Source organism: Paenibacillus swuensis (genome assembly GCF_001644605.1).
GTDB classification, from domain to species: Bacteria; Bacillota; Bacilli; order Paenibacillales; family DY6; genus Paenibacillus_N; species Paenibacillus_N swuensis.
The window spans coordinates 2111715-2227057 of the sequence record NZ_CP011388.1; the positions used below are offsets into that span (position 1 = coordinate 2111715).

The following is a 115343-nucleotide window of genomic DNA, read 5'->3' on the forward strand; positions in this document are numbered from 1 at the left end:
GTGAAATCAAGCCCGTCGGCGCCGTAGGTGCTTGCGTATCGCCTCCGCCGCTGCCGCCCATGTTTACGTCGCAGGATTTGGCGGTGCCTGAGATTGGGTCGCCAAATGTGCTGTTGCTACAGTTGACCGAATTGGTAAACGTTCCGTAATTGTAGCTTCCGTTCGCGCCGTAACGCACTTCCTTCGTGCCGGTAAACGTGCAGGTACCGTTCTCGCCGGTGCAATACACCCAATTAGCGCCCGTTCCGGCATTCGTCGTGACGCTTAAGATGTTGCTTGCCGCGGATACGTTGCCCGCCGCATCCTTCGCTTTCACCGTAAAGGTGTACGCTGTGTTAGCCGTAAGACCTGTCACTTGGAACGTCGTGGCGGAAGTTGTGGAACCGGCAAGCGTGGAACCTCTGTACACATCGTATCCGGTAACGCCAACGTTATCCGTTGAAGCCGTCCATGAGAGATTCACGCTGGTATCCGTCTTGGCAGGAGCCGTTAAGCCGGACGGAGCCGTTGGAGCCTGTGAATCGCCTCCGCCTCCGGTCCCGGCCAAATTAACTTCGCAAGACTTGTAGGCGCCAGGAGCCGGATCACCAAATTGGTTCGTGGAACACATGACAGAATTCGTATATGTTCCATAGAAGTAGCTTCCGTTCGCACCGAAACGAACTTGCTTCGTCCCCGAGAAGCTGCACGTATTATTTTCGCCCGCGCAGAGAACCCAGTTGGCCAGAGGTTCTGTCGTTACCGAAACGGCATTGCTTGCGGCCGAAACGTTATTTGAGGCATCCTTCGCTTTAACCGTAAACGTATATGCCGTATTAGGCGCAAGTCCGCTAGCTGTAAAGTTTGTGGCGCTCGGGCCTGTTGTCGAACCGGCAAGGGTAGTTCCATAGTAAACATTGTACCCCGTAACGCCTACATTGTCGGACGAAGCCGACCAAGACAAACTTACACTCGTATCCGTCTTCCCTGTCAATGCCAGGTTGGTCGGCGTCGTCGGAGCCTGCGTATCTCCGGCTGCCGTTGTGACGTTCAGTGTATTGCTGGCAACCGACACGTTGCTTGCCGCATCTTTCGCTTTGACTGTGAAGCTGTATGCCGTGCTCGGCGTAAGCCCCGTTGCTGTAAACGTAGTCGCGCCGGCACCGGATGTCGAACCTGCCAACGTACCATTCTTGTAAATGTCATAGCCGACAACGCCGACGTTATCGGTTGACCCGGACCAAGCGAGATCTACCGTAACATTGGACTTGGACGGGGATGTCAAAGCGGGTGCCGTCGGCGCCTGCGTATCAGGCGGTCCGGCATAAACATTGACGGTCTGCTCTTTCAAGCTTGCGCGTCCTTCGTTATCCCACACCACAAGTGTCACACGGTATGTGCCTGCTTTCTGGTACGTATATGTCGGGCTGACCGAATTCAACGGAGGACCTTCGCCCAGATCCCACAGATGTTCCGCTATCGATCCGTTATCCGTGGATGAATTGGTGAACGTTATCGGTTGCCCTAGCTGCACACTAAGCGGCGCGCTGAAGTTAGCTACCGGTTTTGGATTGCTGAACCCGCGGCTCGTCAGTTGCGTGTTCGTGCCATTGCCGCTTACGGTATTGTTGCTCCACTCCAGATGAGACGCGGAGGCCGGGTATTGATCAATGGAAGCTCCGCCGTTGCCGGTAATAATGTTATTAATGAAGCTGAGACGGTCTACGCCGGCTGCATTCGTAATCTCGATTCCTTTCCGGCCGTTATTGATAATCTGGTTGCTGTCAAAAGTCAGGTTCTGTGAATTCCCGTGAATACGAACCGCGTTTCCGTCATATCCGGGATAAGCGGCGGCGGGATGTCCGGCCGCTCCGTTTCTAAATATATTTTTGTAAAAATACTGGAATTGTTCGATCTCGCCGGTCCCTTCCCCTTGCAGCTGCATGCCCCACATCACCATGTTCTGAATGGTGTTATAGCCCCAGTATTGATATCCGGTGCCTGGCGATTGCTGCATACCGACTTGCTGGCCGCCATCCACCAGATTATCGGTTGTCACGCCATGGTCGACCATGACTTCAAGTCCCATGCCTTGAACGGTACCGTCGGTGGTGTGCACCGTATTTCGTCTCACCGCTACATACGAGGAACGAACCGCGCTGATCCAGTGATCGGTGGTGTTGTCCTCAATTACGGAATTGTTACAGTTCGTATGGAGTTCAATCGCCAGTCCGTGTTCATGCAAACCTGATCCCATAACCGTATTGCCCTTAACTACAACGCCGCTGCAATTATCGTTGGCGAAGATGCCCCCGCGACCGGTATTGGTGATCGTGTTCCGGAGAATTTGGGTATTGTTGGAGTTCCATCCCGCCCGAATCGCTCCTCCCCAAGTGGAATTGACACCGATGTTGGTGAATGTGTTATCCGCGATAATGGAGTTGTTTGTTGCGGATAATATGACGCCGAACGGTGCGAATCCGTCCGATTTGATCAAATCCTTGATCACATTATGATGAATATTATGGTTACCGCCGGGCTCTCCCCAAATGCCTGAAACCACGTGCGTATTATTGTTTCCGTCGAGCGTCAGTTGAGCCACCTCAACTCCCGTCGTATTGCTCAGCGTAATCATGTTGTTATCGGTCGTTCCGCTGTACTTAATGATGGTCGTGTCTTTATTCTGACCGATCAGCTTGATACCCGATTTGGCCGCGATCGTTCCCGTAATATAGTAAGTTCCTGAAGGAAAATACACCGTATCCCCGCTGGCGGCAGCCGCAATCGCGTTTGTGATCCCTTGCTTGTCATCCGAGGTATCCCCTCCGTTTGCTCCGTAAGCGGTTACATTTAGAGTGGCGGCAGATACGGGCGATATTGGCAAAATGGGGAACAACATCGACATGGCCATCAATACACTGGCAATTCGCTTTCTCGGATTCATCCTTTTCCCATTCATTAATCTTCATCTCCTCGCTTTGTTTTAGTTCATCGCCTGCGAGTTCCTCCTGATGCCATTGATCTCAATGCCATGAGTCCGGTCTCTGCTTGATAAATGCCCTCGCCTCCTTTCACAGCTATATTCCCATGCAGAACCCACTGGGTCTACTATGCATTTCGTGAAATCATCTGCTCTGAACTATGAATTATGCGAAATTGTCTAGTAAGCTTGCGGCATGTTCCTGTAAACGAAAAAAGCCCTTACCCAGTAAGGACTTCTTCCGATGCAGTCGGAGAGACTATAAATTTACCGACTAATTTCTTGTTATTAAAGCATAGTCCGAAGGAAGCATGCCCATCACTCTTTTGAAAGCGCGGCGGAAGGTGTGATCATTGTTATAGCCCACAGCATAGGCAATGTCCTTAATTGCTACACCGCCCTGACTTGATTCAATGCGTTTGCAGGCCTCACGGATCCTGTATTTTTCCAGATAATCAGCAAAGGTAGTTCCCACCTGTTCCCTGAATAACGTGTAAAGTGAGGATGAGACCACTTTGAATTCCGCAGCGAGATGATCGAGATTCATGCCTTCCTTGTTATATTGTCTGTGCAGGGATTCAAGTACCCGTTCAATCAACTCATGACGATCATTCTGCCGAAGCTCGTCCAGCCGGTTGAAGCCGCTGCGCATCGCTGTCTTCGTGTCCGCAACCAAGCTTTGTATGCTTACGGCGTTACGGATCGGTTCTAACAGGTCCACACTCTGCTCTTCGGGAAGCAAAGAATTCAAGCCTCTCAACACTGTTACTTTAAGCGAGAAGAGTAATTGCTCCAACATACTTGCGGACAAGGATCTTCTCTTCTGATTCTCATCATATACCGTATGCAGCAGTGCGGTAGCCGTATCGGCATCACCTGATTTCATGGCGCTGATTAACCGAATTTCCAGATCAATCGGATAGTAGAACATCTGATCTTCTTTAGGGATTTCGTGATAACACAGCACGGATTGCTCCGGTTTATAACGGAAATAATCGGCGGCTTGGCGCGCTTCATCGAACGAGCTCCCTGCATCGATTACCTTTCGTCTAAGACTTCCCACGGCAACTTGAATATAGATGCCGTAAGGGGAAAGTTGCTGCAACACGGCGTCGGTTGTTTCCTGAATGCGCATCTGCAAATCCGTTTCTTCCCTGTCATAGAATGTAATCAGTCCAATTTTATTGTCACCCATATCATAGAACCATACCCGGTCGTCCCCCCCTGCTTTACTCCATTCCTTTTTTACTAGAACCCTGGCTACATCCGGGCTTTCCAACGAGACATCATTCCCTGTATTCTCATTCGGTTCTTCTGGATAGAACGATATTAAAGCTGCGGCGAAGTCGGAGCAATCCACATTCATATGCAGCCTCAATTGTTCTTGCGCCAGTTCCGATTCATTCCGAAACTCTCCGTATAATAACCGGCGGATGAATGCCGTCTGCAGGTAAGGCCGCTGCTCCTCCAACTCTCTTTTCATTTCCCGCAGCGGTCTCGAAGTTTTCCGGGCAAGTATGTAAATAACGAACAGACCTACAAGAAGCACCAGAATAATGAACACGGATATGATCTCGCGAATATAGTTTACTTTGGCATACACCGATGAAGCCGGAACAGCGCTTATGTAATTCCAACCGTTATATCTGGACACCGCTCTTGATACAATCAGCTCGCTTCCCTCAGAGGTTTGCACCCTCTTACCGCCGGTCAAAAGCTGCTCGAAATCCTCCGTGGGCAACGTACGGGAATTTCCCGACAGAACCGTTACAGGTGTGCCTTCCCGATCCAATATGACGACAAATCCATCGTCACCGATACTTACTTTATTGAGCAAACCTTGCACCTGTTTGAGCTCAATCAGCAACAAGATCTTGGATTGATGTTGTTTAGCGGCGCCCAGAGGAAAAGACTGCACATAAGCCAACAATTCACGGGCGTTATTCTTGTTTCCGACGGTGCCGAGCGGCACATATTGCCCGTTCTCCATGTCATTCCACAGCCGCTTCTGCCATTGATCATATGTAACACCGGTGTAAGCAATATGTTCCTTATAGAAAAATTCCGCATTAATATATGACGTATCTGATGTAACAATCAGCTGATTTCCTTTGTAAAATACATAAAAATCAGAGGCGAAAGGATTCGTTATTTGAAATTGAGATAAATCATACAAGAAATCCCACACCGGATAGACCGGGGTTTTCTTACCGGATACAGCTGCCTTGTGTAAGGACAAGTTCTTAGCATTAATCGCTAACTGCTGCCCTTGTAACAGAATTTCGCTTAACCGCGCATCTACAATGTCCCGGCTTTGTTCGAGCATCGCTACATTGTTCTGACGGGCATCTTCACTCAAAGTTGAAATCGTGCGTTCATACATGATGTAACCGATTACAATTGGGATGAGAAAAACAAACAGATAGGAAAGCATAAATCTTGTAAACACCCGCTGGTCCGTATTCAACGATAGCCTTCTCACTTTTAAACACCCCTCTTGTGCCTGGTTGCACTCTCTATTTTATCACCAAAACAGGGACAGCGAAAATAAAATAACCTTTATCGCGGCCTCTTAGGGTGGAAGACCGCGTATAAAGGCAATTTATTAAAATTTATCTACGGGGGAGTACTCTATTGCTTGTATTGTCTTTCATAGGCTGTCTGATAAATTTCAAGGAATCGGGTAAGTCCTAACTTGTCCAGATTGGATCGGTAAGATTCCCAATTATTATCCAGGTACCCTTCCTCCGTGATGGAGCGTACGCGGAACTCCTCGATATATTTCTCCAGCTCCACTCTCACCGTCGACAACTCTTGGTTTTCTTCAGCTAACAGTTTGGTTGGCGGCATGACTTTAATGGATTGAGATGCTTTAGGCTCGTATTTATCCTTAGTATGAACATAAAGCAATTTCTCCGAAGCTTTAGGCGCCATAATATCTTCTTCTTGCGGAACGTTCTCCGCCAGACGGTAGTCTGCAGGGTAATATTCAATTCCCACACTGATCCATGTATCATTTTGGGCCTCTGTATTATAAGCCTTTAATGGTGTGAAGATCGCGTCCCTGCCGTCAAGACCCTTTTCGCCGGCTTCCGCCTTCCTCCAACCCTCGCCTTCGCTTCCCTTATGTCTGCGCAATTGCACATCGAAATTCTTGCCATAGAAAAGGTCCGCCCATTTCGCGGCAATCTCCGCATGTTTGGAACTAGCCGAAATCAGGAATTCACCGGGCTGTGCCAGATCATATTCGAATTTCGGAGTGGAGGCTGTTCCCGACGGGCCGGCTACAGGCGCGAGCATGTCAAATTGGCGGTACGTCTTCTCATTCGTGTTCGGATCAACATCAATTACGCTTGCACCTGAGGTGAATGATCCGACAATGGTCGGTTCGGAAGCCAACATTTGTTTCATCTGATCCTGCTTCTGTGTGAACGACGCTTCATAAATCAAGCCCTCATTGTAGAGTTTGTGAATATAAGCCAGCCCTTCTTTATACTCGGGTTCGTTCGCGGTTGACGTTACTTGCTCACCCTTTAAGGCCAATTTCGTCTTATTGTACATCCCCGGATCCATGATAAAAGCACTCATCAGCCATGGGTCCACATTCGCATTCCATCCGCCCTCATAAGCTCCCACCAGCGGAATCTCATCTTGCTTTCCGTTGCCGTTCGGATCCTTCTCTTTAAACGCTTTCAACACCTGGTAGAGCTCTTCCGTGGTTGTCGGTTCCTTTAAGTTCAATGTCTTCAACCAATCCATGTTCAACCAATAGCGTTGCTGATAGGTGCAATGGTAGCACTCATTGACGGATGGGAGAGCATAGATATTGCCGTCTGTAGCTGTAATTTGACCTTTGATTCTCGGATAATCTTGCATGACCTGAGTGAAATTAGGCATATGTTTCTCGATGAGTTCATTTAACGGAAGGAAAACTTTCTGCGATACGCCGTAGGTCGCTTCCATATCATCCGGCACATCCAAGCCTAAGAAAATGTCAGGGAATTCACCCGATGCAAGAAGCAAATTTAAACTTTCCTTCTTCTTATCCGTAGGGACATATTGGAATTCAAGATGCACATTCGTCTGTTCTTCCATCCATTTCGTAAAGTTGTTCGTGGCAAAATCGATGATGGCCGGATCCTGCGGCACAACCACTTTCAACGTGACTTTCTCATCTGTCAGCCAATACGGTTTGTCACTCTTCGCAGTAACTGTAGTGTTGTTCTGTGTTTTTTCCGCGTTTGTATTGTTGGATGCGTTCTCACTCGTTCCGCATGCGGTCATTGCTAACATGGCTGCCAGCATGATTGTAACGGTATTGGACCGTGATTTCTTTAACTTCATCTTTAAACCCTCCCATAATTCTCATTGATCATAACACCGTTTAACCTTTTACTGAACCAATCATCATCCCTTTGACAAAATAACGCTGAACGAACGGATAGATGGCGAACATCGGCGCGCTGGCTACAACGATTGTAGAGTATTTAAGCACCTCGACTAAGCCCTGCTTCCTCATCACAGCATCGAAATCCTTAAGCATCATCGGATCTACCGTATTGGTAATCAGAATATTGCGTAATACAATCTGCAGAGGAAATAAATGTTGATCCCGAAGGTAGATTAGCGCATTAAAGTAGGAATTCCAATGATACACAGCATAATACAGACCCACGACTGCCAGAATGGGACCTGAAAGCGGCAGCACAATTTTGAATAAAAACTGAAAATCATTGCACCCGTCCATCTCGGCAGCTTCATAAAGCTCTGCAGGGAGGGTATTCTGCAAATAAGTACGCATGATAATCATGTTAAATACACTTAAGGCGACTGGCAAGATCAATGCCCAGCGCGAATCGTATAAACCTAAATCTTTAATGACAAGAAAAGTGGGAATCAGCCCGCCGTTGAAAATCATGGTAAAGACAAACAATCCCATGAACCAATTTCTTCCGATTAAATTTTTCCTCGCCAAGGGATAGGCGGCCATCACGGTAAAGATCAGATTTACTGCCGTTCCCGCGATCATATAGAATAGAGAATTTCGGAATCCATTCGTTAACTGGGGGTTATTGAACACAGCTTTGTAACCATCCAAGGTGAATTGTACCGGCCAGAACCATACTTTACCCGCAATGATGGCTGAGGGGGCACTAAAGGAAGCGCTGACAATATACACCAGCGGATATAAGATAATTAGGAAAAAGAACGTAAGAAACACAACATTAAAACTGTGAAACACGCGGTCACCCGGGGAACGGCCAATCTTCATGCTCTCCCCCTCCTATCTTTATACATGTTTGTTCCTGTTGCTTTCGTTGAACGTTACCACAAGCTGGAATCGCTGGTTCGGCGGGCGATGGCGTTAGCCGCAAGCAATATAACGAGATTAATAATGGAATTAAAGAGTCCGATCGCGGTGCCGAAGCTGAAGTTCGAAGCCTGTAGCCCGACTTTGTACACCCAGGTCGCAATAACTTCTGAACTTGACGCATTGAGTGAATTTTGCATCAGGTAGATTTTCTCGAATCCGATATTCATTACGTTGCCCAGACTTAAGATGAACAGAATAACGATGGTTGGCCGTATACCCGGCAGATCCACATTCCAAATTTTTTGTACCGTGGAAGCTCCGTCAATCGTGGCGGCTTCATGCAAGGAAGGGTCAATGCCGGACAAGGCTGCAAGATAAATAATCGCCGAGTATCCCGTGACCTGCCAAACCTCCGACCATACATAAATCGACTTGAAGTAGGAGGCCTCTCCCATAAAGTTGATGCTTTCCCCTCCAAACCATGTAATGATCTGGTTGATGATACCGATTCTGGGATCCAACACCTGCATAACCAGCCCCACCATGACTACCGTGGAGATAAAATAGGGCATATACGTCACCGTCTGGACGGCCTTCTTGAACCATCTCGACCGCAATTCGTTCAGACCCACGGCCAGCAGAATGGGAAACAGAAAGCCGGCAATTAAAGTGTAAGCATTAATGATTAAGGTGTTGCGAATGATGGTACCGAAGGACGGCGAATTGAAAAATTGTTCAAAATACTTGAGTCCGACCCAAGGGGATCCCCATATGCCTTTCATAACGTAGAAATCTTTAAACGCCAATTGTAATCCAAGCATCGGTATGTAATGAAAAATAAATAACCAAACTACAGGAACAGACAAGATCAGAAGCAATCTCCATTGTTCCTTGGCTTTCTTTAGAGCAGAGTTACGTACCGGCTGCCGGTCCATCGACTTTACTAAGCTGGGATTGTTCATGTGTCGTTCACCCCCTTTCGATTCCGTTTGCTTACTGCTTCCACTTTACGATACCGCTTACATTTCCGAACAGGTACAATTTATGAACGTGACGGACGAATCCGCTTTCATGGCGAGGGGACCTTTTTCGATCCTGCGTACATTTCTCGAGAAACCGCGTGGTTATGCGGTTCTATGGCATGAGAGACAACAATAAATAACCTTGGAACGCAGCCGCTCAGGAAGAGTGACAGCGTTCCAAGGTTGATTCATGATGCCAAATTACAATCCCGTTACCGTAATATCATCAAAGTCTGAACCCGAGTATTCTACACCAACGGCAATGTTGCCGCCCGTTAACAGAGGGTCCGCCGGCGCTTCCGTCAGAGTTGACTCGGTTCCTTCATAAACAGATTTAACGTTAATTAATCCGTTAGACTTCGTTACAACATAGGTAATGTTCCACCATTCCCCGTAAGTCAGCGGCGCGGCGCCGAGCTCCGTTTCCACACCTTCAATCCTCTGCTTCAGCTTCATTCCGTTCAGATTGATCTCAACTACATAATAGTTCTGTTCATCCTTGTAGTTAAAGAACAATTTCGACTTGTTCGATTCATTCTGCCCTCCGTGCCGCACCAGTACACTATACCTGAATTGTTCAGGCAGCTGTGCAGAGGTGTATACGGATTGAGCCACACCGTTATTTCCCTTGAGATGGTCACCCGCAACTGTAATACCGTCGAGTGTCCACCCTGGGGCTGTACCCGAGTCGAAATTCTCCGCATAATTTACGAAGGTGGAAGGTGCGGATTTCAGACGCCTGACCTCAATATCATCGAAATCGGAAGCAGCCCAAGTAACACCAACCCCTATCTTTCCTCCTCCCGCTGCGACGACAGGGATCTGATCGAAGTAAATCCGAGAATCGCCGTTGGATTCGCCTGTCACCTTGATTTTCCCGTCTTCTTTGCGAATCGTATAATACACAGTTTGCCATTCATGATAGGTAAGAGGCTGCTCAGGCGCCAGCTCCTGGGTAATCCCCTCACGCACACTCCGCAAGTGCAGCTTGGCATAAGAAATATCCAGTACATCGTAATTCTGTTCGTCCCGATAGTTAAACACCATTCTGGAGAATTGAGGTTCACCTACGCCGCCATGAACGACCTTCATGCGGTACTCGTATTCGCTAGGCAATACCCCTCCATTATAGACTCCGATCGTTGCGAGCGGCCAATCTCCTTTAAGAAACCCGTTTTCGTTCATCAGTATTCCGTTCAATGTCCAGCCTTGCGCGGTCTGATCATTGAAGTTCTCAGTGTATTCCTCCATGTACTCCAGATGAATCGGTCCTATGATGCTGTTGTCGAATCTTGCCGCATTGTAACTGCTGCCGACCCCTGCTATACCGAATGTGATTCTGTCGTCATAGATGTCACCAATCACCGTTTCAAGGGTGCCTCCGGTTCCGGACGAAACTTGAATATCCCCTTCATCCCGGCGAATCTCGTAACGTACGGTTGCATATTTCGGATGCTCGTGCGCAACCTCTCTTAATATCGTTTCCTTGTTATGAAGTTTGCGGATGAGCCGCAGGTGTGAAGCGGTTAATTCAAGCGCGTAATGATTCGCTGCATCCAGATAATTAAAATAAAGATACGCCCGTTGCGAATCATCTAACCCGGCTTGCTCCACATCCACGGACCATGCGAATGCGCCGTCCAGCACTCCGGAAGTGAATAGAGCCTTATTGTCCTCTTCCCATTCCATGCTAAGTCTTCCATCAACAACCCTCGTATGCTCCCCCAGCTGCCAACCGTCTGGCGCATTGGAATCGAAGCTCTCCGTTTCGTTCGTTAAGGTTGGACCGTACAACTCCACTTCATATACAGTTGCCGTCCCTTCCCCTTGTTAAGTCGGGGCTGTAATGTACAACCGCACATAGCGGGACTTAAACGGATTTACCTTGCGGTCAGTTACTCCTTGCGTGTTATTCGTGACCGTATCCAGATCGCTCCAATGAACACCATCTGCACTCTGCTGCAATTGGAAGCTCTTCGTGTTCAATGAAGTATCCTCTCCTCCGGAAGAGGCATGCTTAACGACCCATCTGTCCAACGTATAGCTTGCGCCCAGATCAATGGACAGCCACTTGTCACCTGCGGAATTGTCACTCCATTTGCTATTGTTGATCAGTTGACCGTCCACGGCTCTGGCAGCTTCATTAAACGGATTCGCCGCACTGGATTCCGCTTTCTTGTTCCATGCCAGATTCCGCCCGTCTACTTTCTGTAACAGGGGAGGGGTCATAATTAATGTAGAAGCCGTAACTGTTGCGGATGGTTCGCTTTCACCGCCGGTTCCTGTTGAAGTAACATAATAACGATACGAATTTCCTTTAGTTACGGAACGATCCGTATAGGAAGCTGACTGTAAACCGGATGCCAGCAATTCTGGTTGCTCCGCATTCGCTTCGGTCCGGTATATGCTGTACGTACCCGACCCCTGAGACCACAGTATTTCTATCGCATCAGGCGATGGACTTGCAAATATAGCCGAAGGACCCGCCGCTGCCGGCATTGCCGTAACCGTTACCGTGCTCTGTTGCTTGCTGGTGTTCTCAACTTTGTACTCATAGGCAGTGCCGTTTATTACCTGTCGATCCACATAGGAGATGTTTGTAAGGTTCTCCGCAATTTTCGTCCATTCGCCGGCTGAACCTTCCCTTCTGTATACAGTGAAGGTATCCAGCGATCTTGCCGAGCCTTCCAGATATAACCGGCTGCGAATGTCCATATCGGTTGCCGTAACTTGACGGTCTCCGTCCAGATCATAGGTGAGTCGTGTCTGCACCGGCACTTCCGACATTCCATAGGTGGAGTGTCGCGCCAAGTCCGCCACATCCAGCAGCGTTTCTCTTCCGTTACCAAACCATTTCAACGTCACTTCACCGTTACCCGCTGCTGCTTTAAGCGGCTTGGAGTCATATGAAACCGATTCTCCGTACGGAGGAGCAATGCGCCAAAATCCGTAACATATGCTTCCCACATAAACGTACCGATTTTCCGGATGAACACGAATTCCCCATGCTTCCCTGCCCCCGTCTTTCCCAGTCTGAACCACGGATGCTCCGGGTTGTATCGTAAGATTCTCCCAAGTCTGGCCCGCATCGACCGATCGGATCGTGGATACGGTTGCGTTATAGGTGTTCGCCGGTCCCGCCGCATAAACAATTTCGGGTTGCTTCGGATCGATCGCAATCGACCATAGGTGATGGTTTCCATACTGATCGGCAGGCGTCGTCGATGTCAGATCTTGAACCACTTTGGTTACTTGATTGAACTGAAACAACTTATTCTTGGTCACCGCGTACACGAGCTTGTTCTTCCAGTCGTAGGCCACGTCGTTTACCGTACCGTCTACGCTGAATTCTTCTGTCCAGGTTTCCCCCTGATCCGCGGAGGAGACAATTTTATTCCCTTTCCCGCCGTACAATTCCTTCTTACCTTCCGGATCGAAATTATGGATGAATACGCCGTCCGCTCCCTCCATTTTGACCCAAGAATAACCCTGATCGGTACTTCTGTATTCATAGCAAAATAAGATGTTATCATCGTCTGGCGCCCCGTAGGACGTCTCCATTCCGTTGACAACCTTGTCTTTAAACCGGGTAAAGGATTTACCTCCGTCGCGGGTAATGTGAATCGTCTTGGCCATGCCGATATCCCAGTGCTTGGATGCGCCGAACATGACCTTGGGATTCACCATATAGGTGCCGTAGGTCCAGCCGCCCCACTCGAAATCCTGGACATTCGTATACTGCCAAGTAATGCCGCCGTCCGTGGTAAATGCTCCCGCATAATCCTGGGACCCGATGAACAGCAAATCCGGATCCTTCACATTAAAGTTAAAGTTTCCTCCAGGCATGACACCCGGGTTACCGTTATTGGCCCAGCTAAAGTGCAATCCTCCGTCAACACTCTTGGTAATGTAATCCCCGCCGATCGACAGAATCACATTCTCATCTGAAGGATGCCAAGCATATAAGGCAGGGCGGCCGTTGAAAGGCATGAAACTGTTCGTATTGTCCAGCACCGCCTTCGTCCAGGTTACACCCCCGTCATGGGATACGTATTTATCGAATCCATAGGCCCCGTCTGAGACCGTCGTCATCATATAATCCGGGTTTGCCGGACTGACTTTAATGCCGTATTGTCCCCCTCTATCCCCTTCAAATAGTACCGGATACCGCGTCGTCTCTACCTTCTGGAACGTATCGCCGCTATCTTCGGAGAGGTAGATATCCTGACCCGTAATATAATATACACGGTCAGGCGAAGTCGGGATGACATCCAGTCCGCTTAACGGATGCTCCGAAATCCGTGTAAAGGTGGCTCCTTCATCTTTACTGCGGAACAGTCCGTTACCGTTGGCAATATAAATATATCCCTTGGTAGGATGCACCTTCAGAATACCATTGCCAAATTGGTTCGTATTGGGAAGCTCCGTCCAGGTTTCACCTCCGTCCGACGTACGATAGAGGGCCGGGTGTTCTGTCACATTCCCCCACTGTTGTTGTTCATCCGCCACTCTGAGCCAATAAGCGGTCTTCGTATAACCGGCAGTTTCATCAAAGCTGCTGATATCATAAGCCAACTGATCACGTACATCACGGAATCCGCTGATTTCTGCTTTGTAAACATTCTTCCACGTTTGAGCCTGGTCTGTGGAGAGAAACAGACCGTGGTCCGGATGAGGTCCGGAATTGCCCCCGACTAACAGCACCCGGTTCGAATTCCTCGGATCAATGGCCAGCGCATTCCCGCCCCTTGAATTCAACTTGATATTCGCAGGTGCCCAGTTCTCTCCACCGTCCAGCGAACGTAATACTCCCCCCACATCCGTGGCCATCAGAGCAAACTCCCCGCTCTGGGAATCGATTGCCAAAGCTTGCGGCCACTGACTTACTTCGCCGCCCTGAAAGCCGTTGTTCAAAATTTTCTCGCTGACCCAGGGAACATGCTCCCAATGAAGCGCGGAAGCGGGCAACGCGGCGGATACCGAGAGGACAGCCGTTAAGAGCATACTGATGATCTTATTCTTCAAGAGTGTAGACCTCCTTCTAATTGCTGAAGTAATCTAAAGAGGACAACTGCGCATTCTGCGCGTGTCAGCACTTTAGCTGGAGCAAATCGGCCGAAAGCATCTCCGGTTACTATGCCTGCTGCATGCAGCGTTTCGACGCTGGATTTCGTGTAGGTTGCAATGTCTTTATGATCTTTGAAAGCAGGGTATTCGTTGGTTGAAAGCGGGATGTGCATCGCTAGAATGGCTCGATGCAACATAACCGCCATCTCCTCTCGTGTCACCGGGGCGTTTGGCGCGAATCGAGTCGCGGTAACTCCTTCAACTGCGCCTGCTTCATGGGCCGCTGCTACAGCAGAGGTATACCAAGCATTCGTCGGTACATCCTCATATACTGAAGCCATCGGTTGTTGTTTACTTAGATTTAGAGTCTTAACCAGGAGGGAAACCCATTCCGCTCTGGTGACTTCTTGATGGGGCTCAAACTTGCCGTTGCCTTTGCCATGGACAATCCCTTTACCCGCAAGTGCGGACACAGGCAGCTTGGCGTAACCTTGTAGTACATCCTTGAAGGATGTCAGTCGCTGCATCAGTGCATATTGGCCAGATTGTTGTGGATACAGCGTAAATGTTCCGTGTCCTTTGTCAACATGACTCAACACCCATTCGGGAATTTCTGTAATTTCATGGATAAGGAACACGCCCATGAGACCGGGATCCTGATGATCTTGTAACACATAAGGCAATTGGATTTCAAATTGACCGTATCCTCCCTTCATAAAGAGCGGCTGACCAGCTGACTTTAAATTGACTTGAAATGCTGCTGCCTTTGCGGGAAGCTTCTCATTAACCCCTTCAGAAAACTGCAGCTCGATATTCTCATCAGGAGAGACAGCAGCAAACAATTCGGTTCTAAATCGGAACAATGCAACCGGGGTCTGCACACGAATCCATGAGATCCCTTGCTCTTTAGCTTTCAACAACGAAGACGACCGAACCACGATGAACACATTCTCATCGTCTGATTTCATGCCTTCCGCTACAAGGTTGAGTTGCTTCTCTTCCTGCAAGGAAACACCCGCTAGTTCAAACTGGGTTTTCAGCGCTTGAAAGGTTGCATTCACTTGCTCTGTGAGCTGAAGCAATTTCTCATCGCTTAGGTTGACAGTCACTTTGCCTCCCGTTGAGTTGACGGCATCCAGGTGCAGCTTTACATCTTCTTTCAAAATCTTTCTTGCCAAAAGATTCAGTTTCTTTGCCTTATCGGCCTTTGTTAAAGACCTGTCCTGCGCGATCGAGCGAATTTCCTTTTGTGTACCTTCCACCAGATGTACATTGGTTCCCACCACAAGAGGGGGCTGATTGGCGTTGCTGGTGCCGGTGCCGGTACCGTTGCCGTTTCCGTTCCCATTGCCATTGCCGTTACCATTGCCATTACCGTTACCGGTACCGTTGCCATTGCCATTGCCATTGCCGGTACCGTTGCCATTGCCGTTGCCATTGCCGTTACCGTTTCCATTGCCGGTACCGTTGCCGTTGCCGTTGCCATTGCCGGTACCGTTGCCATTGCCGGTACCGTTGCCATTGCCGTTGCCGGTACCGCTCCCATTGCCATTGCCATTGCCGTTGCCATTGCCGTTGCCGTTGCCGGTACCGCTCGCTTCATGTGGCGACTTCAGCATAACCGCCTGCGCTGAACCGGCCTGCAGCACTCCGTTCACCAGATGCACCTGCTCATGAATCCCCAAACTAACCTCTGTTCTCACTTTGGGGGCAAGAACTTCAAATTTCATCTCAGCTGCATAAGTATGTCCTGCTGAATCTATCATTTCCTCTCCCATTCTGCTTAGGATGAATGTAAGCTCGCCTTCTGCTACGCGCCACGTTATGTAGCCGCTAACCTTGCCGTTACCGTCTTTCCATAACCCACGATTCATTGAAACGCTTTCATAAGTCTCATCATCCAAAAATGAAGGCTTAACCAACGCTCCCTCCGTCATCGGCCTCAGAACATCCGCATCATAGTTTACATCAACTCGAAGCGAATACAGGCTCTCGATGGCAGACGTATGAAATTGAACAAGCACCTCGCTGTTTTCGGCAGTGTCCACAATCACTTTATTTCCTTCTGGATTGATAGCGTTGGCGGAGCCCGAAGCGGGATATGCGTACGTAAGAAGAACGATGACACTCAGTAACATCCACAGAACTCGTTTCATTTGAAATTTCCTCATGAGATTCTCCTTTATATTCAGTATAGTTATCGGCCGGCGGCCAACAGAAAAGGGAGCCCGCCGCATGTACTCACGTTGACTCCCTCTCAAGCTTACTTTTTACCGATTACCCTTTACCGATTACTGTTTACCGCTTGCTGCTCTCCATTCATCGTACTGCTTCTGCACCTCCGCCACATACTTATCTATGCCGGCTTTCTTCAATTTCTCTTTCAATTTCGGATAATACTTCTCTGGATCCACGGCTCCCCACCATAACGCATTGTCAAACTCCTTGATGACGTTCTCAATATTAGCGAATTCCGTCTTCACTTTCTCATTATTGAATTGGAATCCGATGCCTTTGGCAGGTGTGGCACTGTTATTGAACGCTTCGAATTTCTTCCATTTCTCCGGATCTTCATTCGGCAATAAATAATTAATATATTGATTGGCGAGAATCCAGTTGTTGCTCACGAAAGGCCACTTGCGATCTTCCACGGGTTGAATAACTTCTTCGCTAACTTTCGTGTAATGCACACCTTCAATACCGAAGTTAAACAGGTTGTTCAGATACTTATCCGTGTTGAGCAACTCCAGAAACATCATGGCTCTCTCCGGATTTTTTGAGGATTTGGATACCGCCATCATCGCGCCGGTAATATCATTAGCGCTGAATGTAGGCGGTGTAAGTTCAATTTGCGCCACTTCGCCGGCTATTCCATTCGCTTTAAGCGCAGCTTCTACTTCCTTGTCCTTGCCTGGTTTCAATTGTTCTGCCCAGATGAATACTTGACCTTTATTCGCATCGTCCTGGGCCGAGCCTTTATACGTTGCAATATCTTTACGAATATACCCTTTCTGATACCAATCTCTTAATACCTTAGGCTGTTCAGGAACTCCCTCTTTCCCCGGAGGCCCGAAGTGGGCAGCATATACCTTATTATCGTCCTTGTGATCCGACAGCGTGGAATATACAAGCGCATGTGGAGCAATAGTCGTTGTCCACTGGAGGATATCGGCCGGCAGTCGGCTGGCACCCAGCGGCGTAATCGTAGGTTCCTTCTCCTTAATGGTCTTCAATAGAGGTTCAATGTCGTAAGGGCTCTTGATGGCGGACATATCGAAACCGTACTTATCGGCAAGATCCTTACGGTACAGATACCCGTAGCTGGCAGCTTTGTCTTTATTAACAGGTACTGCATACAAGTTCCCGTTTACTTTGGCACCGTCCAGAAACTCTTGTGTAAATAACGCCTTGGTTTTTGGAGCGTACTTCTCCATCAGATCATCAATAGGCAGATAAGCTCCCTTAACCGCGTTAGCCCCGTAATTTTTCCAGAAGGCAGTAAAGATAATGTCAAAAGGTTCTTGGGAAGCCATCATTGCGTTTGATCTGCTGTCAAAGCTCCCCCAATCCAGCACCTTGAATTTAATGGTCGCATTAATTTTGTCTTTCAGATACTCGTTAGCAGCTTTCTCAATCTCTTCTGTATCTTTAGGCTGCTCCGGCCCGATGGTATACCAGGTAAGCTCGACCGGTTCCAGCACGGGGGTATCGTTCGTTGTGTTCTCCGTACCCGTTTCCGTCGCCGGAACTTGCTCGGTCTTCTCATTCGCGGGCTTCGTTTCATTGACTTCCTTAACACCGTTACCGTTGTTGTTAGCACACCCTGCGGTCGACACCAGAATCATGATCATGATGAGCAAGCTTAGCCATGTCTTTTGTAATCGCATATCGTTCCCCCAATAAATTTATTTATGCTAACCGAGGATCCGGATTTAGCCTTTGATAGAACCAATCGTAAGTCCTTTAATGAAGTATTTCTGGAAGAACGGATACGTCAGGATAATAGGACCGATCGTGATGATGGCTAACGCCATTCTGGCTCCCTCTTGCGGGATGCCCGCCGCGCTTTGACTAATGTTCAGATTCAAGTTCTGTTGAAGGTATTGCAGATTGGAAAGCACTCTCCAGATCAAATATTGCAGATTGTACAACTTAGGATCGTCAATGAACATCAAGGAAAGATAGTAATCATTCCAATACCCTACGGAGCTGAAGATCGCGATGGTTGCAAGCCCGGGCAAGGACAAAGGAATAATAATCTGGAAGAACGTTCTCCACTCGCCGGACCCGTCAATTTTGGCGGATTCAATCAGTTCGGGAGGAATGGTAGTCTGAAAAAACGTGCGTAAGATGATGACAAAGAACGAATTCATCACAGACGGAAGAATCAAGGCCCAGATGCTATTCTTCAGATCGAGGTATTGGGTACAGACGATATACCATGAAACCATGCCCCCGCCGAACAACATCGTGAAGAACAGGATAAACGCGAACCAGCCTCGAAGTTTGAGGTCCTTGCGGGAGAGCGGATAGGCATATAACGCGGCAACCATGACAGAAAGCAATGTTCCCGTCACGGTTACGAATATGGTTACCATATACGCGTTAACGATGCCCGAACCCATCTGTTCGATGACCCGGTAGGCTTCAAAGCTGAATTGATTCGGAATTAACCGGTAACCATGACTTGCAATGGATTTCTCATCGGTTATGGATATCATGGCAATCAGAAGTAACGGCACCAGGCAGGCAAGAGTCAACACGATAAATACAAGGTGAAACAGGATATTGGTACTGCGGGAAATGCTGTTATGCATACGAAATCCTCCTAGAACAACGCGTTATCCTTATTGATTTTTCTGACAAAGTGGTTCACCGATAGGATCAGCACGAATCCAACCACCGACTGAAAGAAGCTTGCCGCAGAAGCCATACCAATATCACCCAGAGTCATTAAGGAATTATAGACATAGGTATCGAGTACTGCTGTCGTATTCCGAATTAAACCTTGATTCAAGGTTACATTGAAGAACAATCCGAAATCAGCGCTAAAGATGCGGCCTAAAGAGAGAATCGTCAGAATAATCATTAAAGGCGCAAGCATAGGGATCGTAATATAGCGGATTTGCCTCCACTTGCTGGCTCCGTCTATGGAAGCGGCTTCATAATAGGATGGGTCGATTCCGCTCAATGCGGCCAAGTACACAACCACACCGTTCCCTGTATATTTCCATAGATTAAAGAAGGTCAGAATGTAAGGCCAATACTTGCTTTCCTGATACCAGAATACCGGGTCATAACCCAATGGCTCCAGAATCACTTTGTTGATAAATCCATGTTCAGGCGACAGGAACGCGTATACGACATAGCTGACGACTACCCAGGAAAGAATGAACGGCAGGAACATCGCGGTTTGATAGAATTTGGCCCATTTCTTATTCCATAATTCAAACAGGCAGATCGCTAAGGTTACGGTTACAGTCAACCCCAATACGATAAATAACAGATTGTACAGAACCGTATTGCGAATAATGGTATAAGCGTCTTGTGTCTTGAATAAATACTCAAAGTTGGCAAACCCTACCCACGGACTTCCAAAAATCCCGTCGGTATAATTCACATTCTTAAATGCGATGATAATGCCGAACATGGGCAGATAATTAAACGCCAGCAATAACAGCAATCCCGGCACAAACATGAGATAGAGGCTGTAATGAGCGCGCAGGTCCTTTCGCAACTCGCCGCGTTTACTGCGTTTCACAACCGTATGGTTCGCCGGGCTGCTGGATAATTCTGTGGATGTGTTCAAGCAGGAATTTCCTCCAATCTGTTTCTACTGACCTCACACTTGATTCTATCGATAAAGGCCAGTCATTACAGGGACAATATTATATCTTCGCACCCCACATTCTAAACCTTGTGCCTGCCGGTCTCTTTCAACTGTTTAATGCCAAGCTTGTATTGCTGGAACGTCATGCCTTCCAATCTTTTGAAAATCTGATAGAAATACTTACTGTTGACATACCCCGCTTCATGCAGAATATCCAGGATCTTACCTTGATCGCGCAGCACCATTCTCTTGACATTGTCAATCCGGATCTTATGTACATAATCATTGAAATGAACGCCGGTTTCCTTCCTGAACAGCCTGCCCAAATAAGCGGGATTCATATAGAAAATACCTGCCATCATCTTTAAAGTTAAATCCTCATGATAGTGTTTCTCTATGTAGTCTTTAATTCTCACCACCACATCCGCGGAACGGTCCTCAAGCTGATGCAGAATGACAGAGCTTACCTCACGGCAGCACGATATCAACATCCGTTCCCAACCAGACGATGCGGTCCAATCGACAGTTCTTAGCCAATCTTGTTGATGGTTCGTGTTCCCTTGATGCTTCCTGACCAAGCGTTGGAGACCGTAGCGTATACTGTACATCATGCCTTGGCGCAAGGATTCTTGAGCCTGTTTCACCTGCAGCTCGGTCGACAACTTCATAATCTCCCGTTCGATCTCTATGATGTTCCCTTCCTCAATCGCCTTAAGCAAGAGTTCATAATCCCAGACGAGACCGATTTCCATACGCGCCAGATCTTCCTGTTGCCCGTAGAAGAGCAGCATGAACGACTCCTCCTTCCAAGCAGGTCTCCGGTCCAGCGCCTGTTGGGCCTGCTTCTTGGAATGAACGAGTTGATCCGGCGTGTCGACAGGCAGCCCGAATCCTACCGCAAGCTTCGCTCCGTAGTACTGAAACATGGTGGTACAAGCTTGCCTCATGCATTCGGAGACCGCTTCGCTGTGCAGTCGGGAGGAGGAGAGAATCATGCCGAGCGCGTTGTCCGGATCTTCATATACAATGCCAAGATTATACCTTTGCAGGTATTCCTGCAGAATATTGCACAAACCGTATTGGATCACCCTTGCGTCATGCAGACTCCGATTGACAATGTGTTGATAATTCGTAAATTCGATTAAGCCGACAAGGTGCTTTCCGTCTGGAACCGTCAGAGCATCCAGTCCGAATAAGACAGATTTACGATTTATTTCATGCTGGGGCACTTCTCCGCAAGTGAGTCGGAACAGAAAGTTGGTGCGAGCGGCCAATTGGGTTTCTCTTCGCCATGCCTGGTCCTGATAGAGGGTATCAAATTCATGACGAATCATCGTAATTTGTTCCGTGAGCTCCGCTTTATCCACAGGTTTAAGAAGATAGCCTTTAACGCCGTAGGCCACAGCCTGTTTGGCATAGGAGAAATCACCATAACCGCTGATAATGATATATTTCAGCAGAGGGTATTGATTTTTGGCATGCTTGATGAAGGCCAGGCCGTCCATCTCAGGCATTTTGATATCCGAAATAACCAAGTGGTATGTTCCTTCCTTTAAGCGTTGAAGCCCCTCCTCCCCGTTCCTTGCGACGGCCTTAATTCGGAAACCGTGTTGTTCCCAGTCCAGAATGTTCATGAGGTACTCGATTACCAAAGGCTCGTCTTCTGCGATAAGAAGGTTGTACATGTGGGATCAACTCCTTCATTCTGACTTTCGTCCTCTTCCAAGATGAGCGGTAACCGAATATCCACAATCGTAAATCGATCAGGTTCACTCTCCATGGTTAATCCAAACTCGCCGCCGTAAGCCAGTTGAATACGCTGGTGTACGTTGCGCAGTCCCATGTGGCAACTCGGTCGATCTAAACCGGCGGCATTCATTTCTTTAGTCACTTGCGCCAACCGAATCTTCCCCATCCCGCCGCCGTTATCATAGATTCGAATCGTAAGTGTGTCTTCGATTAGGACCGCGGTCACCTCAATTGTTACGGAGCGTTGTAATGTTTCCAATCCGTGTTGAACGGCATTCTCCACTAACGGCTGGAGTATAAATTTAGGCATAATGCAGTTCACCGGCACCTGCTGTACATCAACATGATACTGAAGACGTTCCTGGAATCGAAGCTTCTGGATGGCCAGATAATCTTTAGCAAGCTCCGCTTCACATGCCAAAGTTACCATATCGTTGTCCCATTCCAGACTGCGGCGGAACAGCCTTGCCAACCTTCCCACCATGTCGCTGGACAATTCGTCGCCCCCTTTCAGCAGATGACCTTGTATGGATTGCAGCGTATTGAACAGAAAGTGAGGATTGATTTGGCTCTGCAATGCTTTAATTTCCGCTTCCTTCTTGTGCACCTCTGCCGTGTACACTTCCGAAACCAGATAGTCCATTCGCTGAACCATATGGCGGAAGCTCCGGGACAACTCGCCGATTTCATCACCGGCTTGGTCTTGGACGAACACATGAAAGCGGCCTTCCCGAATGGTGGACATGTTCCGTACCAATGCCTTCAGCCGCTTGGTCAGCTTACCGGAGAAATAGAACATCAAAACAACGGCAGCAAGAATACTTGTGCATACGACGGCAAGACTCTGCCGAACAAGGTCATAGAATGGATTCAGTGTCGTTCCCGGAGAGGAGATGGAGACAAGAGCCCATGGTTGATCCATCATGTGAGAGCCGAATTGCTGGTATAGCAGTTGGTTCCCTGCGTGCTCAAATTCCGCGTGACTACGGTCTCCTAGAACCCTGCCGCCTTCCCATAGCTCCCCCAGTACCAATGAAGAACCTATGGTTTCCCGCTCGGAAGCAGCTGAGAGCACTCGCCCATCACCGTCGATAAGGAAAATACGCTTATTGCGATTTTTTCCCTCTTCGGCAATTAAGGTGTGCAGCTCTTTTTCCGGGATATCCATACGAATAACTGTTGTGTACTTCTCCATAAAGGATATTTTGCGAACCAGGATGATGTGGGACTCCCCGTCGTTCTTCTGCAGGCCCCCTGTACTGATTTTTCCGTTGGCGGCAATGGCGCTGCGGTACCATGCTTCCGATTGGACGGTCTCGTTAATGTCATAAAAAACATGATCATCCTTGAGAATAGTCGGATTATTGCTGTAGAACCGCACCTTCACGTTCTTTCCCAAAGCATAAAATTGATTGGAGTATTCTGTGGCGAGATTCTTCAATTGCTTATATAGATCAAAAAAATCTGTAGTCTTCGGAAACTCTATAGATAAATAATCCATCAGCTGCTGATCAAAGAGGGTGCTGTCTGTAAATTTAATATAAGTTTCCAGTTCATTGGTCAGATTGGCTGTTGCCTGCTTAAAAGTGATTCGATTCTCATAGCGATGCTGTTCGACAACGATGCTCATCGTCCGTTGAACAAATAAGTATCCGATCACAGCTACCGGAATCATGACGACAATACAATAGGAAAGCAGTAACTTATGCCGCATTTTTAGATTCATCGTAGAGAATATTCGTCTGCTCATCGTTGAATCACCTGTGGAAAAGCGCCGTCTGCTGCCGAGTGAACGCGGCTCATCCGGTATGCTGTAGGCGTCATTCCGAATCTGGCCCTGAAGGCTTTACCGAAATAGCTGGCATTCTCGAACCCGCTGGTTACAGCCACTTCGCTGACCTGACGCTCTTCTTCTACTAACGCGCGTGCGGCTTGAGCCAGCTTCAGCTGTTGTACATACGACATGGGGGCAATGCCGAATCGCTTTTTGAACATCTGACACATATAAACTTTGGATAGATGGGCTACCTCGGCCATGCTGTCCAGACACAGTCGGGGATCCGTGTAATGAATGTCAATATATTGTTTAAGCAGATCCACGGAATCTTGACCTGACTCATGAGAAGGGAAATGCTCATTGTGCCCCGCCGGTTGGCTTTGTCTCAGCAACAGCAGGATCCATTCATATAAGCTGCAAGAAAGCGCATAAGGATCCTTTTTTTCGCCCAGGGATAGTTCAGCAAGCATTTCCTTCATTCTGAGAATAGGTTCGGAATCCAGCGGCAAGGTTACAATATGCCCCCATTCGCGTATGAATCGGATCCAATACCGATAGGCATCGGCACCGGACGCCTGAAGCCACAGGAAAGACCAATGGTCCGAGGTATCCAAATCCACGTAGTATTTCACGCGCTCCGGAAAGATCAGCATCATCGCTTCCCCCGGATTAATCGTTCGAACGACTCCATCCTTTTCAAGTTTCCCTTGGCCTGACAATGTATATTGAAAAACTACACTTCGGTCCTTCCTAAGCAGGCCATCCCACTGGTAAGTCCCGCACCGCTCTTCGGCGTATCCCATATATTCCAGCTGCATCCACCCCGCGGGCCATGAAGGATTGCGCAGATTATAGCTGACAGGTTCCATCATAATGTACTATCCTCCCCATAAGAACTTACTATTGTCGCTCTTGTTGCCCTTGGGCTATGCTGATTTTACACACTTTCAAGGAAGAGGCGAGGCTATTGACACCGATCCAGTTCGGCAATGATCACGTAACGATTATTTTGTCAGATCATCATGAAGGTTTATGGGCTTACCGTGTTGCAGCTGAAGACATTACCATTCCTGTATACGCGCCGCGGATTCAACTGAACGGCACCGATATCCAATGTGATGTTAAACAGTTTCAACTAAATAATAACGAACCCCTGCTTCTCCCCAATGGATCCGTCGAATATCAGGTTACCGGCCCGGTTACAGTGCAGCCCTCCCTGTTCCTCACCATTACTTTCCGCATCGCTCCGACAAGTCCTGTAATCCGCTTCAAATACACCTTTAGCAGCACAGGGTTACTGCACATGACGAAGACGAACGGCTCCGATGAACTCGATTATTTCTCCTACAATTTGAAACATTTTCAACCTACGGAAATTCGGCTCTCGGACTATAACGAGCTTGTGCACAGCTACACTTTAAGCGAACATCGGGTTCAGCCAAGTTGGTTCAAGTATGAGCGGATGTTAATGGGACCGCTGCTGGCTGCGGAGGATGGCAGCCATACCGTCTTGTCAGGTTACGAGCACGGTTCCCAGTACCCGGATATGTATACGGGATTTCAACTTCATTCGGATTATACCGTGACTGTAAGCGCGAAGAAGGGCAATTATCCGAACTTGCATGCACTTCATCCGGAGGAATCCTATACTTCCATATGGTTTCAGTTCGCGGTCGTGCGGGGTTCCCTTAAAGAGATGGAACACTGTTACCGAACGTTCATCCTGGAGGATATCAGTCTGTGCAATGCATCCCGCAAGCCGTATATTTATTACAATACATGGGCTTATCAAGAACGTAACCGGCATTGGAACCGATCCAAGTATCTGGATTCCATGCATCTGGAACGGGTTCTGAATGAAATTGACACGGCTGCCGGGTTAGGGGTTGAAGTCTATGTCATTGATACAGGATGGTATGAAAAGACCGGTGACTGGAACGTTGATTTGACCCGGTTTCCGGACGGTCTGCAAACCGTCAAGGCCCGATTGGACCAATACGGGATGCAGCTCGGACTGTGGTTTGATCCCAAGGTCGCGGCCGTCTCCAGCCAAATTCTGAAGGATCATAAGCATTGCGCTGTTTCCAAAAATGGAATCGAACCACCTCCTTTCGCGGTATGGGAAACCGAACTCAGCCAGCGGATGTGTCTTGTCAGCGAATATGGGGACGCCTTCGCCGACCATCTGATTCGGTTACATCAAGAATTAGGCGTAACCTACTTCAAGTGGGATGCGGTAGGTCAGTACGAATGTGACGCAGCCGGTCACGGACACGGTTCATTGACTGATTCCTATGAAGAGCGGGAACAATCCTTCGCTTTCCGGTTGGCGACAAGGCTGGGTGAATTGGCCGAGAGAATTGCCCTCGCTTGTCCGGGAGCCATTATTGATCTTGATGTTACGGAAAGTTATCGCTCCTTCGGACTTTCCTTTCTCACGGCAGGCAAGTATTTCCTGGTGAATAACGGACCCTATTTCCCTAATTATAATGTTCCCGCCGATGAGAAGGACCCTTATTATAATTACAATCTTTTCTTTTATCCGGGTCCAGCAAGAGGATGGATCTGCAGAACACCGCTTACTTATGACAAATGGATACCTTCCGTACTGTTGCTGACCCATTATCTTCCTGATGATCCTGTAACCAACCAAACCGTTAATATAGCTTCGCTCATCTTGGGACAGAACGGACTCTGGGGCGATCTGCTTGGCATTTCTCAAGAAGGCGTATCGTATATCGCCTCCTTGCTGGGCATGTATAAGCAAATCCGGGAGGATATGACCGCTGCCCCGTTGCTTCAAACCGGACAGCCCGGAACCAACCCGGAAGTCTATGAGAAGGTAAATCCCGTAAGCGGACGCGGCGCCGTGGTTCTGTTCGCTAACTCATTCGGACAGCCTTTTCATAAGGCTCGTAACGTTCAACATACTTACATCACCCGGAACATCGTTCACGAAGCGGTATGGTGTACACCCGGAGTGCTTGTGTCCATTCAGGAAGACGGATATGCCGTCATTCAAGCCGAGTTTAATGAGCCCGGCGCAGCCATCATATTCTTTGGCGTTCATTAGCTGTGAAGCAGCGTCTGTTCCCGGTAAACAGAAAACAGAGTCCGCGCGGAGCGCGGACCTGTCTGTAAGCGGCATTCTACAAGGTCGAATTGTGTGCAAATACATCTTTGATGGACCACCAGTTTCCGGCATTCCCCGTTTGGAGAATCCGGACATATCGGGCTTGTTGTAATGCGAAAGTAGCCGTAACATATTGACCGTTACCCGTACCTGTTGCTATCGCACTTCCCCAATTGGCACCGTCGCCCGAAACCATGATCTGATAACCTCGGGGATAATCTCCGGACGCGTTGGCTCCGGTGTCCAGAACCAATTTGTTCATCGAAACCGTTTGTTTCATATCCACGACAAACCACATACCGTTCGACATGGATGCCCCGCTCTGCCAGATATTATCCGGTTTACCGTCAACCGCCTGCCAGGCGTCGCTGTTTCGGTGGGAAGCCGTGGCCGTCCATCCTGTACGATCCGCCAGCTGAAACGAGTCGGGCATATAGACATTTAATTCACTGACCGTCCACCACCACCCTGTACTGCCGGTTTGTATCACCTTAATATACCTTGCTTTCTGCGCCGCGAATGTGATGGACGTCATAGCCCCGTTGCCTGTGCCGGAAGCTACCTTCGTCCCCCATTGCGTACCGTTGACGGATACATACACTTCATAACCTCGCGGGTAATCGTTGTTGGAACTGCCTGTATCCAATACCAGTTGATTAAATCTCTTCTCTGATTTCATGTCGATCACCAAGCTGTGCCCGTTGGACTGGGAAGCACCGGACTGCCATGCCGTGCCGGCATTACCGTCTATGGCATTCCCCGCAGGATGGTAAGCTTCGGTAGGCGTCCCTGTAACTGTCCAGCCGGAACGATTCAGCGCGCTTGTTGCCGAGGAAGGTGCTGCGATTTTCCAGACACCATAACACACCGTACCAACCCAGGCTTCCCTCGTGAGAGGATGCACCCGAATTACATAAGCTTCATGACCGCCGTCTTTACCAAACTGCGTGTTGTTTAGCCTTTTGCTGCGGGTAAGTGTGGTCCAGGTTTCACCGCCGTCTGTGGAACGGACAACCGAAGTATCCGTTTGATAGGTGTTGGCGGCACCTGCCACATAAACAATGCTCGGATCCACAGGATCGACCGCAACCGACCGCATATGCCGGTTACCGAATTGATCCGCGGGCATATTCTCCTTTAATTCATCCAGTAAACCGGTATTCAGATCATACTTATACAAAGTACTCCACTCATTCACAATGTACAATTGGTTTCGGATGTGATCGTACGCCAAGTCCCGGATGTTAACATTGTTAAATGTATACAATGTTTGCCAAGTTGCTCCTTTATCGGTGGACCGCACAATGCCTGTTCCGTTCGTCCCGTACAATTCTTTGTTCCCGACAGGGCTATGCGTCAGAACACCAACACAATTCACCATGGGTGTCCAAGAGATACCACCGTCGGTGCTTCTGTGGTTCCAGGCGAAGAGAATGTTGGCATCTGTCGGATCCCCGTAAGATGTATCGAGTCCGCTTAGTTGAATTCCCGTGTTAACCACAGTAGTTCCGCCGTTTCTGGTGATCTTGAGATACTTGGGACCGCCGTAGTTATTTACATCAGGAACACCTCCGTAATAGATTTGTGCGGAAGCCGCATAACCGCCGTACACCCAGCCGCCCCAATATTCGCCCAGAAGACCCGATCTGGCCCAAGTCGCACCCCCGTCATTCGTAAGCATGCCGTCGTAATCCTGCGAACCAATATACAACAGATTCGGATTGAAGACGTTAAAGGCGAATTTTCCGCCGGTCATAATGCCTGTGTTGCCGTTGTTAGCCCAGGCCCAGTTAGCCCCGGAGTTGGTAGTCCGCATGATGAAATCACCGCCGAATGACCATGCTTTGGCTGAATCAGTCGGATGCAGCGCGAGCACAACAGGACGGTTGTTATTCGGAATCCAACTGTTCGCTGCATCATCTGTGCCGACACTCCAATTAGCTCCCCCGTCTGTTGTGTAATACCTTTTCCAGTTATAGCTTCCCTGATCAGACCCGGTAATGAGCTTATTCGGGTCGGCTGAACTCGCTTTCAGATTGAACGGACTTGGCGGGAACGATGCCGAATTTACCTTCGTAAATTGTTCGCCGCTGTTGGTTGATTTGTAGAGGCCATCGGATTTGGTCAAATAAACTACATTTTCACTGCCGGTTTTATGGACAACATCCATCCCAGTAATCGCGCCACTCAACTTGATCGTGAACGTTAATCCTCCGTCGTTACTCTTATAGAATCCGTTTCCGTTGGCCGCATATACAGTTCCAGCCGAAGGATGAACACGGATGATTCCGCCGGCATAAGCCGCTGTACTCGCAAGCTCCTGCCAGTTCTGTCCTCCATCCGTTGATTTGTATATCGCAGGATGAATTTCGGGTGTCCCCCATTGAGGCGCATCGTTCTCAATCCTTGACCAGTACGCCGTCTTCGTATAGCCCAGATTAGCGTCGTAGCTGGCAGGGTCGTAGTCCAACTGATCACGGATATCACGGAAGCCGCTGATTTTGGCCCCTTTTACAAGGCTCCAGCTTTGCGCTTTGTCTGTTGATAAATACACGCCGTTCCAGTCCATCGGACCCGATCCCGCTCCGACGGCGAGCACCCGGTTCGCATTCGCGGGGTCAAAGGCGAAGGAAGAAGCCCCAACCGAATGTAATCCGATATTGGCCGGCTCCCATTGCCCGCCTCCGTTCGTACTTCGATAAACGCCGCCCACATCCGTACCGTACATCATAAAGTTGGGATCCGCTTTGGAAATCCCGATGGCTAACGGCCATTGTCCTCCTTCCCCGCCGGTATTGCCTGAGTTCAGTATCGCTTGGGAGACCATGGGCACCGCTTGCCAACTTTCGGCTGAAGCGCTTACAGGAAACAGAAACAGAAGCACTAAGGACATCAACCACTTGATCTTCCTCAACCTGACATCTTCCTCTCCACAATCAACTTTTTGTCAATCTGGATCACCTGACGTACAACCAACGTTATAAGTTCAATCCCCCTCTCATCCCAATCTGCCCTCTAGTACACGAGGGTTACTTTTATTGTATCTGCTGTATACCTCCAGTTCAGGTGCCTAACTGTACTTCGAGGACCGTAAATTACACCTGTTTACGCACGCATCGTCTTCATAAAATAACATCTATCGAGGCCTGTCAGGATGGGCGACTGCGTATCATGTTGTTTGGTCAACTGCCACGTTATTACATGCATTTCAGCGCCGATGCTGGGTTATCCCGAAGAATCAGGTGGAAATAATTCAGTTCCGATGCTGGTTATCCCTATGAATATGGTGAAAATTATATTATTCTTCGATCACACCACTGAGCCTTCGGCCGCAATCCAGTTTTTTCGATCACACCACGGAGCCTTCGGGATAACCCGGCATTCCAGTCCAAAATAAATATCACGACAACTCTAAAGAAGTGTAACTCTAGTTAAATGTTAATAAACCGAAAAGCTCCATACTAAAGTAACTTCACTTTAATACGGAGCCGACAGTTCTAGTATTCGATCACGATCATCTGATGACATTCCATACTCGGCACGGTGTAACTCACATAATTACCGCTTACCTTGTACGGAAGCTTAATCATCTGCGGGGCAAGATAGACCTCCTTTACGTCAACGGAGCCTACTTTAACGGCCGCTTTCACATTATAGATCGGGACGATATCCTCAATAATCTCCACACCGTTTCCACGCTTTACAGGAGAGGCATAAAGTAAATGCTGTACATAACGTTGATGCTCTTCCTGATGCTGCAACGTGGTCACGCCTTGCGCGGGCAAGTTCGTTGTCACTGTAATCTCATCCGATAACATCCGTTTCAATGCATATAACACAATTTCCTTCAATACGAGACTGCCCTTTGTAGCGTAATCCTCAAACACATTCCAGGCCAGATAAATGCCGTTGCTGCTTTCAACCATCCCCGGACCTGCGCTGTTAAGCGTGCTTGGGCTATGCTGATGCGAACAGAAGGTGAATATATCCCGGTTAAAATACGAATTCTCAACATCTCCCAGCACCGTTCCGCTTTCAGTTCGTTCCACATTCTGCCCTTTTCCATACATAACGAAGGAGGATTTCCCCAAACTTTCCAGTTCAAAATAGGGCTTGAAGTAGCTCGGTCTATATTGATTTTCGCCCAGCCGTTTGACGCCAAGATCCAAAGCGAGTTCTTGTCCGTCCGTCCGAAGACCCGATGCGCCGGAAGCCAGAATTTTGCCGCCTGCCGATAGGTAAGGGGTTAACTTTGCTTCCAGAACCGGCGTGATTTGGATTCCGTCAGGTAGGATGAGCACCTTATAGTTACTAAAATCGGCTTCCAGATCAAGCACATCAAATAAAATGTTTCCTTCCAGCAGGATTCGTACAGCTCCTGAATCGGATTCACTTGTATACTCGGCCTGCGTTTCAGGAGTATGTATGCCGGCCGCTTCAACGGATAACAAGCCCACATCCGCGACATTCTTTACGTTCTCGCACCATGGTTCCTTCTCCGCCACCTCGCTGTAAGCCTTCCCAATGAGTGTATAGGTTGCCTCATCCATTAATCCTAGGGGATGAAGCTGATCGCCTATCGAGCATCGGGCACCATTGGCTAAGCTTAAAGAAGTCTCATAGCGCAGGGCATTCGGATGCTTGTAACCTCCGAATTCACCCCAGAAGGTATGAAATTTCCCCGTCATCCCCAGGAAGTCCATGCCGAGCCGTTGAGCGTAACGAGCCGACAACGGAAAGTGGTCATACCCCCACCCCCCGGTTGGTAAGGATTCCAGCTCGAGATGCGTATTTAAATGTGCAAGGTCGCGTCTGCCTCTGCGAATGTGTCCTCCGTTATGAAATAGCTCGCTAACCGGCAGGTACTTAAACAGGCGGACGGACCGCTCGACGAAACCGTGCCCGCACGGCGGCCGATCACCGTTCGAGATCTGCTGACCTCCACGTTCGGGCTAGGTTTGGATCACGCAGCGATTGGCACCCCGATTATGACCGCGATCTTGGAGCAGGGGATCTTCCCGGGTTTGGCGGAGGTGCCCGAACAGGACGAATGGATGCGCCGCCTAGGCACACTCCCATTGACCCACCAGCCCGGAGAGCGCTGGCAGTATCACATCAGTAACGACCTGCTATGTGTGCTCGTCTCCAGGGTCACCGGTCAGACGTATGAGTCCTTCCTGCGTGAACGCATCCTGGATCCACTAGGGATGAAGGACACCGGCTTATATGTGCCTGAGAGTAAGATCGATCGGCTGCCACCTAGCTACTACCCCGACCCTCAAACCGGGCAGTTCCATCTATGGGATGAGGCAGCAGGGGGACGCTATAGTAAGCTTCCGGCGTTACAGTCAAGTGATCTGGTTTCGACCGTCGACGATTATCAAGTGTATTTCCAAATGCTGCTGAGCCAAGGAATGCATGGAAGTGAGCGAATTCTTTCTCGGCCTGCCGTCCAGCTGATGACTACCAACCGACTCATGCCCGAGCAACAGGCAGCCCGAACCGCCATGGCCACCAACAACGTCCATGTGTCATTCGGCCAAGGACAGCAAGGAGGTTGGGGCATGGGAATGGCAGTACGTACCTACCGCGGAGACTATGCGCCTATAGGCCAGTTCGGTTGGGATGGAGGAACAGGCACTACGGCGTATGCCGACCCGGAACATAATCTCTTTGGAGTCCTGCTCACTCAGGTTGGGATGTCCACGCCGGCTTCGGCAAGGGTAATCCAAGATTTCTGGACTACAATTTATCAGGTCATAGAGGACTAATTATAGAGCAGCACAACGGAAACCGGGGGAGAATCCCTCGGTTTTTTTTACTGTGTGCGCAGCTCCTTTCAGTAAGAGCGATAGGAAAATGGTTAGATACCTGGAGAACATCATCGCCTAGGAGGTGATACAAAACCCCCTCAAAAAAAATCTAATAATTTTGTTTTTAGGTGTTGACATTAAAAGAATGATCAGATATAGTTGTTACATACCAACCGAATGTATGAAAGGAGAAAGCAAATGGCCAGGAATAAATATCCTGAAGAAACAGTCAACCAGATTCTAACCGTATCTCTTAACCTGTTCATCCAGAAGGGATACGAGCAAACCTCCATTCAGGATATCATCAACGAGTTAGGCGGGCTGACCAAAGGGGCAGTTTACCATCACTTCAAGTCGAAAGAGGAAATCTTACAGGCCGTCACTGAGCATTTGTTCAAAGGTGTTGACGAGATGCTGTCCGGTGTTCGGGACGACAATGGGCTGACCGGTTTGGAAAAGCTGCGCAAGATTTCCCAGGTCTCACTCGACAATCCCGCCCATGACGAAATGGCATCGGCGGCGCCGAACCTCTTACGCAATCCGAAGCTATTGGCGGCACAGATCGAGAACATCATTGAAAAAGCCGTACCCCTGTATATCCAGCCCATCATCGAGCAGGGGATGCGAGACGGTTCGATCCGAACCGACTATCCAAGGGAGCTTAGCGAAGCGTTGATGATTCTCACCAACATCTGGCTAAACCCGATGGTTATCCCTGCTTCGCCCGAGGCGGTGCTGCGAAAGTTAAGATTTTTCAACGAAATATTGAAAGGTCTGGGGCTTGAGCTGTTCGAAGAGCAAATGTTTCAACGATACGAGAAACTGCTACGTATGTCAGCTAGTAAAGTCAGCATAGAAAACTAAACTGCCGAGAGGCAGCTTATTTTTAAAACTATTCATACCATCGGTTGGTATGAATAGTAGATCCAAGTTCAAAGAGCATGTCAAAAAAACTTATTATGAGGAGAAGTGAATATGATGAATAAGAAAATGAACACCCGCTCAATGGAGCAGCAAGTTGTGACTAACTTTAGCGGCAGTAACCTGGTAAATAGCGACCTTGGGGGCGTTAAGGCTCATAAAGGACAGTTTAATCACAGCGCGCTGCATAGCTCCGACTTTTCTGGCGCGGATTTGACGGGAAGTTCGTTTAAGAGCAGCGATGTACGCAATGCCAACTTTGACGGCGCGAATCTGACGGACTGCAGCTTCTTAGCACTGGACCTTTCGAAAGCAAGCTTTAATAAGTCGATACTTGTAAGAACCAATTTCAACAGCTCCCAGCTTGACGGAGCTACATTCACGGGAGTTAGACTGAAAGACGTCACGTTAACGACGACCGATCTGAAAACAACGAAATTCAAAGACTGTTTATTTGATGGGGTTGACTTCAAGTACGCCGATCTGAGCGGGCAGCGTTTCGACGGACAGACGTTTATCGGGGTGAAGTTTGACCGAGCAGCATTAAGCAACACTTCGTTCAAGGGCGCCACATTAAGCAATGTTTCTTTCCACCCAGGGTTTACTTTGACTAAAAAGTACTATCGCTTAATCAAAACGATCTGCTTTGACGGGGCGACGATGGATAAGCTGACCTATGCTGCGCTCAAAGGCATGGAAGCCAATTTGTCAAAAGTTACAGTTAACTAATATAAGGGAGGTATTCAAATGAAAACCGTGCAAACCAAGTCCATTCAAGTAAAAGGCTTGCAAAAAACCTACAAGCAGCTTCATGTCCTGAAGGGCGTAGATTTTGAAGTGGAAAAGGGCAGTATTTTCGCCCTGCTCGGCTCTAACGGGGCTGGCAAGACAACGATTGTCAAAATCCTCACTACGCTGCTCAAATCGGACAGCGGAACCGCGATCGTTAACGGCTTTGATGTTGCATCAAAGCCGGACCATGTGCGGCAGTCGATCAGTTTGACCGGGCAATTCGCCGCGGTTGACGAGATTCTGACCGGACGGGAAAATCTGATCATGCTTGCCAAGCTGCGTCATCTCCAACATCCACGTCAGGTTGCGGACGATATGCTTCAACGCTTCGGCTTGACGGATGCCGCGGACCGAAAGGCATCTACTTATTCGGGCGGAATGCGCCGCAGGCTCGACATCGCGCTGAGCCTTGTGGGAAATCCGCAGATCGTGTTCCTTGACGAGCCGACAACCGGGCTTGACCCTGAGGCTCGAATCGAGGTTTGGAAGATCGTTAAGGAGCTTGCTGATGGCGGTACGACGATCTTTCTTACCACGCAGTATCTGGAGGAGGCCGAGCAACTTGCCGACCGAATTGCCATTTTGCATGAGGGTAGAATTATTGCTAACGGCACGCTTTCGGAATTGAAAAAACGGTTCCCGCCAGCCAAGGCAGAGTACGTTGAGAAACAAGCGACATTAGAGGAAATCTTCCTCGCCATCATTGACAATAAGGAGGCAATGTAAATGGATACGGTAAAGAAACATTTTGTCAGCGATATGGGTGTTATGCTCGGACGTTCTATGCGCCATATTTTCCGTAGCATGGACACCATCGTCACGGTCTGCGTCACTCCGATCGCCATGATGCTGCTATTCGTGTATGTGTTCGGCGGCGCCATTCAAACCGGCACGGATAACTACGTGAACTATTTATTGCCCGGCATCCTGTTGATTGCGATTGCCAGCAGTGTTGCTTATACGGCTTACCGCCTGTTTCTGGATAAGCAACGGGGCATCATTGAGCGGTTCCATACGATGCCGATTACGCGTTCCGCCGTGCTGTGGGGGCATGTGCTGACCTCGGTGGTATCCAATGTCCTATCTCTTGTCATTATCGTTCTCGTAGCACTATTGATGGGCTTCCGCTCATCGGCGGGTGTACTGCCTTGGCTTGCCGTTGCCGGCATTCTCGTGCTGTTCACTCTGGCCTTGACTTGGGTCGCGGCGATTGCCGGACTGTCCGCGAGCTCGGTAGAAGGTGCAAGCGCGTTTTCCTATCCGCTGATCTTCCTGCCGTTTATCAGCTCGGCCTTTGTGCCGACGGATTCGATGCCGAAGGTCGTTCGCGCTTTTGCCGATAACCAGCCGGTAACTTCGATCGTGGAAGCCATTCGCGCACTGCTGTCGAATCAGCCGGTGGGCAATGATATATGGATCGCACTTGCGTGGTGCATCGGGATTATGATTGTGGCCTATGTCTTTGCCATGCGGGCGTATAATAAGCGGGTGTGAGGGGCGACAGCTTCAGAATTTAAGCAACCACAAGAGAGCTGCCTCGGCAGCTCTCTTGTCTTTTTCGGGAGGTCTCGGACTAGGTTACGCCGGCTATGGACAATCAGGAAGGGATTGAGCTCAAAGCATACCCCCATTGGTCCCTCTATCACTACCGATATTGCGCCATTAGTTTGTCCAGCATTTCTCTCATAACATGGATCAGCTCGTCTGGCGCATTTACCTTTGCATCCATACCCAATCCAATAAAATATTGGCCGAAAAATGGAAGGCTGCTCGCGTGGATTGGATCGTCCATCCATCCTGTGCCGTCTTCTCGGACATGGATTTGCATTTTGTGCGCAGGCCACAGTACGGACTCGCATCTCTGCACCCCTGTTGCAGTAAGCTCAACGTAAAGTTCCATAACCGGACCTTCCTCCTCCATGTAAGATTCCCAGTTTCCTGTATGCACTTGCGTCAAATCGACCGCTTTCAGTTCGGACAGCTCAACAGACCTAACCCGGTCACAGCGAAACAAGCGAATATCTCGGCGGTAGAAGCAATAGGCCGGACAATACCAGAACCCGTTACTTGCATAAATTCCAATCGGCTGAATATCTCTTGATTGCTTATTTTGTTTCGATTCGTATTCCACCCGCACCACGTTCTGATCGATCGCTGCATCCAGCAACAAGCTCAAATAAGGCGTGCTTGTATGTCTCATCGGCGTTACCAGATCAAATCGTTTACGCATTTGGTCGATACGGTTCCGAATATCTTCCGGCATATAAGAGTAAAATTTCCGCAACACTGAATATGTTTCCGCCTCAAACGGGAGGTCCTCGTAGTGCCTCAATGCATGGCTGGCAAAAAAAACAGCAAGCGCTTCGCCTTCCGTAAATGCAACTGGGGGCAGCATTCTCTCGTTAATCATCTTATATCCCCCATGCTGACCGACCTCCGAATAAAAAGGAACCCCCAGCGCGCTCAATTCCTGCATATCCCGTATAATTGTCCGTGTGGAAACTCCGAATTCACTGGCAAGCTCTTTGGCGTTGAAAGATTTTTTTTTGTTGACGGCCATCATAATTTCAATCAGTCTTTTGGACTTTGCCATCATAAACTCCCTTTCATGTATTAAGACAAATATTGTCACTATTGTACGATATGATGCTAATGAAGTCCAAAAAATAACAATTGGATCATTCAATTGAAAAGGAGATTGATGAAATGACAATGCGCTCAACATCGTTCATTATCCTGGATGGGCAAGCTGCGGAAGCTATTGAGTTTTACAGGGAAGCGTTGAACTCAGAACTACTGTACAAAACTACGTACGGGGAAGGTAAGGATGCCGACCATTTGCCTGAAGAATGGAGAACCCGTATTTCCCATGCCGTGTTGCAAACCGGTGAGAATGATATGATGGTAGTTGACCTCTTTCCGGGGCAACCTTATGTTATCGGAAATCAGGTGAATATTTGCATTACAGCGACGCAACAAAGTGAGATTGAAGCAATGTACAATAAATTTAGGGAAAAAGGGCAAGTGTTGTTCCCGTTGCAGGAAACTGAATTCAGTCCTTGCTTCGGAATCGTGAAGGACCATTATAACATTACGTTCCAATTCTATATGAATGATACAACAAGCAGTTGGAGCTGAGTATAAAAGGCCACACGGGATGGAAACCCTGGTTCTTTTATGAACCATATTAAAGGAGGGCGTCCCTCAGCCATTTTTCATGGCTTTTGGGACACCCTCTTTTTGTTCCCGCCAGCACGGGCTCTTATTTCCTAACCACAGGCACCCAAAATTCACCGTAGAATGTGCCGTCGCCGTTATCTTTGCGATAAGTCGCATTGGGACCGCCGATATAAGCATAGTCGGTGATTACGGCTAAGACTTCGCCGAAAGCACGGTAGGTTAGTTGATCAAACAGAGCTTCCTTGTCGCCACTTCCTGAGACCACGATATAGTCGCTATCGGGAAACTCGATGAATCTCGTTGCGTCAGCCACGGATTTCCCAGCTTCTACAGCGAAATAATTCCACGGTTTACCTTGATAAACCTCATTGACTGACCATTCGCGATCATCCTTTGCGGCCTCTTTGAGCTTATCAAAACGCCCGTCAGCTTTGAGTTTGCTCCAAAACTCGGCTTTTTCCTTTAGCATAGCCGGCATGTCTTGAAAATTTGACTGGATTGAGAACCCATAAGCTGTCAATGTGAATGATTTTTTGTGCTGAAGCGTGTAATCTGCCATGGGTATGCTCCTTTTATCTCAGAGATTAGACTTCAACTTTTTTGGCACGAAGCCACATTTCGCCATAGAAGGTACCGTTGTCCGCTGCTTTGACGAATGTTGAGTTACCAGGTCCAACGTATTTATAGTCCTTGATTTCTTGCAACAAGCCGCCAAAAACTTTGCCCGTGATCTCGTCCGCAAGACGGTCCTTGTCAGTGCCTGTGCCTGACACGATGAGGTAGTCGCCAGCAAGGAAATTCAGGACAACCGCGTCTTCCACGTCGAACTCCCCCAATACGCCGAATCCCCGCCAAGCCTTGCCGTCTATGACGTAGTTGATTTGATATTCTTGCCCGTCAGCGAGCGAGAGTAGTTCAGCAAGCTTGCCGTTTTCCGTGATTTCCGCTTTTTTCTCTGCAGTTTTTGCCGCATTACCTACCCAGTCGTTATAATCATCAAGTGTAACACCGAAAGCCGTCATTTTGTAATTTTCCGAGATTGTTTTGATGGAGTAGTTAGACATATGATTCTCTCCTTTAGTGGATTTATTTCTTACAAGACTGATTCTATTTCCTAAATGTATCAAAAAATGATACTCTTTTTTTCTGCATTTTAGATATAATAATGTCATGAAGAAAACAGAGCGAGTGAACCTGATTATGCGCTACATTAATAATCGTGCGCAGTTTACAATTGCCGAGATTCAGAAGGAGTTCAAGATTTCCCGTGCGACGGCAATCCGCGACATTAACGAGATTCAGGCGATGGGCTTTCCGCTAACGACTGAGCTTGGACGCGGCGGCGGTTACCATGTCCTGCAAAATCAGTATCTGCCCGCCACCCGCTTTACGCCGGATGAGCTCAAAGCCATATTTATCAGCTTTATGGCCTCGAAAAATTCGCAGCTGCCTTATCTGCAGAACCGCCGTTCCATCACTGAAAAACTCATCGGGATCGCGTCGCAAACCCAGCAAGACGAGCTGATTGAGCTGAATAATATCTTGCTTTTTGAGAACACAAATCCGGGTAACCCGCATGTATTGGAACTCGATGATGCGGCGCCTGCGGAGCTGAATAAGCTGATTTCGCTTGCTGTACGGGACAAGCATTTGCGCATGACATATGAGCTGAATATTGGCTGGCCGCAACTGTTGGATGTTTATCTGCTGCATATTTTTAACTCGAACGCTCAGTGGTTGGTCGAGGTATATGATTTGGATACGGATGAGTTTCGCTATTTGCCGGTTGAAATGCTCCGTGATTCGGCCATTTCTGAGCGGGAGATGAAATGGTCGGAACAAGAAATATTAAGTAAAAAACGAGATCGAGCCCGTGAATCTAATCTTGTTGTCAAGCTTGATACAATAGGGATTCAACGTTTTAAGCGTATGCATCCGCCGGGGATTATTTTGTACCTTACAGGGATGTTTCAGTCGAGCGGGATGTTCAATGTTCAGCTGGATGTGACGGATGTTGAGGAGCTTTCATATTATGCGGATTGGCTTTTGTTTCTGGGGAAAGGGGTCGAGTTTGAACGGATACCCGATGAGCTTCTCGTCCTATTTAAGGAGCGTTCTAGCATTATAGAAACAATGGTAAAGGACCGTAAAGACTGAGTATTGACATGAAACAACGACAGCGTAGGAGAAGAAAATAAAGTCCTAAACTGTCGTTTACTTGTCAGGATTACATCTCTTTAAAGTACTTGTAACGGTAATAAGAGTTATATCCAAGGATAATCATATAGGCAAAAACCAATAGCAATACCACGATAATGTCTATCCCCATCAAGGAAATGGATAAAATTAAGGCACCAAGGACGAACACCATCATGTCATATGCTTTTGCTTTGGCTCGATTGGCAATGGCCTGGTTACGCTCATCTTTCTCGTCAATCTCTAGCTGCTTCGCCGCGGCGGGAGCTCTCTTCTTAGCGCTTCGGATGAGTATTTCTCCAGTACCGTGACCGAACATACCACAGCCAAGCCCAACACAGAGATAAGGCAACGCTCGAAGTATACCTTGCGGATCATCAACTGTTTTGATGAAATACACACCAACGGCTAGTAGTCCTACGCCTACAACGGTGATAAAGAAAGCCGAAACCGTTTTGTTCATACCTGATCCTCCTCCTCATAAATAAAGATCTCTTCAATATTCATATTAAAAAAACGTGCGATCTTAAACGCTAGTAGGATCGACGGATTATAACGTCCGTTTTCCAACGAACCGATCGTTTGTCTTGACACTTCAAGAGCCGCTGCTAATTCTTCTTGCTTCATTCCGCGTTGCTTGCGGATTTCTTCTAAACGGTTGTTCAAGGCGTTTACCCTCCTACTCATGGAAAGCTAACTTCCCATGACGAAAGCATATCGTGCAATATAAACAATGTCAAGCACACTTTCCATATTGGAGTATATAAGTAGGGCAGAATTGGGTGATACTGAGAGCAGTTGTAGTTGGTTGTAAACCGTGTTACTCTAACAACGGTAAACGTCACAAATTCGGTTATAAAGAAAGGCAATACGATGATAAACGTTGAACAATTATCTTTCTCATTTCCAAATAAAGAACTATATAATAACATTTCATTTACGTTAGAAGAGGGACAACATTGTGCTTTTATAGGAACAAGCGGCAGTGGGAAAAGTACTTTGATCGATATACTGATGGATCCGGAAAGATATATGTTCGAGGGCAAGTTAGAGATTGATCCGACTTGGAAACTCGGCCATGTGAGCCAATTTTCTCAACTAGACAAGACGAAGGAAACCACTGTTTTTGAATATATAGCAGAAGAATTTATGAAGCTGCAGCATGAAATCACATCGATCTTTACGGAAATGGAAACATCTTCGGATATGGATGCGTTATTAGAAAAGTATCAACTAGCGTTGGACGCATTAGAGTCGATCGGTGGGGATGATTTTGAAAGCAGCATTCATAAGAAACTATATCTGGCAGACCTCACGAGGCTTAAAGATCATAGGGTAACCGACCTAAGCGGCGGAGAATTCAAGCTTATTCAAGTGATCAAGGAAATGCTTCGTCGTCCAGACTTCATGATTATGGATGAACCGGATGTATTTTTGGATTTTGAAAACCTCAATGCGCTTAAGAATCTTATCAATTCTCACAAAGGAACGATGCTGGTCGTTACGCATAACCGATATCTATTGAATCATTGTTTCAACAAAATTTTACACCTGGAAAACACGGAGATCCAGGAGTTTGATGGGCGATATATAGATTATAATTTCTCCTTACTTCAGACCAAGGTCGAGTTACAAGAACTCACAGTCGCTGAGGAAGAAGAAGTGAAGAGAAACGAGAAAATTATCGATAATCTAAGAGTGATTGCAACTTATAATTCAGAAGCCTCTAGAGGCAGAGCTTTAAAGGCCAGAGTGAGGTTTCAGGCGAGATTGGAAGCGCGTAGACTTAAGGCGCCATTCGTTGATATTAAGCAGCCGACGATCCGTTTCGATGTTGATAAGGAAATTAAAAAAAGCACGGTTATAAAGGTCCGTGATTATAGTGTTGCCTTTGATGAGCTGCTTTTGCAAAATGTTAATTTCCAGATCAGATCTAAGGATAAAGTAGCTATAATTGGTCCAAATGGCACTGGGAAAACGACGCTGCTTCGAGATATCTTCAACAATAGCCGCGATTCCATTGAAATACATGCTGATGTTAAAGTGGCTTATTTATCTCAGATCCAAGGCGAGATGCTTAACGATTCTAATACCATATTAGAAGAATTCATCGATGCTGGTTTTAACACTTATGATGAGGTTAGATCGTATATTTCAAACTATGGCTTTGAAGGGGAAACTGTTGATCAGAAGATTGGCTCTTTGTCCGGCGGGGAGAAAAATATGCTCCAGTTGGCTAAAGTTGCTGCCAGTAAAGCAAATGTATTGCTTCTGGATGAACCGACAAGCCATTTGGACACCTATACGCAACTAGCACTAGAGAAAGCCATTATAGACTACAAAGGCGCGATTCTCATGATTTCGCATGATTTCTATTCTGTTGTAAATGGTATGGACTATGTGCTGATCATTGACGATAAGACGATTACCAAAATGAGCATGGAAGAATTCAGAGAGATGATTTATGCTCGTCATTTTGATAAAGACTATTTGGCCATGGAGCAAAACAAAAAAGCATTGGAAATGAAAATAGAGTTGGCATTAAAAGATACGAATTTCGAGCTTGCCAAAGGTTTGGTTGATGAGCTGGAAGCGGTAATCAAACTACTCTAGAAGTAAAGTTCCAAAAACGAGTATCTATCAGGTATCAGGGCGCTCTTTTTTGCTGATCGAATGAATGAAGTTGCCTAGGGGTATCATAACACCGTTCTTTACATACCACGCATCATTATTTCATTACAATTAGAGGTGAAAGAATGCAAAGGTTGTTTAAGGTAGACGGGTGGAAAATTATCGAAACGGAGCTTCACAAGGAAGACTTTCGACTAGCCGAAAGCATGATGTGTCTCGGCAACGGTCACATGGGGATGCGTGGCAATTTTGAGGAATTGTACTCCGGCGATTTCCATCGGGGATCGTACGTGGCGGGAATCTGGTTTCCGGACAAAACGCGCGTCGGTTGGTGGAAGAACGGATATCCTCATTATTTTGGCAAGGTGATTAACTCAACTAACTATATTGGCATACGGGTGCTCATTGACGGCGAGGAAATGGATCTGAATCATGCGACGGTTCACAATTATTATCGCGAACTCGATATGCAGCATGGTGTATTGACACGTAAATTTACCCTCATTCAGGACGGCAAGGAAACCGAAGTAACGGCCGTTCGCTTTCTGTCTGTGGCAGAGAAAGAGCTGGCCGTCATCCGTTATTCTGTAACGGCGATCAATTACAGCGGCCAAGTTACATTCATTCCTTACTTGGACGGAGATATCCGTAACGAGGACTCCAACTATGATGAGGACTTCTGGGTGGCGATAGACGTGGATGCCTCAGCCTATGAAGCAAGCCTGACCATGAAGACGAAGAGCAATCCATTCGGTACGCCTGAATTCCAGGTTGCACACGTGATGAAAGTTGTCGTGGAAGGTGCAGAAGCGAGGGTGGCCTTCGCGAAACAAGAAGAGTATGTAGAGAATACAATTCAAATCTCATTGGAGCAAGGCCGTCAAGTCACGCTCAACAAGTACGTAGCCGTCACGACGGACCGTGATTATGAGGCCAACGAGCTAACTATTAAAGGCAAGGCTGTGTTGGCAAGAGCGGAAGCTAAAGGTTATGCAAAGCTTCTTAATGAACATAAGGAAGTCTGGTTGAAGCGCTGGGAGATTGCGGACGTCGAGATTCAAGGCGATGAAGAGGCACAGCAAGGCATCCGCTTCAACCTGTTCCAGCTCTTCTGCACTTATTATGGGGAAGATGCGAGGCTGAACATTGGGCCCAAAGGGTTAACAGGCGAGAAGTACGGCGGAGCTACTTATTGGGACACGGAAGCGTATGCAATTCCGCTATACCTGTCTACAGCCCAGCCTGAGGTTGCCCGCAATCTTCTCATATACCGTCACGAACAGCTTGAGGGCGCGTACCACAATGCCAGTCAGCAAGGGTTGAAAGGCGCACTCTATCCGATGGTTACCTTCAACGGCGTGGAATGCCATAATGAATGGGAAATCACATTCGAAGAAATTCATCGGAACGGCGCAATTGCCTATGCAATCTATAATTACGTGAATTACACAGGAGACCAAGATTATCTCCATGAGTACGGTATCGACGTCTTGACGGGCATTTCTCGTTTCTGGGCAGACCGGGTGCATTATCATGCGGGCACAAAGAAGTATATGATGCACGGCGTTACGGGCCCTAACGAATATGAGAACAACGTGAACAACAACTGGTACACCAACACGATTGCTGCCTGGACACTCAGGTATACGCTACAGGTTGTTGACCAGCTCAAGAGTCTAGGGCACGATAAACCTCTCCAGGACCTGCAAATTACGGCGGATGAAACCGCCAAGTGGCAGGATATTGTCGATAACATGTACTATCCATACAGTGAAGAGCTCCAAGTATTCGTTCAGCACGACACGTTCCTCGACAAGGATCTTAGGACGGCTGATACGCTGGCACCGGAAGAACGTCCGCTCAATCAGAAGTGGTCTTGGGATCGTATCTTGCGCAGCTGCTTCATCAAGCAAGCGGATGTACTTCAAGGGATTTACTTCCTGAATGATGAGTATACGATGGAGGAGAAACGCCGTAATTTCGAATTCTACGAGCCCATGACCGTTCATGAATCGTCGCTATCACCGTGCATTCACTCCATTTTGGCGTCGGAGCTCGGCATGGAAGTGAAAGCTTATGAGATGTACAACCGTACAGCGCGTCTGGACTTGGACAACTACAACAATGATACGGAAGACGGCTTGCACATTACTTCAATGACGGGATCATGGTTAGCTATCGTCCAGGGTTTTGCCGGAATGAGGACAGCGAACGAATCGCTTTCCTTCGCGCCTTTCATTCCCCAGCAATGGGAACAGTACACGTTCAAGATCGTATACCGCGGACATTATGTGAAGGTCTTGGTGGACAAGAAACAGGTCACGATATCTCAAGAAGGGCCGGAGCTGTCCATTGGCGTGTACAATACCCGGTACAGCCTTCCCCCTAACGGCGAAGTAACGGTAGAGATCAGACAGACCGAGAGGATAGCTGAATGAGTAAACCATTGAAAGCTTTCATATTTGACTTGGACGGCGTCATCACAGAGTCGGCGGAATATCATTATCTAGCCTGGAAGGCGCTGGCTGAGGAACTGGACATATCCTTCACCCGAGAATTCAACGAAGAGCTGAAAGGCATCTCGAGAATGGATTCTCTGGACAAAATACTAACGCGCGGCGGTAGAATGAACGATTTCACGCAGGAAGAGAAAGACTCGCTAGCCACCAAGAAGAATGAGCATTATCGCACATTCATTAAGAAGATCACTCCCGATGATGTGTTGCCGGGCATTGAGCCACTGCTTGCAGAGATTCGCTCGCGCGGTTTGAAGATCGGGTTGGCCTCGGTAAGCAAGAATGCTGCGGACGTTATGAATTCCCTTAGACTGACCGAGGAATTCGACGTCATCGTAGACGCAGCAACCATCAGCAAAAGCAAGCCCGATCCGGAGATCTTCCTGACGGCGGCACGGTTGCTGAACGTTGCTCCGTCCGAATGTATCGGCGTGGAAGATGCCGCAGCAGGCGTGACTTCAATTAAGGGAGCGGGTATGTTCGCGGTCGGTGTAGGCTCGGCAGAGACGCTAGCCGAAGCGGATCTGATATACGCGAATACTTCTCTGCTCTCGTACGAAGAGATCTTAGCGGAGTTCGAGAAAAGAACATAAAGATGAAGTCTATAGATAGGGAGGAGGACTATGTAAAAGTTCTCCTTTTTTTGAGCCGTTCTATTCAATCTCATCCAGCACTTGTTGATACGTACGTTGACACTCTTCATATGCAACCCAATGTGATATATTCAAACTAGGATATGTAGTTGATTTGAAGGCTTTTTTTTGGGGAGGAGTGGCGTGGTGTGAAGAAGCTTGTTTTTTATGTCAGTACATGGAGTATATGCTGTGCGGTTCTGCTGAGTTCATGTGCTCAAGAAACCGCACCACCCCCCACTCAACCTATAAATCAGGCGGAGGTTGAGGTTCAACCCCAGATCGTGCAACTCAAGAATCTGAAGAACCCGCAAGGTACAACGTTGGCACAACGGTTCCACGTCCCGCAGGGATTCCAAAGAGTGCAGACTCAAGAAGGGACGTTCCAGCATTACCTACAGCACCTCCCGCTGAAGCCGGACGGAACCAAAGTCCGTTACCACAATGGCCAGGCTAAAGACGATGCTGCGTACCATGCGGTCGTTGACTATGATTTGGGGCGAGAGAATCTCCAGCAATGTGCCGACGGCGTGATGCGTCTGCGGGCCGAATATCTATATGCCAACGGACAAGCGGATGCGATTTCTTTTCATTTTGTCAGTGGATTTAAAGCGAATTTCAGCACTTGGAGCACAGGGAAGGGAATTAAGGTTTCCGGGAACCAGGTTTCGTGGGTGCCTAATCGCAAGAATGATGATAGTTACGCAAGCTTTCAACGGTATTTGTCCGTTGTTTATGCTTATGCCAATACGTATTCGTTAGAAGATGAATTGACTCCGATAGACAATGCAGATATGCAGATTGGGGACGTTTTCATCCAAGGCGGCTTTCCCGGACATGCCATTATTGTTGTAGATATGGCTCACAACCCGGCAACCGGAGAGAAACTATATATGCTTGCCCAGAGTTATATGCCGGCTCAAGATATTCAGATTCTAAGAAGTCCGGGTGCGTTGGAGGGCTATAAAAACAATCCTTGGTATTCATTGAGTGATGGGGGAGTCGCTACACCGGAGTGGACGTTCCAGAGCAATGCGCTCCACACTTGGTGACTAGGTTGCTCATCGTTCCCACTCTATGTTGTCCGTGCCTGATTAGGACAAAGTTTGCTCGGGGTAATGATTCCTTAAAAGGAGGCGTTCACCGTGTCACATGAGAAAAACGTCTCATTGGTTGCCGTGTCATTCGCGGCTTTAGCTTACTATGGCATACGTATATTAAGCAAGACGATGGAGTCGTTAACGGAGACGAATCATACCCTGGCAGAGGTTCGCAAGGATACGCGGGAGCTGTCCGAGGGAGCTAAGCGGATACTGCATACGGCGGGGGATATCTCCAACGACGTGAAGGGGAAAATCCGTAAGGTGGAGCCCATCGTGGATACCGTTCAGGATGTGGGAGAAATGTTGCATAATGTGACCTCTACAGTTAAGGAAATTGCCGCCACAGCCTTCGTCGGGATCGGCAAAGGGCAAGTTCGTTCGGGAGGAAAAGGGGTATGGCGTAAGCAGAAGGACCTGCCTCAACGGAAGCAAACCTTCATTACGATTCCCTCTTCGACGTGATGATTTAAGAAGCTCGTGATCTAGCAGCTCTTCTGAGCTAAGGATCACGAGCTTTTGTTTTTTTTATGTTTTGTCATTGTAGAGAGAATAGGTTTCGGTATAGTATGATGGAAAAAGACGACAATTTAACCAGTTACGCCAGAGAAACTTAAGAACAAGTTAATTTATAGCGTGAAAGGAATGATAATATGATTCAAAATATGATAGACAAAATAGATAGCGAAATATTTGAGGATGATGTGTATTTAAGTTTAGTTAATTTTGTCGTAGTGGGTAATAGCCTAAAGCTCACCCTTGAACTTACATATCAAGAAGATGAAAATGCACTTCAAAAGTGGGAAATTCACTGTAAGGACTATGGTGAGCATAAACTCGAAATATATTACTTTTCTGATTTGAAGGTTTTAGATGAGCATGAATATTTATGGGATTACAATAAAGATTTTTATGAACTTTACTTCAATGGGTCCATAAAAGATATAAAGAAGATGATCGGGGAACTATATGTTGCTCATAGAGTAATTACAAATAACTTAATACCTTTTGGAACTTATATCAATGGTAATATGGAACGGTTATTAGAGTTTAATTCAGGTCTTTTTGCAAAAGCTCCGGTGAATCTAGTTAAGGAATATTTCAACGTGCTGGAGTTTAATGGTTTAAAAGGAAAGTTATTACCATCAAAAAGTGATAAGCAACGGGATGGTAAGCAAACAGAATACAAGGTCATTATATTTGGCGAGTCATATGTGGTTGCAAAAGAGTTTCGTGCAATTCAGCTTCTTTAATTACTGCCCGAAATGTAAGTACTATTTGTCTGTATTTTCTAAATTGTAAATCCCATTGGAAAAAAATTTATTATTTTTTTGGTAAAATAATAGTGTAAGAATGCTTTGTGATCTTCCTGCGTCCAGTCATGATTCTCGTTAATGGTCAATAGCCGCTCTTTGGTATTCGGGATCTTACTGAGTTCCATTGTACGAATCTGCATGCCATCCATGAACTGTTGAGGTGAAATTCCAAGGCCAATTTTATGTATTAAGTTTAATTGTGCTTCCATTTCTTCACGCATCCTTCTCATTAAAGTTGGGTTTGTGTGAGTATAAAACAAAACTGACCACTGCTAAATGGTCAGTTTTGTTGTTTTATGAAAGACAGGGGTAGCCTTCCCTACAAAATGCAGCAAGCATGAAGAGCCATTGTTAGGAAATTACAATTCTTTGTCGGAGCTAAACTGAGATGATAATATTGGACTAGAGGTAATATCCAATTATAGGATGGACATTTGGACGGGGATGAAAGTACTACTGGGACATTGCGTCTTACGGTACTTCAAGGTATGCATTGTACATAAGATATTGTTGTGAAATTTTTTAAAGTAGGATGATAAACTGGGAATGTACTTATCGTCATGTAGGATCGGTAAGACAAAACTATAAAGAAGAAATCACGTCCTTAAAAATGGAAAATAGAGTATAATTGTAATGCTAAACTAACAAACAATCCCCATTTATAGAGTTATCAGTGATTAAGATATTTATAAATTTGCTCTGTTTAGCAATCCACGACAGATCATAATTTTGGATGAGGTGACGTTTTTGAATTTAATAAGTGAGTTTAGATATTTAGATTTTCGGAATTATCGGCAGGTGCGTATAGCTTGGGTGATGTTTTCTATAATCTCCGCGGTAATTGCCTTGGTATCAGGGTTTTATGGCTTTCATTATGAGGCTCATTATAATTTAGCCCAATCTATCCATTCTACTCTACGGCTTTTTATTTTTGATTTTGATATGCCCTTGAATGCTGCGGCTCCCTTTATGCTTGAGTTAGCAAGATGGTCCGCTGCAACTACTGTGCTTTCTTCGCTGTTATATATTATCCTTACGAGCAGCTATCACTATCTCAGATTTTTCTTCCTACGCTACAGATATAATAGAACAGTCATCGTCGGTCTTAATAAATATTCATTAGAGCTTACGATGGAGTTATTATCAAAGCACAAGAATGTTTGTGTCATTGATTACGATGGTCACCCTTCTTATATTGCAACTGCCGTACGGCAAGGTGCAGTTGTCATCTCTGGTCATTTGTATGATGTAAAAAATCTTCAATCGGCTTGTATTCACCGAGCAAAACACATTGTTCTGTTTAGTCTGGAGGACTCTACTAATATAGAAACGCTGCTTCAAATAACAAGTTATTTCAATAAGGTCAAGATGCCTAGGCAACCCATCAAGGTAAAGGTTCATTTAAAGCAATTTGCCTTTGATGATATGTTGGATGCCATTCAGCGGGATAACCAAGCAACTTATGAATTACATAGCTTTAACGTTTATGAAAATGCAATTAGAGTACTATTCAATAAATATCCTTTCTATGAAAATACAACGGTTGAGCAGGGTTCGCGCTGTCCTCATCTTCTTATTGTTGGTTTCGGGCACAGTGGAGAACATGTGTTTATACAAGCTGCGAAGCTGGCCCACTTTCCCCGTCAGGAAAAAATGAAAATTTCAATTCTGGATTGCAATTCTAATGAGTACAAGGAAGTGGCGCAACAAAAGTACGCTCAATTGCTTACGATGTTTGATGTGAAATTTATTGAAGCGAATGCTTTGTCCTATCCATTTGAACTATTAGAACCTCCGACTTATATCGTAGTAAGCACAAACCATGACATGGATAATATATCAATCGCGATGCGCTTGAAAGCTACTTTTGCAGAAACCAATGTTTACACGAAAATGTCATCCGATGCGGGGCTTTCTCCATGGCTGGATGCGAATCAAAATTTGTATTCTCGATTACACACGTTTAGTTTAGGAAGGGATGTCATTTCGGAGGAAGTTATTCTGGAGGATAAGCTTGAACAATTTGGCCGGAAAATTCATGAGTTATATTGCGATATCGCTTCTGATGCAACAAGTTGGAATCAGGAGGCGCTGTTCAGCAGAATGTCTAACATTTCGCAGGCGGATCATTATAATGTGAAGCTTCGAGCGCTAGGACTAAAATATACCACGCAAAAAGAGCATGCATTGACTAAGGATGAGGTGCTTCATCTATTTATTCAGCACAGCGAGGTGTTGGCGATAAGTGAGCACAACCGCTGGAGGGCATATCACTACCTTTATGGCTGGAAGCCTGCTGTTATGAATCAACTCAAAGATTCGAATCTAAAGCTACATCCTGCATTAGTCGAGTGGGATCAGTTATCAGAGCGATATAAGCAATACAACCGGGAATTTGTGAATAAGATGTATGAAGTAATCGAGCATGCCAAATATTTTATTGTACGAATCTAGGTTATTTCTTTTTATATGTACATACCGAACGAGGTGCATTGTGAATGGATTTCTCAAAAGTAATGGATATGGGGACTGGTGTACCCATTTTTATAAGTTACGCTTCCTTGGATGTTGATCCTGTAAAAGAATTGGTTGCAAACATAGAAGAGAGGGGCTATTCGTGTTGGTATGCCAATCGAGATATTCGTTCTTCTGCTCAATATAATACCGTCATCAATGAACAAATAAACAATTGTGAGATTATGATTGTAATGGTCACCCCTAATGTGGAGCATTCAGAGTTTGTTCCCAAAGAAATAAGCCTTGCCTATGAAAAGAAAAACGAAAAAAAACCGACGGTATTGCCAATTCTGTGGAATGTGGATAGCTATCCTAGTAATGTATCGCTGTTTCTAACCAACAATCAGCATCTTAACCGCAAGGCGTTTGAAGATTTGAATTCCTTCTACAATGTACTGGCTGAGGATATTGAGGAGATTTATGCGAAGCGTGAGGACAGGGTGAGTGACGAGCGTATAGATCGTAAGCCTGCACGTATAAACAATTATTTTATCAAAAATCTCAATACGATATCCACTGACTGGTTGAACCAGCAAGCTCAAACCTTTGTTCAGCCAACTTCTTACGAATTATTGCTTAATCGGCTTCGTAATGAACATTTCATCCAACTGCATGATAAAGGTCATACCGGCAAATTTACAGCCTCTGTTATCGCATTAATGGATTTACAGGTTCAAGAAATCTATGAGTGGTCAACGGTGAACAGTTTATCCGAGGTGCTTCGTTATGATATTCCGGAGAAATCAGGTGTGGTTCTTGAAGCGGGGGCTGACCTTGCAGGGTTCGTAGGACATGTAAACGAACGTGAAATCGAGAAGTATTGTGAGTTTCTTAAAGGCTCCCAAAGTTATTTTATTCTAATCTCAGCCACATCTCAGCCACATCGATATTTCGTTAACCAGAATATCGCATGGGAGGGTGCTTCGGATTCGTATAATCTGCTAAGTACACATATATCTGTGCAGTATGCTAATGAGGATAGACAGCGGATGCTAGCTGTATTGAATAGAAATGACCTTATCTCTTCTGTTATTTTCCCTAGGGACTGCAAGTCTTTAATTCAGAAAATAGAGTTGTTCATCCATGGCCAGCTGGATGAAGAGTCTTTTATCGCAAGCAATTACATTAATACGAAAAATCGTATATCGGATTGGTTTGCTGATCATTCACATTATACCGATATCGCCTTTTACATAACGCTTACTTTGTATGAAAATTATCCTTTTGCACGTGTGATGAACAGAGCTTCAATATTGGCGAATAAGCTACTTCATTATTTGCAACAGGAGCCTAAAGAGGCGTCAACATTAAACAGAGATGCCTACTTAGAGAGGTTCCACGCACATGTAATTAGGAATAAAAAAATGGGGTATGTTGGAGAGGCTGTGGAGCAGGAGGTAGTTGCTTATAAATATGTGGATGACAAAGGAGCAATATGGGATCACCTCTGGTCCCAGTATCCACAATATCAACCTATTATTGTAGAGTGGCTGGCGTCTATACAAAGAGAAGACAAAGCTATGCGCAAAGTTATTATTGGTATACTTGTTCAACTGATGTCAAATTATGTAGAAGATATTATTCATGTGGTCATCCTAAAATGGTTAAAATCCGATAACGCTGGAGATCGTATCTTTCTAATCAGTGTACTTAAAGAGTATGCACGAAAAGATATTGGTGCGGCTAATTTAGTCTATCAATTAATAAATAAGTGGTTAAGTCTCAAGCAATATAATATGGAATGGATATCGGCAAAACTGCTGGGTACACATATCGCAAAGGTAAATTTTGAGGAGAGCCTACTGATGCTACGAAATCTGTATTACTCTCCGAGTCCTAATATTAGAAACAATGCAAAACGCAGCTTTAACTACATAACCAGCGTAGTAACAGTGGAGCGCCAATATGAAGAGGCATATTATCAATTCTGGATTGAATGGATTATTCGTATGGATGTTGATGCTGCAGAAGTGATTCTAATGATGACAGAGCTTTTTGGCCAGAATCTAGCGTTATTTCTTTACGCAGACACTAAATATGATAAGAGTTTTTGGCTAAAGTACTTTCTATCCTGCCGCTTCTTTGATGGGAAGGATTTCATTAAAGTCAGGGACGCCACTCAGCAACTATCCAGTAAAATATATCAAACCAGCAAGCAATTGCCGAAAAATGAGCAAAGATGCAGAGACTTCGAGGCATTATTCTCTAAGTATAAGCAAGCATAATAAAGGAGAGATAGAATGAGTAACTTTACGTTCATTAAACAAAGTTCCAATGTAGATTCGAGCATGTTCTCGCTGGCGAATGAGCCTGTGGCCTCCGTTCATGAAAATCTTGTATACATAAATGCTAAAGGTGAATTACATGTTATTCCTAGCGGCCAGCAGCTTTCAAGAAAGGTAAAGAAAGCAAACCGCTACCATGCAGTATACTCAGTTTCAAAGGAAGCCCATGTCTATCAGCATACTGGTGAATATGAATCCTCTGACATTGGGCAATATTTTCAAATCTCCATAACACTGAAGCTGTCGGTTGGCGACCCTATTCAATATGTAATTAGTGATGAGCACGAGGTTTATGATTTGCTGGAACCCAAATTCAGAAATGCAATGAGAAAATACGCAAAATATTATTCAATCCTTGATCACAAGAACGCCATTGGCAGCTTTGACGAAGTAATGGAGAGAATGGGAATCGCTGAAGAGCTTGAAAATTTTGGATTGAAGGTAAAGTTAAATGATTACACGATTGATTTAACAACCGACTCTAAGAATTATTACAATCTCATGTTTAAGATGGTTCGAGACAAAGAGATTAAGATAAAGCAGGATCAAATAGATATTGAAACAAGACATGAGAGTGAAAGATTGCAGGCGGCTATGCAGGAATCACGAACGAAAGAAATTATAAATAATTATATTATTAATTTGCAATCAGATGGCTATGTATTGGCCACAGCAAAGCTTCAGCAGATATCACCCGAGCTGTACAGTCTGATGTATTCGAATTGGGAGCAAGAGAAGGATGAAGTGAAGCAGCTTGTTCAAAGCGGTATAAGTGTTGAGGACGCAAAGAGTATTGTAAAGGAGAAGCAGCTGGCTCTTGGTCAAGGACAAGCAACACCTATAGCAGTTAATAGCGTAAGAGAAAAGCCAAAGAAGTCGTTAGGTGAATTTTTTGCGGGAAATATTGATGACATGGAGGATCAACGATGATAAACAGTGGAAATTTCCTCCAGATTATACAAACCCAGAACCCGACATTGCTGGAGGCTCTACAAGAAGGCATTAAGGGGTATCTTATTATTGGTTTTATTGCCTCCATTCTTCTGGTGTACATTGTCGTCCCGATGTGCATATGGTTGCTCAGCCAGCTACGGGGAAGGCTAATAAAGGTTCTTGCTGCATTCGTTAGACTGTTAGCATACATGGTAGATTTCCTATTTATCTTTTTCATGCGAATCTTTAGAGTAAAAAAAATTCCGAATATGCTGGATTTTAACGGAGACTGGCTTTCCAATTACGCTAATAAGCAAACAGTAAATCGGCATGCGTTTATAATGAGTTATAAGAATAAACGCAAAAAAGTAGCACTCTTAATCATAGCATTTTTTATATCCTTCTTCACCCTTTCGGATAGATATAGGTGGTATGAAAAATCAGTAGCCGTTGAAAAAATATATTTGTCCATTAATGATGTCTTTACTTATGCGGATGGGCTTAAGGAGCAATTATTAGCCGAGAACAGTATCGCTGTGGCTGTAGAAAACGTCACTATCACTTACATTAAACTCAATAAAGGTGAACCCATGGGTAATATTCGTTCTGAGGGGTCATTAAGTGCTGAACAGATCGGTGTAGCCAAAGCAGGAGAAACACTTGAATTTTTACAGGAAGAGAAGAAAGACGGGAAGCGGATTTGGTATAAAGTAAGAACAGCTAAGGGTCAAGTGGGCTGGATTTCAGGTGCCATCAGTTCTAAGGTTGAGGTTGTTCAATCTAAACCATGAGAGGAATAAGATTATGGTGATTAGTACATCAAATATAGTAATTCCTGACGATATTAAAGAGCTAATAGAGCTACTTGCTGAGAACATACATGATAAATGGGGGGAACAAAGGCTTGCAGAGGGCTGGAAATATGGCCCTTTCCGAGACGACATTCTGAAGACCCATCCTGGTCTGGTGCCTTATCATGATTTGAGCGAAAGCGAGAAGGAATATGATCGAATTACAGCATTGGAGACCATTAAGTTAATCTTAAAGCTGGGCTTCAGTATTGAGAGATCCAGTTATAGATTGTCAATAAAAAATAAAGAGGATCAGTCTGGCCAGTCACTGCTGATCTTAAAAGACGATCAGGATATCAATCGCGCGGAGCGGTTCGAAATTGCGTTTAATCACATTCATCTGTTATTAAAAAGCTTATTAATGGATAGGAACGATAGTGCTCCATTTGTTTCCTTGGTTCATGAATTAAGCAGAAAGCATGCATTAATTGCAAGAGAGGCTGGTAAGCTGAAGCAATATGCTAAGCTGAGAAACGCATTGGTGCATGAGTTTTTTGGCAAAGCGAATTATATTGCTGTCCCTCATGAGGATGTGGTGGTGGACATTGAGCGTATTCAGCGCCTGCTAAATGTGCCGCCCACTGCGCTTTCTATTTCCAGCAAACGAGTGTTGTATATGAAACATAATGATCAGCTGATAACTGTCATGAGGCAAATGGAGAAATTTCAATGTACAAGCGTACCCATTTATCAGCGCAAGCAATTCATTGGTTTGTTAACGGAGGATGGAATTAATCGTTGGCTAGTTAAGCGCTTCGAATCTGCTAGCACTATAGAATTTAGCGGTGTTACTGCATATGAAGTTTTAAAATATGAATTAAGAACCAACGTCATCTTTATGGCGAGGGGCACAAATGTATACGATATCGAGGATATATTCGAGCAAAAGATGCTAGCCAAACAAAAAGTAGACGCAATTATTATTTCGGACTCTGGTAGTGATCAACAATTCCCTTTGGGAATCATTACATCATGGGATTTAATTAAAATTGATTAGGCTTATTCGTATTAGGAGCAGGTAAGCTGAACTACAGAATGCTTCATAGCCTACATAGTTCACTTTGTTTAATTATGCTAAAATTAGAGCACAATGAATTGGCTCACACTCCTGAGCTTACACACAGAACAGATGGAGGTTCAACATGACAGCATATGAAGAGATGCATTCAGGTAATTTATATAATTGTAGCGATGAGGAATTATTGAACGTACAGAGAGAATGTCTGGAGAGACTATACGATTTTAACGCAACACGTCCGTCCGAGGCGGACAAGCGTAAACAGCTGATGGAGCAAATGTTTGCGGAACTAGGGGCCGACTGTTACATTGAACCGCCGTTTCATGCGAACTGGGGCGGGAAGCACGTACATTTTGGAAAAGGAATTTATGCCAACTTTAATCTGACGATGGTGGATGACACTCATATTTATGTGGGAGACCACACCATGTTTGGTCCTAATGTAACCGTAGCGACCGCGGGCCATCCCATTGTTCCCCACCTTCGCGAGAATGTGACACAATTCAATATGCCGGTACACATTGGTCGGAATGTCTGGATTGGTGCAGGCGCGATCATTCTCCCAGGCATCACCATTGGTGATAATACCGTCATTGGAGCTGGAAGTGTTGTCACGAAGGATGTACCTGCTAATGTGATTGCTGTGGGAAATCCTTGCCGCGTGTTGAGAGAAATTAATGACCATGACAAGGAATATTACTATAAAAATAGAAGAATTGAATCTAAGTAAGAGCCGAGGCATAGGTGTGGTGATGTAATGAACCAGAAACAAGAGGCCGTGGAAATGTTCGAGGAGTTACGTGCGGAACTTATCGGTTATTGTTACCGGATGATGGGGTCTATCTTTGAAGCTGAAGATGCGGTACAGGACACGATGATTCGCGTCTGGCAGAACGGGGAACAGATTCGGCAGGACTCTTCTCGTCGAGCATGGATCTATCGGATCGCGACCAATGTTTGTCTAGATCGGTTAAGGAGTGCAAAGCGCCGCGCTCTTCCGATGAATCTCTCAGAACCGGCAGCTACTATAACGGAGCCCAGGGATCACTTGTCTCGAACTTCTTGGATATGGCCTGCCCCAGCTGCAATGGGAGATCCGGTCAATACCGTACTTAGCAGAGAAACCATTCAATTATCGTTTATTGCGATTCTTCAACTATTGCCGCCCCGGCAACGCGCTGCTCTGGTCCTGCTTGATGTCTTCCGATGGTCGGCCAGAGAAGCTGCGAATGCGATGGGGATGACCGAGGCAGCTGCCAACAGCGCATTGCAACGAGCACGGGCGACAATCGCTCAATCCAATCTTCGGTCCGATGAATGGCAAGGAGAGGACGGGGAAGCGGACCCACAACTGCTTGCCCGTTATGTGGAAGCTTTTGAACAGTACGATATTGATGCGTTATTAGCGTTATTTCACGAGAACGGCAGCTTGTCCATGCCGCCGTTTACGATGTGGGTACGCGGCAACTCAAATCTGTCGTTATTCTACGACAAGACACGCAGCCATTGTTTGGGCTCCCGGTTGCTGCCCATCCGGGCTAACGGGAATGTTCCGGCCTTTGCGCAGTATGTACCTTTTGAACACAATGGGGAAATGGTCCCCTGGAGCATTCATGTCCTCGAAATAAAACAAGGGAAGATCGCTCATATCCATCATTTTATCGATACCGATTTATTTGTACGATTTGGATTGCATACGAAGTTAGACGCGGATTCGAATTTATTTTGAAGCATACCGATGATTTTAAGGCTTCTGGATCGTCTATGTTATGAATCCTAATTCGATTCAAACTAAACTCGAGGAGGAAGAAATCTATGACCGTAAAGCTTACCCCCTATATCAATTTGGAAGGACGCGCAAAGGAAGCCATTCAGTTTTATGAACAAGCTATCGATGCAGAAGTCATCTCCCTTACTACTTACGGTGAAATGCCGGGCATGCCCAATACGTTCACGGATGATCTGAAAAGTCTTGTGGCGCACGCCAAGTTAAGAGTCGGCGAATCGGAACTCATGTTTTCCGATGCTCCCGGCGGTACAGCAATCGACACGGGAAAACGAGTAACGATATGCATTACAACAAGCGACGTAGAAAAATCAAAACGATTCTATGAAGCTTTACGGCAAGAAGGTCAAGTCAATATGCCGTTTAAAGAAGAACCCTTCAGCCCTGGTTTTGGCGATATAACGGATAAATTCGGAGTAACCTTTCAAATTTATACGGAAATTGAATGATAAATCTCAAAGAATATAAACAATAACAAAACGGTCGTCCTTCCGGAACATTTTCTCCGGGAAGGCGACCGTTTCTTTCAGAGCACGACCCTTCAACCTTGTTTAATCTACTGCTCGCTGATAACACCGCACGTAATCAATCGCGAACTCGCTCGGATACACAGGCTGTTCGGCCTTCCCACTCTCTGCTGCCGGGACTTCATAGATGTTAAGCATCAGTTGCATTGGATAATCGGGCGATTGTCGCGAGCGATGAACTAGTTCATTGTCGATGTAGAAGTCGACGCCTTCAGGAGTCCAATCGACCGCATACACATGGTAGAGCGTCGGGTCCATCGCAAATTCCTTCTCAAAAAACTCCTCTTCTATAGCAGGGTCGCCGAAAGCATGAATGCCAAAGCCGAGCGTACAAGACCCGTCCTTCACGTTCCACCCTTTCAACTCAAACGGGCAAATTTCCGCCGATCGTGTTGGCGCATCTTCAAACCCGATCATCCAAAACGCGCAAACGTTGTGTGGTGTGCCCAGCCCTTTGGCCCGAATCTCGAAGTAGCCGTATTGAGGGACAAACAACCGTTCCTCGGGTTGCTCTTCACGAACAAGGCATTCACTTGAGAACCGATGCTGTCCAATCGTGCTGTCGAGCGGTCCGGCGAAGACGCCTGTTTGTAGGTTGCTCACTTTCACATCCCCATTGAATTCAGGGCTCCACGGCATTTGTTCCTCGGTAATGCGCAATAGAAGCTGGCTTTCTTCAAACCGGTAATTCGCCGCGGAGTTCTGACGGCTGCTCCATTGTGGCAAGTAATAAGGCAGCCATTTCGTACGATCCAGCATGCTTGTCTCAAAGTCGTCTTGGAATACTAGGGTGTAACCGGGCTTTTCTAAAGGGTTCCTTGCAAAAGCTGTAGTTCGCATTGCATAACCAACTCCCTCTTTATCTAACTAACATAAATACTGGTATCAACACTCTCATATGATCCTATTATAGTCGAAATTTATAGCTTTGCTTACAGCATTTTCAAGTAGAATTGAATAGTTGTTTCCTGTAAAGTGTTCATTTGTTGTCTATTAAATTCAGTCATACGAAAGAAGGATAACCATGGGATTTATGAATGAATTTAAACGTGAAATGCGTAACGCGATTAGAGATGTAGACAAAGAAGCTAACAAAACCTGGAAAGTGGAGTTTCAAGGGCATCTTATTGAAGTTGTGCACCAGATGAAAGAAGAACACTTAATGATTGATGGTATTGTTGTAGATAAGCATGTGCGGACATCTATACTCTCTTATCTTACTCCTTACTCCCATTTAACAGGCACCTTGAACTTGGGAGATGGTCAAAAACATACCGTTTCCGTCAGACTGGGCGGATTTAGTCTAAAAGCTTTGAAATGCAGGGTCAAGATCAACCAAGTTACAGTGCTGGAGGATTCGAGAAAACTGGAATTTCTGCCATGGAACCACAAAGAGAAGATTCTACCCTACATACAGCATCAGATTCAAACGCACGGCAAAATCGTTGATGATAGGTTGCCGGATGACGACTATGTTTACGATGAGAACCATCCGCGTCAAGCAGCAGGCCTTTCTGATCTTATTTTAGACCATGAGCCCGTTCCGTTTCTCGCCAAGAAACTGTTGAAGTTGTTTAAGAAGCAAATCCATCATCCTTCCACAAAAACAAGGAGTGCCACTTACGAAGAAATTCTGTCCGAACACATTGTCAACTACAGGGAGGACCTCATTGAATGTTTCAAGCAGGCTCAGCTGGATGAGACTCTCGTTCAACGAGAGGCGCTCTGGCTTCTTGAACATGCCACGCACAGAGAGGTCGTAAAATTTGCCCTCACTGTACTTGGTTGCACAGATAGCCAAATTCACATGGAAATACTCTTACAGATTGGCATGCATGAGGAATTTACAGCCTATGTAGTATTTATATTCGTAGACGAGCCCAATGCATCGAATGAATCCATCTGGGAGCTGGCACAGTCTGTCTATGGCTGGGGCAAGCTGGTAGCCGTGGAACATCTAGAAGCAACAACGCCGGAAATCAAGCAGTGGCTACTGACTAAGGGGGGCGATGGCTTATTTATGCATAAACACTTTGTATTTGAGTGTGCGCTCAAAGGGGAGCTGGCGAGAGCCTTGTATCCGGAGCAAATTTCAAAAGAGCTTTACGATGGAGCCGGTCATATGATCCAAGCGCTGTTGGATATGTTAGACCCAGACCCGGAAATCGAAGAGTATCTGCTTGAAGAGGCGATCCTATTCCGTTATGTAGGTCATGCTCGTTTTCACTGCCGGACGATCGAGGACTTCCACCCCCTCATGAGTATAAGTACGTTTCTAAACTCAGAAAAAGCTTGGGAAGGACGATCTGACGACCTCTGGATGCAGCAGGAGCGCGCTTCTATCCAGCAAGAGCTTCAGGGTTTTCTGGATGACCCCAACTGTCCTGTACTTGCCATGGAGAAGGTATAGGAAGTAGTGGATTAATCAATTAGCGGCTGAATGATTTCAGCCGCTATTCTGAATTCTATGTCGGCAAACAGCTAATGAGGCAGACTGCCTGCGCACTCAAGCAAATCGGGGTGCATAGGACAGCGAAGATGCCGCATGCGGCCCGGCAAGAGTTTCCAATCTGAAAACATCTTGCTCTGCAATCAGGATCGGAGGTTGCGGTTGCGCCCTTGCGAGACCGCGGAATCAGCTTCTTTATTTCACGCTCAAGCTTAGTGAATAGTCGTTTAAGGGCAAGTTCAAGGGAATTGTCTATGCTGATCTTCAATGTGGTCCCGTCTTTGAATCTTACTTTTTTCTTACCCGTGCAAGAGCACCCCGTTTGACACCCGCAACCGAGTTTAATGGGAATGATTGATTGCTTATTTATGAATCCTTTAGCATGGATATTGCCGTTCTTCACTTGGAGAAGGATGTTGGCGCTGGAGACGCCGTGCACTTGTTTACCGAAGGAAGCAGTGAGTCTGCTGCTTGTGCGGTTCAGAGATTGTATTTTTAATGTTGCTAGATTACAGGCGTTCTGCGTGATGTTTAGGAAGATGACGGAGACGTTTCGACTGACGTTTGTAACCAATTCGATGTTCGCGCTTAAGATGCCTTCTTGCTTGGATTTTAAACTTGCCGTTGCAAAAAGGGTGGTCGTTCCATTGACTGTACGTAATAATCCGGGCACAGCTAACACTCCCTCTATTGATTTAGTCTCTACTTCCACAATATATGCGGAACCACTAGACTCGGTGTGTTTGAATAACTAGAGAGCACCCGTAATAATTCTCAATGGAGAGTTTGTCCACTCCTGATTAGGACAAAGTTTGCTCGGGGTAATGATTTCTTAAAGGAGGCGTTCACCGTGTCACATGAGAAAAGCGTCGCATTGGTTGCTGTGTCATTCGCGGCTTTAGCTTACTATGGCATTCGTACATTAAACAAGACGATGGAGTCATTAACGGAGACGAATCAGACGCTGGCGGAGGTTCGCAAGGACACTCGGGAGTTGTCCGAGGAAGCTAAGCGGATACTGCATACGGCGGGGGATATTTCCCAAGATGTAAAGGGAAAGATTCGTAAGGTGGAGCCCATCGTGGATACCGTTCAGGATGTGGGAGAAATCTTGCATAATATGACCTCTACAGTTAAGGAGATTGCCGCAGCAGCCTTCCACGGAACCGGCAAGGGGCAGGCTCGTTCGGGAGGAAAAGAGGTATGGCGTAAGCATAAGGTCCTGTCTCAACCGAAGCAAACCGTCATCACGATACCCTCTTCTACGTATTCGGCTCGTACAATTGCGGATTTGAGAGTTGGTCGTCCATAGTCGTTCAGTGCAAGCGCCGTTCCTAATAGAGCTTTGTTTGAATGAGGAACTTCATCCTTTCTATATTGAATTTTGATATCAAGTGGCTCACTACCCCACAATACAGTGCAACAGATGTCGGACATCATTCCCCAAGTTTCGTTATTCTGTACATGAAGGGAGGTTATACACGTGGATTGGCTGGGTAATTTAAATCGGGCTATGGAATACATTGATGAGAATCTTACAGAAGAGTTGGAGCTGAAGGAAGCGGCGAAGCGGGCTTTGTGCTCGGAATATCACTTTTCCAGGATGTTTTCCTTTCTTGCTGGAACTACCCTGTCAGAATACATTCGCCGCAGACGACTGACGCTTGCTGCATTCGAACTTCAGACCAACAAAGGAAGAATCATCGATGTTGCTGTGAAGTACGGGTACAGTTCCGCAGACGCATTCTCCAGAGCCTTTCAGGCGCAGCATGGGATACCGCCATCGGTGGCAAAGTCCGAAGGAGTATCCTTCAAAGCCTATCCGCGTATGACCTTCCAATTAACCGTACAGGGAGGAAACGCAATGCATTATCGTATTGTAGAGAAAGGGCCTTTCCGGATCGTAGGTCTGATGAAAACGGTGCCCATTCAATTCGATGGAGTGAATTCGGAGATTGAGTCCATGTGGAGAAGCTTATCTCAGGAGGATATTATTCAGCTTAAAGCACTATCCGATCTGGAACCCGGGGGTCTCATTCAGGCGTCGACGAATTTTTCCGAAGATCGCATGGAAGAGAAGGGAACGCTCGACCACTACGTCGGGGTGGCTACAAGCCAGGCGTGTCCCGAGCCGTGGACGAAACTGGAGGTTGCCGATACCACCTGGGCTGTATTCGAAGCCATCGGCCCCTTCCCGGAAACGTTGCAGAATGTGTGGGGACGCATCTATTCCGAATGGTTTCCTTCGGCTAGTTACGAGCTGGCGAGAGGCCCCGAGATCTTGTGGAACGAGAGCAAGGACATCGCATCACCCACTTTCCGAAGTGAAATCTGGATCCCTGTAGTGGCCAAATAATGCTAACCTGCAGCAGCGACAGTCTTGACAGAATATCTGTCGAAACTGTCGCTGTTTTGTTTGCACGTAAAGCAATCTAATCTAACTACAAGCTATGATCCGGCACCTTCCTTGCACTGGAACGGTATTCGGTAGGGGTAATTCCGTTCCACTTTTTAAAGATGGTAAAGAAATACTTGTCGTTGGCAAATCCCGAGGCCGCGACAATTTTAGATATAGGCAAAGCGGTTTCCTTTAATAAGTCCATAGCTTTCATGAGTCTTACTTCGTTAATGGCGTCGGAAACCGATTTGGATGTGTGTTTTTTATAAATTCTTCCGAGATAGAGGGAGGACATGCCAAGTGTTTCGGCAATGCTTCCCAGACATAAGTTAACATCCTCGTGGCTATTTTGGATGAAGAGGTTGACAGTCGCGATCAACTCATCATGTTTTCCTGATTTTTTATCAAGGGACAAGGTTTGTATTCTCGCTAACAGAAGTTCGTATTCCGAATAAACGTCCGCAACCGTCTCAGCGCTGGTGACGTGTGTGATAAAGGTAGTGAGATGCACGGAAAGGGAAATACCCGCGTTTTTATTAATTTGTTCTACGGCATCACTGATATGGATAATGAGCTTAGACAATACCGTCTGGATCGTCGACAACGAATAGCCTCTGGTAGACTCAATAATTTCTTTGAACATCAGCAGCGAGTCTTCATATCTGCCCAGCTTCAGATTGTCCACCATGATTTTGGATGTTTCTTGAGGAAACAGATAGTCCTGTGCAGATTTTAATTCTGTTTCATTGCAAAAGATGATGGAGGTCTTCCCGGAATCAAATTTGTAATAGGATCTCTCTATGGCCTGCTGATATAACTTGCCTGCTTCAAAAAATAAACTTCCGGAATTACTTACTACTGTTGTAAATGTGATATGCAAATAGCTCGATACCGATTCCTGTATGTTCGTAATAGCTGCCTGAAATGCCGTGGTTGAGAGGGTTTCTGTGTTATGATCCGCTTCGAGGATAAGTGCCAACTGGTCTTGCTCCAAATCCACAGGTTCGTTATGATGCAACTTGCCCATGATTTCAGACGCGATATTCAACAGTGCGTATTTCATCAGCTTGCGGTCTCCGGCGTTGTATTTATTGCAAAATTCATGAAAATGATCAATTTTAAAAAGGACTAATACAACCTCAGTCTCAATGGAAAAGGGGATGTTGAATTTGCGCAGCTGCGATTCGAGTTTCCTCTCATCCAGTTCTTCGCTAAGCAACAGTTTCCTTAAGAGAGTATGTTTGAGTTCAAAACGATCGCTCTTGCTCTGGAACAATTGATGTTCCAATTGGGAAAGAACAGAATCCACCGGCCTATAAACCATCCGTCCAAGAAATAGCGACAACACCACTCCTGAAAGCATGATGAGCAAGGAGAAGATAACGGTCTTAACCAGCTGCTGATGTAACTGACTGGTAAATTCCTGATATTTGGTAATGCGAATAAACTTCCACTGCACATTGTCCAAAGAAACGTAATTAAGCAAAAACTTATCTCCGCCGATCCCTGCGGTTAAATCCCCTGATGCTTCCTCGGAACTTATGATTTGCTGAATCCCCGTACTGCGCTCCACTTCTTTTACTTGACTGTAGGTCAGATTGCTGCTGATTACTTGGCCATTGTGATTGACCACTACAATTTCTCCCAGTTTCTTGGAATGGATAACCTGAATAACGTCTCGAAGCCAACGCTCGGAAATATTGATGACAATGGCACTGTCGACCTCGCCTTTCGAGTTCTTTTCCACATAGATAAAAGTAAAGGTATCAATATAATTTCGCTCGTCCTGCGGAACGTTAGGCAGCAGTATTTTTCTTGAAATGGGTATGGATTTTTTGATGTTATCAGGTTCCTTGAGCATCGAAACGAGTTCCGTATCAAAGAACTCTTTCTCCGGTTTGAGGGATTGAGAAGAAAGGGAGGTGTAGAACGTGCTGTTATTGTTATTAAAGACATAGATCGATTGTATATAATCCAGACTGTTCTTAAACGTATCTAATTTATGAATCCCGGTGACGATTTCCTTCTCGTCCGGGGTTGTATCGTTAATTAGAGTAGAGACATCCGCGTCCAGAAAAAGTTGAGACAGCAAATTGCGCGCCGTATCGGTCAGAAGCTTCGCGCTGTAACTGATCTGGAGCAGGCTTTCCGTACTATACTCGTTAATTTGTTTAATGGAGTTATCCCTGGCGTAGCTGTATTGAAGGGCAGAAACAATAAGAATCGATACACTCACAATCAGGGTGATGTACAAGAGGATTTTGTAATACAGGGTTCTTTTCTTGAACTGGATTCTTTGAAGAACTGAGAACATTGGCAATCCTCCCGGCCAAGCATAAAGTCAATGATCTAGGAGACACCCGGTTATGATGTGACATCTCATGTAGAAGTTAGTATAAAGGCAACCCTATTGTTTTACAAGACAGCAGGAACGGAAGTACTAAAATCGAAGGTTGATACAAATTTCAAACCATGATAGGGCACGAAAATACAACCTAAGGTAAGATAGTGAAATATACATTCCCGGTAAGACGTTTTACGATAAAGACAGGATGCACGCCCTTCCGGCAGGCACCACAAGAAATGCTCACATTCATCATTAGGGGAGGAATAAGATTGAAAATTAAAGCAAGCAGTATTGTAAAGTTTGTCCTGCCATGGTTGCTTATCAGCTCAATGGCCCTTGCGGGTTGCAGTAACGAGAATGGTGGAAACGCAGCAAAGGCTAACGTTACCCCGGAAGGTTCAGAAACAGCAGAACTGGCACCCATCGAATTAGACTGGTATTATACAGGGCCGGGTCCGCAGAAAGATGTCGCACTTATTGAGAATGAGATGAATCGTTACCTGAAGGATAAAATAAACACGACCGTGAAGCTGCATGCCTTGGATTGGGGCAGCTACGATCAGAAGATATCGACCCTTCTTGCTTCCGGTGAAAAAATTGATCTGGTTGTAAGTAACAGTTGGGCATTTCAGTACCCGAATGCGGTTGCCAAGGGATTGCTCACGGACTTAACCCCATTACTTGATAAGTATGCTCCCGAAACAAAGAAGCTTCTTAGCGAACGTAATTGGATCGAACCTCAATCCATTAATGGAAAGGTTTACAATCTTCCAGCCATTAAAGAGATGGCTTCCCAAGCGGGTGTCATGTTTAACAAAGATATCGCTGATAAACATGGCATTGATCTAACGAAAATCAAAACCTATAAAGATCTGGAATCGGTCTTCAAAGTTATTAAGGAGAAGGATCCTACAATTACTCCATTCGTCATGACAGGCGGGTTAAATGTTTTTCATGCCGGACTGGCCTGGGACTTGACTCTGCCCAATTCCATCAGTTATGCCATTCATTTAGATTCGGCAACGGACAAATGGACCCCTATTTTCTCAAATCCCATCTATAAAGATTATTTAATACAGACCCGAAAGTATTATACAGAAGGCTATATTAATAAAGATGCGGCTACATTAAAAGATGTTGCTCCTCTGATTAAATCAGGAAAAGCATTCAGCTATCCGTCGCAATTGAAGCCTGGAAACGATAAAGAGGCTTCTAAATCAAACGGTGTGAATTTGTATCAAGTACCGCTGTCCAAAACCGTATCTACGCAAGCGGATCTAACGAACTCCATGATGGCTATACCTACAACTGCCAAAGATCCTGCTCGTTCTCTGATGTTCTACAACCTGATGTATACAGACCCTTATCTGATCAATCTTATGGATTATGGAATTGAAGGAACCCACTGGGTATGGTTAGACAAAGAGAAGCAGATTATTGATTTCGCTCCGGCTGCTAACGGCGGTAAAGATTCGGGTTGGAACCATGGGACAAACTGGCTTTTCGGCAATCAGCTGTTGTCTTACCTCTTCAAAGGTGAGGATCCAAATAAATGGAAGAACTTCGAGGAGTTCAACAAATCAGCGGTCAGAGGTCCTGACTTTGGATTTACATTCGATGCGGAACCCGTGAAGAGAGAAGTGGCCACACTTAAGAATGTCGATACCGAATTCAGAGATCCCATATTCTCGGGCTCGATCGATCTTGATAAGTACTTACCCGCTTATGAGAAAAAAGCCATGGATGCCGGATTGATGAAGGTTCTCGATGAAATGAATAAACAATATGAAGCGTTTAAGGCTAAGCAGAAATAGTCAGGTACGCGTGGATAACTGCCGAGTGATCTCGGCAGTTATTTACGATGCTCATATCCACAACAAACATAGGAGGATCACTATGAGTAAAGCGGGAAACCGAGTGAAATCCAGCCCGTCTTTTGTCCGTGAGTTCAATAAGAATAAATCCTTGTTTCTCATGGTCTTACCGGGAGCGTTGCTATTCTTTCTATTCAGCTATCTGCCCATGCCGGGGGTCTTGATCGCATTCAAGGATATGAAGTTTTTCTCAAGCAATCTGTTTGTGAACTTCTTCAATAGTGAATGGGTATTATTTGAGAACTTCAAGTTTTTCATTAATTCACCGGATGCCTGGATTATTACTAGAAATACCATTTCGTATAATCTCGCCTTTATCGTCCTTGGAAATATCTTCGCGGTGGCACTTGCCATTCTTCTCGATGAGATTAAAAGTAAATATTTCGTGAAAGCTTACCAGAGCGCGCTCTTACTGCCCTATATTCTTTCCTGGATCATTCTGAGTTACATCTTATATGCCTTCTTGAGTCCGGATCTGGGTTTCATCAATAAAAGCATTTTGGAGCCGTTGGGCCTTCCCTCTGTAATGTGGTATTCGGAAACAAAGTATTGGCCGTACATCTTGTTCTTGTTAAACACGATAAAGTACACCGGCTATAACACGATTATTTATCTTGCGGCCATCGCGGCTATCGATGAAAGCTACTATGAAGCAGCAGCCATAGACGGGGCAAACAAGCTGCAGCAAATCCGGAAAATTACCGTCCCCATGCTGTCGGGTATCGTTATTGTAATGATCCTGTTAGGGGTCGGGCGAATCTTTAATTCCGACTTTGGCCTCTTTTTCCTAACACCTATGGAGAGCGGCGCTTTGTTTAATGTTACGAATGTTATAGACACCTATGTATTTAGAGCACTGAGAGGAACGGGAGACATAGGCATGTCAGCGGCCGCGGGGTTGTATCAATCGGCTATGGGCTTTATATGCATCATTACGGTGAACTGGATTATTAAGAGATATGATCCGGAGAAGGCGATTTTTTAACAACCGGGGAAACCTTGGTAAGGGAGAGAATTATGATGAACAAAAGCTACAAAGTCAACGAGATCAAACCTGCTTGGAAGCTTATCATCCATGGCATCATAGCGCTTTACGCCATGCTCTGTGTGGTTCCGTTCTTTCTGGTAGTGGCGATTTCCTTTACGGATGAGAAGACACTGGGCTTGAACGGTTATTCCTTTATACCCGCAAAGCTGTCGTTCGATGCGTACAGCTATATTTTGTCAGGAAGCAGTATGGTCCTTCAAGCATATGGAATCACCATCCTGGCCACCTTCGTCGGTACTTTTCTTGGCTTGCTGGTTACTTCTCTTTACGCCTATGCCATTTCAAGAAAAGATTTTAGGTATGGACGGTTCTTTACCGGCTATGCGGCCGTTACTATGCTCTTTAGCGGCGGACTTGTTCCTTGGTATCTGGTATGTACCCAGCTGCTACATTTAAATGACACGTTCTACGCCTTAATTATTCCTTATTTAATCAACGCTTTTTTTGTAATCATCATGAAGACTTTTTTTCAGAGCGGCGTTCCCGATTCCATTGTCGAATCTGCCAAGCTGGACGGGGCGGGAGAATTCCGAATCTTCTTCTCGATCGTAACCCGAATCTCCCTGCCTGCCTTTGCTACCGTGGGTTTGTTTCTTGCCCTGACCTACTGGAACGATTGGTGGCTGCCTATGATGTTTATTGAAGATCAATCTTTAGTGAATCTCCAATTTCTGTTATACAGAATCCAAAACAACATGGTCTTCCTAACTTCAAGCCTTGTGTCTGCGGATGCGAGTGCCTCCGTGGCGGATATGCCCGCAGAGAGTGCGCGTATGGCCATGGCTGTCCTGGCGACAGGCCCGATCATACTTGCTTACCCTTTTGTACAGAAATACTTTGTGAAAGGTCTTACGCTAGGTGCGGTGAAGGGTTAAAAAATGATAATCAATAGAAGTGGTTGTTGCGGACCTATCTCCTCTTTGAGGGCGATAGGTTTTTTCTGTTTCATTGTTTCGAGACAGTAAAGAGGAGTCCTGACTGCCGCTAATCGGTTAACGTATAAGCAGTGATGAAGCGTCGAGTAGCAACATGATATAGTCGTTTGACTAAGCCAGCTTTACGATCGTAATCCCCGTACCGAAATCGGCAGGATAAGCATCGGTACCACTGTTCGTAATCGTTAGGGAAGAAGGATTGCCTGGGGGAGTGTTTACAATACCGAATCCAAAAGATTCCGAGATTTCTACGCCGTTTGAAATGCCGCTTGATATCGGAACAGGCACTCCGTCCAACTCGACCTGAAATCTCGCCAGACGTCCTGTACCATCTGAGACTTGAGGACCTGCTAAACGATACAAGATTAAATAAGTTTGATCCGGTGCTAATGAGATGGAATCGGGTGGAACCAATTGAATGGCCGATCCGTTCAAGATATCAATCGAGTTGAATTGTACATTCGATCCCGGCTCTACGGTTTGTGCTCCATTACTAAAGCTAGCATTGTTCGCCGTGACAAGTGGGCCAGGAGGTCCTGCGGGTCCAATGGGTCCTGTAGCACCTGTAGCACCTGTAGCACCTGATGGACCTGATGGACCTGATGGACCTGGTAGACCCATGGATCCTGCTGGACCCACTGGACCCACTGGACCCGCTGGTCCGGGTTGCCCGATCTCAAGAATGACCGTTGACAATGTTTGGTTGATAATGGATAACTGTCCGAAGAACTCCAGTCGGATTTGCGTTGTTGTCGTAACCACAGTCAATGCATCGGTTAAATCATTAACTAATACCTGGAGCTTAATTGCAGTGGCATTTGCCGATAGTTTGAATGTTCTTAACGTACTCAGGATATTGCGAATACTGCTTCGTACCGGAACGCGGACAGCAGTTGGAAGACAGGCCCGAATTATCCATCGATCTAACCCGCGGAGCACTGACTTCGTCTCAGCGATGACCGATTCACTCGGGTTCTTTAACAAGTTAGGCAATAGTTCGTTTAGTTTTTGGATGAGCTCAATGACATCAATTCGTTGTTGTAATTTTATTGGGGGACAGACTACTCTGCAGCATCTCTTTTTCCTTATGAAGACACGACTCTTGTTATTACAAGACCTTTTCTTATTTGCCAATGTGCCCGCCAACCCCTTTCGAATTAAATGTGCTTCAAATGTACTTCCTTACCCCTCAATCTATGTACGTACAAGCAAACAGGGAAACCACGTTTGCCTAAAGCTTGGTTTTATAATTTGCATTATGAGGGGGACACCGTTGAATGAGGTTCATCTTAATGTTACACAATAAGGTTAAAATGTGGTTTGACATACAGTATCTTGAACGCGTTTGTCGATAAATTTTAAAGTAAAAAATTAAAATATTGAAACTACACCAAGAAATTTTACGTAAACGAGTAAATAAACTGAATTTTTGGAGGGAATAGATCTTGGAAGACATTTGGTTGCAGTATGCATGGACTTTATTGATTTTGATCGGATTGGAAGGTTTATTGTCAGCGGATAATGCGCTTGTTCTGGCAATCATCGCGAAGCATCTACCAGACGACCAGAAGAGAAAAGCTATTAATTATGGAATTATTATGGCCTTTGCATTCCGATTTATTGCGCTGTTCGGGATTTCATTTATCGCGACGGTTTGGCAGCTGCAAGCCATTGGGGCGGCCTACCTGTTATATCTGGGGCTAAAGCATATTATTCAGGCCATGTTGGTTAAGAGGAAGAATGTTCCCCCCAGTGTGGAAACCGAAGACGCTTCCGGCAGCGGGTACTGGACTACAGTTGGTAAGATTGCGCTTGCTGATTTGGCATTTGCCATCGACTCGATTCTTGCCGCGGTTGCACTTGCGCTCGGACTTCCGGATTCTCCGCTGGGTGACTTCGGGGGGATGGACGGAGGGCAATTCATTGTCGTAGTCCTTGGCGGTCTTGCCGGACTGATCTTAATTAAGTTCGCGGCGACTTGGTTCGTGAAGCTGCTTGCACAGCGACCTGCACTGGAGACGACCGCTTATGTAATTGTTGCGTGGGTAGGGGTGAAACTTGCGGTCATCACTCTGGCACACAAGGATATCGGGGTTCTGGATTACGATTTCCCGCATAGTACGGCTTGGAAGCTGTTCTTCTATGGCGTATTGATCGCCATTGCGGTTATTGGCTGGTTCGCCCCGGCTAACAAGAAAGCTCAAGCGGGTCAATCGTAGTAGAGACTGCAATAGGTTGACAGTTAATATTTGTAAGTCATATACTGTTCCTAATAGAATAGACATTAACGCAATGACTGGGACTACTAAGGATCGACTATTGCCCGGTTCAACCTATCGTCTCTTTGCAGTCGATAGGTTTTTTCTGTTTCTTTTTCCCGAGAAATCTGATGAAAAGGCAGGTGTTTGGTAGGTGGATCATGTGATTGATTACTACTCGCAATTCGATGAATGGGGAAGGTTGGATCGGGAACCGCTGGAGTTCACGATAAATCTGCACTACATAAAACAGTATTTAGCAGCATCCGGAACGATATTAGACAATGGTGCGGGACCCGGTAAATACGCAATGGAGCTGGCGAAGCTAGGATATAACGTCACGCTGTCGGACCTGACCCCTAAGCTGGTGGATACAGCGAAACAGAAGGCGGCTGAGTTAGGATTATCAGAACAGTTCAACGGATTTCACGTATTAAATGCAACCCATTTAGAGGGGATCGCCGACGAGATCTATGATGCTTCACTGATGCTTGGCCCGCTATACCATTTACAAAAGGAAGAGGAACGAATATCCGCAGTCAGGGAGCTGCATCGTGTAACCAAGCGGGACGGCATCGTGTTTGTCGCTTTCCAAAGTCGGATGAAAATGACCATTACCTCTTTACAATACCCACAATCTTGGAAACCCAACGACAACTTGGATACAATAAAAGAGTTCTACGAGACCGGGGTTTTCAACCATAACGATAAGGGTCGATTTACAGGGGCTTATTATTTTGACATCGATGAAGTAAGGCCTTTTATGGAGAAGTACGGGTTCGATACGATTGATTTAATCGGTTCCTCTAGTGTCGGAGCGATGCTTACCGATGAACAAAAGCAGTATTGGATCGAGAAGGGTGAGTATGCTAAGGTGATTGATTTTCTCATCTCGGTTGCTAAAGATCCATCTGTGCTGGGGATATCGTCTCATTTGCTGTATGTGGGGAGAAAGAGGGATTAAATGCCAGCAACCTTGGGTTGCGAGGTAAAGTAACCAATGCGTTCTTTTCTTTTGCAGGAGATAGAACTAATATGATCTCATATAGCGAGGGAAGGCAGGGTTACGATGATTTTTGGTGAGAAGTTAAAGACAGAGCGAACGAAAAAGGGTTGGACACAGGAAGAATTCGCTGAGAAGTTGTTTGTAAGCCGGCAGTCGGTTTCGAAATGGGAGAACGGTCAGAATTACCCAAGCATTGAAATGGTGATCAAAATCAGTGATATGCTAGGCTTAACGATTGATGAGCTATTAAGAAGTGACGAAGAGTTAACCAGGCAAGTCATTAAAGAAAGCAAACAACTGGCTTACCCCAAACTGAAATTTCTAATGGATGTCTTGTTTATAGCCGGCGTTGTCCTTCTGTTGATCAAGCTAATCGTACTCTTACTGAATAAAATTACTCCGTTGGAAGTCGCATTAGTTGGCGGGACATTTCTATGGAATTTCGGGCCGCTGATCCTGATGGTTGGTGCGGGAATCGGCTCCGGCATTCTCAAGGAAAAGTATAAGCAAGATTGATGCTAGCTGCCCCGAGAAAATAAGAGTACAGGTCTAATATCGAGAAGAAGCAACAAATCAGATTGTCGATGACACAATAATCATCCATCGAATCCTGCATGGGCGTAGAGATTATCTTCGGGAGTTGTTTGGTCCTTCATTACAAATGCAATAGCGGCATTCTTGGACAGGATCGTCCGAGGATGTCGCTATTTTTTTTTTTGACAGTAATTTGAAGCTGACCTATTGACATCCGACTTCACTGGTTATATAGTTAGTTACATGAGTAATTAACCAACGTGGTGGTGAAGACATGGGACTAAGTATGGACGACAGCCGTCCAATTTTTGTACAGATCGCAGAACGCATTGAGGATGACATCCTGGAGAACCGACTGCCCGAAGAGTCGCAGGTGCCGTCAACGAATCAGTTCGCGGCATTCTATCAGATTAATCCGGCGACAGCGGCCAAGGGTGTGAACCTGTTGGTGGATCTAGGTATTTTGTACAAAAAGAGAGGGATAGGCATGTTCGTAGCGGAGGGAGCGCGTGTGGTGCTGATGGAGAAACGCCGGGAGCAATTCTATGAGCAATATGTGGTGGCCATGGTGCATGAAGCCAAGAAGCTGGGCATTACGACGGAGCAATTGACCATGATGATCCAGAGAGGGGAGCGGGCGTGATGAGCTATGTGGTGGATGTACGCGGATTGACCAAGGCGTATGGGGACATGAAGGCGGTAGACGGCGTTACTTTCCAAATGGAAGCGGGCAAAATATACGGTCTGCTCGGCCGCAACGGCGCCGGAAAGACGACGATTATGCACATGCTGACGGCGCAGCTGTTCGCTACGAGCGGTGAGCTGTCAGTGTTCGGCGAGCATCCATACGAGAATTCACGCGTGCTCGAGCAGATGTGCTTTATCAAGGAGAGTCAGAAGTATCCAGACACGTTCCGTGTCATCGACGTCTTGGAAGTAAGCGCCTCCTTGTACCCGCATTGGGATCGGGACTTCGCTCATTCCTTGGTGGAAGAATTCAACCTACCGTTAAAGCGCCGGATGAAGAAGTTGTCCCGCGGGATGCTCTCCTCCGTCGGGATCATCGTGGGGCTGGCGAGCAGGGCGCCGCTGACGATCTTCGACGAGCCGTACCTTGGGCTGGACGCCGTGGCGCGCACCCTGTTCTACGACAGGCTGCTGGAGGATTATGCGCTGCATCCGCGCACGGTCGTGCTGTCCACGCACCTGATCGATGAGGTAAGCAAGCTGCTGGAACACGTGATGCTTCTCCATCGCGGCAAGCTCCTGCTGAACGAGGATACGGAGCAGCTGCGCGGGCGGGCTTTTACAGTAGCGGGCAGCGCGGAGCAGGTCGCTATGTTCTTAGAAGGCAAGGACATTCTGCATCGGGAGACGTTAGGGGGACTTGTGACGGCTACGGTGCTCAGCCGAAACGGCGGCGAACTCGTTGACCGCAAGCACGCGCAGGCGCTCGGACTGGAGCTTGGTCCGGTGACGTTGCAGCAACTCGTCGTCAACCTGACACAGCGAGCGGATTCCAGAAAGGAGGCGATCGCCAGATGAATCGAGTAACTAAGGTGATGAGGATGTTCCTGCGTGATAAGTTCAGTTGGGTCTTGCTGCCCTGGATCATCATCCTGTCCAGCTTCGCAGTCAATCTGGTCATCGCAGCATTCATTGAAGTAGAAGGCGGACTACACACAGGCGGGGTCGCGTCGATTATTATCTATATGCTGGTTGTCGGGATAATCGTGGTGTCACAGACGTTTCCGTTCGCTCTTGGGCTTGGCGTGAGGCGGACCGATTATTTTCTGGGTTCGATGTTAACCGCGACGGTAATTAGCGTCACGTTCGCCGCGCTGCTGATCTTCCTCGGCTTCATCGAGAAGGATGTGATCGTTGGTTGGGGCGTGAACTTGCACTTTTTTCATCTGGAGTCTGTGCACGAGGGTCCCATTCTGGAGTCACTAATCATGTATGTCATTCTTATGTTATGGATGTTTGTCACCGGCTTCGCCATCGCCAGCCTGCAACGGCGGTTCGGCCGTACCGGCACTTTCACGTTCTTCATCGCACTGTCTTTGCTGGGTACGATCTTCGGGTACGCGGCTACTTATAATGGGTGGTGGGCAGAGCTCGGTAACAGCTTGGGCGGGTATACGATGTTCGAGTATTCACTGTGGCTGCTGCCTGTTACGCTGGTGTGCATGCTGGCGTCGTATGGGTTGTTGCGCAGAGCGACAGTATAGAAAGGTACTTGCTGTCTGAGGTAGGATTGACTTAAGGGATTATTATATAGCAGCCTGACTCCTTTATTTAAAGGGGATAGGCTGTTTTTTTTGGATGAAAGTCGAAGAGGACATGGTAAGGCATTCAAATAATAACTTATAATGGTAATACAGTGCAAACTTATTATTACTGGAGGAGAGTGTTGTGTTGAAGCTTTTAACTAATGGCTATTTAAATGGACTATACGTAGTATTGTTAGCTGCGGTATCTGTTTTCACGGGGGAAATTGTAACTTTTATCATGCTCGGATTCGTAATTATGGCATTATTGAATATTAACTCTACTCTGCAAAAGATACTTAATAAAATAAAGGGAGACTAATAGTTCGTATAGGGAGGACATCAATGAATAGATTAGAGAACCACTCCACCCGCTGGAGTGGTTCTCTATTTACAATTAATTCTCATTGAGCAAGTTTGCACATTGTGCACTATTCGGCTAATATATGGATCAGAGCGGAAATATACTTTTTTTTACACAAAGCGTTAGATCCAGAGGTGCTGCATAAATGAATAAATCCAATTTACGAATGATCAAAAAAGAAGCAACGGCCAAAGCTTTAGCTACTAAAGCATTCGAGCTGGCTCTTGAGAACGGACTGGATGGCTTTGTCGTCGAAGATGTGGTTCAGGAAACCGGCTATTCCAGAAGAACGTTCGCCAATTACTTCACTTGTAAGGAGGAAGCGGTTGCGATGGGGGCCATATCGGCGGATGAAACGGAAGAAATTGAAGCTTTGGTATCCGCTCTTCCCGACCATACCTCCTTGCTTGAACTTCTTTATGAGATGACGAAGATGAAATTGACCGCGGATTTCCTGCGAAAGATGCGAGCGCTTGTATCCCTATCTCAAAACTATCCTACACTCCAACCGTATGTGCTAAGCGTCATGCGTCGCTCACAGACGGAGGCGCAGGGATTATTGATTGACTTGTCGGATGGGACATATGACGAACTCTATACACATCTGCTTATGGGTGCGGTGTACGGTGCGATGTTGCCGTTGCTTGACGGCAGTATTAAGGTGTTGCTGCCGGATGAGTCGCCTTCCGATGAACTTGGGCAGATTACTTTTGATCAATATTTAGAAAAAGTGTTTGTTTATTTGCGCAATGGTTTCTAGTTCACGGTTCATTCTAATTTGTATTAAAAGGGGAAATGGTTGAATTATGTCTACATTATTGTATCGACTAGGGAAGTCAGCTTACCGAAAACCATGGCAATTCATCATTGGATGGTTGGTCGTCATCGGTATCATTGTGTCCATGATCGGTGTGAACGGCATTCACGTAAGTTCGGAGATGAAAATTGAAGGCACGGAGTCGCAGCGAATTCTCGATCAATTAGCCAAGGAGCTTCCGGCGGCTTCCGGCGGTCAAGGCAGTGTTGTGTTCCAGGCTCCGGATCAGGAACGACTGGATATAGAGGCGCGTTTGGCTTTGATCAGCAAGGCCATCCTGGATGTTTATAAACTGGATTATGTCATTAATCCTGCAGATTATGCGGCACAATTAAGCGAATCCGCTTCGGCCGATACTCAGGCTGCCGCTAAGGGACAGACCGCGACGGGGAGCATGCCGCCCTATGGGCCTTTAATGGTTAACGGCGCTCCTGTGCCGGGGGTCATCCTGTCTTCGGACGGTAATGTCGCGCTGTTTCAATTCCAATTCACCGTTCAACAATCGTCCATTCCGCAAGATGTTCTGGACAACGTTATTGATACGGTTAACGGTCTCGAGAAAAGTGCCGGGATCACCGTCCTGCCTAGTGAGACTCTGCAACCGACAACGGTCGGCGTAAGTTCGACCGAGATTATCGGTCTGATTGTAGCTGCGGTGGTTTTATTCATGACGCTGGGTTCCATGATTGCGGCCGGTTTGCCGTTGCTGACTGCCATTCTGGGCGTCGGCGTAGGCATTGGCGGAGCCTTCGCCGTGTCCAGCTTCGTCAATATGACCAGCGTGTCTTCCATGTTGGCTCTTATGGTTGGATTAGCCGTTGGGATCGACTATGCGTTATTCATTGTGAATCGTCAGCGTCGTCTGATTCTGGATCAAGGCTTAACGGCGCATGAGGCCGCCGGTCGAGCGGTTGGAACGGCCGGCAGCGCCGTGTTCTTCGCAGGGTTGACGGTGATTATCGCGCTGTGCGGTATGTTAGTCATCGGGATCGGGTTCTTATCGATGATGGCATTGGTAGCGGCCGCAACCGTATTCGTCAACGTCATCATTGCCTTAACACTGCTGCCGGCTTTGCTCGGACTTGTGGGTGAGCGCATCTGTTCTCGTAAAGCGCGCGAGAATCAAGGTGAACAAGGAAAGGCAGTTCGCGGCGGTGTAGCTGACGGATGGATTAAGGGTGTAATCAAGTATCGTTGGCTTGTAATTCTTAGTACCGTCATCGTTCTAGCCGCAGCGGCCATTCCTATTGCCAACATGGAAATGGGCATTCCGGGCGCGGCCTCGGCCAACCTGGATACGACGGCAAGACAGAGTTATAATGCTGTATCCAAAGGCTTCGGTGAGGGGTTTAACGGGCCGCTTGTGGTGATTGCAGAGCCTAACGATCCTTCGGTCAAGGTTACACCGGAACTTATGGGCCAGATTGTCCGGGATCTTCACAGTGTAGATAATGTCGCCCTGGTAACCCCTCTAGGGGTTAATCAAACAGGTGATCTAGCCATCTTTAATCTCATTCCGAAAACCGGACCGACCGATATTGAAACGAGTGATTTGGTTCAGAGCCTGCGTGCTCCTGAAACGAACATCGCGAAGGCCTACAACGTAACACTTGGTGTTACCGGCTTCACGGCTGTAAATATTGATATGTCGGCTAAATTGTCAGATGCCTTCCCGCTGTACGTAGGAATCATTGTGATTCTATCTTTGATTATTCTACTGTTAGTGTTCCGATCCCTCATTGTTCCGATTAAAGCGACAGTGGGTTTCCTGCTCAGCATTCTTGCTACGTTCGGGATTACAACAGCGGTGTTTCAATGGGGATGGCTTCATACCGTATTCGGATTTGACACGGCGGGTCCTTTGCTCAGCTTCATGCCGATTCTGGTTACTGGGATCCTCTACGGGCTGGCGATGGATTATCAGGTGTTCCTAGTAAGCTCAATGCGCGAGTCCTACATCCACGGCCATCATGGCATGGATTCCATCATAGACGGCTATAAGCAGGCAAGCCGCGTCGTTGTAGCTGCCGCCGTCATCATGGTTGCTGTATTTGCAGGATTTATTTTTACCAAAGATATCATCATCAAGCAGATTGGTTTCGCCTTAACGATTGGTATATTCATTGATGCTTTCTTCATTCGCATGGGATTGGTGCCTGCCGTTATGGCTACATTCGGCGACAAGGTCTGGTGGCTGCCCCGCTGGCTGGATCGAATTGTTCCCAACCTTGATGTCGAGGGGGATAAGCTGATCGCCAAGCTGAATAACAAGGATGTCCGTGAACATTAGATATAGCCAAAAAAACCACTCCATTGTCCTAGGAGTGGTTTTTCATCTTTGCGCGGGTGGAGAGTAGAGAAATTTTATTGATCGCAGTTAGTAATTTTGTACATGCCTAACAACGTACATGCCTGCGCTTAAAGCCCAATTTTCCTCTCGCGAGAAACTTGTTGATGTTGTCGACAGCGATGAGGGATTTCGTCTTTCCCTTATCGCTCATGACCTCAACAGGACCGACGGCATTCGCGGTCGCGATCGCCTTGTCATGAAGCGGTGTGTAGGAAATAGCCACGGTGTATATAAAGCTGTTCATCGAATATTTCGTTCGTTCAGGCGCATCATGAATCGTTTTTTCCACTTGGTCCAGCATCTCCGCAAGCTTGTTTTCCGAGAATTCTCGATCCGGACGACTGCCGAGCAGCCAGCAATAACAGCTCCAGCCCGCGGACATTCTCAAATCCTCGCCGCTCGCGATCCACCTGTCAGCCACCTCTTGCGCAATATCCGCTTCCGACAACGTGACAGCCACAACATAATCAGACAGCATATAGAAATAAGCCGCATCCATCCAACGGTCGTAATCGGCATCCGTCATGGCGTTGGGTTCAGCAATGATTCCGGCCAAATACATGGCATCATAATTCCCCGTAGCATACAACTGCTCCGCCAACGGTTGATCGAGCTTGGTCTTCTTGAGAATAGGCTTCATTTCACCTGTCGCCACGCCAAACAGCGGTTCCCGCGCGCCATTATTGAGGTATCTCTTTTTAATTTGTTCCTTGCCCATAGCCTCAAGTTCCTGCATAACCATATCTAAATCCATCGTGATTACACTTCCTTCGATCGGAGAAATTTTGCCGATATTCCTTAAATATTATAATACCTGACTTCAATCAAGCAAACCAATTCAGATCCTCAACGTATTAGCATAAAGTAAGACGTAATGACTATCCGAAGGAGGGATTTATATGAAAGCCATGGTCTACACCGAATACGGGTCACCCGACGTTCTTCATCTGAAAGAGGTTGAGAAGCCGACACCAACTGCTAATGAAATCCTCGTGAGAATCCACGCGACCACGGTAACCGCTGGGGACTGGCGCATGAGAAAAGCCGACCCGTTTCTCGCAAGGCTTTACAACGGTCTTCTGAAGCCGAAGAAAGTGAATATTCTGGGTTTCGAGTTATCCGGAGTGGTTGAGGCGATTGGCAAAGATGTATCCAAATTTCGGGTCGGCGATGAAGTTTTTGCCTTTAACGGGATTGGCTTTGGTGCGTATGCGGAGTACAAATGTCTGCCTGAGGACGGCATCGTGGCCATGAAGCCTAGCCATGTGACCCATGAGGAGGCTGCTGCTGTTCCTGCCGGGGGAATGACCGCGTTGAATTTTTTGCAAAAAGGGAATATCGCGAGCGGCATGAAGGTTCTGATCTACGGAGCATCAGGCAGTGTGGGTACATATGCGGTGCAGCTTGCCAAATCTTATGGCGCCGATGTCACAGGGGTATGCAGTACCTCGAATCTCGAAATGGTTAAGGGGATAGGGGCCGACCGGGTGCTTGATTATACGAAACAGGATTTCAGAGCCGGCGAAGAGAAGTATGATTTAATTTTGGATTGCGTGGGGAAGAAAATCTCGAAGGTTGCCAAGTCCACATGCCAAAGCAGATTAAGTTCCAATGGAAAGTTCGTAAGTGTAGATATGTCCCAAAAGCCCCGTATTGAACATCTGATCCTCCTCCAAGAGCTCCTCGAAACCGGCAAAATTAAGCCCGTCATTGATCGACACTATCCTTTTGAACAAATTCCCGAGGCGCACCGCTATGTTGAGCAAAAGCACAAGAAAGGCAACGTAGTCATTCATGTGAATCCGTTAATTTAATATGTTAAACTGATCAAAACCAATAAATAAATTAAAAGTTATGGAGAGATCACATGGGAAATACAGATAAGTTTGAGATGATCGCAGATGTATATGACACGGAAGATAGAATCCACATTGCCAAGGTGTCGTCCGATGCCATTCGTGAATATATAGATGACGCTAAGAGCAAGACGGCTATTGATTTCGGGTGCGGAACGGGTCTGGTGGGAATGAACTTGTTGAACGAACTCGGCTCGGTGTTATTCATGGATTCATCCCAGAACATGATTAATCAAATCAAACACAAAATTTCCGAGTCTGATATACAGAACGCAGATACATTGTGCTTCGATGTGGAACAGGAAGCACCGCTGAACGTACATGCTGATTATATCTTCATGGTACAGGTTCTGCTCCATATTCCTGATGCAGAGTTGGTGTTAGCCAAATTGTTCAATGTTCTGCGTGATGGGGGGCATTTAATGATTGTGGATTTTGATAAAAATGTAAACATAACTTCAGAGCTCGTTCATAACGGATTCGATCAAAGCGAGCTTAAGGACATGATGACGGGATTAGGGTACAGAAACATTCAATCGAAGACGTTCTATAGCGGAAGCCAAATATTCATGGGACAGGATGCTTCGATGTTTATATTGGAAGCTCAGAAGTAACGCAAACAGGACTTAGGTCGAGGAAAGGGCTGGGCTAGGGGTGGTTTTTTCGACTCGTTCAGGGAATTATAATCAATTAGGATTGTATCCCTATTATGAAAAGAGTTGAAATTATGCGTACAACATCTATGAAATTCCCGACGGTTCTGATTGTGATGTCTGTCGTGTCACTGGCGCTCTTCGCCTACGGTCTCCCAACCATGCATCCTATATATCGTACGATCGGTCTTACGTTTACCGGGCTCCTGCTGCTTGCAGGGGTGTTGAGTTATGTGACAGGCCGTTTGCGTATGCTCAGATTGGTAAGATTAACGGGGCATTATTACTACGCTGCCATTGGGATTGTAACGGTAATCTACTACTTGACGTCGATCCTTGTCATCACGGACGCTTACGGCATGGAGGCTCTGTTCCGGGACCATCTTCCGCTCGCCAAATGGATTTATTTCCTTCTCTGTGTAGCGCAGCCGATTATTCTGCCGTTACCGGAGCTCGTGACCGTAGTAGCCGCCAGCACGGTCTTCGGGCCGCTGCCTGCCTTTATCATTGGTTTCATCGGCACTTATATTGGGATTCTTATCATGTTCACAGCGGCCAGAATCGGCGGTTTGAAACTAATCCATAAATTAATTGAACTTAAGAAGTTAGAGAGATACCATCGGTATGTGGCGAAGAACGAGCTGCTTATCATGACGTTACTATTTATTATCCCGGTGTTGCCCGATGAGATTATATGCGTAGGCGCAGGGGTGAGCGGGGTATCGCCCAAGCGGTTCATGGCGGTGGCGGCGGTATCGAAGCTGGTAACTTCGTTCGTACTCTCTTATATTGTGGCATAGAAATAATCGCTCATAAAGAGAGGTTATAGGTATTGTTAATCCGCATGATTAGACATATATTTAAGTCTGGCATGAATATTAACATACCGAAAGGGAGTCTCAGTCATACGATGAGCAAAAAAGGGATGTATTACGCAGGGCTGGTGCTCGTAGCCGTCATATGGGGGGCTAACTTTGGCGTGTCGCGGGCGGCGATGGAGACGTTCGACCCGATCTTGTTCGCGTTCCTTCGGTTCGCGGGAGCTTTGCCCATTCTCTTCTTGCTGCTTAAGCTGAAGGAAGGGAACCTCGGCGTCTCATGGAAAGACGCAATTCAGCTGGCGGGTATCGGCTTAATCGGCATTACGGCGCTTGAAATCATGGTATTGTACTCCATTCAATATACGACACTCGCTAATGCTTCGCTGCTAAACGTGGCGCCGTGGCCGATCTTCGCGGCTTTATTCGCCCCGTTGATAACGAAGGAGAAGCTGACGAGCCGTGTAATCATCGGCGGAGCCGCCGCGATGACGGGCGTCTTCTTGATTATTCTGGGCGGAGGGGAAGGTATCGACCTGTCGTCTGGTCATCTCATCGGCAATCTGCTCGCGTTCTCGGTCAGCATCATCGGCGCGCTCAGCAATGTGTTATGCATTCCGCTGATGAAGAAGTATTCGCCGCTGCGGGTGAGCACGTGGTACATCCTGTTCGGGACCATCCTGATGTTTCCTCTGACATTGGGAGGGGCGTGGGGAGACGTGAAATGGGGACTTCTGACACCGGTCCACTACGCGGGAATCCTGTATAACGTGTTAATCTGCACGGTCGTTGCCTTCATCGTCTGGAACGGGAGTATGTTACGCGTCGGCGCTGCCCGGGCGAATTTCTTCCGTTACGCCGTTCCGGCAGCTTCGGGCATAGCCGGCTATTTCTTCTTCGATGAAGCCATCAGCGCATGGCAAATCGGGGGGACTGTGTTCATGGCGGCCGGGTTAGTGTGGATTAGCCTGGAGAAAACGCCGGTACGGCCCTCCCATGGGGAGCCGATCGCCACGAAAGATGCGATGTGAGTGGAAATTCAAAGAAGCAAAAAAGAAGCAAAAGAAGCTTAGCAGGAATATGATAAATTGGTTGGAGATCGTAAGCCGGAATGCTGGTTATGCCGCATCTCGCTGACTTCAATAAGTCATAGGAAAGAGGGCTAACATGTCTATAGCAGAAGTAATTCGTGAAAGAAGAAGCATAAGGGACTTTAAACCCGATTCAATCGATGAAGCGACGGTGCTTAGCTTGCTGGAAGATGCGGTGTGGGCGCCGTTTCACAGTAAGAATGAACCCTGGCGGTTTATATTCGTAAGTAAGCCCGGCAAAGAACGTTTCATTCAGATGGTTGCCGACAGTTACCTGAGAATGGATCAATACAAGAGCATGCCGCCCGAGCAGCGGTCCCAGCTCGGCGCAAAGCTTAAAGCTGCGTTTCATGCGGTACCTGCTTTCCTGCTTGTCATCATGAAAGAGAGCGAAAGCCGAAAGCGCTGGGAAGAAGATTTTGCCGCAACGAGCGCGCTTATTCAGAACTTCATGCTGCTCGCATGGGAGCAAGGCGTCGGTACGGTCTGGAAAACCAATCCGTATATCTATGATCGACTATTCTGCGATAATATGTGCCTCCAAAGCGACGAGAAAATCGTAGGTGTCGTTCAGTTGGGGTATCCCGCCGAGCTGCCCGAAGCCCGAGAAAGAGTATCAGCAAGCCAATTGTTTACGGTGCTCTAAACCAGGAGGGTTTTTACGAATACGCTACACATTGGCGTGGAATATTTATCGAACCTTTCCCGGAATTGGGCATAGGCATTATGACTACGTATTTCTCCGCTCAAATATGCATTGCCTTCAGTATGGCTTCAGCGCGCAATTATGTGAAAAATATCACAAAGTAAGTTAAAAAACTCGAATCATTAACCCTGTTTATGGACAATTTACTTAGAGATACCAACCTTAACATCAACAGGGGGAACATCATGTTAGCGGAAACAAATAACCCTTTTAACAATATTGCCTTATCAGCTCTAGTAGCGGCTATTCCTATCATGTTATTTCTTCTGAGCCTGACCGTATTCAAGATGAAGGGTGTCTACGCGGCCTTATTAAATCTCGCGGTTACCTTCATCCTAGTTCTTACAATCTTCAATCTGCCGTGGGGGCAATCGGTTGGAGCTGTGGTCCAAGGAGTAATTCAGGGGATTATGCCGATTGGATTCATCATTGTCATGGCGGTGTGGTTATACAAAATCGCGGTGGATTCCGGGAAATTTGATGTGCTGCGCGGCAGTATCGTCAACATTTCGCAAGATCAGCGTATTCAGTTTCTGTTAATCGGCTTCTGTTTTAACGCTTTCTTGGAAGGCGCGGCTGGTTTCGGCGTTCCCATTGCGATCTGTGCGGTCATGTTGGTTTCGCTGGGCTTCCAACCCCTGCAAGCGGCCATGCTCTGTCTGATCGCCAACGGCGCATCCGGGGCTTTTGGCGCAATCGGGATACCGGTGGCCATCATTGACACATTCAACCTGGAAGGCGTGACTTCCATGGAAGTGTCCCGCATGACAGCTTATACGCTGCCGATTATTAATTTCACGATCCCGTTTTTATTAATATTTCTGCTGGACGGCTTGAAAGGGGTAAAGCAGATTTTCCCCGCCATTCTGGTTACATCGGCTGCCTACACGATCATGCAGATCATCATTACTACAACCCTGGGTCCTGAACTGGCGGATATCATTCCGTCTGTACTCGCTATGGCGGCGCTGGCTCTGTTCTTAAGGACATGGCGGCCAAAGGAGAAATTTACTCTTCAAGGACATCAGCCGCCCCCGGTACAAAAATATTCTGGAAAAGATATTCTCAGTGCCTGGTCACCCTTCTACTTGTTATCCCTGTTTGTATTCATCTGGAGTTTACCTGCCTTCAAAAGGTTGTTTGCTGAAGGAGGCGCGTTGGCCGGTTCCGTCATCAAATTTATCGTTCCCAACTCAACGGTCCCTGTCGCTCTGAACATTCTGGGGGCGACGGGGATGGCGATTCTTCTGGCGGCCGTAACCACGGTTGCGACATCGCAAGGCATTCGGCTTGGCCATAGCCTAAATCTGCTGGGCAGAACGGTTCGGGAGTTCTGGATTCCGATTGTGATGATTTGCGCGATTCTGGGCATTGCGAAGCTGATGACATTCGGCGGCTTAACGGGAACGTTGGGTGAAGCGGTTGCGATGACAGGCGGCGTATTCCCGTTGTTATCCCCGATTCTTGGCTGGATTGGCGTATTTATGACCGGCTCGGTTGTCAATAACAATACCTTATTCGCACCGATTCAAACGACAGCCAGCAGCATTCTGGGGACAGATCCGTCCTTGTTGGTTGCGGCCAATACGGCGGGGGGCGTGATGGGGAAACTCGTATCCCCGCAATCCATTGCGATTGCTTCAGCTGCCGTCAGACAGACGGGACAAGAATCTCTTTTGACCAGTATGACGATTAAATACAGCTTTGCTCTCCTCGCGTTTGTATGCGTATGGACCTATATATTGTCTCTGTTGTTCTAAAAAAGATTGAAGGAGCTGGTTGGTTATGATTAAAGGAAAAGTGGCTTTAGTGGGCTCGGGTTTTGTCGGTTCCAGTTACGCGTATTGTTTATTAAATCAAGGAATCGCCAACGAATTGGTTATTATTGACGTCAATCACAAGAAAGCCGAAGGGGACGCGATGGATTTAAACCACGGCTTGCCTTTCGCGCCGCCCATGTCCATCTACGCGGGCACCTATGCCGATTGTAAAGATGCCGATCTCGTTGTCATTACGGCTGGAGCCAATCAAGCGCCGGGTGAAACTCGATTGGATCTGATTGAGAAGAACAGCAAGATATTCCAATCTATTATCGGTGAGATTATGAAATCAGGCTTCGGCGGACTGTTCCTGGTTGCGACAAATCCGGTGGATGTGCTGAGTTACGCAACCTGGAAGTACTCCGGACTGCCGCCGGAGCGCATAATCGGTTCGGGCACCATCCTGGATACAGCCAGATTTCGCTATATGCTGGGGGAAGCGTACAATGTCGACTCCCGAAACGTGCATGCTTATATCATCGGGGAACACGGCGATACGGAGCTTCCTGTGTATAGCCTGGCTGATGTGGCTGGACGTCCCGTACGGGATCTGATGGCCCAAGGCGTCGGACCCAATGAACAGCAGCTTGACGAACTCTTCGTAAACGTTCGCGATGCGGCCTATCATATCATTGAACGCAAGGGAGCGACGTACTACGGAATCGGGATGAGCTTGGCTCGTGTAACGAAAGCGATTCTTCGAAACGAGAATTCCGTATTAACGCTGTCCACCTTGCTGACGGGCCAATATGGACTGGAGGATGTATACATCGGTGTGCCGGTCATCATCAATCGCTACGGAATTCGTGAGGTCATTGAATTATCTCTAAGTGACGATGAGATGAAGAAGCTGCATCAGTCGGCGAAAGTATTAAAGAAAGCGAACCAATCCATTCCTGTCCATTAGGGATGCCTGCCCTAGATCGCCCAGTTACCATTCCTGAAGATCGGTTCGCGTCTGCCGTCTGCTGTTACACCGTCGATGTTCATGTCAGGCGATCCGATCATGAAATCCTCGTGAACGAGACTTCGGTTGGCGCCATGAGCTAGAAGTTCTTCGGAATTCATGCCGGTACCGCCGCTGATGTTAACAGGATAAGCTTGACCCAGAGCCAGGTGGCAGGAGGCATTCTCATCGTACAGCGTGTTGAAGAAAATCAGATTCGAGTTGGAAATCGGCGAATCCTGCGGCACAAGAGCAATCTCGCCCAGATATCTGGCACCATCGTCGGTATTCAGCATATTGGACAAGGCCTCATAGCCTTGCTCAGCCGAGTAATCAATCACCTTACCCGCTTGGAAGGTTAAGGAGAAATGATCAATGACCTGTCCGTTATAATTCAATGGTTTCGTACTCCGAACGGTACCATTGACACCATTCCTATGAGGCATCGTGAATACTTCTTCAGTTGGCATGTTCGGATTGAACAAGACGCCGTTTGCGTTCTCTTTGGCCCCGCCAAGCCAGATATGCCCTTCCGGCAGATCAACTGTCAAGTTTGTGCCCGGCGCTTCGTAGTGCAGCTGTCTGTAACGCTTGCCATTGAGCAGCTCAACCATTTGCAGAAGCTTCGCATTATGTTCTCGCCATGCTTGTATCGTATCTTCTAAACCGATGCGGGTAGCATCGATAATTCGCTCCCACAGCTTGGTTACAGCTGCTTCGGAATTGACCTCAGGGAATACTTTGGCCGCCCATTCCGGAGTTGCATAGGAGATCAGGGACCACGCATTGGTGTGATTCATTAACGAACCGCGGTAGTTGCTGAGCGCGGTGGATGCCGTCTTCGAGGCGGTCGCAATCCGAGCAGGATCTACATGATTGAGCAGATCGGGGTTCGGGGAATAGACAGTGATAAAGGCGGCCCCCTCATGGGCATAATCCTCCCAAGCCTTCGCACGCCACATTGGATATTCCGTAAAAGCCTCCTCCGGTGCTTGCTGGAACTTAATGAGGGAAAGCTCCTCGTCGTTATACTCGACATGTACGTTCTTCGCGCCGGCCGTGTAAGCACTCGAAGCGATAAGGCGAACAAGGGGGGCAGCCACTACCGGCGCCATGACCACCACCGTCTGACCTTGCTGCACATTCACGCCGACTTTGACCACCAAGTCCGCATAATTCTGCAATTGTTTTTGTGTAGGAAACATAGGGGTTCCTCCTAGAATTTTGGCTGGCTCTTTGGTTTAATTATAAGGCTTTGGCTAGGGTTAACTCAATTACCGGGTTAAAACCTTCAAAGCCGCCAGCCATCCCGCCAAGTTTAGCAGATGGCGACCGTAATTCAGCGCTTCCCACTGCGATAAGACGCGGTCAATTTCACCCTGTGACAAGCTGTTCGAATCCATCAACCCGATCATGGTCGGAATGAAATAACTAAACGTGACCGCGCGTTCAATGATGATTAGGGTAACCGCAACAATGTACCAACGACGTCTGGGGCCTTTGGTGGTCCAAGCGGCGACGGCATTGGCGATGGTGAGCAGCGTTAGCGGAACGGTGGTTACGTACGCCCAGAACAGGATGCCGGTATTTGGCCACAGGGACGGCGAAGTTCCGCTCCACCCCGGAACGACCACTCTCCCTTCATATAAACCTGCGCCAAAGGCAATGCCCAAATTAATTATGAACAGCCAAAGTAACGTTTCTTTTAGTACCCTTCTTGTACGAGATGTTTGTTCCATAGTTACAAATCCTCCTGTTTCATGTCCTCTTCGTAAATCTATAACTGTCTCTTTCTATATCCTATCTTTGACGGCGCGCCCGGAAAACGGACCCGGGAATGGAAGTGCCTCAGCCTTAGGAACGACTTTAAACGCAAATAACCCCCTTCTCGCAACTCTCGGTGACAAAAATGTCACATTGCCGCAACCTACATCGATGGATGGAAAATCCCAACCTGTCTATAGTAAAGGTATAAAGGGAGGGAGCATTCATGCAATCCATAATCCAAACGAAGAATCTATCTAAAACCTACGGCGCGACTACGGTACTCAAAAATATTGATTTAACCATCCAACCCGGGGAACTCACGGCAATCATGGGGCCGTCAGGGTCAGGCAAGTCGACGCTGATGAATGTGTTGTCCACGATTGACCGATTATCCGGAGGTGAGGTGTGGTTAGAGGGGAAAGCGCTGCTTGATATGAAGAAGAGCGCGATGAGGCGGTTCCGGCAAGAGCGACTGGGGTTTATATTCCAGGATTACAACCTGTTGGACACGCTTACGGTGAAGGAAAATATATTGCTGCCCTTATCGTTGCGCAACGTGAAGGCGGCCGAGATGGAGAGCCGGTTGCAGCCGATTATCGGGGCGCTCAACATCGAATCTATCCTGCATAAATACCCGAACGAAATTTCCGGCGGACAGAAGCAACGGGCGGCCTCGGCCAGGGCAATCATCACGAAGCCGGCGATTGTATTCGCCGATGAGCCCACAGGGGCGCTCGATTCCAGATCCGCCACCCAATTACTGGAGCAGTTAGTCGGGCTCAACGCGGCGTTCGGCACCACGATGATGATGGTGACACATGATATCTACGCGGCAAGCTACTGCAAACGGGTCATTTTCCTGCGCGACGGCGGGATTGTAAACGAAATTTACGCCGGCGATCAGAACCAGAAGTCGTTCTACGACCGCATCCTGGAAACGCAGAGCCTGATGGGGGGCGCGCTGCGATGAGCCTGCTCGATCTGACGATCCGAAACGTCAAACGTAATTTCCGACTGTACTCCATCTATTTATTCTCCATGATCATCGGTGTCATCATCCAGTTCACATTCTCTTCCGTCCTGTTTAATGAAGACATTATGAACGCGCTGAAAAACCGCGATAATTATGAGACGGGTGTATCCATCGCTTCGGTCGTGGTGTTCCTGTTTATCATCTTCTTCATCCTGTACGCCAACTCGTTCTTCATGCGGCAACGCAAAAAAGAGTTCGGCATGTACCTGTTGTACGGCTTGAACGAGAGGCAGATTACCCGGATGGTGTTCTACGAAACGCTGTTCATCAGTGCGATCGCGCTGGCTTCGGGCATCCTGCTTGGCGGACTGCTGTCCAAGCTGTTCGGTATGCTGCTCATGAGCTTAATGCAGTATGATCAGGTCATCTCGCTGGCTTTTCCGATCGAGGCGATCGTATTCACGGGGTTCTTATACCTGCTGCTCACCGTCATAATCACCGTCCAAAGTTATATCATGATTAACCGGGTACAGCTAACCGAATTGTTCCACGCGAAACAAAAGATGGAGAAGCCCGTTCGCATTTCCCCCTTCATGGCCATCTTATCTATTCTGTTACTGGGCATGGCCTTCGGCTTAATCAGCAGCAGCAAACAATCGGCCGTTTGGAATGAGTACGCGACCTCAAGTCTGATCGCGGTCACGATGGGGATCATTGCGGGCACCTTCTTGTTCTTCCGTCAGTTCGCCGGCTGGTTGTTACAGACGCTGGCGCGCCGACGTACCTATCATGAAGGGAATACAGTGCTATGGACATCCTCCTTGCGCTTTCAGGTGAGGGGCAATACGTTGAACCTGACGTTCATATCGCTGTTTAGCGCGGCGATCATCATGTTGCTTTGTTTTGTCACGATTAACTATAAAGTCCAATTCGAGGCAGTGGGGCGGAATTTACCGAATGACATCGCGTTTCAATCGCAGGATCCTGCTGCCAACAAGCAGATTGATGAGATCATTCAAAGCTCCGGGCATGCGGTTCAATACCATCTGAAGCCGGAGTTGCTGATTGCTGTGCCGGTAACGGACCGGGGGGTGGCCTGGGACAATCCGGAATATTATGAAGACAATGTTTTGCTGGTTTCGGAGGGGGCGTACAATGAATTAATTTCTTTAAGAGGTCATGACCGGCGCGTAGACCTGCAAGGGAATGAAGCGGCTGCCCTCTCGCAAGGTTCAGACTTCCCCAAGCCTTATGCGAAGGGCGTGGAGCCTGCCTTTACACTCAAGACGAATCAGGAAACTACGTTGAAGCTGGTAGAGAAAAAGGATTACGCGTACTTAGGATGGTCATCCAGTCCGACCGAGTCGATGGGACGCAAGCCGGCGGTGCTCGTCATTTCCGATGAGTTGTATGCAAGTTTAAAGGAGGGGGCGGCCAAGAGGGCTTACGAGATCTATGCGCTTGAGGATGCGGAAGATGCGGAGCCATTATCGAAGCAGGTTCACGCCATCGTCACGCAGAACACAGACACCTACTATTCTTCATTCGCGGACGTGTACTCCAAACAGATCGAGAGTTCCTCGTTGATGTTGTTTGCCAGCGGATTTCTGGCCCTGCTTGCCCTGTTCGCGCTCGCGAGCGTCATTTATTTCAAGCAGCTGCGCGAGGCTACGGATGAACGGATGCAATATGCGATTCTGCGCAAGCTCGGCATGGATAACGGCCAAATGAAAAGCGTTATACGCAAGCAGCTTCTGTTCGTCTTCTTGCCGCCGCTCGTGCTCGGTGTGTTGCATAGCTGGTTCATCATTAAGTATTACATCCTGGACTCGGTGCAAGACTTCCCTGAGCTCCATGGCATGGTGTGGGGCATCATGGGCGTATACTTTCTGATTTACTTGCTGTTCTACGTCTCCTCTACGAATCTGTATTACAAAATCGTAAGTACGAATGCTTAATTTCATACAAACACTAACAATCCAATGGCGAAAGAATGTCTAAAGGCTTATCGATTTCTATGTATAACGAATTGTATAATAAGTTGCGAGAGAGGGTTTATGCGTCCAGTCTTCGAAAAGTAGGAATTACTACAAGTAGAACGAAGCGAGGGATACCATGATTCAGATTGCAACGGACCAAAGCAACAACGGTTTCACCGAAACAGGATTGCGCAGAATGCGCGACGTATTGGCACGGCATGTCGAGTCCGGGAAGATCCCTGGGCTGGTTGCCCTGGTCAGCCGCAACGGCGAGACGCATGTTGAAGCGCTCGGCACGATGCGGCATGACGGCGGAGCACCGATGCGCCGGGACACGATCTTCCGGATGGCGTCCACTTCCAAGCCGGTCGCGGTCGCGCCGGTCATGATCCTCCTCGACGAGTGCAAACTGCGGCTGGACGACCCGGTAGATCTGTGGCTGCCCGAACTCGCTGACCGCCAGGTGCTGAAGCGACCGGACGGCCCGCTGGACGAAACCGTGCCGGCGCGGCGGCCGGTCACGGTACGCGACCTGCTGACCTCCACGTTCGGGCTCGGTATTGATATATCGGCGCTGGGCGCTCCGATTATGGGCGCGATCTTCGCGAATGGACTAACGCCCGATGGGCCAACGCCGATGCCCGAACCGGATGAGTGGATGCGCCGCCTTGGATCGCTCCCGCTGATGTACCAGCCGGGAGAGCAATGGCAGTACCACATCAGCAACGATCTTCTCGGCGTACTCGTCGCCAGGGTTACGGGCCAAATGTTCGAGACGTTCCTGCGCGAACGCATCTTCGAGCCCCTGGGCATGAAGGACACCGGTTTCCATGTGCCGTCCGAGAAGATCGACAGGTTGCCGCCCCTATATGCACCTGACCCGCAGACCGGAGAGTTCCACGTATGGGATGAGGCCGAGGGGGGACGCCACAGCCAGCCTCCGGCGTTCCAGGGCGGCGGTGGCGGACTTAACTCCACGGCCGACGACTTCCACGCCTACTACCGGATGCTGCTGAATCATGGCATGCACGGGAACGAACGGATCCTGTCCCGGGCCGCCGTAGAGCTGATGACCACCAACCGCCTCAATGCCGAGCAGCAAGCCGCCCGAAACGCCTTGGCCAGCAACAATGTCCATAGGTCATTCGGCCAAGGGCAGCACGGCGGATGGGGCTTTGGTATGGCGGTGCGCACCTACCGCGGTGATTACGCGCCCATCGGCCAGTACGGCTGGGACGGCGGAAGCGGCACCTCGACCTACGCCGACCCGGAAAACCAGCTTACCGGAATCCTGCTCACTCAGGTCGGGATGTCCACTGGGGATTCGGCGCGGGCTATACACGATTTCTGGACTACGGTCTACCAGGCCGTTGAAGACTAACAGCGAGCCAGCGGTTTGAAGATTGTTATAATAGTTAGCCCTCATCAATCAAGGTGAGGGCTATTTATTTTGCAATATGCTCAAATAGGGGTCGTGGGTTCTGGGGAAATGGATGGTGAACTCGGTAAAGCGGCCTACAGCGGATTCACAAGTGATGTAGTGGCCCAACTTCCTCGAAAGCTCCTGGGCGAGATAAAGCCCCATGCCTGTCGATTTCACATGCGCGCGTCCATTCGTGCCCGTAAATCCCCGGTTGAACACCCGCGGCAGATCCTTGGCATCAATGCCGATCCCGTTATCCCTAATGATCAGCAACTTTTCTTGCCGCGTAGTGCGTGTTGAGATGCGGATTTCTCCGTTGTTGTTCGTGTACTTCAAGCTGTTCGTAAGGAGTTGGTTGATGATAAAGGAAAGCCACTTCATATCGCTTTGAACGATGGTTGACTGCAGGTCCAGCTGGATTCTGATTTTATGGGAAATGAAGGTTTTGGCGTGATTTCGGACAACGGCTTTCACGAGCGGCTCCAGATCACTGTTGATGATTTCGTAATCTTCCTTGAAGCTATCCAGTTTGGCGTAGTACAACGCCTGGTCCACGTAATGCTCAATCCGCGACACCTCTTCCTCCAAGCTTCGGGGATCGACCTCCGTTTGCTGCATCAAGCGAAGGACGGAAATCGGCGTCTTGATCTCGTGAAACCAGGAAACGATAAAATCATAGTATTCCAACTGCTTCGCTTGCAATTCGTTGAGCGCCTGGATTTGGCTGCGTTCGAGCTGTTCCAGCGCGTCGCGATAAGCTTCCGCTTCCAGGGAAAGCGGCTCGGTCTGTTCTTCCCCCAGTTGGCGGATGGCATGAACATTTGTGAAATAACGGTGAATGAAGAAGCCCGACAGGCACAACACTACTAGCGTCAGCGCATAGAAGAACGTCGGCCAGCGGAATGAATTTTGCGGATCTGTAATGAGCACCGTCCAGGTGACAAAGAAAGTGATCGCGCACAGGATGAGGTAAGGTCTCTCATATTTCATGAATCGCCACCAGCTCATTCGATGATATACCCCATTCCTTTGCGCGTCGCGATAAATTCCTCCAGCCCCAGCAAGGCAATTCGGCGCCTCAGACGATTCACGTTCACCGTCAGAGTATTGTCGTCGATAAATTGTTCGTCATTCCACAGCACCTGCATCAGATCTTCCCGGGAAACGATCCGGCCGATATGACGCATGAGGGTTTGAAGAATAATGAACTCGTTCCGCGACAATTCAGCGCTCTGCTCCCCATATTGAACCGACGAGTTGGACAAGTGAAGAACCAGCTGGCGGTGAGAGATCACAAGACTTTCATCCTGATAGGTATAGTTGCGCCGGAGCAGCGCGCTGACTTTGGCTACGAGCACCCCAAGGTCGAACGGCTTTACAACATAATCATCCGCACCCATGTTAATCGCCATAATGACATCCATGTTCTGATTCCGGGAGGACAGGAATATAATCGGCACCTTGGACACGGAACGAATCCGCTGACACCAATAAAAACCGTCATACATTGGGAGACTGACATCCATCAGCACCAAGTGGGGTTGGGCGGCGGTGAATTGTTCTGTAATATGTTCAAAAGAAGTCACTTCCAGCACCTCGTATTGCCATTTGCGCAACGAATCGGCTACGATAGTTCTGATCTTCTCGTCATCTTCCACAATCATGATTTGAAACATAGGAATACCTCCGACACCAAGGTAGACGTGCCCTGTCATTATATCATTGTGAAGATGGGGGAGCGAGTTAAGTGTGAAACGATGGAACCAACCTATAGGAGCGAATACGGAATGAAGCGTACTACAATTTTGATAGCGGATGATGAGGTTGAGATTGCGGATCTGATTGCGCTGCATTTAGAGAAAGAGGGCTACCGGATCATCAAGGTGTCCGACGGGAGAGAAGCGGTTCAAGCGATAGAGTCGCATGCGATCGATCTGGTCATTCTGGATATTATGATGCCCAAGCTGGATGGGTATGAAGTGACAAGGATCATTCGGGAGAAGCACCATATGCCGATTATTTTCCTGAGTGCGAAGACATCCGACCTCGATAAAATCACAGGACTGGTCATGGGGGCCGATGATTACATGACGAAACCGTTCAACCCTATGGAACTGGTAGCCCGGGTGAATGCCCAGCTGCGGCGTTTCCGGCAATTGAATCAGACGGCGGCCGGTCATAGTTCCACGCTTGAAGCGGGGGGATTGGTAATCGACCCTGATAAACGCACCGTCACGCTGTATGGCGGCAACATTGAGCTGACACCTAAAGAATTCGATATTCTTTACCTGCTCGCCAGTCACTCGAAGAACGTGTTCAGCGCGGAGCATATTTTTCAACAGGTATGGGGAGACGCCTATTACGAAAGCGGGAATACGGTCATGGTGCATATTCGTACGCTGCGCAAAAAACTGGGCGAAGACAGAAACAAGAATAAACTCATAAAAACGGTATGGGGGGTGGGATATACGTTCAATGGATAACATGATGCGAAGTTTTCGGTTCAAAATGATCGTGTTACTAGGTGTGAGTATGCTGCTCTCCGGCGCCATCACGTATGTGTTCTATCGGATCCTTCAGTATTATTATGAAGGGGTTCTGGCGGGAGATCCCATTGCTCAATTCCGTCAAAAGATTAGTAATTTTGGGGATTTAAACTTCTTTTTGATCTTTTTTATCCCTTTGGCCATCCTGTTTTTCTTTTTGCTTACGAAACCTTACGCCGTTTATTTTCATGAGATTTCCAAGGGCATACATCATCTCGCGAACGGTGATTTTAAGAACAGAGTAAACATCTCATCCCATGATGAATTCGGGGATATCGGAAGGGCCATGAACCTGGCTAGCGCGAAATTGCAGGAAGCTGTGGAACGAGGGGATTTCGCCGAGAGCAGTAAAGACCAGCTGATCTTGAACCTGGCGCATGATCTGCGCACGCCGCTGACCTCTGTGCTCGGTTACCTGGACTACATTCTGCAGGACGATCAGTTGTCACCCGAACAGATCAAACATTATGCAACGATTGCTTTCACTAAATCCGAGCGTTTGGAGAAGCTGATCGATGAGCTTTTTGAAATCACAAGAATGAATTACGGCCATATCACGATCGAGAAGAAACCGATTGATTTAAGCGATTTGCTTATCCAGCTGCATGAAGAGATGTACCCTGTTTTAGAGAAAAATCAACTGACAGGCCGACTGGACATTACGCCGCATATGGTTATGAACGGGGACGGGGAAGTGTTGGTGCGCGTGTTTGAGAATCTGCTGGCGAATGCGGTTCGTTACGGCAAGGACGGTCAATATGTTGACATTCGCTGCGTACCGGATGAAGGAAACGCGGTGGTGGTGCAGATTATCAACTACGGGGATTCCATTCCCCCGGAAGAGCTTCCCTATATCTTTAATATGTTCTATACCGGGGACCGGGCGCGTTCGCATCAAGGGGGAAGCACGGGACTTGGACTGTACATTGCGAAGAATATCGTGGAGCAGCATCAGGGAACGATTACCGCGGAAAGCAGTGTCATCCGGACCGTTTTTGAAGTAAGATTGCCGCGTGGAACCATTTAAAATTTAAGATAAATTTAAGATTTGCCCCACTTCTTTTTAAACTGTTTTCCATATCCTAAAGATCGTAAGGGATGAAGGAGGAAGCGGTTCATGAAGAAGTGGTTTTTGGCGTTGATTTTGCTGTTGTCTGCGGGATATATATTGACTCAAGGGAAGTCATTTACATTGGATGTTCCGAACGAGACAAACCCACTCCTTAAAGGGGAAAGTGTGTCGATCACATTGAACAAAAACCAGATTTTCCAAGGCGACTTGTTATTGGTCAATAAACATTATCCTGTCCGGGAACAGGGCGTGAAGTCCGATGTGGTTACTTTGGCGCAGCATGAGGAGCTTGTTCGGGGTTATGGGTTGCTGGATCCGTCCATACAGTCTTCCAAAAGCGTGATGGAACCTTTTCTCGCCATGATGGATGCCGCCGCGCAAGACGGGGTTAACCAATTTCTGATCAACAGCGGTTATCGGGACGCCAAACGTCAGAATGAGCTCTATCTGGAAATGGGACAGGAGTACGCGTTGCCGGCGGGGTACAGCGAGCATAATCTGGGGTTGTCGCTGGATATCGGTTCCGCGCAAGAAGAGATGAGCCGGGCGCCGGAAGGACGATGGCTGCAGAAGCATGCGTGGTCCCACGGCTTTATATTGCGATACCCCAAGGACAAGTCAGCCGTTACGGGCATCCAGTATGAACCTTGGCATTTTCGCTATGTGGGCTTGCCGCATAGTGTGATCATGAAAGAGAAGAACCTAACTTTAGAGGAGTACCTGGAATATTTGAAGGAACATCCGACCCTTTCCGCGACCGTTGAGGGAGTGGAATATCAAATTCAATATTATCGGGTTTCGGGGAACATGACCATCCAAGTGCCTGCCCATCAACAGGTTGAGCTGTCCGGCAACAACTCGGATGGTGTGATTGTGACGGTACGTGTTTAAGTTTTCTAGATCAGTTCTTTCCTTTGTTTCAAATATCGGTACAAAATAAAGCTGCAAACCGCGCAAATCGCGGCGCATAAGCCGATGAAACCGTACCCAGCCTGAAGTCCGCGAAGCAACCCGATCTGGGTGTCGGCCCCGTACTGATTTTTCACAAGTTCAATAATACCGCCTATGAGGAAGTTGCCGACGACACTGCCTACGCCCATCAGCGTGACCGTAAAGGTGATCGCGGTGTCGCTGCCGTTAGGATATCTTTGGGCAATGAACGCCATAACGGTGGGATAAATCATCGCAATGCCGATGCCTGCCGCGGCAAACAGAAAGGCCAGATTTTCCCCGCCGAGAATGGCGGCGAACGTGCAGACGGCCGAGAAACCCGAGAACACGATAAGCGACAGGTTGAATCCAATTCGATCCGTCAACGGCCCCAAGATGATTCGGGCAAGCGCAAAACACAAGAAAAAAGCCGAAAGCATGCCGGAAGCAGTGACGGTGTCCCAGGCGTACGCTTTTTCCAAGAAATTAACCAGCCAACCCCCGACGGCCAACTCCGAAACCACGCCAAACGTCAGAATGAGCACCATGAACCATAAAGCCGGATCTTTCATCAGCGTTCTCAACGGAAGGCGGTCCTCTTGCGGGAGATCGTCACCCGGGAACGAACTACGCAGGGCTGACAGAATCGGAATGAGGGATAAGGAAAGCACCACCGCATACATACCGCGCCAGTCGAGCGTGTGACCGTAGACCGTTACCGACATGAGTCCTGTTGCCATCAAGGGCGCGACGGTAGAACTGAGTCCATAGAAGCCGTGGGACAAATTCATCATCATTCCGGTATTTTTCACGAAAATGCGCGCTCCCAGAATGGCTAAGCCGATCTCAAGCATCCCGTTCCCGATATACATCAGGAAATAGGAGGAGGAAAATACGGGATAGCTGCGTGAGACGAAAATGAGGAATCCGGAAAGAATCATGATGCCAAAAGCGGATATGGTCACGAGTTTGATGCCCCACAACCGGGTGAGGAAAGCCGTAAATGAGCAGGCGATCAAATAACCGAGGGCATTGAGCGACAGCAAGGTGCCAAGCTGGGATTCGTCCAATCGATAATCGAACTGGATTCGAGGAATGGCCGGACCTTTAATATTTTCGGAAAAACCAAAGATGATGAAGCCTATAAATATGGTGGCCAACTGCATGGCGTAAATTTTGTTGAACTTAGGTTGTTTTAGTTGCTGATCCACGATGTGATCCTCCGTTCGGTGTCCATGATGAGGTGTTAAGATTTGACGCTGCCACGACGGTTTGGCCGGTTCTATGAACCTGGCATGTTGGAATGCAGTCGGAACAGGATGGAGAGTTGCTGAGCCAGATAGCTAGGCGTATAGGGCATATTCTCCCGTAGCCAGCAGACAATGGTTCCGATAAAGGCGGAGGTTCCGTACCAGATGGCAATGTCGTCCGGGACTTTCTTAGCCGAGGATGAGGTTCGGTTCTTGATGACATCGCTCATCAGTTTCGTAAAGCGATCCGTAAAGACGGGAATCCGTTTGGAAGCGAGCAGCACTTTATAGAATGGGGAGTTCGCCGCAATGTGCTCAAGAATTTTAACGATGATCAGTCCATAGGTTTCCCGCGCATCGGGTTGATGTGGAATACTCTCCATTATTTCCTGGATTTCGGTAATCATGTCATCCGCCATGCGCTCCAGTAAATCCTGAATATCCCGATAATGCAGATAGAAGGTGACACGGTTAATCGTTGCCCGTTCCGCAATACGATGAACCGTAATTTTCTCAAGCTCAAGCTCTTGAAGCAAGCTGATCAAGGCGTCTCGAATGAGACGGCGAGTACGCAACACCCGTGGATCCGTATGGGACGATGAATGGGACATGGTATTCTTCCTTTCTTTATACCGATTATCAACATATGTGTGTAAAAATGTAGAGTATTCTGTATATAAACGACAGAAACCGAAGGTATGTAAACTAATATACATTAACACCAAATGTGTTGGTTGTGAATTAGAACCCACCTCTATATAATACTTAACACTGAGTATAATATACAACACTCTGTTTATTAAGTGCGGAGATATTTGAGGGGATTGAACAACATGAGTACAGAAACTGCATTCGATAGCAGTTCGATAAAGAAAGGTCCATTATTATTTGTTATGATCCTGGGGGCGTTTATCGCGGTCCTCAATCAAACCATTATGAGCGTTGCCCTGCCTGAACTGATGATCGATTTCGATATCATGGCAACGACGGCTCAATGGTTAACAACCGGGTATCTGCTGGTCAACGGGGTTCTGATCCCCATAACGGCGTACCTGATGCAACGCTTTACAACGCGCGAGCTCTTCCAGACTTCCATGGTGATTTTTCTTGCCGGCACCATCATTTCGGCGATTGCGCCCACCTTCGACACCTTGCTTGCCGGACGACTGGTGCAGGCCGCCGGCGCCGGCATCATTATGCCCTTGCTGATGCAGGTCATTCTGACCGTATTCCCGCCTAACAAGCGGGGAGCGGCGATGGGGATGGTCGGGTTCGCGATCATTTTCGCTCCTGCGATAGGACCTGCTCTTGCCGGTTACATCCTGGAGGAATACTCCTGGCGCACGTTGTTTTACGGTATGATTCCGATTGCCGCAATCGTAATCGGGGTCGGCTTTGTTATTCTCCGGAACGTAGCGGAACGGACTTATCCTAAAATTGATGTTTGGAGCGTTGTGCTCTCCACGATCGGTTTCGGCGCGGTTCTATACGGTTTCAGCAGCGCGGGCAGCAAAGGGTGGTCCAGCGCGGAAGTGATTTTGACCATTGTGGCGGGTCTCATTTCTTTAGGTTTGTTTACGTGGAGGCAATTGGCCTCTCAGAGCCCCCTGCTGGATTTGCGGGTGTTCCGCTACAATATGTTTTCACTGACGACAATCATTAATATCGCGGTGACGATGGTCATGTATGCGGATATGATGCTTCTTCCGTTGTATTTGCAAAATGCGCGGGGGTATACGGCCTTGGAATCCGGTTTGCTGATGCTTCCGGGAGCTCTGCTTATGGGGATCCTGATGCCTATAACCGGTAAACTGTTCGATCGCTATGGAGCGAAGTGGCTATCCGTAATCGGTCTGGCGATAACGATCGTGACAACACTCGGCTTTGTCAATCTGACGGACTCAACCAGTTACACGTATCTGGTGTTGATGTCAACGGGACGGCGGTTCGGTATGGCTATGTTCCTGATGCCGATTACAACCGCGGGTCTGAATCAACTGCCTGCCCGATTGAACGCGCACGGCACAGCGATTTCCAACACGATTAAACAGGTGGCAGGCGCAATAGGCACCTCGTTACTGGTTACGGTAATGACAAGCCGAACGAAAACGCATATGCAGGACATGCTGGCGGGAGGGGTTTCGGAAGGGACCTCCGAAAAACAGATGATGATGGAAGCAATGATACAAGGGATCAACGATGCGTATCTGGTCATCGTAGGTATAGGTTTAATCGGCCTGGCGCTGTCGTTCTTTATCAAACGCGCGCATCAGGAAGAAGAGGAAGAACACGAACGATCCTTGGCTCCTTCCAGAGCCTAACCATAAAGCAGGCTGTGCTGGAAGTAATTTTCCGGCACAGCCTTTTTTCTGCATAGAATACGGGATTTCCGCTGATACGAGCTAACTGAACGTTCGATTAAATTTCTTCATCAATTCGCCGAAAGCTTCCAGGTCCTCCTCGGACCAGTTCTTAAGCAGCCGGGCAATGCGTTCCGTTCGGGACTGTTTCGTTTCCATCAGCTCTTTCATGCCCAATTCGGTAATACGAAGCTTGAATGAGCGGCGATCGGAGGGATCCGGAATGCGATCTACATAGCCCTTCTGTTCCAAGGCAGCGGCTTGCCGGCTTACGGTGGAGATATCAAGCCGAAATTCCTCAGCCAGTGATTTCACGCCAGCCGCCTCATGGGAAACAATCTGTTGAAGCAGGAGGTAGGCGGAGCGGTCTAGATTCTCGACAGGATTAGAGGATGTGATCGATGTAATACGACGGAGTAGCAGAGCTAATTCCAACTCAATCGTTTCAATGGAATGCTGTTGAGGCATAGGAAAGGTTCCTCCAACTTTTTCGGGTTCATATTAAGCGTAGCGTACCATATGTGACCGTTTAAATAAACTCCGCGGGTTGACATCATCCCATGTAGTTGTATAATACAAGTATAGTTTAGTTTCATAATACAACTAACTGTGCGATAAATTCAAATATAGACAGGAGATTACTGATGGCATCACAAACTATGGCAGCCGAATCGCCGAAACTTATGAATGAGAAACAGGGAATATTCAGCCAACCGTTAGCCGTTTGGGCGGTTTTTTGCGCGTCTGTATTTACATTTATGGGAATGGGGCTTGTGAACCCGATCCTGCGGGAGCTTTCACATCAATTACATGCAACACCGAGCGAAGTCAGCTTACTGTTCACCAGCTATAACGCGGTCATGGCTGTGGCTATGTTGATTACCGCGAGCGTTTCCTCCAGATTAGGGATCAAATTAACCCTATTAGCCGGTATGATTATTATAGCTGCAGTGTCCTTCTGCGGAGGTTTCGCGGATAATATCTGGACGCTTGTCGGCTTACGCGCGGGATGGGGTCTCGGTAACGCTCTGTTCGTAGCGACTGCGCTTACCGCATTCGTGACTCTTTCTAACGGCGGAGCCGCGAAAGCCATCATCCTGTACGAAGCGGCGGCGGGCATCGGCATGTCTGTCGGACCCCTGCTAGGCGGAACGTTAGGCTCCATCGCCTGGCCCATTCCGTTCTTCACGGTTTCCGGCCTGATGGTCATCATCTGTATCGTACTTTCGACGACCATGCCTAAACCGGCGGTGTCCGTTGCCAAGAGGACTAAACCGAAAGCCTCCTTGCTGGACCCGTTCCGTGCGCTCAAACAACATCGGTCTCTTCTTGTTTTGGGTATAGTGGCCGCGTTATACAATATCGGTTTCTTCACGATTATGGCTTACTCTCCCTTCGTCATGGGACTTAATCCGCAGCAAATGGGGTTTGTTTTCCTGGGTTGGGGTGTGCTGCTTGCAATCACATCTGTTTTTATGGCCCCTTTATTGCAAAAAAAATTCGGAACCATCAAAGCGATGTGCGTCATGCTGGCTCTGTTCGTTGTGGACCTTGCGGTCATGGGCGTATACGCGACAACGCCTGCGGTTGTGATCACAGCGGTTATTCTGGCAGGCGGAATATTAGGGAACATCAACACGATTATTACCACAGCGGTGATGAACGCCGCGCCGGTGGAGCGTTCCACGGCATCCGCGGCCTATAGCTTCCTGCGCTTCCTGGGCGCGGCCATCTCGCCGTATATGGCGGGAAAACTCGCGGAGCATTTCAACTCACATGTTCCTTTCTTGGTGGGTGCCGGATTCGTGCTGCTTTCGGTCCTGTTCATTTGGAGCAATTATAAGCATATCCGACATATTGATTACATCGATACGTCCCATTAACTCGAAATCGGGATTCTCCTCACGGATAAATAAAACCGTTCACATATGTAAATTATACGATTACTATGAATATGTGTTATCCTTATGTATTGATGAAAATCGAATATAAACGTATGAACTAGGAGATCCAATGACATTTAACGACTTGAACATCGCACCCGCGATTCTGAAAGCTTTAACGAAAGAGAAATACTCCAAACCGACACCGATTCAGGAACAATCGATTCCCGCGGTGCTTGCGGGACGGGATTTATTGGGTTGCGCGCAGACGGGCACAGGAAAGACAGCCGCATTCTCCCTGCCGATCATTCAATTGCTGACCCAGCAGGCGAATAAGCCCAATGGACCGCGCCGTGTTCGCTCGCTCATACTGACACCGACCCGGGAGTTGGCTATTCAGATTTATGATAACCTGCGGGCGTATGGTCAATTTACGGACCTGCGTTACACGGCCATCGTTGGCGGCGTGTCGCAAACGAAGCAAGAACAAGCCTTGAGACAAGGTGTGGATATTGTGATTGCCACGCCGGGCCGACTGATTGATTTAATTAATCAGAAGCATATCGATCTGCAGCATATTCAGATTCTGGTGCTGGATGAAGCGGACCGCATGCTGGATATGGGCTTTATCAACGATGTGAAGAAAATCATCGCCAAGATGCCTAAGAAGAGACAGACGCTGTTCTTCTCCGCCACCATGCCGCCTGAAATCAATAAGTTGGTGAAATCGCTGCTTGTTGATCCGGTGAAAGTTCAGATCGCTCCGGTATCGTCCACGGTGGATCGGATTCAGCAATCGGTTTATATGGTGGATACCGTAAACAAGCTGAACTTGCTTCATTATTTACTGGAAGATAAGTCGATCGCATCGGCTCTGGTGTTTACGCGGACCAAGCATGGCGCCGATCGTATTGTTCGGGCATTGAACAAGACGAAAGTAACCGCGCAGGCCATCCATGGGAACAAGTCGCAGAATGCCCGCCAGAGTGCGTTGAATTCCTTCAAGAACGGGACCACCCGCGTGTTGGTAGCTACCGATATCGCCGCCCGGGGCATTGACATTGATGAGCTGTCGCACGTAATCAACTACAACCTTCCGAACATTTCGGAAACGTATGTTCATCGCATCGGCCGTACCGGCCGCGCGGGGCATAGCGGCGTGGCGATCTCCATCTGCGAGCGGGACGAGTACCCGTTCCTGAAGGATATTGAGAAGTTGATCAAGAAGACGATTCCTGTCGTAACGGATCATCCGTATGCGGTAGGTTCCAAGACTTCAAGTTCCAAAAGGTAATATAATCGAGAGGTTGAGCCCAAGTCATGAGGACGAAGGCGAAGCCTCTTTTTTGTGTGAGTTGTGTGAGTGCATAGCCAAACGATTAAGGGCAGCCCCTGATGAACAGGAGCGGCTCTTGATTGCGCACACATACGCTGAAATATCAACAGCCTCTTTTCAATTGTAACGAATCCCCACAACGTTATTCTGCCAAAACACGCCACGTTTACCTCATTTCCACCCCATTAGCGTTATCACGATTCCTTAGAATTCTACCGAGCCGTATAGGGATCATTTAGTGTTATGACGATTCGTTACATTGCGCCTCCAAACCACAAAACACCCGCTGGGCGCTCTCATCAAGACTCTCCCGCTCATACTTCTCCCGATGATCCTCCTTCATACGCACATACTCCGAATCCGTCTTCGCCACCTGCCACTGAGCCTTAAAGATTGCGGCGGACTCAGCCTTCACCTTGTCGTTCTGGTATGGCAGAATGGTGCCGTCCTCGGCGTATTTGCGGCCACCCTTGTGGTTTGTGTACCGCCGCGCCCGGGTGTAGCCCATCTGCAGAAACTTGCGGGCCATGTCCATCCCGACGAAATCGCCTTTCTCCTTATACTCCAGGAACATGCTGTAAATTTTCTCGGACGATTCGCGTGCGATTTCCGGCGTTTTGAACCGCCAATGGGGCAGAATTTCGCTCTTGTAAGGCTCCACCAGCAACACACCCTGCTCGCCGCGGCCGACCCGGTACAGCTCCGGATGCTCCCGCAAATTCAGATGGTCATAATCCAGGTCGTAATCAAAAGGTTTCAGCATCCCGAAAAGCCTCCTAAGAGTGTATTCAATCTCTCGTGTAACGTCATATAGTAGCTATTACCCAAATGGGAGGACTAAGTCGGAGTTTGTCAAAAAGATGTAACATAACTAGCCGTTAACGGATGGTAAATATAAACATTTAGTCATATAGTGACTGTAGTCGGATTTATGGAATAGGGTCATTTTCATTAGAAGGGTGCGATGAGGAATGACAGCATTGTTTGTCATCACAGCTGCGGTGATCTTAATAGTGATCAGTTTAATCCATTTTTATTGGGCATTTGGCGGAGAATGGGGCGGACAAGCCGCAATCCCGCAGAAGGTTGAGGGCGGGGCTGTGTTCCGACCGAGAATGTGGGAAACGTTGGTGGTCGCGGTGGGCCTTATTGTCTTCGCGTTCATCCTGACGGTGCAAGGCGGGCTGTTAAATTTTATGGAAGGGAGTCCGCTGGTCCATTGGACCTGTCTAGTATGCGCCTTTATATTTTTGATCAGAGCGGTAGGGGATTTCAAATATCTCGGTTTCTTCAAAAAAGTTAAATCATCCGTTTTCGCTGGGTACGATACTTGGTTCTTCAGTCCTCTCTGTTTATACCTTGCGCTGTCTTTTCTGCTCGCGTGGAGATCTGCGGGTTAACAAGAAAAACGCATGCCCTTAGAGGACACACGCTTCTCATAGTTAAGTTAAGACTCGATTCGCGCAAGTTCCTTGTGAACAATAGGCGCAACCTTTGTACCTAGAAGTTCAATAGCGCGCAACATTTCGCGATGCGGCATTGTGCCGACGTTCAAATGCAGGAAGAACCGGTTAATGCCCAAGTTTGTACGAAGCAAAATAATCTTCTCCGCCACATACTCCGGGTCCCCGACATACAGGGCGCCGCGCATGCTGCGTGCGGCATCAAAGGCGTCGCGGTCGTACGGCTGCCAGCCCCGCTCGCGTCCAAGCACATTCATCTGGGCTTGCATCGGAGGAAAGAACTGATCCACAGCCTGTTCGGTAGTGTCCCCGACGAATCCGTGCGAATGTGTCGCAATCGATAACGTATCCGGGTTGTGCCCGGCCCGCGCGGCCGCGCGCTTGTAAAGATCGAGCAGCGGCGCGAACTTCTCCGGCATGCCGCCGATAATCGCAAACGCGATCGGGAGACCGAGCATTCCCGCGCGCACCGCCGATTCCGGGCTGCCGCCGCTGGCGATCCATACGGGGAGCGGGTTTTGGACGGAGCGAGGATAAACGCCCAGGTTATCAATAGCCGGACGATGTCCGCCGCGCCAGGTGACTTTCTCCGAGTCCCGGATGGCCAGCAGCAACTCCAGATTCTCTTCAAACAGTTCATCGTAATCGTCCAGGCTATAACCGAAGAGGGGGAAGGATTCGGTGAACGATCCCCGGCCCGCCATAATTTCGGCGCGCCCGTTCGAGAGTCCGTCCAACGTGGAGAAGGCTTGATAGACGCGAATCGGGTCGTCGGAGGACAGCACGGTTACAGCGCTTGACAGGCGTATGCGCTTGGTTACGGAGGCCGCGGCCGCCAAGATCACAGCGGGCGCCGTCCCGGCATAGTCCGCTCTGTGGTGCTCTCCGATGCCATAGACATCCAAGCCCACCTGATCGGCAAGCACGATTTCTTCCACGCCGTTGCGCAGCCGCTCGGCATGACTCATAATCTTCCCGGTCACCGGGTCCGGTGTTGTCTCCAGAAATGTACTGATTCCGATTTCCAATTTGTTTATGATATCAGGCATGGTGTATGCTCCTTGTTATTCTGTCTTTATATGTAGTTTACTATACTTTTTAATGTTTCTCAACTAAAGTAAGTGAAATGCAGGATGAGGGTTTATTTCTGCTTATTATTTTTCCATTGTAGCAGGAGATTTAAAAACACCCCTAGAACAAGCAGTCCCAGAAGTATATTTGTTGTTTTTAGTGTTTGTGTAAGTACGTATATTTCATTATGAACACCGACTAATTTACTGTTTAAGCTACTCGAAATCTCACTTATACTTCTCCTAATTTCATTTAAAATTAAGTTTATGTCCTGTTCCACAGCGACTACACCTCCTTAAGTATTCAACCATTATATCAATTCCATACAATAACTTCCAACTGTTTACTTATTTGATAGATAGATCCATCGGATGTCAAAAAAATAAAAAGGGCCCCGCCATTTGATGCAGCTTTGCCCTCTTCAACTAACACATTTATCCGTCACCATTCCCGTTCTCCAACACAACACCCTTACCCAATCGCACCGCTTCCTGCACAAAATGCCCAGCCACACCGATATCAAACACACCGAGTCCCATCGGATTGAAAAAAACAGGCTCATTAGCGGCAACAGAACTTAATCCGCCCCGACACAGCACATCCTCAAGGGTCAGCACATCGGATTCGAGCAACCCGTGCTGGATATGCAGCTGCTCAATATCCGTGTTCTCTCGGCAAATCTCCCGCCAGTCATCGACCACGACAGCCCGCACATGCGCTACGCTCTCCGGTAGATAGTCCCTCAAAGATACGTTGAGCAACAAAGCGCCCTCGGGCGGCGGAGCATCAATATACCTCTCGGCGGAAACCGTACATGTGGCGAAAATATCCGATGCCGCATACACCGATTGCCAATCATCGGCAAGCTCCGTTATTTCGCGTACCGAAGCGGGAACGGTACCCGGATCAATCGGGTTCATATCGTACAAGGCCACACGCTCCAACCTGTCGCCCAACAGGCTTATGAGCATATCCAGGTGCATGCGCCCGATCGGTCCCCAACCGATAATGCCTGCGCGTACTTTCGATATCGGTCTGGAGGCCATATAAGCTTGCGTCATCGCTCCGCTCACAGCGGCTGTGCGCAAGCCGTTCAGCATATTGCTTTGGATAAAAGCAACGGGTACGCCCGTGGCGGGATCATTGAGAATAATGGAATTATGAGCGCGAGGCAAGCCGAGGCGGCCATTATTCGGGAAACTGGCGATCCACTTGATGCCGGACAGGTTGATCCCGCCGCCGATATAGGCCGGCATGGCAATGATGCGATTCGCCGGGTCCCTGAAACGCAGATAAGGCTTGAGCGGATGAGCGCAGTCGCCTTCAGCGCTGATTCGTACGACCTCCTGAATGATTCCAACTAACCGAGCCCAATCGATTCCAATCTCGCGAATATGGCCGTCATGTAAGTAAATCATGCCCAACCTCCGTCCAGTACCTGCCTCACCCAGGCGTCGTTATATACCGTATCCAGGTACCGCTCCCCGCGATCCGGAAGGATCACGGCACAGACCGCATCCGCCGGGATGCTTTCCGCAAGCCCCCGTACGGCGGAAACCACCCCGCCGGAAGAAGCGCCCGCGAGCACCGCCTCATAGCGGACCAGATCCCGGCAGCCCCGGACACAGTCCATGTCCGACACATACACCACCTGATCCGCCAAGTCTTGCCTATACAGTCCCGGAGTGATGCCAGAGCCAAGACCCGGGAATTGCCGCGGCCCTTTATCCCCGCCGAATATAACGCTTCCCGCCGCATCCACCGCCACGATCCGCGTGGACCACCCGCGGCCGCGGATATAGTCCGCGCAGCCCCGAAGCGTTCCGCAGGAGCTCACCCCGCAGAACAAATAATCCACCGCGCCCAACCGGTCCCCAATTTCACGCATCGTAGTCTCCGTATGGGCAAGCGCATTGTCGGGGTTTCCATACTGGTTGGTCCAATATGCTTTAGGAAACTCGCGCAGCAGATCCTGCACCCGCTGAATCCGCGCCGGCAGAAACTCGCCCGTCGACGGATCGGGTTCCGTCACCAAATCAATTTCGCCGTGAAAGCCGCGAATAATCTGCTTATGCTGTTCCGTTGTGCGGGGATCCACGACACAGATGAACCGCATCCTCAAGTAGCAGCATAATTGCGCCAAACTGATGGCCAGGTTGCCGGAACTGGACTCGATCACGACGGTGTCCGAGTCGATATCCCCGCGCCGCAAAGCCTCTCGCAGCATGAACAAGGCGGGCCGATCCTTCGCGCTTCCGCCGGGATTCATCCATTCGAGTTTACCGTACACCTTAAACGGCATCCCTTCAAACAGCCGACGAAGCGGAATCAACGGGGTCCCGCCGATCGCCTCAGAAATTCCACCTTCGAGTTTCATAGAAATCCCTACTTTACTCGTAAAAGATTTTTTTGTTCTTAATCGATTGGCTGTCGTCCGAGTCCTCTAAAGTACCCCGAACCACCTTAATCCTGTCGATGATTCCGGATTCAATCATGATGCCGATCTCAGGGATGCACTGCTCCAGATCGTCCTGAATGAGGCTCATATCCCCGTCACTCAGCCCCGGTGCGTAAACGCACACCTGAATCGCATTCCCCGACACTTTAACCCGCACGCTGGCTTGCTCGATATGGCGGTAAACGACATTCTCGATGTCGTAAATGCTGATTTTTTCCCCGTGCTTGAGGTCCGGTCCGATGCGTTTCACAAGGCTGTGAAAGCTCATGGTCCAACAACCGTCGACCAGGATCGGACGCAGATCGCGCACAACATCATAAGTGACATAACGCACGGCGGGAAAGGCTTCCCTCACGGCGGACGTAAGCACCAGCACACGTTCCTCCGCCTCGTCGGACAAAGGTTCCAGATCTCGGCTGATGTCCTCCGCCCGCAGCCCTTCCGCGATAAGCCCTTCCGTCAGCAAATACCGCCCATGCTCATGTGAATAGTAGGCGATCGTCCCGATTTCAATCGAGCCGTAGGTGTCCGTAATGCGCGAAGCGGGAAGGCCCAGCCGCTCGGCGACTTGCTCGATCCATGCCGGTGAAGCGATTTCGCCGACCAAGACAACATGTTTAATCCCATAAGAAGAAGGATCCGCCGCCGCCAGCACAATACGGTTCAAAATCGAAGGCATCGTATACAGCACCTCAGGTTTGAAGCTTTCCAGCCGTTCCAAATGCTGCTCAATCGGCAGCCGGAAGGAGATGGAGTCCACGTCCATGCCCAAACCCCGCAGCACCTCTACTGCCGTTGCTTCCGCGTGTCCTGTTCCCATATCGGCCAGAGCCGACTTATAGCCATACGGCCCCAAAATCGATCGAAATACCTCAAGCTTGATCCGGATATAAGCTTCCTCGTCCGCTTCCGAATAGTAAATGGACTTTCGCAACCCGGAGCTTGTGCCGGAGGTCCGGTAGCAGTGGACATCGTTGCGTTCGTTTAGTGGATTTTGCCCGATATAATAGTGTTCCTCCAGTACGGATGCCGTGACCAACGGTGGGGAAGCCCATGTCGGTTCGTCCGCCTGTGATTCTTCTTGAGCTGAAAGCCATGGCCCATACCAAGGCAGATAAGGTGCCAGCTGTTCGATGAGTCGTTTCAGTTGTGCAGGGAGGAGTCCCATTCGCGTTCTTCCTCTCGTTATCGATTTCCGTTCATGCTTTAGCGTAAGTCCCTTTACCTTATGCGGCCTGCCCAAACCGGGTGCCTGACCCATCCATGCCGAACCGAATTGTTCCACGCGGCGCCTACACCTATAGACGAACAACTTCGTATGATATATGAAAATACAGCACAGGGAAGAGGGACATTCCATTGTCAAACAACAAAACGGCCGTTTCCAGCAAATTAGTGAAGACGCGGGTTGTGCTTAGGGATCGGAAATTGTCCAAACATGTTCCCAAAACGTACCGACTCACGCGAAGCCGTCTGCTGTCCATGCTGAACCGTTACGGAATGGTCTATGTGAAGCCGGATACAGGATCCTTGGGCGTGGGTGTGATGCGGGTGGAGAAGCGGGGCAAGTCTTATCGGTACCACAGCGGTCTAAATAAACATACATTCTCTGCGTTTCGGGGGATGTACGCTTCGTTACAACAACATACCGGTAAGAGGCTTTATCTCGTGCAAAAAGGGATTCATGTGCTCCGTTACAAGGGACGTCCCGTGGATTTCCGGGTGATGATCCAGAAAAGCCCTTCCCGGTGCTGGGAACCGACCGGCACTGTGGCCCGTGTAGCGCATCCGCGCAAAGCGGTGACGAACGGCAGCCAAGGGGGCACGATCTATCCCGCGGCGGACATGATCCGGCCGGTGGGGGGGAGCGCACAGTCCCGCCGCATCCTGAAGCATATGGACCGGCTGGCGGTAAGGACCGCCGCGCAGTTCGGCCGCGCTTATCCGGCCATGAACGAGCTCGGCCTCGATATTGCGTTAGATCGGAAGCTGACGCCTTGGATTCTGGAGGTAAATACCCGGCCGGATCCTTGTCCGTTCACCAAGCTGACGAATAAGCGCAGTATCACGAAGATCGTCGCTTATGGCAAAGCGTACGGACGTCGGTACTGCTTGAATTGTTCGAAAGCGAAACGCGCGCCTAAAGCGTGATCCATGCTGTAAAGCTGAAACTACGCTCCGGATTGGATTATTGGATTCCGGGCGTATTTCGGCATGCTTAAGTTCGGGGTGATATGGTACGAAAGTATACCATGACTACTACACCGATGGCTGACGCGAGATTTGTCAGGAGGAACTATACTAGGTTTATAGCAAGCGGGTTACGCAAGCCAAACCACGATGAAGAAGGAGGACCTTTATGAAACGAGTAAGACTCACGTTAATCATCGCTTCAATAGGAATTTCATCTTCGCTGGTGATGGGAAGCGTATATGCCCGTTCGGATGCGGGGCTCGTAATCAAAGCATGGTACAAGAGCCGCATTCAGCTATCCCAGCAACAAGTGCAACAAGCTGCGCTGCGACATAAGCTTCTGACCTTGGTCAGCTCCATCGACGGAGCGACATGGAAAGCAGTTCAGAGTTTAACCGGCACCTGGAATACCGGGGAGAACGAAGTGGACGCGAGCATTACAGCCAAGAATGAGGCCTACATAGAACAACTCAAGCAGGCTGAACTGGAAATTCTCTCGGCTCCGACGAATGAAGCGTTTGACACTTATGTAAGCCAAGTTCAAACCAGGCAAGCCGATGAGCTGGAACAACTGGTCCGAGACACAATTCATGATTCTATGAAATCAAATAACGAATAACAGGGAGATGGATGAACTATGAAATTATTCAAAAGTAAAGTAGCGGTAGGCGTAATGGCGGTAAGTATGGCGGCAACAATCGGAACGGCTTACGCAGCGGTAAACCCGAATGCGGGTGCTCAACTGCAACAATGGTACACATCGGCATCCAATGCGACAAAAGCGATCATTGCCGGAGACTTCGCAGCTGTGTACGCGGGTAAGAAGGAAGAGTTGGAAAATTCGGTTGAAGGTTTGAAGAACGGAGCGCGCGTAAGTATTGCGGCAACAGGAAGAGCTGAAGTGGCACGCGTGAACACGAGCGTAAATGGCCAACTTGCTACCTATTCCGGACAGATCGACACGGCTAACGGAACCATTACAAGTGGTATAGCTGCGGAATACGATCAATTGGTAGCTGCAACAAATGCGACTACAAACGGACAGGTAAATGCTATCGGCACAGTATCCAAAGCGGGCATTGCCAGCGCTATCAGAAACCACGAAGGCGTGTACTCCGGCAGACTTTCCGATGCCGCAGCCGCAACAACAACGCAAGCTAAATCCGATCTAAGCGCGAAAATCGCAGCAACTAAGGCTGAACTAAACAGATTGTTGGCGCTAGAGAAAGAAACGGCAACTACTGAAATCAACAGCAACCTGACAACGAAGATTGCTGAACTGAAAGCCGAGCTTGTAGCTTTGACTGCTAGGTTGAAGAAAGAAGCAGAAGATCGCATCCTTGCTCAAGGCGCAGCACTGGAAGCAGCGGCACTAAACGAATTGGCCACAATCGTTAACGATATCACAAAGAACTAAATGATAGATGTGCCGGAGGCCTTCGCGGGTCTCCGGCCATATTTTGAACAAGGAGGTAGAAGCGATGTTGAGAAGCAGAATGAAGAAGCGCTATACATTTAAAGCTAAAGTCGTCACTGGAATTGTTTCTTTAATCATCGTCATTGCGGGCACAACGGGGATTTCGTATGCGGACGTGGACATCGCCGGTTCCCTGCGTTCATGGTACAGCTCCAAGACCGAATCGGCTGTGAGTAGCCTGGAGCAAGCCGTACAATCCGAAACGGATCAGCAAAAAGCGATCTTAAAGGAAGAATTGCAGCGTCAACTGGAGCAATCCGCGAAGGATTTGGACGCATTTACGGAAGAACAGAAGCAGCTGCACATCGCAGCCATTCAACAATACGCGAATACCCTGCTACAGAATGTAGAGATTAATTCCAAGCAGGATCGTCAGCAAATATTGGCGAAGCTTCAACTCATAACGGACAGTGCTGTGCAGGCCATGAACGCCTTAGTGGAAAGCTATGAACCGCCTGCTGTAACTTATGCCTCGCCGGTACAAACAGAAGATTCCGTCCAGAATAATGTATACAGACCATGACGGAACAGGTACTCGAAACAAACGCTCAGGCGGCTGCTAAACGCAAAGAAAGAGGCAGTTTCATCCGATTCGTCATCGTGCTTGCTCTGGCGTGGATTCTGATTCACAATCTGTTCGGATTAACCCGGGTATCCGGACATTCCATGACGCCCACATTACAAGACCGCGATATCGTGCTGATTAATAAAATTCCTTTACTCCATAGAACGCCCAAGTACGGGGATGTCATCATCATTCACGAGCACGAACTCGGATATCACATTATTAAACGAGTGATTGCGCGCGGCGGAGACCGTGTGGCCATCCAAGACGGGATCATTTATGTGAACCGTGAGCCTTTAGCCGAACTGTATACGTTGGGAGAGTCCATGGATATGCCAGAGGTTGTTATTCCTAGCGGCGAATTATTCGTGGTCGGAGATAACCGTACGGCCGGGGAAAGTCTTGACAGCAGAGACCCGCTGCTAGGCTCCGTTTCGGTCAAGGACGTTAAAGGATATGCGGCTTTCTCCGTGTGGCCTTGGCATAGCTTGATGAAACCTTTGCAATGAATATGCGCAAAAAAAATCCGAGGGGTTAAGCCTACCCGTCGGATCTTTATATTGTCATCGATTCTTCTCTCCGCTCGTACTGGACCAGTCCCTTGGAGGAAGCATACAAAGCCGCTTTCGTGCGGTCGGTTACGTTGAGTTTCATGAGAATCTGGCTCACGTGTTTCTTGACCGTGAACTCCGATATGAATAATTCCAATGCGATCTCCTTGTTGGAATGACCTCTGCCGAGAGCAATCAGCACTTCCAACTCTTTAGGAGTAAGCTCAGAGAAATCCGAGTCTTCCTTAGGATCCAGCAAATAGTCTGTAAACGCCGGATCATAATACTTACGCCCGCGTGAAACCACATCAACGGCGTACAATAAATCCTCAGGCAAGGCTTCCTTCAGACACAGCCCTTCAACTTGCAGGGTTTGCGCCAAGTTCAGTTCGCTCCGGGTAGCTGATGACGTCAGGATCATAAACTTGGATAGATGCCCTGCTTTCTTCGCTTCCTGGATGAAGTGCAGTCCGCTCTCGCTCCCTAAGTTTAAATCCACCAGAACCATGTGGGGGTGTTTCTCATTCATGAGCATCAATGCTTCCTGGCTGTTCGAGGCTTCGCCCACGATACGCACACAATTTCCGGATGAAATAATCATGCGGATCCCCTGGCGAACCAGCGGATGATCGTCAAGAATAATCATATCTAACATAGATGTCCCCCGTAGAATAAAAATATGGTACAGTGTAGTACATAAGACCTAAATGCTTCCTGCATTTCCCATTGTATATGATTATAACCTATTAATCTACAAAAAATTTTAGGAGAATAGATACAGATGATGGAAGAACCGATCCTCAGGTATGGAACTATCGGGTTGAAATGGTGCTTGTTCGTTGCCGGTATTGCGAGTTACGCTTACGGCCTCGGCCATCTTGCCGGTGTGATGCTGATTGCCCTATTTGTGCAAACCTTACAGATGATATTGCAGTTCAAGAGGACAAGGGGTATCCCGTTCCAGATCACCGTTACCGGATCCCTTATGTTCAATATGTACTTGCTGGGGGTTACAGGCGGTTTGTCCAGCCCCTTTCTGTTGTATGTCCTCGCTGACTTGTTGTGTGTGAAGTTGATAATGAAACGAAAACTCTACTATGTTGTAACGGCCGTATATCTGGTAAGTATTCCTATTGTATTTGCTAGTTCAGGTATCACTACAATCTATGAGCATAGATATTATGCGGTGTACGGGTTTTATATTTGCCTGTTCTATGGACTGTCCGCGGGGCTTCAATGGATTTCAGGCAAGGTGATGCGGGAAATTCGCAATGCGGTAACCCTTTACTCTCATCATCGGTTACATACAAGAGTCCTCCAGCATGATAGAATTCGCGGATTGGAGCAGCTGCTTGCTTCCGTTCTGAATCGAAGCGGCAAAGATGTGATGCTGACCTTCACAAAGCCCGGCTTGCAAGGCACGGAGCAAGAGTGGAGTCATGTCTATTACGCGAACTATTTAAAGCTTCATCCGCCTGCGAGGGTAAAGTCCTATCTTGTGCTTCCCTCCATTACAGGAGATCCTTACTCTACCTATGTACAAGGTTTAAAGGATCGTAAAGGCGTTCCTTACGGATGGTTACTGATCAGGGCTCAGCGGAATGAAATCAACATCTTGCATCAATTGTATATTCGAATCGT

General features: G+C 47.8%; 97 protein-coding genes and 2 pseudogenes (2 of these 99 cut by a window edge). 59 read left to right on the plus strand and 40 right to left on the minus strand.

Annotated elements, in window-relative coordinates:
- The 14 genes from SY83_RS23510 to SY83_RS09255 all read right to left on the minus strand — a co-directional run.
- Nucleotides 1-2923: the 5' portion of a fibronectin type III domain-containing protein gene (locus SY83_RS23510; RefSeq protein ID WP_231891406.1), read on the minus strand. It extends 716 nt beyond the left edge of the window; the window shows 2923 of its 3639 coding nt (coding positions 1-2923); it begins with the start codon at nucleotides 2921-2923; the stop codon falls past the left edge of the window.
- 310 nt (nucleotides 2924-3233) lie between these two features.
- Nucleotides 3234-5426, minus strand: coding sequence for a helix-turn-helix domain-containing protein (locus tag SY83_RS09195; protein WP_068605972.1), 2193 nt, complete (start codon nucleotides 5424-5426; stop codon nucleotides 3234-3236).
- 164 nt (nucleotides 5427-5590) lie between these two features.
- Nucleotides 5591-7303 (minus strand): extracellular solute-binding protein, encoded by a 1713-nt coding sequence (locus tag SY83_RS09200; protein ID WP_068605973.1) that lies wholly within the window; start codon nucleotides 7301-7303, stop codon nucleotides 5591-5593.
- Between the two features lie 40 nt (nucleotides 7304-7343).
- The gene (locus SY83_RS09205; protein ID WP_068605974.1) at nucleotides 7344-8231 is read right to left on the minus strand and encodes a carbohydrate ABC transporter permease; all 888 of its coding nucleotides are present in this window, start codon (nucleotides 8229-8231) and stop codon (nucleotides 7344-7346) included.
- Between the two features lie 53 nt (nucleotides 8232-8284).
- Nucleotides 8285-9235 (minus strand): ABC transporter permease, encoded by a 951-nt coding sequence (locus SY83_RS09210; RefSeq protein ID WP_068605975.1) that lies wholly within the window; start codon nucleotides 9233-9235, stop codon nucleotides 8285-8287.
- Between the two features lie 261 nt (nucleotides 9236-9496).
- Nucleotides 9497-11095: a hypothetical protein gene (locus tag SY83_RS09215; protein WP_068605976.1), complete on the minus strand. Its 1599-nt coding sequence runs from the start codon at nucleotides 11093-11095 to the stop codon at nucleotides 9497-9499.
- A 30-nt stretch (nucleotides 11096-11125) separates the two neighbouring features.
- Nucleotides 11126-14320: a VPS10 domain-containing protein gene (locus SY83_RS09220; protein WP_068605977.1), complete on the minus strand. Its 3195-nt coding sequence runs from the start codon at nucleotides 14318-14320 to the stop codon at nucleotides 11126-11128.
- On the minus strand, nucleotides 14317-16533 hold the full coding sequence (locus SY83_RS09225; RefSeq protein WP_068605978.1) for an S-layer homology domain-containing protein: 2217 nt from the start codon (nucleotides 16531-16533) through the stop codon (nucleotides 14317-14319). The genes SY83_RS09220 and SY83_RS09225 overlap by 4 nt, the downstream gene beginning before the upstream one ends.
- A gap of 120 nt (nucleotides 16534-16653) precedes the next feature.
- A complete protein-coding gene (locus tag SY83_RS09230; RefSeq protein ID WP_068605979.1) occupies nucleotides 16654-18249 on the minus strand; it encodes an ABC transporter substrate-binding protein in 1596 nt (531 codons plus the stop codon).
- A gap of 45 nt (nucleotides 18250-18294) precedes the next feature.
- Complete coding sequence (locus SY83_RS09235) at nucleotides 18295-19179, minus strand: carbohydrate ABC transporter permease (RefSeq protein WP_068605980.1); 885 nt, start codon at nucleotides 19177-19179, stop codon at nucleotides 18295-18297.
- Nucleotides 19180-19190: 11 nt separating this feature from the next.
- Nucleotides 19191-20171 carry an ABC transporter permease gene (locus SY83_RS09240; protein WP_068605981.1) on the minus strand — a complete coding sequence of 327 codons (981 nt, stop codon included), beginning with the start codon at nucleotides 20169-20171 and terminating at the stop codon, nucleotides 19191-19193.
- Between the two features lie 101 nt (nucleotides 20172-20272).
- Nucleotides 20273-21877 carry a response regulator transcription factor gene (locus tag SY83_RS09245; RefSeq protein ID WP_068605982.1) on the minus strand — a complete coding sequence of 535 codons (1605 nt, stop codon included), beginning with the start codon at nucleotides 21875-21877 and terminating at the stop codon, nucleotides 20273-20275.
- A complete protein-coding gene (locus tag SY83_RS09250; RefSeq protein ID WP_068605983.1) occupies nucleotides 21838-23691 on the minus strand; it encodes a cache domain-containing sensor histidine kinase in 1854 nt (617 codons plus the stop codon). Before SY83_RS09250 ends, SY83_RS09245 begins: the two co-directional genes overlap by 40 nt.
- Entirely contained in the window at nucleotides 23688-24590 is a 903-nt protein-coding gene (locus tag SY83_RS09255; RefSeq protein WP_068605984.1) for an AraC family transcriptional regulator, read from the minus strand. Before SY83_RS09255 ends, SY83_RS09250 begins: the two co-directional genes overlap by 4 nt.
- 95 nt (nucleotides 24591-24685) lie before the next feature.
- Between SY83_RS09255 and SY83_RS09260 the strand changes: the two genes are divergently transcribed.
- Complete coding sequence (locus SY83_RS09260; RefSeq protein WP_068605985.1) at nucleotides 24686-26791, plus strand: alpha-galactosidase; 2106 nt, start codon at nucleotides 24686-24688, stop codon at nucleotides 26789-26791.
- Between the two features lie 76 nt (nucleotides 26792-26867).
- Here the strand turns inward: SY83_RS09260 and SY83_RS09265 are convergent, their stop codons facing one another.
- Together SY83_RS09265 and SY83_RS09270 are read right to left on the minus strand one after the other, a co-directional pair.
- A complete protein-coding gene (locus tag SY83_RS09265) occupies nucleotides 26868-29765 on the minus strand; it encodes a discoidin domain-containing protein (RefSeq protein ID WP_068605986.1) in 2898 nt (965 codons plus the stop codon).
- 583 nt (nucleotides 29766-30348) lie between these two features.
- Entirely contained in the window at nucleotides 30349-31584 is a 1236-nt protein-coding gene (locus SY83_RS09270) for a beta-galactosidase trimerization domain-containing protein (protein ID WP_068605987.1), read from the minus strand.
- 114 nt (nucleotides 31585-31698) lie between these two features.
- Between SY83_RS09270 and SY83_RS09275 the strand changes: the two are divergent.
- The 5 genes and pseudogenes from SY83_RS09275 to SY83_RS09295 form a co-directional block, all read left to right on the plus strand.
- Nucleotides 31699-32622, plus strand: a pseudogene (locus SY83_RS09275) (serine hydrolase domain-containing protein); the annotation flags it as partial.
- Between the two features lie 240 nt (nucleotides 32623-32862).
- On the plus strand, nucleotides 32863-33528 hold the full coding sequence (locus tag SY83_RS09280) for a TetR/AcrR family transcriptional regulator (protein WP_068605988.1): 666 nt from the start codon (nucleotides 32863-32865) through the stop codon (nucleotides 33526-33528).
- Nucleotides 33529-33639: 111 nt separating this feature from the next.
- Entirely contained in the window at nucleotides 33640-34314 is a 675-nt protein-coding gene (locus SY83_RS09285; protein ID WP_082882425.1) for a pentapeptide repeat-containing protein, read from the plus strand.
- An 18-nt stretch (nucleotides 34315-34332) separates the two neighbouring features.
- Nucleotides 34333-35103 carry an ABC transporter ATP-binding protein gene (locus SY83_RS09290; protein ID WP_068605989.1) on the plus strand — a complete coding sequence of 257 codons (771 nt, stop codon included), beginning with the start codon at nucleotides 34333-34335 and terminating at the stop codon, nucleotides 35101-35103.
- A complete protein-coding gene (locus SY83_RS09295; RefSeq protein WP_068605990.1) occupies nucleotides 35104-35871 on the plus strand; it encodes an ABC transporter permease in 768 nt (255 codons plus the stop codon).
- 151 nt (nucleotides 35872-36022) lie between these two features.
- Here the strand turns inward: SY83_RS09295 and SY83_RS09300 are convergent, their stop codons facing one another.
- Nucleotides 36023-36970 (minus strand): helix-turn-helix transcriptional regulator, encoded by a 948-nt coding sequence (locus SY83_RS09300; protein WP_068605991.1) that lies wholly within the window; start codon nucleotides 36968-36970, stop codon nucleotides 36023-36025.
- A 113-nt stretch (nucleotides 36971-37083) separates the two neighbouring features.
- Between SY83_RS09300 and SY83_RS09305 the strand changes: the two genes are divergently transcribed.
- Nucleotides 37084-37515: a VOC family protein gene (locus tag SY83_RS09305; protein WP_068605992.1), complete on the plus strand. Its 432-nt coding sequence runs from the start codon at nucleotides 37084-37086 to the stop codon at nucleotides 37513-37515.
- A 124-nt stretch (nucleotides 37516-37639) separates the two neighbouring features.
- Here the strand turns inward: SY83_RS09305 and SY83_RS09310 are convergent, their stop codons facing one another.
- Together SY83_RS09310 and SY83_RS09315 are read right to left on the minus strand one after the other, a co-directional pair.
- A complete protein-coding gene (locus SY83_RS09310; RefSeq protein WP_068605993.1) occupies nucleotides 37640-38116 on the minus strand; it encodes a GyrI-like domain-containing protein in 477 nt (158 codons plus the stop codon).
- A gap of 25 nt (nucleotides 38117-38141) precedes the next feature.
- Nucleotides 38142-38621, minus strand: coding sequence for a hypothetical protein (locus SY83_RS09315; RefSeq protein ID WP_068605994.1), 480 nt, complete (start codon nucleotides 38619-38621; stop codon nucleotides 38142-38144).
- A 106-nt stretch (nucleotides 38622-38727) separates the two neighbouring features.
- Between SY83_RS09315 and SY83_RS09320 the strand changes: the two genes are divergently transcribed.
- Nucleotides 38728-39714, plus strand: coding sequence for a helix-turn-helix transcriptional regulator (locus SY83_RS09320; protein ID WP_068605995.1), 987 nt, complete (start codon nucleotides 38728-38730; stop codon nucleotides 39712-39714).
- Nucleotides 39715-39784: 70 nt separating this feature from the next.
- Here SY83_RS09320 and SY83_RS09325 read toward each other — a convergent pair whose 3' ends face one another.
- Nucleotides 39785-40216: a hypothetical protein gene (locus tag SY83_RS09325; protein ID WP_068605996.1), complete on the minus strand. Its 432-nt coding sequence runs from the start codon at nucleotides 40214-40216 to the stop codon at nucleotides 39785-39787.
- Nucleotides 40213-40419, minus strand: coding sequence for a helix-turn-helix transcriptional regulator (locus SY83_RS09330; RefSeq protein WP_068605997.1), 207 nt, complete (start codon nucleotides 40417-40419; stop codon nucleotides 40213-40215). Before SY83_RS09330 ends, SY83_RS09325 begins: the two co-directional genes overlap by 4 nt.
- A gap of 207 nt (nucleotides 40420-40626) precedes the next feature.
- On the opposite strand from SY83_RS09330, the gene SY83_RS09335 reads away from it, so the two are divergent.
- From SY83_RS09335 to SY83_RS09360, 6 genes are all read left to right on the plus strand, one after another.
- Nucleotides 40627-42366 (plus strand): ABC-F family ATP-binding cassette domain-containing protein, encoded by a 1740-nt coding sequence (locus SY83_RS09335; RefSeq protein ID WP_068605998.1) that lies wholly within the window; start codon nucleotides 40627-40629, stop codon nucleotides 42364-42366.
- Nucleotides 42367-42509: 143 nt separating this feature from the next.
- The gene (locus tag SY83_RS09340; protein WP_068605999.1) at nucleotides 42510-44822 is read left to right on the plus strand and encodes a glycoside hydrolase family 65 protein; all 2313 of its coding nucleotides are present in this window, start codon (nucleotides 42510-42512) and stop codon (nucleotides 44820-44822) included.
- Nucleotides 44819-45493 (plus strand): beta-phosphoglucomutase, encoded by a 675-nt coding sequence (gene pgmB / locus SY83_RS09345; RefSeq protein WP_068606000.1) that lies wholly within the window; start codon nucleotides 44819-44821, stop codon nucleotides 45491-45493. Before SY83_RS09340 ends, pgmB begins: the two co-directional genes overlap by 4 nt.
- Nucleotides 45494-45816: 323 nt before the next feature.
- Nucleotides 45817-46584 carry a DUF4846 domain-containing protein gene (locus SY83_RS09350; protein WP_197480009.1) on the plus strand — a complete coding sequence of 256 codons (768 nt, stop codon included), beginning with the start codon at nucleotides 45817-45819 and terminating at the stop codon, nucleotides 46582-46584.
- 93 nt (nucleotides 46585-46677) lie between these two features.
- Entirely contained in the window at nucleotides 46678-47097 is a 420-nt protein-coding gene (locus SY83_RS09355; RefSeq protein WP_068606002.1) for a DUF948 domain-containing protein, read from the plus strand.
- A gap of 188 nt (nucleotides 47098-47285) precedes the next feature.
- Nucleotides 47286-47885 (plus strand): hypothetical protein, encoded by a 600-nt coding sequence (locus SY83_RS09360; protein ID WP_068606003.1) that lies wholly within the window; start codon nucleotides 47286-47288, stop codon nucleotides 47883-47885.
- Nucleotides 47886-47923: 38 nt separating this feature from the next.
- On the opposite strand, the gene SY83_RS09365 is transcribed toward SY83_RS09360, so the two are convergent.
- Nucleotides 47924-48157 (minus strand): hypothetical protein, encoded by a 234-nt coding sequence (locus SY83_RS09365; RefSeq protein WP_068606004.1) that lies wholly within the window; start codon nucleotides 48155-48157, stop codon nucleotides 47924-47926.
- 538 nt (nucleotides 48158-48695) lie between these two features.
- Between SY83_RS09365 and SY83_RS09370 the strand changes: the two genes are divergently transcribed.
- The 8 genes from SY83_RS09370 to SY83_RS09405 all read left to right on the plus strand — a co-directional run bounded on the left by SY83_RS09370 (nucleotide 48696) and on the right by SY83_RS09405 (nucleotide 57787).
- Nucleotides 48696-50402 carry an NAD-binding protein gene (locus SY83_RS09370; RefSeq protein WP_068606005.1) on the plus strand — a complete coding sequence of 569 codons (1707 nt, stop codon included), beginning with the start codon at nucleotides 48696-48698 and terminating at the stop codon, nucleotides 50400-50402.
- 44 nt (nucleotides 50403-50446) lie between these two features.
- Nucleotides 50447-52690: a toll/interleukin-1 receptor domain-containing protein gene (locus SY83_RS09375; protein WP_068606006.1), complete on the plus strand. Its 2244-nt coding sequence runs from the start codon at nucleotides 50447-50449 to the stop codon at nucleotides 52688-52690.
- 15 nt (nucleotides 52691-52705) lie between these two features.
- Entirely contained in the window at nucleotides 52706-53680 is a 975-nt protein-coding gene (locus tag SY83_RS09380) for a hypothetical protein (RefSeq protein ID WP_068606007.1), read from the plus strand.
- On the plus strand, nucleotides 53677-54474 hold the full coding sequence (locus tag SY83_RS09385; RefSeq protein WP_068606008.1) for an SH3 domain-containing protein: 798 nt from the start codon (nucleotides 53677-53679) through the stop codon (nucleotides 54472-54474). Before SY83_RS09380 ends, SY83_RS09385 begins: the two co-directional genes overlap by 4 nt.
- A gap of 13 nt (nucleotides 54475-54487) precedes the next feature.
- A complete protein-coding gene (locus SY83_RS09390; protein ID WP_082882426.1) occupies nucleotides 54488-55531 on the plus strand; it encodes a RyR domain-containing protein in 1044 nt (347 codons plus the stop codon).
- Between the two features lie 145 nt (nucleotides 55532-55676).
- On the plus strand, nucleotides 55677-56282 hold the full coding sequence (locus SY83_RS09395; protein ID WP_068606009.1) for a sugar O-acetyltransferase: 606 nt from the start codon (nucleotides 55677-55679) through the stop codon (nucleotides 56280-56282).
- 27 nt (nucleotides 56283-56309) lie between these two features.
- A complete protein-coding gene (locus tag SY83_RS09400; RefSeq protein WP_068606010.1) occupies nucleotides 56310-57281 on the plus strand; it encodes a sigma-70 family RNA polymerase sigma factor in 972 nt (323 codons plus the stop codon).
- A gap of 86 nt (nucleotides 57282-57367) precedes the next feature.
- The gene (locus SY83_RS09405; protein WP_068606011.1) at nucleotides 57368-57787 is read left to right on the plus strand and encodes a VOC family protein; all 420 of its coding nucleotides are present in this window, start codon (nucleotides 57368-57370) and stop codon (nucleotides 57785-57787) included.
- Nucleotides 57788-57889: 102 nt separating this feature from the next.
- On the opposite strand, the gene SY83_RS09410 is transcribed toward SY83_RS09405, so the two are convergent.
- Nucleotides 57890-58705: a glycoside hydrolase family 16 protein gene (locus SY83_RS09410; protein ID WP_068606012.1), complete on the minus strand. Its 816-nt coding sequence runs from the start codon at nucleotides 58703-58705 to the stop codon at nucleotides 57890-57892.
- A gap of 184 nt (nucleotides 58706-58889) precedes the next feature.
- On the opposite strand from SY83_RS09410, the gene SY83_RS09415 reads away from it, so the two are divergent.
- Nucleotides 58890-60275, plus strand: coding sequence for a hypothetical protein (locus SY83_RS09415; protein ID WP_068606013.1), 1386 nt, complete (start codon nucleotides 58890-58892; stop codon nucleotides 60273-60275).
- A gap of 55 nt (nucleotides 60276-60330) precedes the next feature.
- On the opposite strand, the gene SY83_RS09420 is transcribed toward SY83_RS09415, so the two are convergent.
- The gene (locus SY83_RS09420) at nucleotides 60331-60987 is read right to left on the minus strand and encodes a hypothetical protein (protein ID WP_068606014.1); all 657 of its coding nucleotides are present in this window, start codon (nucleotides 60985-60987) and stop codon (nucleotides 60331-60333) included.
- A gap of 177 nt (nucleotides 60988-61164) precedes the next feature.
- Between SY83_RS09420 and SY83_RS09425 the strand changes: the two genes are divergently transcribed.
- Nucleotides 61165-61626, plus strand: coding sequence for a DUF948 domain-containing protein (locus SY83_RS09425; RefSeq protein WP_068606015.1), 462 nt, complete (start codon nucleotides 61165-61167; stop codon nucleotides 61624-61626).
- Between the two features lie 171 nt (nucleotides 61627-61797).
- A complete protein-coding gene (locus SY83_RS09430; RefSeq protein WP_068606016.1) occupies nucleotides 61798-62670 on the plus strand; it encodes an AraC family transcriptional regulator in 873 nt (290 codons plus the stop codon).
- Between the two features lie 85 nt (nucleotides 62671-62755).
- On the opposite strand, the gene SY83_RS09435 is transcribed toward SY83_RS09430, so the two are convergent.
- Nucleotides 62756-65026, minus strand: coding sequence for an AraC family transcriptional regulator (locus SY83_RS09435; protein WP_068606017.1), 2271 nt, complete (start codon nucleotides 65024-65026; stop codon nucleotides 62756-62758).
- A gap of 302 nt (nucleotides 65027-65328) precedes the next feature.
- Between SY83_RS09435 and SY83_RS09440 the strand changes: the two genes are divergently transcribed.
- From SY83_RS09440 to SY83_RS09450, 3 genes are all read left to right on the plus strand, one after another.
- Nucleotides 65329-66873 carry an ABC transporter substrate-binding protein gene (locus tag SY83_RS09440; RefSeq protein WP_068606018.1) on the plus strand — a complete coding sequence of 515 codons (1545 nt, stop codon included), beginning with the start codon at nucleotides 65329-65331 and terminating at the stop codon, nucleotides 66871-66873.
- A gap of 82 nt (nucleotides 66874-66955) precedes the next feature.
- On the plus strand, nucleotides 66956-67918 hold the full coding sequence (locus SY83_RS09445; RefSeq protein WP_068606019.1) for an ABC transporter permease: 963 nt from the start codon (nucleotides 66956-66958) through the stop codon (nucleotides 67916-67918).
- A gap of 32 nt (nucleotides 67919-67950) precedes the next feature.
- Nucleotides 67951-68856 carry a carbohydrate ABC transporter permease gene (locus tag SY83_RS09450; protein ID WP_082882429.1) on the plus strand — a complete coding sequence of 302 codons (906 nt, stop codon included), beginning with the start codon at nucleotides 67951-67953 and terminating at the stop codon, nucleotides 68854-68856.
- 171 nt (nucleotides 68857-69027) lie between these two features.
- On the opposite strand, the gene SY83_RS23640 is transcribed toward SY83_RS09450, so the two are convergent.
- Entirely contained in the window at nucleotides 69028-70062 is a 1035-nt protein-coding gene (locus SY83_RS23640; protein WP_082882430.1) for a collagen-like repeat preface domain-containing protein, read from the minus strand.
- 299 nt (nucleotides 70063-70361) lie between these two features.
- On the opposite strand from SY83_RS23640, the gene SY83_RS09460 reads away from it, so the two are divergent.
- From SY83_RS09460 to SY83_RS09495, 8 genes are all read left to right on the plus strand, one after another.
- Nucleotides 70362-71135, plus strand: a complete 774-nt coding sequence (locus tag SY83_RS09460) for a TerC family protein (protein ID WP_068606022.1) — start codon at nucleotides 70362-70364, stop codon at nucleotides 71133-71135.
- 193 nt (nucleotides 71136-71328) lie between these two features.
- Nucleotides 71329-72138 (plus strand): class I SAM-dependent methyltransferase, encoded by an 810-nt coding sequence (locus SY83_RS09465; protein WP_068606023.1) that lies wholly within the window; start codon nucleotides 71329-71331, stop codon nucleotides 72136-72138.
- 105 nt (nucleotides 72139-72243) lie between these two features.
- Nucleotides 72244-72696 (plus strand): helix-turn-helix domain-containing protein, encoded by a 453-nt coding sequence (locus SY83_RS09470; protein ID WP_068606024.1) that lies wholly within the window; start codon nucleotides 72244-72246, stop codon nucleotides 72694-72696.
- 292 nt (nucleotides 72697-72988) lie between these two features.
- Nucleotides 72989-73357, plus strand: coding sequence for a GntR family transcriptional regulator (locus SY83_RS09475; RefSeq protein WP_068606025.1), 369 nt, complete (start codon nucleotides 72989-72991; stop codon nucleotides 73355-73357).
- Entirely contained in the window at nucleotides 73357-74259 is a 903-nt protein-coding gene (locus SY83_RS09480; RefSeq protein WP_068606026.1) for an ABC transporter ATP-binding protein, read from the plus strand. The genes SY83_RS09475 and SY83_RS09480 overlap by 1 nt, the downstream gene beginning before the upstream one ends.
- Nucleotides 74256-74945 carry a hypothetical protein gene (locus SY83_RS09485; protein ID WP_068606027.1) on the plus strand — a complete coding sequence of 230 codons (690 nt, stop codon included), beginning with the start codon at nucleotides 74256-74258 and terminating at the stop codon, nucleotides 74943-74945. Before SY83_RS09480 ends, SY83_RS09485 begins: the two co-directional genes overlap by 4 nt.
- Before the next feature lie 548 nt (nucleotides 74946-75493).
- Nucleotides 75494-76108, plus strand: a complete 615-nt coding sequence (locus SY83_RS09490) for a TetR/AcrR family transcriptional regulator (RefSeq protein WP_068606028.1) — start codon at nucleotides 75494-75496, stop codon at nucleotides 76106-76108.
- A gap of 46 nt (nucleotides 76109-76154) precedes the next feature.
- The gene (locus SY83_RS09495) at nucleotides 76155-78455 is read left to right on the plus strand and encodes an MMPL family transporter (RefSeq protein WP_068606029.1); all 2301 of its coding nucleotides are present in this window, start codon (nucleotides 76155-76157) and stop codon (nucleotides 78453-78455) included.
- Nucleotides 78456-78561: 106 nt separating this feature from the next.
- Here the strand turns inward: SY83_RS09495 and SY83_RS09500 are convergent, their stop codons facing one another.
- On the minus strand, nucleotides 78562-79269 hold the full coding sequence (locus tag SY83_RS09500) for a DNA alkylation repair protein (protein ID WP_068606030.1): 708 nt from the start codon (nucleotides 79267-79269) through the stop codon (nucleotides 78562-78564).
- A gap of 145 nt (nucleotides 79270-79414) precedes the next feature.
- Between SY83_RS09500 and SY83_RS09505 the strand changes: the two genes are divergently transcribed.
- The 7 genes from SY83_RS09505 (at nucleotide 79415) to SY83_RS09535 (ending at nucleotide 86366) form a co-directional block, all read left to right on the plus strand.
- The gene (locus SY83_RS09505) at nucleotides 79415-80329 is read left to right on the plus strand and encodes an NAD(P)-dependent alcohol dehydrogenase (RefSeq protein WP_068606031.1); all 915 of its coding nucleotides are present in this window, start codon (nucleotides 79415-79417) and stop codon (nucleotides 80327-80329) included.
- Nucleotides 80330-80382: 53 nt separating this feature from the next.
- Nucleotides 80383-80985 carry a class I SAM-dependent methyltransferase gene (locus SY83_RS09510; RefSeq protein ID WP_068606032.1) on the plus strand — a complete coding sequence of 201 codons (603 nt, stop codon included), beginning with the start codon at nucleotides 80383-80385 and terminating at the stop codon, nucleotides 80983-80985.
- Nucleotides 80986-81098: 113 nt separating this feature from the next.
- Nucleotides 81099-81824, plus strand: coding sequence for a TVP38/TMEM64 family protein (locus SY83_RS09515; RefSeq protein WP_068606033.1), 726 nt, complete (start codon nucleotides 81099-81101; stop codon nucleotides 81822-81824).
- 110 nt (nucleotides 81825-81934) lie between these two features.
- Nucleotides 81935-82873, plus strand: a complete 939-nt coding sequence (locus tag SY83_RS09520; RefSeq protein ID WP_068606034.1) for a DMT family transporter — start codon at nucleotides 81935-81937, stop codon at nucleotides 82871-82873.
- A gap of 136 nt (nucleotides 82874-83009) precedes the next feature.
- Nucleotides 83010-83579: a nitroreductase family protein gene (locus tag SY83_RS09525; protein ID WP_068606035.1), complete on the plus strand. Its 570-nt coding sequence runs from the start codon at nucleotides 83010-83012 to the stop codon at nucleotides 83577-83579.
- A 245-nt stretch (nucleotides 83580-83824) separates the two neighbouring features.
- Entirely contained in the window at nucleotides 83825-85399 is a 1575-nt protein-coding gene (locus tag SY83_RS09530; RefSeq protein ID WP_068606036.1) for an L-lactate permease, read from the plus strand.
- Nucleotides 85400-85424: 25 nt separating this feature from the next.
- Entirely contained in the window at nucleotides 85425-86366 is a 942-nt protein-coding gene (locus SY83_RS09535; protein WP_068606037.1) for an L-lactate dehydrogenase, read from the plus strand.
- An 11-nt stretch (nucleotides 86367-86377) separates the two neighbouring features.
- Here the strand turns inward: SY83_RS09535 and SY83_RS09540 are convergent, their stop codons facing one another.
- The gene (locus tag SY83_RS09540; protein WP_068606038.1) at nucleotides 86378-87610 is read right to left on the minus strand and encodes an aminopeptidase; all 1233 of its coding nucleotides are present in this window, start codon (nucleotides 87608-87610) and stop codon (nucleotides 86378-86380) included.
- A 69-nt stretch (nucleotides 87611-87679) separates the two neighbouring features.
- A complete protein-coding gene (locus SY83_RS09545) occupies nucleotides 87680-88144 on the minus strand; it encodes a hypothetical protein (RefSeq protein ID WP_068606039.1) in 465 nt (154 codons plus the stop codon).
- A 251-nt stretch (nucleotides 88145-88395) separates the two neighbouring features.
- Here SY83_RS09545 and SY83_RS09550 point away from each other — a divergent pair, with 251 nt between their 5' ends.
- From SY83_RS09550 to SY83_RS09560, 3 genes are all read left to right on the plus strand, one after another.
- Nucleotides 88396-89142 carry an ABC transporter ATP-binding protein gene (locus SY83_RS09550; RefSeq protein WP_068606040.1) on the plus strand — a complete coding sequence of 249 codons (747 nt, stop codon included), beginning with the start codon at nucleotides 88396-88398 and terminating at the stop codon, nucleotides 89140-89142.
- Nucleotides 89139-91103, plus strand: a complete 1965-nt coding sequence (locus SY83_RS09555; protein WP_068606041.1) for an ABC transporter permease — start codon at nucleotides 89139-89141, stop codon at nucleotides 91101-91103. The genes SY83_RS09550 and SY83_RS09555 overlap by 4 nt, the downstream gene beginning before the upstream one ends.
- Before the next feature lie 157 nt (nucleotides 91104-91260).
- A complete protein-coding gene (locus SY83_RS09560) occupies nucleotides 91261-92505 on the plus strand; it encodes a serine hydrolase domain-containing protein (RefSeq protein WP_068606042.1) in 1245 nt (414 codons plus the stop codon).
- A 60-nt stretch (nucleotides 92506-92565) separates the two neighbouring features.
- On the opposite strand, the gene SY83_RS09565 is transcribed toward SY83_RS09560, so the two are convergent.
- Both SY83_RS09565 and SY83_RS09570 read right to left on the minus strand, forming a co-directional pair.
- Nucleotides 92566-93537, minus strand: coding sequence for a sensor histidine kinase (locus tag SY83_RS09565; RefSeq protein WP_231891407.1), 972 nt, complete (start codon nucleotides 93535-93537; stop codon nucleotides 92566-92568).
- Between the two features lie 14 nt (nucleotides 93538-93551).
- Nucleotides 93552-94223, minus strand: a complete 672-nt coding sequence (locus SY83_RS09570; protein WP_068606044.1) for a response regulator transcription factor — start codon at nucleotides 94221-94223, stop codon at nucleotides 93552-93554.
- Nucleotides 94224-94334: 111 nt separating this feature from the next.
- Here SY83_RS09570 and SY83_RS09575 point away from each other — a divergent pair, with 111 nt between their 5' ends.
- From SY83_RS09575 to SY83_RS09585, 3 genes are all read left to right on the plus strand, one after another.
- Nucleotides 94335-95030 (plus strand): response regulator transcription factor, encoded by a 696-nt coding sequence (locus SY83_RS09575; protein ID WP_068606045.1) that lies wholly within the window; start codon nucleotides 94335-94337, stop codon nucleotides 95028-95030.
- Nucleotides 95023-96120 carry a HAMP domain-containing sensor histidine kinase gene (locus SY83_RS09580; RefSeq protein WP_068606046.1) on the plus strand — a complete coding sequence of 366 codons (1098 nt, stop codon included), beginning with the start codon at nucleotides 95023-95025 and terminating at the stop codon, nucleotides 96118-96120. Before SY83_RS09575 ends, SY83_RS09580 begins: the two co-directional genes overlap by 8 nt.
- 90 nt (nucleotides 96121-96210) lie before the next feature.
- Nucleotides 96211-97056 (plus strand): M15 family metallopeptidase, encoded by an 846-nt coding sequence (locus tag SY83_RS09585; protein ID WP_068606047.1) that lies wholly within the window; start codon nucleotides 96211-96213, stop codon nucleotides 97054-97056.
- Nucleotides 97057-97061: 5 nt separating this feature from the next.
- Here SY83_RS09585 and SY83_RS09590 read toward each other — a convergent pair whose 3' ends face one another.
- Nucleotides 97062-98261, minus strand: a complete 1200-nt coding sequence (locus tag SY83_RS09590) for an MFS transporter (protein ID WP_068611014.1) — start codon at nucleotides 98259-98261, stop codon at nucleotides 97062-97064.
- A gap of 116 nt (nucleotides 98262-98377) precedes the next feature.
- Entirely contained in the window at nucleotides 98378-98956 is a 579-nt protein-coding gene (locus SY83_RS09595) for a TetR/AcrR family transcriptional regulator (protein WP_068606048.1), read from the minus strand.
- 222 nt (nucleotides 98957-99178) lie between these two features.
- On the opposite strand from SY83_RS09595, the gene SY83_RS09600 reads away from it, so the two are divergent.
- Complete coding sequence (locus SY83_RS09600; RefSeq protein WP_068606049.1) at nucleotides 99179-100666, plus strand: DHA2 family efflux MFS transporter permease subunit; 1488 nt, start codon at nucleotides 99179-99181, stop codon at nucleotides 100664-100666.
- An 81-nt stretch (nucleotides 100667-100747) separates the two neighbouring features.
- Here SY83_RS09600 and SY83_RS09605 read toward each other — a convergent pair whose 3' ends face one another.
- Nucleotides 100748-101173, minus strand: coding sequence for a MarR family winged helix-turn-helix transcriptional regulator (locus SY83_RS09605; RefSeq protein WP_068606050.1), 426 nt, complete (start codon nucleotides 101171-101173; stop codon nucleotides 100748-100750).
- Nucleotides 101174-101349: 176 nt separating this feature from the next.
- On the opposite strand from SY83_RS09605, the gene SY83_RS09610 reads away from it, so the two are divergent.
- Both SY83_RS09610 and SY83_RS09615 read left to right on the plus strand, forming a co-directional pair.
- Nucleotides 101350-102588 (plus strand): MFS transporter, encoded by a 1239-nt coding sequence (locus SY83_RS09610; RefSeq protein ID WP_068606051.1) that lies wholly within the window; start codon nucleotides 101350-101352, stop codon nucleotides 102586-102588.
- Nucleotides 102589-102718: 130 nt separating this feature from the next.
- A pseudogene (locus SY83_RS09615) lies at nucleotides 102719-103858 on the plus strand (DEAD/DEAH box helicase); the annotation flags it as partial.
- Between the two features lie 307 nt (nucleotides 103859-104165).
- On the opposite strand, the gene SY83_RS09620 reads toward SY83_RS09615, so the two are convergent.
- Nucleotides 104166-104687, minus strand: a complete 522-nt coding sequence (locus SY83_RS09620) for a DUF4385 domain-containing protein (RefSeq protein ID WP_082882433.1) — start codon at nucleotides 104685-104687, stop codon at nucleotides 104166-104168.
- 208 nt (nucleotides 104688-104895) lie between these two features.
- Between SY83_RS09620 and SY83_RS09625 the strand changes: the two genes are divergently transcribed.
- Nucleotides 104896-105324 carry a DUF3995 domain-containing protein gene (locus tag SY83_RS09625; protein WP_068606052.1) on the plus strand — a complete coding sequence of 143 codons (429 nt, stop codon included), beginning with the start codon at nucleotides 104896-104898 and terminating at the stop codon, nucleotides 105322-105324.
- A gap of 47 nt (nucleotides 105325-105371) precedes the next feature.
- Here SY83_RS09625 and SY83_RS09630 read toward each other — a convergent pair whose 3' ends face one another.
- The 4 genes from SY83_RS09630 to SY83_RS09650 all read right to left on the minus strand — a co-directional run bounded on the left by SY83_RS09630 (nucleotide 105372) and on the right by SY83_RS09650 (nucleotide 110201).
- Nucleotides 105372-106436: an LLM class flavin-dependent oxidoreductase gene (locus SY83_RS09630; RefSeq protein WP_082882434.1), complete on the minus strand. Its 1065-nt coding sequence runs from the start codon at nucleotides 106434-106436 to the stop codon at nucleotides 105372-105374.
- 456 nt (nucleotides 106437-106892) lie between these two features.
- A complete protein-coding gene (locus tag SY83_RS09640) occupies nucleotides 106893-107876 on the minus strand; it encodes a 2,3-diaminopropionate biosynthesis protein SbnB (RefSeq protein WP_068606054.1) in 984 nt (327 codons plus the stop codon).
- The gene (sbnA, locus tag SY83_RS09645) at nucleotides 107873-108835 is read right to left on the minus strand and encodes a 2,3-diaminopropionate biosynthesis protein SbnA (protein WP_068606055.1); all 963 of its coding nucleotides are present in this window, start codon (nucleotides 108833-108835) and stop codon (nucleotides 107873-107875) included. The genes SY83_RS09640 and sbnA overlap by 4 nt, the downstream gene beginning before the upstream one ends.
- Nucleotides 108836-108848: 13 nt before the next feature.
- Nucleotides 108849-110201, minus strand: coding sequence for a phenylacetate--CoA ligase family protein (locus SY83_RS09650; protein ID WP_231891408.1), 1353 nt, complete (start codon nucleotides 110199-110201; stop codon nucleotides 108849-108851).
- A 74-nt stretch (nucleotides 110202-110275) separates the two neighbouring features.
- Between SY83_RS09650 and SY83_RS09655 the strand changes: the two genes are divergently transcribed.
- The 5 genes from SY83_RS09655 to lepB all read left to right on the plus strand — a co-directional run bounded on the left by SY83_RS09655 (nucleotide 110276) and on the right by lepB (nucleotide 113660).
- On the plus strand, nucleotides 110276-111067 hold the full coding sequence (locus SY83_RS09655) for a YheC/YheD family protein (protein WP_068606057.1): 792 nt from the start codon (nucleotides 110276-110278) through the stop codon (nucleotides 111065-111067).
- Between the two features lie 208 nt (nucleotides 111068-111275).
- Entirely contained in the window at nucleotides 111276-111728 is a 453-nt protein-coding gene (locus tag SY83_RS09660) for a hypothetical protein (RefSeq protein WP_068606058.1), read from the plus strand.
- A gap of 18 nt (nucleotides 111729-111746) precedes the next feature.
- Entirely contained in the window at nucleotides 111747-112526 is a 780-nt protein-coding gene (locus tag SY83_RS09665; protein ID WP_068606059.1) for a hypothetical protein, read from the plus strand.
- A 64-nt stretch (nucleotides 112527-112590) separates the two neighbouring features.
- On the plus strand, nucleotides 112591-113109 hold the full coding sequence (locus SY83_RS09670) for a hypothetical protein (protein WP_068606060.1): 519 nt from the start codon (nucleotides 112591-112593) through the stop codon (nucleotides 113107-113109).
- On the plus strand, nucleotides 113106-113660 hold the full coding sequence (gene lepB, locus SY83_RS09675; protein ID WP_068606061.1) for a signal peptidase I: 555 nt from the start codon (nucleotides 113106-113108) through the stop codon (nucleotides 113658-113660). The genes SY83_RS09670 and lepB overlap by 4 nt, the downstream gene beginning before the upstream one ends.
- A gap of 46 nt (nucleotides 113661-113706) precedes the next feature.
- Here lepB and SY83_RS09680 read toward each other — a convergent pair whose 3' ends face one another.
- Nucleotides 113707-114357 (minus strand): response regulator transcription factor, encoded by a 651-nt coding sequence (locus tag SY83_RS09680; protein ID WP_068606062.1) that lies wholly within the window; start codon nucleotides 114355-114357, stop codon nucleotides 113707-113709.
- Nucleotides 114358-114483: 126 nt separating this feature from the next.
- Between SY83_RS09680 and SY83_RS09685 the strand changes: the two genes are divergently transcribed.
- Nucleotides 114484-115343 carry the 5' portion of a sensor histidine kinase gene (locus SY83_RS09685; RefSeq protein ID WP_068606063.1) on the plus strand. The gene runs 694 nt beyond the window's last position, so 860 of the gene's 1554 nt are visible here — the first part of the coding sequence; the start codon lies at nucleotides 114484-114486; the stop codon falls past the right edge of the window.

What these genes read in the sequence shown, in the direction of transcription:
- SY83_RS09285 (WP_082882425.1), top strand. Translation starts at nt 33,640, where the DNA reads ATGATGAATAAGAAAATGAACACCCGCTCAATGGAGCAGCAAGTTGTG.
- SY83_RS09340 (WP_068605999.1), top strand. Translation starts at nt 42,510, where the DNA reads ATGCAAAGGTTGTTTAAGGTAGACGGGTGGAAAATTATCGAAACGGAG.
- SY83_RS09625 (WP_068606052.1), top strand. Translation starts at nt 104,896, where the DNA reads ATGACAGCATTGTTTGTCATCACAGCTGCGGTGATCTTAATAGTGATC.
- sbnA (WP_068606055.1), bottom strand. Translation starts at nt 108,835, where the DNA reads ATGAAACTCGAAGGTGGAATTTCTGAGGCGATCGGCGGGACCCCGTTG.
- SY83_RS09320 (WP_068605995.1), top strand. Translation starts at nt 38,728, where the DNA reads ATGAAGAAAACAGAGCGAGTGAACCTGATTATGCGCTACATTAATAAT.
- SY83_RS09295 (WP_068605990.1), top strand. Translation starts at nt 35,104, where the DNA reads ATGGATACGGTAAAGAAACATTTTGTCAGCGATATGGGTGTTATGCTC.
- SY83_RS09500 (WP_068606030.1), bottom strand. Translation starts at nt 79,269, where the DNA reads ATGGATTTAGATATGGTTATGCAGGAACTTGAGGCTATGGGCAAGGAA.
- SY83_RS09595 (WP_068606048.1), bottom strand. Translation starts at nt 98,956, where the DNA reads ATGTCCCATTCATCGTCCCATACGGATCCACGGGTGTTGCGTACTCGC.
- SY83_RS09395 (WP_068606009.1), top strand. Translation starts at nt 55,677, where the DNA reads ATGACAGCATATGAAGAGATGCATTCAGGTAATTTATATAATTGTAGC.
- SY83_RS09490 (WP_068606028.1), top strand. Translation starts at nt 75,494, where the DNA reads ATGAATAAATCCAATTTACGAATGATCAAAAAAGAAGCAACGGCCAAA.
- SY83_RS09580 (WP_068606046.1), top strand. Translation starts at nt 95,023, where the DNA reads ATGGATAACATGATGCGAAGTTTTCGGTTCAAAATGATCGTGTTACTA.
- SY83_RS09225 (WP_068605978.1), bottom strand. Translation starts at nt 16,533, where the DNA reads ATGAGGAAATTTCAAATGAAACGAGTTCTGTGGATGTTACTGAGTGTC.
- SY83_RS09520 (WP_068606034.1), top strand. Translation starts at nt 81,935, where the DNA reads ATGAGCAAAAAAGGGATGTATTACGCAGGGCTGGTGCTCGTAGCCGTC.
- SY83_RS09250 (WP_068605983.1), bottom strand. Translation starts at nt 23,691, where the DNA reads ATGAGCAGACGAATATTCTCTACGATGAATCTAAAAATGCGGCATAAG.
- SY83_RS09245 (WP_068605982.1), bottom strand. Translation starts at nt 21,877, where the DNA reads ATGTACAACCTTCTTATCGCAGAAGACGAGCCTTTGGTAATCGAGTAC.
- SY83_RS09590 (WP_068611014.1), bottom strand. Translation starts at nt 98,261, where the DNA reads ATGCAGTTGGCCACCATATTTATAGGCTTCATCATCTTTGGTTTTTCC.
- SY83_RS09660 (WP_068606058.1), top strand. Translation starts at nt 111,276, where the DNA reads ATGAAACGAGTAAGACTCACGTTAATCATCGCTTCAATAGGAATTTCA.
- SY83_RS09255 (WP_068605984.1), bottom strand. Translation starts at nt 24,590, where the DNA reads ATGATGGAACCTGTCAGCTATAATCTGCGCAATCCTTCATGGCCCGCG.
- SY83_RS09570 (WP_068606044.1), bottom strand. Translation starts at nt 94,223, where the DNA reads ATGTTTCAAATCATGATTGTGGAAGATGACGAGAAGATCAGAACTATC.
- SY83_RS09485 (WP_068606027.1), top strand. Translation starts at nt 74,256, where the DNA reads ATGAATCGAGTAACTAAGGTGATGAGGATGTTCCTGCGTGATAAGTTC.
- SY83_RS09505 (WP_068606031.1), top strand. Translation starts at nt 79,415, where the DNA reads ATGAAAGCCATGGTCTACACCGAATACGGGTCACCCGACGTTCTTCAT.
- SY83_RS09495 (WP_068606029.1), top strand. Translation starts at nt 76,155, where the DNA reads ATGTCTACATTATTGTATCGACTAGGGAAGTCAGCTTACCGAAAACCA.
- SY83_RS09610 (WP_068606051.1), top strand. Translation starts at nt 101,350, where the DNA reads ATGGCATCACAAACTATGGCAGCCGAATCGCCGAAACTTATGAATGAG.
- SY83_RS09415 (WP_068606013.1), top strand. Translation starts at nt 58,890, where the DNA reads ATGGGATTTATGAATGAATTTAAACGTGAAATGCGTAACGCGATTAGA.
- SY83_RS09230 (WP_068605979.1), bottom strand. Translation starts at nt 18,249, where the DNA reads ATGCGATTACAAAAGACATGGCTAAGCTTGCTCATCATGATCATGATT.
- SY83_RS09545 (WP_068606039.1), bottom strand. Translation starts at nt 88,144, where the DNA reads ATGGAACAAACATCTCGTACAAGAAGGGTACTAAAAGAAACGTTACTT.
- SY83_RS09510 (WP_068606032.1), top strand. Translation starts at nt 80,383, where the DNA reads ATGGGAAATACAGATAAGTTTGAGATGATCGCAGATGTATATGACACG.
- SY83_RS09575 (WP_068606045.1), top strand. Translation starts at nt 94,335, where the DNA reads ATGAAGCGTACTACAATTTTGATAGCGGATGATGAGGTTGAGATTGCG.
- SY83_RS09530 (WP_068606036.1), top strand. Translation starts at nt 83,825, where the DNA reads ATGTTAGCGGAAACAAATAACCCTTTTAACAATATTGCCTTATCAGCT.
- SY83_RS09305 (WP_068605992.1), top strand. Translation starts at nt 37,084, where the DNA reads ATGACAATGCGCTCAACATCGTTCATTATCCTGGATGGGCAAGCTGCG.
- SY83_RS09365 (WP_068606004.1), bottom strand. Translation starts at nt 48,157, where the DNA reads ATGGAAGCACAATTAAACTTAATACATAAAATTGGCCTTGGAATTTCA.
- SY83_RS09585 (WP_068606047.1), top strand. Translation starts at nt 96,211, where the DNA reads ATGAAGAAGTGGTTTTTGGCGTTGATTTTGCTGTTGTCTGCGGGATAT.
- SY83_RS09385 (WP_068606008.1), top strand. Translation starts at nt 53,677, where the DNA reads ATGATAAACAGTGGAAATTTCCTCCAGATTATACAAACCCAGAACCCG.
- SY83_RS09540 (WP_068606038.1), bottom strand. Translation starts at nt 87,610, where the DNA reads ATGTTTCCTACACAAAAACAATTGCAGAATTATGCGGACTTGGTGGTC.
- SY83_RS09550 (WP_068606040.1), top strand. Translation starts at nt 88,396, where the DNA reads ATGCAATCCATAATCCAAACGAAGAATCTATCTAAAACCTACGGCGCG.
- SY83_RS09390 (WP_082882426.1), top strand. Translation starts at nt 54,488, where the DNA reads ATGGTGATTAGTACATCAAATATAGTAATTCCTGACGATATTAAAGAG.
- SY83_RS09470 (WP_068606024.1), top strand. Translation starts at nt 72,244, where the DNA reads ATGATTTTTGGTGAGAAGTTAAAGACAGAGCGAACGAAAAAGGGTTGG.
- SY83_RS09300 (WP_068605991.1), bottom strand. Translation starts at nt 36,970, where the DNA reads ATGGCAAAGTCCAAAAGACTGATTGAAATTATGATGGCCGTCAACAAA.
- SY83_RS09210 (WP_068605975.1), bottom strand. Translation starts at nt 9,235, where the DNA reads ATGAACAATCCCAGCTTAGTAAAGTCGATGGACCGGCAGCCGGTACGT.
- SY83_RS09475 (WP_068606025.1), top strand. Translation starts at nt 72,989, where the DNA reads ATGGGACTAAGTATGGACGACAGCCGTCCAATTTTTGTACAGATCGCA.
- SY83_RS09445 (WP_068606019.1), top strand. Translation starts at nt 66,956, where the DNA reads ATGAGTAAAGCGGGAAACCGAGTGAAATCCAGCCCGTCTTTTGTCCGT.
- SY83_RS09600 (WP_068606049.1), top strand. Translation starts at nt 99,179, where the DNA reads ATGAGTACAGAAACTGCATTCGATAGCAGTTCGATAAAGAAAGGTCCA.
- SY83_RS09280 (WP_068605988.1), top strand. Translation starts at nt 32,863, where the DNA reads ATGGCCAGGAATAAATATCCTGAAGAAACAGTCAACCAGATTCTAACC.
- SY83_RS09480 (WP_068606026.1), top strand. Translation starts at nt 73,357, where the DNA reads ATGAGCTATGTGGTGGATGTACGCGGATTGACCAAGGCGTATGGGGAC.
- SY83_RS09450 (WP_082882429.1), top strand. Translation starts at nt 67,951, where the DNA reads ATGATGAACAAAAGCTACAAAGTCAACGAGATCAAACCTGCTTGGAAG.
- SY83_RS09525 (WP_068606035.1), top strand. Translation starts at nt 83,010, where the DNA reads ATGTCTATAGCAGAAGTAATTCGTGAAAGAAGAAGCATAAGGGACTTT.
- SY83_RS09325 (WP_068605996.1), bottom strand. Translation starts at nt 40,216, where the DNA reads ATGAACAAAACGGTTTCGGCTTTCTTTATCACCGTTGTAGGCGTAGGA.
- SY83_RS09435 (WP_068606017.1), bottom strand. Translation starts at nt 65,026, where the DNA reads ATGTTCTCAGTTCTTCAAAGAATCCAGTTCAAGAAAAGAACCCTGTAT.
- pgmB (WP_068606000.1), top strand. Translation starts at nt 44,819, where the DNA reads ATGAGTAAACCATTGAAAGCTTTCATATTTGACTTGGACGGCGTCATC.
- SY83_RS09200 (WP_068605973.1), bottom strand. Translation starts at nt 7,303, where the DNA reads ATGAAGTTAAAGAAATCACGGTCCAATACCGTTACAATCATGCTGGCA.
- SY83_RS09555 (WP_068606041.1), top strand. Translation starts at nt 89,139, where the DNA reads ATGAGCCTGCTCGATCTGACGATCCGAAACGTCAAACGTAATTTCCGA.
- SY83_RS09400 (WP_068606010.1), top strand. Translation starts at nt 56,310, where the DNA reads ATGAACCAGAAACAAGAGGCCGTGGAAATGTTCGAGGAGTTACGTGCG.
- SY83_RS09310 (WP_068605993.1), bottom strand. Translation starts at nt 38,116, where the DNA reads ATGGCAGATTACACGCTTCAGCACAAAAAATCATTCACATTGACAGCT.
- SY83_RS09375 (WP_068606006.1), top strand. Translation starts at nt 50,447, where the DNA reads ATGGATTTCTCAAAAGTAATGGATATGGGGACTGGTGTACCCATTTTT.
- SY83_RS09205 (WP_068605974.1), bottom strand. Translation starts at nt 8,231, where the DNA reads ATGAAGATTGGCCGTTCCCCGGGTGACCGCGTGTTTCACAGTTTTAAT.
- SY83_RS09315 (WP_068605994.1), bottom strand. Translation starts at nt 38,621, where the DNA reads ATGTCTAACTACTCCATCAAAACAATCTCGGAAAATTACAAAATGACG.
- SY83_RS09535 (WP_068606037.1), top strand. Translation starts at nt 85,425, where the DNA reads ATGATTAAAGGAAAAGTGGCTTTAGTGGGCTCGGGTTTTGTCGGTTCC.
- SY83_RS09335 (WP_068605998.1), top strand. Translation starts at nt 40,627, where the DNA reads ATGATAAACGTTGAACAATTATCTTTCTCATTTCCAAATAAAGAACTA.
- SY83_RS09670 (WP_068606060.1), top strand. Translation starts at nt 112,591, where the DNA reads ATGTTGAGAAGCAGAATGAAGAAGCGCTATACATTTAAAGCTAAAGTC.
- SY83_RS09680 (WP_068606062.1), bottom strand. Translation starts at nt 114,357, where the DNA reads ATGTTAGATATGATTATTCTTGACGATCATCCGCTGGTTCGCCAGGGG.
- SY83_RS09640 (WP_068606054.1), bottom strand. Translation starts at nt 107,876, where the DNA reads ATGATTTACTTACATGACGGCCATATTCGCGAGATTGGAATCGATTGG.
- SY83_RS09620 (WP_082882433.1), bottom strand. Translation starts at nt 104,687, where the DNA reads ATGCTGAAACCTTTTGATTACGACCTGGATTATGACCATCTGAATTTG.
- SY83_RS09360 (WP_068606003.1), top strand. Translation starts at nt 47,286, where the DNA reads ATGATTCAAAATATGATAGACAAAATAGATAGCGAAATATTTGAGGAT.
- SY83_RS09605 (WP_068606050.1), bottom strand. Translation starts at nt 101,173, where the DNA reads ATGCCTCAACAGCATTCCATTGAAACGATTGAGTTGGAATTAGCTCTG.
- SY83_RS09380 (WP_068606007.1), top strand. Translation starts at nt 52,706, where the DNA reads ATGAGTAACTTTACGTTCATTAAACAAAGTTCCAATGTAGATTCGAGC.
- SY83_RS09515 (WP_068606033.1), top strand. Translation starts at nt 81,099, where the DNA reads ATGCGTACAACATCTATGAAATTCCCGACGGTTCTGATTGTGATGTCT.
- SY83_RS09235 (WP_068605980.1), bottom strand. Translation starts at nt 19,179, where the DNA reads ATGCATAACAGCATTTCCCGCAGTACCAATATCCTGTTTCACCTTGTA.
- SY83_RS09565 (WP_231891407.1), bottom strand. Translation starts at nt 93,537, where the DNA reads ATGAAATATGAGAGACCTTACCTCATCCTGTGCGCGATCACTTTCTTT.
- SY83_RS09290 (WP_068605989.1), top strand. Translation starts at nt 34,333, where the DNA reads ATGAAAACCGTGCAAACCAAGTCCATTCAAGTAAAAGGCTTGCAAAAA.
- SY83_RS09405 (WP_068606011.1), top strand. Translation starts at nt 57,368, where the DNA reads ATGACCGTAAAGCTTACCCCCTATATCAATTTGGAAGGACGCGCAAAG.
- SY83_RS09630 (WP_082882434.1), bottom strand. Translation starts at nt 106,436, where the DNA reads ATGCCTGATATCATAAACAAATTGGAAATCGGAATCAGTACATTTCTG.
- lepB (WP_068606061.1), top strand. Translation starts at nt 113,106, where the DNA reads ATGACGGAACAGGTACTCGAAACAAACGCTCAGGCGGCTGCTAAACGC.
- SY83_RS09665 (WP_068606059.1), top strand. Translation starts at nt 111,747, where the DNA reads ATGAAATTATTCAAAAGTAAAGTAGCGGTAGGCGTAATGGCGGTAAGT.
- SY83_RS09410 (WP_068606012.1), bottom strand. Translation starts at nt 58,705, where the DNA reads ATGCGAACTACAGCTTTTGCAAGGAACCCTTTAGAAAAGCCCGGTTAC.
- SY83_RS09560 (WP_068606042.1), top strand. Translation starts at nt 91,261, where the DNA reads ATGATTCAGATTGCAACGGACCAAAGCAACAACGGTTTCACCGAAACA.